Raw genomic sequence first — 115343 nt, forward strand, 5'->3', positions numbered from 1 at the left:
TGTCAGTAGAACTAATTCACCCAATCGCAATGGACCCAGGTCTACGTTTTGCGATCCGTGAAGGTGGTCGTACAGTTGGTGCTGGTGTTGTTGCTAAAGTAACTGCATAAGTATTGATTGTGTGAAAAAAGCGCTCCTTTGGGGCGCTTTTTTTATGCATGATGATTTTTTAGATGGGTTTCTTGCATCCAAATAAAACAGTGCTTTATTCCCTTGCATCGTAAAAAAGATTTCACTCATTATTCTTTTCCCTAGCGTCCAAATAAAGCAGTGCTTTATTTTTCCTCATGTCCTTAACTGATATTTTCCTGACCTTATCTGCACTTATAGCAAGTTTTTAAATACGTAATATAAGAATGAAGAAAAAACAAACATAAGTGAATTAGCAACATTATTTTGCTAGAGAGGAGTAAGAGTCATGAATGCCAAGGTCAATATCACCAATCGTGCCGGTGCAAGCTTTCCTGTTCGCCGAATGAATTTCGATTTTAATAACGTGCCAGAATACTGGATGAATGGTTCAGTGGGATTGACGCATTTTATGACTGCGCTTTCTGCTTTGTTTCCAGCGGGCGAAAAGTTTTTTATTGATAGTGTTCGGGTCGTTCGCAACCATCCAGCGATTAAAGAAAATCAGGAATTACAAAAAGAAATTAGTGCTTTTATTGGGCAAGAAGCCATGCATACTCAGGAGCATGTGGGTTTTAATGCAGCTGCGCAGCGTTATGGTCATGATGTTGATACGTTGGATAAACATACTGACACCGTGATTCAAACTGCACGTAAAGTATTTGCATTAGTCAGTAAACCGTTTGGTATTACCCAGGAAATGGTCGATTTAACCGCAACCACCGCACTTGAGCATTTTACAGCGACCATTGCATCACAATTGCTGACCAATCAGAATATTCAGGAATTGATGCAAGATGAAACCATGAAAACCATGTGGTTATGGCATGCCATTGAAGAAAATGAGCATAAAGCTGTAGCTTATGATGTATTTGAAGGCGTGTTTGGTAAAGGCTTGAAGTCTTATCTGTTACGTACCAGTTCACTTGTGGCTGCTATGATAACGTTGTTCTTTGTGCAAAATTACTTCTTATTGCGTCTATTGCGACAAGATCAACAGTTGAGTTTTGACTCAATCAAAAGCATTTATGAGTATGCCTATAGTCCATCCAAAGGCATTATTACTAGTATGGGTAAGGAAATATTGGCTTATTTTAAACCGGGTTTTCATCCGAATGATTTAGATAGCGGCAGTTTATTGGCGACCTGGAAAGCTAAATTAGGTTTTTAAGGCCTTTTGACTCTTTGGGCAATTGATATTGCCCTTTTTTTTACTCGATTTTTTATGCAAAGTTCCTATAATGCGAAGCTTCTGTTATTTAAAAGATGAACGAAGATGATTCGTTTGATGCAAAAAGCGGATGTAAGCCGCGTCATGCAAATTGAGCAATTAGTACAAACCCATCCATGGACAGCAAAACAGTTTGAGGAATCCATTGATTCTTATCTCAGTACCGTGATTGAGCAGCAAGGACAGGTGGTTGGTTTTTGTATCTTGCAACCGGTGTTAGATGAAGCCAATCTTCTACTGATGGCAATTCATCCAAGCCAACAGGGCAAAGGGTTAGGCTTTCAATTACTTGAAGCTTCAATTGCGCAATTGAAAAATAATCCGCTGCAAATTTTCTTGGAAGTGCGAGAAAGTAATCTAGCTGCAATTGCACTGTATGAAAAAGCCGGTTTTCATCAAATTGATTTACGTAAAAATTATTATCCAAAACCAGACGGCTCTCGCGAGCATGCCATTATTATGGTGAAATCATGCAGTGATGATTTTTCACAGCTTTTTAAATCATAAGTCATGTTATTTGATAATTGGGTTATTCCATCCAGAGGGCAATGTGGTCATCAGGGAGTTTCCCAATTGTTGAATTTCTTCTGGATTGAGCAGGCGATTTAAACGTCGCCATTGCCCATCAATCAATAGCTCTAAAGGCACATATTGAGATTTATAATTCATTTTATTGGAATGTGGCACCCAGTAACCTAAATAGACATAAGGTAAACCTAAAGCTTTAGCATGTTCAATTTGCTTAAGTACCGCAAATACACCGAGTGAGCGTCGATTTTCATCAGGATCAAAAAATGTATAGACCGCAGAAACCCCATCATCTAAAGGATCACAACTCGAAACGCTAATCAGTTTGTCGTCTTTCCAGAATTCTAGAAAAAAACTGTCCGTGCAGCTATGCACTAAAAATTTTTCGAATTGATCTAAGCTGGGTGGGAACATATCACCATCGGCATGACGCTCATTGATATAGCGTTCATATAAGGCATAATGAATTTCGGATGCATCCGCAGAGCGAGTGATTTTAACGGTCAGGTCTTGATTACGTTTCCATGCCTTTTTCTGCGTACTGTTCATGTGAAATTCAGCGACAGGGACACGACTGGATAAGCATTGGCGGCATAAGTGACATTCTGGACGATAGACAAAATCTCCACTGCGACGAAATCCCAAACGAGAAAGTTCAGATAAACTGACCACATCAATTCGATGGGCAGGATCTAAAAAGACCATCCGCGCTGATTTATTTTCCAGGTAACTACAGCTATGCGGTGGCGTAATATAATACTGTAAATCATTCAGTAGGGACTTTGGGTGATACGAATTCATAGCAAGATCCCTCTTTATTGTCATTCAATTAATCGTGCGTGTTGCGCTATTGTTTTACTTGAAAATACACCCTCTTGATATTTTTTCCAATCTATAGATGGCTGTTTAACAACATCTTGTAACGAATTAAGATACGCTTGGCGAGAAATTGTACAGGCACCCAAGCTCAAAAGGTGATCATTGACCAGTTGGCAATCAATCCAAGGTAAATCGTTCTCATGTCCAAGCAGCATTAAAGTATAAAAAGCCATTTTCGAAACATCAGTTTGGGTACTAAACATCGACTCGCCAAAACAGCCATGTCCAATCGTGACGCCATACAAACCACCAACGACTTTGCCTTCATCCCATACCTCAATACTATACCCATAGCCGGCATCAAATAATTGGCAATATCCATCAATAATATCTTCAGATATCCAGGTATCTTCTGCATAACTCCGCGGTAGGGAGCAGGAGCGAATCACTTGTTCAAAAGCATGATTAATCGTGATTTTATAATCAAACTTTTTCATATTGCGCACTAAAGATTTACTCGGGTGGTAATCGTTGGGGCGAATAATACAACGTGGTTCAGGACTCCACCAACAAATCGGTTCACCCTCACTAAACCATGGAAACAAACCATGGGTATAAGCTTCAAAAAGCGTAGAAGGGGAGAGGTCGGCACCAATGCAAATCAGCCCCTGGTCATCGGGATCAGCTTCGATGGGATCGGGGAAAATGAATTCTGAGGGTGCTAATGGATGCATGGGATTCAGCCTGAACGAGAAGAGCAACGTGCGATATGCATTGATGATTTTTATCATACAAAAAAAACCGCCCAAAGAAGGACGGTTTTTTTTGTTTAGTGGAATTAATTTACTTGAATCATTCACCTAAAGCATCAAGATATTTTTCAGCATCAAGTGCAGCCATACAGCCTGAACCTGCTGAAGTAATCGCTTGACGGTAAACACTGTCAGCAATATCACCCGCAGCAAATACACCCGGAACAGAGGCAGCAGTCGCATTACCTGCAGTGCCGCTTTGAACCTGAATATAACCATCACGCAGGTTCAACTGACCTTCAAACATGCCGCTATTCGGTTTATGACCAATGGCAACAAATAAGCCAGTAACTTCTACATCTTGTTTAGAGCCATCTTGGGTAGATTGCAGACGAACTGCAGTTACACCTGACTTGCTGTCACCGAGAACTTCATCCACTTGATGATTCCAGATGATGCTAATTTTACCTTCTTTCTCTTTTTCGAACAGATGATCTTGAAGAATTTTTTCTGAACGTAAAGAGTCACGACGGTGAACTAAAGTCACGTGTGAAGCAATATTCGATAAATAAAGTGCTTCTTCAACCGCAGTATTACCACCACCCACAACCATAACTTTTTGGTTTTTGTAGAAGAAACCATCACAGGTTGCACAGGCACTTACACCTTGACCCATAAATGCAGCTTCAGATTCAAGACCTAAGTACTGAGCCGTTGCACCTGTTGCAATAATCAGGGCATCACAGGTGAACTCTTCCATATCGCCTTTCAGAACGAATGGACGAACGCTTAAATCAACTTCGTTGATATGGTCATAGACAATGTCAGTACCAAAGCGTTCAGCATGCGCTTGCATACGTTCCATGAGTGCAGGACCTGTTAGACCTTCAGGGTCGCCGGGCCAATTGTCGACTTCGGTTGTCGTGGTCAACTGACCACCCAATTGTAAACCGGCAATTAGCGTTGGCTTTAAGTTGGCACGTGCAGCATATACAGCTGCGCTATAACCAGCAGGGCCTGAACCTAGAATAATCAAACGTGAGTGACGAGCGCTCATTCGCGGCATCCTTTTTTTATTTAAAAATTTGTGAAATTATACGTGAAACTCTATAACAGTTGTGTGAGTTCGATGTCGATATTATTGATCATTCAAATCGATTTGAGCTATATACAATAAAGACGCTGTGTTAGATACTCAATTCATAGGATTTGTATCAACAGCCTATACATAATATTGCATCTTTTTTCTTGGAACGGGTGCATAATATCGGGTTTAATTGCGAAACTATTTTGTCTTAGTTTCTTACAAAAACATGAATGAAAAATTGGTTACAGGACAGTATATGACTGCGGTGTCGAGTGCTTATGCACAGCGCTTAATAATGACATTATTTTTAGTCTCTTTTGGAATTTATTTATTCCTTGCAACAGTGACTTATACGCCTTTTGATCCAGGCTGGATGCATATTTCCAGTGATACACAGCAGGTTTCAAATGCCAGCGGTGTTGCAGGCGCGTGGATCGCAGATTTACTGTTCGGTTTTTTAGGCTGGGCAAGTTTACTCATTCCAATCTTTTTATTCGTTGAAGCGATTCAGGTCTGGTGGCCGTATAGCTTTTTGAATAAACCTTTTCGATATTCTGCACAGTTCTTTATTTTACTGGCGACAGCAAGTTTATTGTATTTGTATTGGCAAGTGCCTGCCGACACTTTAGACAATTCATCGGGCGGTATTATTGGGTATGAACTGGGTCAAAGCCTGTCTCAAATTTTAACGATTTATGGCGCAACCCTCTTTCTTGTGGTGTTTTGGGTGGTTTTATTTACCCTGTCATTTGGTGTGAAGTGGAATAAAACCTGGATCACACTGAAAGCCACACCTGCTTATTTACAAGACTTGTTTTATAAAAATGTCCCGGAAACCGAGTCTGCATTTGATCGTACAACCCCTGAAGTCAAAAAGTCAGTTGCAAGTACTAAACAAAAAGCTGTAGTAGAAAGCGTAACACCTGCTCCAGAACATCGTGAAGTTCAAGATGTATCGCCTGTAGTGCGAGATCAGGCTGCAGAGCGCCTGTTCAATGACATGGTGGAAAAAGAACATTATGCACAGCAGCAGATTATTGATGCCGAAGATGAAGCTGAATTTGAACAGGTCTTAGAAAAAGCCCATCGCCTAGAACAAAATACTCGACGTGCAGTAGCGACAGGTGAAGTTTGGCGTGCCTTAAACTCAGATGAAAATCAAAAACATAAACAAGATATTGACGCTTTATTAAAAGCTGCAGAAGAATCTGAACTACATACACCGCATGATCATTTTAAAGCCTTTGTTGATGAGCAACCTGTAGCAACGACTCCCCAGACTGCTAAACAAAATCTGGATTGGGATGATGATGAAATCTTTGATGAATTACTTGCCGCTGTTCCAAATGGAAAAACAGCCACAGATGTACATACACCATTTAATCATGTAGAGACTGAACAAGCGCCATCAATTGTTGAAGAAAAGATTGTGATTGCACCAACTCTAGCAGCTTCACCATTGATGCATACGACACCTAAGAATTCGGCTTTAGATGCCGAATTTGATGGACTCGATGATCTGTTGGTGGATGATTTGTTGATTGATGAAATTGAAGAGCCGGCTCCAGTGCGCACGACTAGCAGTTATGCGCAATCATCCGCATTCGTCAGTAGCGCAATAAAAACCCAGATTCAGCAACCGATCATTTCAGAAGATGAAAAAGCTTTAATTGCATCGAACAAAGATGTGTTTCGTGAAGTTTGGCAGGAAACTGCAGGCAAACCAGTCGAAGTTGATGAACCCATTGAGGATGACTTCGATTTTGATGCGCCATTAACCGATGCATCAGGTCGTCCAATGTCACTTGCGATGCAAGTGGCTGCACGTCGTAAAGATTTGTCACCACTACCGGGACTGGATTTACTGGATAAAGTTGATCCGAATAAAAAAGTCAATTTTACTGCCGAACAGTTAGCCCGTTTATCTGAACTTTTAGAGATTAAACTACAAGAGTTTAACGTCAAAGCCAAAGTTATAGAAGCACAGCCGGGGCCTGTGGTGACGCGTTTTGAGCTAGATTTGGCACCCGGAGTGAAAGCCTCTAAAGTGACCAATATCTCACGTGACTTGGCGCGTTCAATGTCGATGGCATCGGTGCGTGTGGTCGAGGTGATTCCGGGCAAACCGTATATCGGAATTGAAGTTCCGAATAGCACACGTGAAATGGTACGTCTAATCGAGTTGTTGACCATTCCTGCTTTTACCGATCCAAATAGCATTCTTTCGATGGCGATGGGTAAAGATATTTCGGGTAATCCTGTGATTGCTGATTTGGGTAAAGCGCCGCATATGCTGGTCGCAGGTACAACCGGTTCCGGTAAATCGGTGGCAGTGAACTCGATGATTTTATCGATGCTGTTGAAATATACGCCAGATCAATTGCGTTTAATCTTGATTGACCCGAAACAGCTGGAACTAGCCAACTATAATGATATTCCACATTTGCTCACTCCAGTTGTGACGGATATGAAAGATGCAGTGAATGCATTGAACTGGTGTGTCAATGAAATGGAACGTCGCTACAAGCTGATGTCTTATTTGAAAATTCGTAAATTGAGTGACTATAATCGTAAGGTCGAGGAAGCGATTGCCATTGGTGAGGATCTAATTGATCCAACATGGAAAGCCAGTGACTCGGTTGTAGGAGAGCGTGCACCACGCCTAACGCCATTACCATCCATTGTCATTGTTGCCGATGAATTTGCCGACATGATTATGCAGGTGGGTAAAAAAGCAGAAGAAATGATTACCCGTTTGGCACAAAAATCACGTGCCGCAGGAATTCATTTACTGCTTGCGACACAACGTCCATCGGTCGATGTGATTACCGGTTTGATCAAAGCCAATATTCCAACCCGTGTGGCATTACGTGTAAATAGTAAAATTGACTCGCGCACCATTTTGGATGCCGGTGGTGCAGAAGACCTGTTGGGTCATGGTGACATGCTGTTCCTTGGGCCAGGTAAAATTGAACCTGAACGTGTGCATGGTGCTTTTATTTCCGATGATGAAGTTAATAATATTTGTGATGCATGGCGTGAACGTGCTGCTCCGAATTATGTCGATGAAATTCTAACGCCTTATGATGAAGAACCAACTTCGCGTGGTTTTGAAGATGGTGATGGTAGCTCGGACCGTGATGCGTTATATGATCAATGTGTGTCTTTTGTTCTGGAAACACGTAAGGCTTCAACCTCATCGTTACAACGTAAGTTTAGCCTCGGTTATAACCGTGCTGCACGTATCATCGACCAGATGGAAGAAAACGGGATTGTCAGTGGCATGGGTGCCAACGGTAAACGTGACATTTTAGTTTAAATTTTCATACTGAGTTCAAGGCCTGCATAAGCAGGCCTTTTTCTTGGAGTTAAAAAGTTATACTTTTAACGTTACATGAATATTCATTGAAAATGATAAAGATGATTCACGTCATGCAGTGGAAATAAAATTTAGGGATGAAGGGTAGATAATGAATATTGTGATGGCTTTGTTTCCATTAATTATTTTAATTGCCATGGGGTATATCTTTAAACGGACACAGTTTTTATCGGATGAATTTTGGCGTGGCGCTGAAAAACTGAATTATTTGATTTTATTTCCGGTATTACTTTTTAATAATCTTGCTTATATCAAATTGGAACTTGCAACGATTACTCAGGTATTATTGGCCCTGTTTATCATCATCATAATAAGTGCTTTAACGTTGTGGGTAGCGAGGGCATTTTTTCATATCCCGATTGCGCGTTTTGGTGTATATGTGCAAAGTCAAATTCGTTTTAATACCTATATTGGTTTATCCATTATGTCATTGCTGTTTGGCGCTCAGGGCATGCAAATGTTTGCCATGATGATTGCACTGGCGATTCCTTTGGTGAATGTAATTTCAGTACTGGCTTTTTCACAAGGGCAGGGTCTAAAACCTGCGCAGATTCTATTTTCTTTGATGAAAAATCCCTTGATCTTGGGTTGTCTGGTTGGAATCATTTTTAATCTGCTACAACTGTCATTATTTTCTGGCTTGGAACAACTGTTTAAAATTTTAGCCAGTATGAGCCTACCATTGGGATTGATTTGTGTTGGGGCGGCTTTGCAGTTTGCAGAACTGAAACATGATTATTCAAGATTATTGTTGAATACTTTAGGACGTTTAATTGTGATGCCATGTTTAGCTTATTTGATTTGTTATGTGCTGAATTTGAATCAGTTTGAAACGATTGTTTTGGTGGTGTTCTTTGCTTTGCCAACGGCATCGGCATCCTATATTTTAACGCGCTATTTTAATGGCGATAGCCAGTTGATGGCGGGGGTGATTAGTTTGCAAACGCTATGCTTTGCAGTCACGTTTCCTGTGCTAATGATATTACTTTCTTAACATGCCGATATAATTTTGTCATAAAAAAAGCCTGTCTGTTTGAATAAAACGGACAGGCTCTTTTCTATTTTTTTAAATTATGCAAACTTGGCAAGAACTTCTAAAAATCCATCACGTTGGCGAGGGTATTCAGCAATCACATCATGAATACGTTGGCCTTCAGGATTGGTTGCATTGACATCACGACCATCGGCAACAAATTGAGTCAATAAGCGCTCATAGTCATTTGGACGCATATGTTTGAATGCGTGATAAAGCACATGAAAATCGGCATTCACGCCTGCAGGAGGAAGCTGTGTTAAATAGGCAAATACACGCTCGTCTGACCATTCTTCATTGAACGTTGCTGGCTGAGATAATGCCATCGCAAACTCCTTGGTAAACTGAATAAAATAAAAAAGGCAAAATAACTTTTGGCAGGAGAAAGAATACTTTCCTAAACCTGTCTCATATTTTGCCTTGATTCAATATGCTTGACTAATCAGAATTCAGATTATCGTTCTTCAGGCAAATTGATATTCATTTCTAACATTTCGATGTTTGCTTCCGAACGAACCGACATTTGAATATGCTGTTCATCCACACCACGAACATAACGATTGACCACCTGCATGATTTCTTTCTTCATTTGGTCAATTTTGTCTTGGCTTAAGCGTTTACCTAAACCTTGCTCAGAGGCAACAATTACTTTTAAGCGGTCTTTAGCAGTTCGTGCGCTTGAAGGTTTATCATCGTTGCTGAATAATTTACTCCAGAATCCTGCCATTTTTTTACGCTCCAAATAATCGTGCTAACCAACCCTTAGGTTTTACCGAAATATGACGGTAAGGACGCTCTTCACCCAAGAAGCGTGCTACAAGGTCATCATAAGCTTGACCTGCTGATTCTTCAGTAAAGAGAATCACAGGTTTACCTTCGTTTGATGCTTGTAAAACGCTTGGACACTCAGGAATGACACCGAGTGTAGGTACACGTAAAATATCTTTAGAAATATCGTCAATCGTTAACATTTCTTGTTTATCAGCACGTTCTGGATTGAATCGTGTAATACACAAATGTTTACGGATGCGACCTTCGTTTTGTTCTACTTTTTTGGTTTTGCTGTCGAGCATCCCAATAATACGGTCAGAGTCACGTACTGAAGAAATTTCAGGATTGGTCACAATGATCGCTTCATCAGCATGGTACATCGCCATGATTGCACCGCGCTCGATACCCGCAGGTGAGTCACAAATAATGTAATCGAATTCTTGCGAAAGCTCATCCATTACACGTGCCACACCTTCATCGGTCAAGGCATCTTTATCACGAGTTTGTGATGCAGGTAGGATGTATAGGTTTTCAATATCTTTATCGCGAATCAGTGCTTGTTGAAGTCGAGCTTCATTATTTAATACATTCACAAAATCATAAACAACGCGACGTTCACAACCCATAATTAAATCTAGGTTACGTAAACCCACGTCAAAATCGATCACAACAGTTTTGTGACCGCGAAGGGCTAAACCTGTTGCAAAAGATGCACTAGTCGTAGTTTTACCTACACCACCTTTGCCTGATGTTACGACAACAATTTTCGCCACCGAATCCACTCCTGTTATGGTTCAAATCCCCTTTTAGATATGGGACTTATGGTGTTTATTTATACATTAAAATTCGAGAACTTCAAAGACAAGTTCTTGTTGATCATTCAAGTAAATATGTACAGCTTTTTTGAGGACATGCTGTGGGATGTCATCTGCTACACAATATGTACCTGCAATCGATACCAGTTCTGCTTCCAGGGAATGGCAGAAAATACGTGCTGCACTGTTCCCGCCGGCGCCGGCGATGACTCTACCACGGGCGCTACCATAAATATGTATATTTCCTGAAGCAATGACTTCAGAACCACTGTTAATTCCTGCATTGAGAATAATATCGCCATGATTTTGAACAAGGCATTGACCTGTACGCAAAATTTCATCGTGATAAGAGGTCACATGACTCACCACACGGGCAGGTTTTGCCTCTACTTCCTCTGATTTTTCCACTTCATCACTGGTAGTTTCAGGTTCTACTTCAACCACTTGTTCTTTAGTCGGTTTAACACGTTGCAATGGTTTAGTGTCTGAAGGCAGAACAGGGAATTGAATTGCGCGAGCTTGATCAGCGAGCAAACCTTCGGTCACCGCCATAGGCTGTACTTCCAGGCTGATCAATAATTGAATTAAGGCAATAAGTTCTTGTTCAACTGAACTTTCAATCACAACTAATGTACCCGGTGGGAATGCTTTTTGGAGCATTGGCGCGAGTTGCTGGCGGATTGCATCATGATCATTGGTATCTAAGATAATGCGAATCGCATTGACCATTCTGCCTTTTATCCGTATATCAGCCATAATTATTCCTTAATACTTCTGACTCATTCATTTTATGTCGAAGTGATGTTGTAAATAGAGCAAATCCTAGAACAAATTGAATGATTTCTCTAGCGACGTTTTAAATATTTTTATCTGATGATCATTCTTTAACTTGATCATGTTGTTCCAGCATTTGTTGCCATTGTTTTACTTTGACCTGTTGGCGAATCGCCTCTAAGCTTTCAAAAACGGCAGACTCAACCAGTTTTTCAACATGGGTATTATTTTCAAATTGTATTTGACTGATTTTATTTGAAATTTCTAAATAAGCCAGATTTTCTTTATTTTTATTATTTTGAGCGAACGGTTCAATCAGACCTTGAGTAATATTTTCACCCAAACGTTGCCCAATACTTTGGATCTGTTGTTCTATACGTCCACCGACAATCGGAATTAAACGTAATAATTGTGTTAATTCGGGCGTATCTTCAATTGCCTGATTGACAATACTGCCGACATTTTTTGCAATGGTGACTCTTTGTGCCTGTAACTCTTTGCCCAACGATTCTTGCAAAATATCGGCAAGGGCAGTGGCAAACATTTCACGGTGATGTGCAACTAAATCTTCAATCAGTTTTTTATGCGTAGTGCTAGTAGAAAGTTCGTGTTTTATACTGTCTAAAACGGTAATGACAATACGACTGGTCAGTTCTTCGAGCACCAGATGATAATAAAAGTTGGCGCGCTTATACCAACTATTAGGAATCACTTTATAGCCATGTTCATGCAGATTATAGGCGATTGAGCCGGCACGCAATAAACGTAAAAAACGCAGTTGCGGAATAATGGATAAAATTTCGTACCAATGAATAAAAGGAAAGAAAAACCAGCGTTTATGATGCTGCCCAATAATGGCAATTCCCCAACGGATTAGCAGTTCAATCACTAGGAAACTGGTAAACCAACTTTCGGTAATAATTACCCAAGGACGTAATTCTGTCCGATAAAACTGCAATAGTTCAGGAAGATGGATGAAGCTAAATAACCAGCCACCAAAATCACTCATCAGGATGGCATTGGCACTTAAGCAGAGCAAGTTGATGATGATCAGAACCATCATGAAAATGTCATAGCACAGTGCAACTTTCCAGCCCCAAGAGTCTTTTTTCACGAAATGAAAAGTTGGCTTGGCTATTTTGTCATTTTGCTTCATTGTCTTCCTTAAATGCTATTTATGCTTTTGCAGCCAAGTCTTGCTTCATGCGTTCAATCAGTTGATCTTTCTCGGTCCATAATTCATGCACCCATTGCTGAAAGTGTTCACGATATTCAGCATCATCTTCATAATTACCGCCTAACACCCAACTTGGAATATCTATTTTACGCAGATTGACTGCAATACGATTGACATTACCCAACCAAAAATCGCCATAGCCCGGTGCACCATCCGGATAAACAATGGTCATATCCACCAAGGCATCAATTTTGTCACCTAAAATATTTAAGGCCAAAGCTAAACCGCCCGCTTTAGGTTTGAGTAGATTTTTATACGATGATTGCTGTGCTGCATGCTTTTCTGGGGTGAAGCGGGTACCTTCTAAATAGTTTAGCAAGGTAAAAGGTTGACTTAATAATTGTTCACAGGCTTTGCGTGATTCTTCCATATCACGTTTTTTAAGCTCCGGATTTTTAGCAATTTGTTCTTTGCTATGACGTTTCATCATTGGAAAACCTAAAATTTTAAAGGCTTGTCCAACGAAAGGAATAAAGATCAGTTCCCACTTGGTAAAGAAACGGGTCAGGGGCATACGGGTTAAACCAAAATATTGATTCACAGTGGTATCGACCCAACTTTGATGATTGCAGGTCATCAGGTAACGACCCTGCATGCTCAGATCTAAATCGTCATCAATACTGATATCCCATTTTAAATGAGGTAACACGTGATCAATCAGCCAATTATTAACACTGAGCCAACTGTTGGTAATCTGAATATTAGTTTCATCAATTTTACGTGATTTTTTGACTAGTTTAGTCAATCCCAATGCGAGAACGGGAGGACCATGAAAAAAAGTACTTCCGCTCATCACGGATGCTACAGTTAATCCGCGAGATATTTTTTTTAATAGGGATTGTTTCTTGATTTGCGATGACATATAAGAACGGTCCTAAGATGAAGTCGTCTAATGTTTTTTCACCATTTAATATAATTGTAGAATTTGAAATAAAAAAGTCTATTCATGCAACTATGTAGAAATTGTGACTAAGATAGCTTGCTCATCAGCATAAAGTATTACAAAATGTAACTAAAGCTTTTATTATTTACAAAAAATCAATGGTATGCCCATTTTTTTTAATCCATCATTCCACTATACAACAAAACACAAGAAGGAGGCATGCGATGCGTGCACTAGTAATTTCAGCTGTAGTTGGGGCTTTGGCACTTTCGGGTTGTCAAAATATGGAATATGACAAAGCCGCAATTGGTACAGGTTTAGGTGCTTTATTGGGTGCTGGTATTGCATACTCTAACGCTGACAAAGATAAAATGGGTCAAGCTGCTGCCATTGGTGCGGTTGTTGGCGGTGGTGCTGGTTTACTTCTTGATAAGAAAGAAAAACGTCTTCGTCAAGAATTGGCTGGTACTGGCGTAGATGTAGGCCGTAATGCAGATGGTTCGATTAATCTTGTTATGCCAAGCGTAACATTTGCTACGAATTCTTCTACTATTCAATCACAGTTCCAGTCAGCGTTAAATGACGTTGCTAAAGTTCTTCGTGAAGATGGTACTGCAAGCAAATTAGCTTTGGTTATTCATGGTCATACAGACAATACCGGTACTGATGCAATCAATAACCCATTGTCTCAAAGCCGTGCGAACTCTGTGAAAAACTATTTAGCTTCACAAGGTATTTCAAGCTCACGCATGACAGCTAAAGGTTATGGTTCAACTTCTCCAATCGCTGATAACTCAACAGCTGCGGGTCGTGAACAAAACCGTCGTGTAGAAATTTCTGTTTACGAAACTAAATAAGTTTAGTTTTGTAATAAAAAAGCCACCTTCGGGTGGTTTTTTTATGAATGTCAAATCTGTATTTTAGGTTATGCAAGTTTGGTTTAGACGACTATAATCTAGCTCGAATCAAAACGAGGAAATACTATGTCGTCGGCAAGTCAACTCAATGACAAGCAACTTGAAGCCATGAAATACACTCAAGGACCCTTGTTAGTACTTGCAGGGGCAGGTTCAGGTAAAACGTCCGTTATTACGCGAAAAGTCGCACATTTGGTTCAGAACTGCGGTATTCCTGCACATCGCATTACGGCCATGACCTTTACCAATAAAGCTGCACGTGAAATGAAAGAGCGTGTCGGAAAATTATTATCTCGTGAAGAAGCCAAAGGTCTTTCTGTTTCAACCTTCCATACGTTTGGTCTGAATTTACTTCGTTTAGAAATTAAACATACACCCTTAAAAAATAATTTTTCAATTTTAGATGCCGATGATTGCAAGCGCATTCTGATGGACTTGATGCATCGTGATAATTTGTCAGGTGCAGAAAGTAAAGAACTGATTGCCAAAGCAATGAGAATGATTTCGGAGTGGAAAAATGACCTGATTCCACCCGAGCAAGCGCATACCACCTGCGAGACAGCAGAAGACGTGCAATTTGCTCATTTATATCAACTGTATGAGCGCAATTTGCGTGCCTATAATGCAGTGGATTTTGATGACTTGATCGTGATGCCGACCCGTTTATTACAAGAGAATGCCGAAGTCCGGGATAAATGGCAAAACCGTGTTCGTTATCTGTTGGTCGACGAATATCAGGATACCAATACTGCGCAGTATATTTTGGTGAAACTACTGGTTGGGGTGATGGGGCAATTCACCGCTGTAGGTGATGATGACCAGTCGATCTATGCATGGCGTGGTGCAAAGCCTGAAAACATGGCTTTATTGAAAGAAGATTTTCCGAATTTAAAAGTGATTAAACTCGAGCAAAATTATCGTTCGACCAGTCGTATTTTAAAAGCTGCCAATACGGTTATTGGTAACAATCCGCATATTTTTGATAAAAAGCTCTGGTCAGATAAAGGTCATGGTGACGTGATTCGTGTCATTACCTGTCGTAATGATGATGATGAAGCAGAGCGCGTGGTTAAAGACGTTATCACGCATAAATTGATGAATGGTAAAAACTGGAAAGATTATGCGATTTTATATCGCGGTAATTTCCAGGCCCGTGTTTTAGAAACCCAGCTGCGCCAAATGCAAATTCCATACAAGCTGTCCGGTGGTCAGTCGTTCTTTGGTCGTGCTGAAATCAAAGACATTATGAGTTATTTGCGCATCATCATTAATCCAGAAGATGACAGTGCATTCCTACGGATTATTAATACGCCTAAACGTGCGATTGGTCCGGTGACTTTAGAAAAGTTGGGATTATTCGCGCAAGAAAATCATTTGTCGTTATTAACCGCGGCGGGTGATCAGCGCTTGACCATGGTGATGCCGAAAAAGGCCACCACACAACTGGCAGAATTTGCCGATTTTATTGCTAACTTTACCCGCAACTTGCTCGAAGATGACGAGCCTGTGCCGATCATTCGTCAGATGATGCTTGAAGCCGGGTATATCGATTACATCAAAGAGCAGGCGGCAACACCAGCGCAAGAAAAAACCAAGATCGATAACATTGAAATCCTGTACAGCAGTATTCAAAGTTTGATTAATCGGGCTGAAGATGTCGATGAGAAAAACATTGAAAGCGTGATTCGTAAAATGGTGTTGCTGGATATGCTTGAGCAGCAGAAGGAAGAGGAAGATACCGACAAGGTCAATTTACTGACTTTACATGCTTCAAAAGGTCTTGAATTTCCTTATGTGTATCTAATTGGTCTGGAAGAAGAATTATTACCGCATAAAAATTCCATTGCTGCAGAAACCGTTGAGGAAGAACGCCGTTTGATGTACGTGGGAATCACTCGCGCACGCCAAGGCTTAACCATTACACTTGCTGAGCAGCGTAAAAATGGTGGTCAAATGAAGCAAATGACACCAAGTCGTTTCCTCGATGAATTGCCTCAAGATGATTTGGACTGGCTGGGTCGCAAGAAAAAATTGGCAGGTAATATTGATCCAAAATTGCAAGCACAGCATTATCTCGAAAATTTACGTGCGCTGATTAAGCGTTAATACACTATTTAAACCATGCAATTAGGAAAGAACAGATGAAAGTTCAAGTGAAAGTACTCGATACACGTTTAGGCAGCCAATGGCCTATGCCAACCTATGCGACTTCGGGTTCGGCAGGTTTAGACTTACGTGCTTGTGTAGAAGAAGCGACTGTAATTGAACCGGGTCAAACTGTATTGGTTAAAACAGGTTTGGCGATTTATATTGAAGATACAAACTTTGCAGGTTTGATTTTACCGCGTTCAGGTTTAGGTCATAAACACGGAATTGTTCTGGGTAATCTTGTTGGCTTAATCGATTCAGATTACCAAGGTGAGTTGATGGTATCGGTTTGGAATCGTAGCCAAACCGCATTTACTTTAGAGCCGGGTGAGCGTTTGGCTCAATATGTACTTGTTCCTGTAGTTCATGCCGAATTTGAACAAGTGGAAGAGTTTGTTGCTACTGAACGTGGTGCAGGCGGTTTTGGTCATACCGGTAAAGGCTAAACTGTAGATTGAGTTTAAAGAATTTATAACCTGATAAATGAACAGCAATAGTTGTTTTTTATCAGGTTTTATTCTTTATTTTATAGCATGCTTATATTTGAAACTTTAATCATCTTTCTAATAAAAGAATTCATAAATAAAGATTTACAACATTTAAATTAGAAATATTGTTTTTATCTTCAGATAAACTCTTGTTTTATTTTTGTAAATAACTGGTTTTTAAATAAAAAATATTTAAGAATATTTGTTTTAAAATTAAATAAAAGATTTATTTTTCAATTAAATATCCTGTTTTTTGAAAATTATTTGTAAGATTTTTTTACCATTGCTTAAAAATATGAAATGCATTTAAAATGTTAATCTCCTCCTTTAAGATGATGCACTGGTTGTGAATACTGACTTCATTAAGCATTCCATAAGATTTTCACTTTATGGGCTACTGTAAGTAGAAGAAATCATCATGAATTTTAAGAATAAAAAATTTCCGGCACAAATTTTTCGTGCCTATGATATTCGTGGAAAAGTATCACTTTTGACACCTGAAATTGTAAAAGCGATTGCCTATGGATTGGTTGCTCAATATCAAAAGGTCGGACAGACTCGACTTGCCATTGGTTATGATGCGCGTTTAACAAGTCCAGAATATGCAGAAATCATTAGACAAGTATGTGAAAAAAAAGGATTGAATGTGACCATCATCGGTTGTTGTTCAACGCCATTATTATATTTTATTGCCCGTCAATTTGATGGTAACGGGATCATGCTTACGGCAAGTCATAATCCTAAAACAGATAATGGAATTAAGTGGATTATCCAAAATGAGCCACCCTGTCCAGACATGATTCAACAAGTCGGTATAAGTGCAAGTAGCGCTTTTGATCCATCAGAAAAATTAGTGATCAAACCCGTTCAGCATGAAGTTGTTGTTCAATATTGTCTCGAATATCAGCAGGCATTATTACAAGATATCCAGCTAAAGCGTCCTTTTAAAATTGTACTCGATGGTTTAAATGGTTCGGCAGGGCGCTGTGCTGCATTGGTTTTAAAAAAATCAGGTTGCGAGATTATAACCATCCGGTGTGATGCCAATGGTGATTTTCCCGATCATGCACCGGACCCTTCACAAGAAAAACATCTTGTTGAATTACGAAAAACTGTACTTGAACAGCAAGCTGATATGGGTATTGCACTGGATGGTGATGGTGATCGCCTGGTGTTAATTGATGAACATGGTTTGATTATTTCAGCAGATCGATTACTGGCTTTATTTTCAGAGATGTGTTTGAAAATACATCCTGGTCATGAAGTTGTTTACGATGTGAAATGTTCGACCATGGTGAGGAATACAGTTCATCGCTTAGGTGGACAGGCGAAAATGATTCGTACAGGCAGTTCTTTTTTGCGGACATACATGTCGCAATCTAAAGGAAAAGCAGTCTTTGGCGGAGAATATGCAGGTCATTATGTTTTTAATGACGGGCGTGGTTTTGGCTATGATGATGGTTTATATGCAGCCTTGCGTGTGCTCGAGTATTTAAGTCAACAACCGGAGTTAACCCTATCACAAGCATTGAAAGCTTATCCTGAGCGCAGTTGTACTGAAGATCTCTACATTAGTACCCATAGTGAAGAACCTGCAGCGGTATTACATGATGTTGAAGTTAAAAGTCATAATTTGGACGCACAATTAAGTAAAATTGATGGTGTACGACTTGATTTTGAAGATGGATTTGGCATTATTCGAGCATCGAATACAGGTGAATATTTTACAGTACGCTTTGATGCGGACAATCCTGTAAGATTAAACGCGATTCGAAACACATTTGTTTCCATGTTAAGTGACCGATATCCTAAAATCGCACAAGACATTTTAGATGCTCAATAAGGAGAGGCGAATGCCACATCAGCATACTGGCATCGACAAAGCACAAATTTTGACTGAAGCTTTGCCGTACATTCAACGTTTTTCGGGTAAGACGCTAGTAGTGAAATATGGTGGCAACGCAATGACCGATCCAGAGCTGGAAAGCTCGTTCGCACGTGACATTGTATTGTTAAAAACTGTCGGTTTAAATCCCATCGTTGTGCATGGTGGCGGTCCGCAAGTGGACTCATTCTTGAAGCAGCTCGGTCGTGAATCTGACCGTATTGATGGGATGCGTGTGACTGATCCTGCAACCATGGAAGTGGTTGAAATGGTTTTGGGCGGCAGTGTGAACAAATCTATCGTCAACCTGATTAATCAACATGGCGGTCGTGCCATTGGTTTAACCGGTAAAGATGGTAATTTGCTGCGCGCGCAAAAGCTGTTGATGGAAAAAACTGCTGAAGACGGCACAGTAACCCAGATTGATTTAGGTTTAGTGGGGGAAGTGGTTGGTGTAAAGACTGACGTACTTGAAATGTTCACGAACAGCGATTTCATTCCTGTGATTGCACCACTGGGTGTAGATGATGAAGGTAACACTTACAACATCAATGCCGATTTAGTTGCGGGTAAAGTGGCTGAGGCCTTAGGTGCGGAAAAACTTATTCTTCTGACCAACATTACTGGCGTTCTCGACGAAAATAAAAACCTGCTGACAGGTTTAACCACTCAAGAAGTTGATCGTTTGATTGAAACGGGTGTGATTTATGGGGGCATGATTCCTAAAGTCGGTTGTGCGCTAGATGCTGTGAAAGGTGGCGTGGTAAGCGCGCATATTGTGGATGGTCGTGTTCCACATGCAACCTTGTTGGAAATCTTCACAGATCATGGTGTCGGGACTTTAATTACCAACCGCGCCAAACATTAAATCAGTCATTTAAAAAAAGCCTCCTTGTGAGGCTTTTTTTATTGTCTTGTTTAGACTACCTTAATTGAATTTTTAATAAAATTAAGTATTTGAGCATCATTCTTGAGCTAATGCATAAAGTAGTGATGGGTATTTTAAATTGAGATTTGCAACGCTCTGTCCAGTCATGCAAAATAGAAAAATCATGTATTTGCTGTTTGATCAAGACTATGTGCCAGTTGCTCGGAATGAATTGTGCTACACCAACGGATGTGACTTTCTCATTTCGTGGTTTTTCTCAACGTGCGGGCATTACATCCGACCATTGTGATGGTTTTGGTATCGCCTTTTTTGAAGATAAAGCCTGCCGACTTTTTGTCGATAACCAATCTGCAGTTGAATCACCGATTGCTGAACTGGTGCGTAATTATCCCATCAAATCACGCAATGTGATTGCCCATATTCGTAAAGCGACGCAAGGTAAAATTAATTTAGAAAACTCGCATCCATTCAGTCGTGAACTGTGGGGACGTCAGTGGATTTTTGCCCATAATGGCGATTTGCATGGTTTTAATCCCACTTTATCCGGTCGTTTTACTCCTGTAGGAAATACTGACAGTGAGCGGGCTTTTTGTTTTTTACTCGATCAGTTGGTGCTTAAATTTGGTTATCATGAACCGAAGCTGGATCAAATTTTTGATTTATTGGCTGAAGTGTCCCCCAAAATTGCCGAACATGGCACGTTTAATTTTTGCTTGTCGAATGGGCAGGCTTTATTTACATATGCCATCACCAAATTGCATTGGCTGGTACGAGAATACCCATTTAAACCAGCTCAATTGATTGATCTGGATGTCGAAGTTGATTTCAGTCAGGTTACAACACCTGAAGATCGTGTCGCCGTAATTACCACAGAGCCTTTAACGCAGAATGAAGTGTGGACAGCCTTTGAACCAGGAGAAATGATTTTATTTCAGGATGGCCGTCCCATTAGAAAACAACTGACTTATATAGAACGGCTTGAGCGTGAAAGATTAAATCCAGAATTAAAAAGAATCACCAAAGCAGATCAATATTAGTCAATAAAAGCTAAATATGTGTAAATCTATAAAGATTTTCTATTTAATATCTTTATAGATTTTTGCTTTATTTCTGTAATATATTTGAAATATTAATTTCTTTTACTAATATGATAATAAGATTTTTAATTTTTATACTTTAAACTGTATTTTTTATAATACTAAAACTTTAACAAATTTTCTTAATTTTAAAATATGTTTATTCTGCAAATTAAAATTATATCAATCCCTATTATTTTATTTTCACTCATTTTTTACTTAAAAATTTAAATTAAGTATTTTATTTTTTTTAATAATTTAATCGTTATTTAAGTGGTTTTTTGATCATTAATAATTCTGTTAGGAGATTATATTGGTTAAAAAATACTTTATTCTTTTGGTTGGTATTTATACTAAAAAATATTAGATATCATTGGCTTATACTGTTTAATGAGTTTTTATTTTAAAACCAACTGTTTTGGTTGATTTTTATTTGTTAAAAATCAATATATTATCAATTTATGTGGTGAGTCGTATATATTTTATAGGTGGTCGTAATGAAAATGAAATGGGTTCCGGAATATAATACTGGTATCGATGTGATTGACGATCAACACAAACGAATTCTTGATTATATCAATGAAATTGATGATGTTGCAGAACATACGGATCGTGCCCGTATTAAACAAATTCTTGAAAATATTATTGATTATACGCAATCGCATTTTACTTTTGAAGAGTCTTTGCAAGAAGAAGCTGGTTATAAATACCGCGTACCGCATAAACGTGTACATGATTTATTTATTAAAAAAATTGAATCTTACCGTGACCGTTTTGAATTGGGACAAGCCATTGAAGGTGAATTGCATGAAGTGCTTTCAAAATGGCTGATTAACCATATTCAGCACGATGATGCGGATTATGTGGGTGCAGTAAAAGAAAATATGATGGGAATCATTAAAGAAAAAGAAAAGAAAACAGGTAAAAACTGGTTTGCTCGTTTCTTTTCATAAAGAAAAATAAACCAGATAACAACAAATAAAAGTCATAATAATCTTGCGCAGCAAATCATTAGACATGATGGTTTGCTTTTTTCTTTTTGATTTTCCCTCATGACAAAGGCAAAATAGCGAAAGACTTTTTTTAGGAACGCATCATGCAGGACAATGCTATGTCACGATGGCTATCACCGCTGATGGCATTTTGTTTATCTTTTATCATCATTGCCACATTAGCACCGATTGTAGGGATTCAAGTTGATCGTCAACTTGATTTTTGGTTGTTATGGTTAGGTACTATGCTTATTTTGGCATTACCGATCTGTTATTTAGAAATTGCCTTGGCGAAGCGCTCAAAAACCACAGCGTTAAATGCATTGTCTAGCTTAACGCGTGATGCAGATGCATCGCAAAAATGGCGTGTAGTCGGTTGGTTAGCGGTTGTCTTTATTCCTTTCTTGGCAGGCGGCATGCTGTCTAATGCAAGCCAGTTATTGGGTCATTTTGCTTTCAATGGGATTGCGCCTAATCTCTTGTTCGTTGGCTTAGCAGTTGTTGCAATTGCACTTTCATTTGCAGCTCGAAAGATTATTGTTATCTTAAGTGTTATGGGTGTTTTAGCTTCCTTGATTCTGGCAAATGTGATGGGAACGGCTTTGCCTGCCTGGCAAGTGACGCCAGTTGAATTTAGCGAGTGGGGCAGTGCGACCGTATTGGCACTCGTTGCTAGCGGTTTAGGTATGGGTCTGTACTGGCAAAGTAGTTTGCCTACTGTTAATCAACAAGATGTTGCAACCAAAACAGCATTACCGATCTGGATTGCGCAATTATTAGCAGTGGTTGCTTTTGGCTTCTTTGCTGCCAATGCTCAAATTCCAACTTTTGCGTTTGTGGTTGCTGTAGTGAGTGCATCTGCACTTTTACTCAATATGGCACGTGAACAATTACTACAACGTCAACTGAATATCGCGATTCAATGGCTTGTGATCTTGGCTGCTGTATTTGTTTGGGCTATTCCTGCCATGAGTCCAATTTTTAATACGATACTCATGCTTTGGGGCTTGGTGATTTGCTTGATCTATGCCATTTTTGCTGGATGGATCATGAAAATTAGCCATTTACGTAAATCTATGAATTTCAGCAATGAGCTATTTTATAACTTGTGGCGTATTGCAGTGCGTGTGGTACTGCCTGTATCGATCATCTTGGCGATGATTGCGATTATTGGACAATTGGTCTAATGAGTGAGATACAACAGGTTTGGGTGGCGTACGCGGCTCAGGATCAACAGTTTCATCTGGCTGTACCTTTTCAACCCGGCATGACCGCTTTAGACGCGATTGAGCAAAGTGGTATTCGGGCACAGATTGATTTACCCGAACCACTTTCACTGGGGATCTTTGGGGTGCGATTGCAAGATCCGAATCAAATCTTACAAGTCGGTGATCGTGTCGAGATTTATCGCGCATTAACGATCAATCCGAAGGATATTCGCCGAAAACGTGCTGCAGAAAATCCAGTCGGACTTTATTGTCGCGGAAATCGCTTTAAACAATTGAAGTGATAAGAAAAACCCCTCATTGAGGGGTTTATTTTTATTTTAAAGCGGCTATAGTGGGGGCGCATTTAGAATCGCTTCTTTTGATCCTGGTAAGCCGGGTTGAGATTCTGGAATCGTTTCCAAACCTTCAATTTTTATGACAGTGCCTGTTGGATCGAAGTAAATTCTTAAATGTTGACCGTGAGCTGCAGGAATGTTGGCTTTTTTAGCATATGTTCCTGGCGTATAGTTGTAGATGTAGTCCCAACGTAAAGGATTCATTGGATCTGAAACTGTAGGGCTACCGAGCAAGAAGCGAACTTGTTGGTGACTCATACCGACCTGAATTTTTGAAGCTTGTGCTTGAGTTAATGGCGTTCCTTGCGGAATATCAACTTTATACACGCCCAAGGTCGAACAGCCTGCGAGCAGTGAAGTGACGAACAACGTCAACATGATTTTTTGCATTTTGCTACACTATCCCAAATTAATTATGATGCATTTGATCCACGGATAGATCATACTGCATCTAAACTTTGTTGCATATTCCAACTTTAAATTTGTTGAGAGACCTTTTTACATGCCTATTTCAAATCAAGATTTACGCAAAGCTGGACTTAAAGTTACGCTTCCACGAATAAAAATATTGGAATTACTAGAAAATTCAAGACAACACCATTTAAGCGCAGAAGACATTTATAAAACTTTACTTGAACAAGGTGAAGATGTCGGTTTAGCAACTGTGTATCGCGTGTTAACACAGTTTGAGGCTGCAGGCATTATTCAGCGTCATCATTTTGAAAATAATCATTCAGTTTTCGAAATTATGCAAGAAGATCATCATGATCATATTGTTTGCCAGAATTGCAACAAAGTCGTTGAATTCACCAATGACGTGATTGAGACTCAGCAACATGAAGTGGCTGAAAAGTATGGCTTTACTTTGACAGGTCACTCTTTAAATCTTTATGGTTATTGTGATGCACCTGAATGCCAAGATGCATTACGTAAAAAATAACGCTGACTTAGAATCAGTTAAAAAAACAGGCTTCTTTTGAAGCCTGTTTTTTTTTGCTTTTAAGCTTGGCCATCAAAGGTGATATTCGAACTTGCATGCAATAAGCGCTCGGCACCTTCTTCTGACAACTTGATTTGCAAACGAAGATCGTTGGGTGAGTCCGCATGTTTCAAAGCATCTTTATAGGTAATTTTTTTGGCTTTATACAAGTCAAACAAGGCCTGGTCAAAGGTTTGCATCCCGAGCTCACGTGAACGCTTCATCAACTCTTTAATTTCATGTACATCACCTTTACGGATCATATCTGCAATTAAAGGTGAGTTGATCAGGATTTCAATCGCTGCGCGACGAGACTGACCATCAACAGAAGGAATGAGTTGCTGCGCAATCACTGCTTTTAAGTTGAGTGATAAGTCCATAAACAGTTGATTATGACGATCCGCATCAAAGAAGTGGATAATACGGTCGATGGCTTGGTTGGCGTTGTTGGCATGCAGCGTGGCAAATACCAAGTGACCGGTTTCAGCAAAGGCAATCGCATAATCCATGGTTTCGCGCGAACGAATCTCACCAATTAAGATGACATCGGGTGCTTGACGCAGGGTGTTTTTCAAAGCAACTTCAAAAGAGTCGGTATCAATGCCCACTTCACGCTGGGTAATGATACAGCCCGCATGTTCATGGATAAATTCAATCGGGTCCTCAATGGTGATGATATGACCTTTAGAATTCTGGTTGCGATAGCCAATAATAGATGCTAAAGAAGTGGATTTACCTGTACCTGTCGCACCCACGAACAGAATGATACCGCGCTTGGTCATCGCCAATTCTTTTAAAATAGGCGGTAACTTCAGTTCCTCCATGGTCGGAATAACGGTTTCAATACGACGCAATACCATACCGGGTTCATCGCGTTGTTGAAATGCACTGACACGGAAACGGGCAGTTTTGTCGCGGTTGCTGATGGCAAAGTTACATTCGCGCGTTTCAGCAAATTCTTTACGCTGCTTTTCACTCATAATTGAGTTTAAAAGTTGCCCAACAATTTCGCCCGTCAGCTTGGTCTTTGCGATTGGAACAATCTGACCATTAATTTTCATGGACGGTTCAACATCGGCAGTAATAAATAAGTCGGATGCCTGCTGTTGAATCATCAAATTCAGTAAGTCGTTAAAATCCATAATAAGATCCTAAATCCGTTTAAACTTATAAGAATGATTCTGGTTGTTTTGCCATGGTGCGGGCAGTTTGCGGGCTGATAATGCCTTTAGCGACCAGAGTTTTTAGGCTTTGATCTAGCGTAGTCATACCGTAGTTGGCACCGGTTTGAATGGCAGAATACATTTGAGCCACTTTGTTTTCACGGATCAGGTTACGGATGGCAGGAATACCAATCATAATTTCATGCGCTGCGACACGACCGCCACCATTTTTCTTCAATAGGGTTTGAGAAATCACGGCTTGTAATGATTCAGACAACATGGCACGAACCATGTCTTTTTCTTCCGCCGGAAATACGTCAATTACACGGTCAATGGTTTTTGCTGCAGAGGTAGTATGTAGTGTACCGAAGACCAAGTGACCCGTTTCCGCAGCAGTCAATGCCAAACGGATGGTTTCAAGGTCACGCATCTCACCGACTAGAATAATGTCAGGGTCTTCACGTAGTGCCGAACGTAATGCTTCGTTAAAGCCGTGTGTATCACGATGCACTTCACGCTGGTTAATCAAACATTTTTTCGATTCGTGTACAAATTCGATTGGATCTTCGACCGTTAAAATATGGTCATAACGGTTATCGTTAATATAGTCAATCATCGCAGCAAGTGTGGTTGATTTACCCGAACCTGTAGGTCCAGTCACTAACACGATACCGCGTGGGAAATTACAAATATCTTTGAAGATTTGACCCATGCCAAGGTCTTCAATGGTCAGTACTTTTGATGGAATGGTACGGAATACGGCACCTGCACCACGGTTTTGGTTGAATGCGTTGACACGGAAACGAGCCACACCCGGCACTTCAAAAGAAAAGTCGGTCTCTAACTTTTCTTCAAAATCACGACGCTGTTTATCGTTCATGATGTCATACACAAGTTTGTGTACTTCTTTATGTTCTAAAGCGGGTAAGTTGATACGACGAACTTCGCCATCGACACGGATGAGTGGTGGCATACCCGCTGATAAGTGTAAGTCTGACGCCCCATTTTTAGCAGAAAAGGCTAAAAGTTCAGTGATGTCCATAATTTCCCCGAGATCATTTAAATGTTATTTATTTTGTTAGAATAATAAGGCTTTCCCAGAGCTTAACCAACAGTTAGTTTAAAGGGAAAGTAAAAAAAGATGAACGAAAATGAGAACCTCGTCAATGAATAGTCTTCAAGCGTCACGAAATAAAGTTTTACAGCAAATTGAAGATGCCTGTAAACAGGCCCAGCGTGAGCCGAAAACCGTACAGTTACTGGCTGTTTCGAAGACTCATCCAAGTGAGTCGCTACGTGAAATGTACCAAACGGGACAACGTGCATTTGGAGAAAATTATTTACAAGAAGCTCTGGATAAAATTGAAACTTTAAATGATCTGGACATCGAGTGGCATTTCATTGGACATGTTCAGCGCAATAAAACCAAACATTTGGCTTCAAGCTTCGCATGGGTACATGGAGTGGATCGTTTTATTATTGCCGAGCGTTTATCCAATCAGCGTGAAGCCTCTCAAGCACCGCTGAATATTTGTTTACAAGTCAATATTGATGCGCAAGAGACGAAAGACGGATGTCAGCCGAATGAAGTGGCGGAATTAGTTAAAAATATTAGCCAGCTGCCACATTTAAAATTGCGCGGCTTGATGGTGATTCCCGCACCCAACAATATCCAGGCTTTTGCAGATGCAAAACAACTTTTTGACACCGTTAAAAAAGAACATGCACATCCTGAAGACTGGGATACCTTAAGCATGGGGATGTCAGGTGATATGGCTGAGGCGATTGCTGCTGGCTCAACCATGGTTCGAGTTGGAACAGCATTATTTGGTGCGCGGGATTATTCCAAGTAAACAATACTTACATCCATTTTGATCATTTTGAAAACTGAACTTTAGGGTTCAGTTTTTGTTTTTTAAATTGAACTTGCCACTAAAGTTGAGTACAAAAGGAACCGTCTAAGGGAATAATCTGTATAAAAATTATTTATTCGACCAAGAAAATAGGGAAGTTTATGACGGCATATTATCAATTGATCGGGCGAAATACGGATGTGGTCGGAGAAGTAACGGCGCATTACCGCTCAACCATACTGGCTCAAGGGGCATGGAATGAGCATGAGCAGCATATGGCACCCGCGACTGGAATTATCTGTGCGGAATTAGACCAGTTTTCCCCACGAAATGATATGCGTATTGGCCGGATCAGTTTAGATATTTTAGGTCTGATTCCTGCTGGAGAGTTTAGTATCACCACCAAAGTAATTCGCCCGGGCAAGACCATTGAGCTGATTGAGTCAGAAATGAAAGCTCAGGGTAAAAGCTGTATCGTTGCACGTACCTGGCGCATGATGACGCAAAATAGTCAGTTGATAAAAGGTTTGGAAGATGCTCATGGAAATGCGCCTGAAAATGCGCCAGTGTGGGAAGGAATTCGTCAGTGGCCGGGTGGGTATATTCAGTCGATAGAAGCACGAAGTCATCAGCGCCGTGCTGGAAAGGGCGTTGTTTGGTTGCGAACACCACATGACATGGTTGAAGGTGAAACGACCAGTGATTTTGTCCGCTTAATGGGGATGGTCGATACCGCCAATGGTATTGTGCCACGTCAAGAAACACCTTTTAGCTGGGGCTTTCCTAATCTGGATTTACAGATCCATATGCACCGTTTACCGCAAGGTCAGTGGCTGGGTCTGGAAACCATGCAGCAATATGGCGACGATGGTATAGGTCTAACCAGTTCCGTGTTGCATGATCTTTCTGGACCATTCGGGCGCAGTGAACAGATTCTGACTTTACGTCCCATGGCATAGTTTTTTTGCAAATAAAAGCCTAGATCATCTTCTAGGCTTTTATATGATTTTCGGATTTTAAAATTACCCGACCACTTGAATGGTACTTGCACCGGCACCTAATGGTTTCACCTGAATCTGTACCGGAATACGTTCGTGCATTTCTTGAATATGCGAGATCAACACGACTTTACGTCCTTGGCTTTGCAACTGATCCAAGGCATTCATCACCATATACAAAGAAGATGCATCTAAGGTCCCAAAACCTTCATCAATAAACAGCGATTCAATTTTCATCGAGCCAGAGGCCATATTGGCAATCGCCAAAGACAAGGCGAGGGCAGTCAGGAAAGATTCCCCACCCGAGAGTGAAGAGACTGAACGGGTTTCTCCATCCATATCATGATCGACAATAGCGAGGCTCAACGAGTGATCTAAACGCTTGAGGGTATAGCGTTGCGATAACATGGCAAGTTGCTGATTGGCATGCTCCACCAGAATGTCGAGATTATATTGCTGTGCGTAATCACGGAAATCTTTACCTTTCGCATCGCCAATCAAGCCAGAAATTTTGCCCCAACGATGTTCTTGTTGTTGAATGCTTTGAATCTGATCGGCAAATTTTTGCAGTTTCAGCACATTTTGCTGATGAACTTCGAGCTTTAAATTTAACTGGTCATAGGCATCACGTTGGGTTTTTAAAACCGTGAGATGCTGCTCTAATCGCTGTTGTAATACTGTGAAATCGCAGTCTGGCTGTAATTTTAAATGTTCAGCAAGTTGTCCATGCATGGTTTTTAAAGCCGAAGATGCTTCATTTAGCATTCGTTCGGCTTGCTGGATTTGTTGACGAATCTGTTGCTCTTGTGTGTTATCAATCAGCAGTAATTGAGTTAACTGATCCGCTGCAAAATCAGGATGCAGCGTCAACCATTGCTGAATTTCAGTATCCGATTTTTCTTTGGCATCCATATGCTGTTGTTGCTGGACTTTAAGCTGGTTTAACTGATTCTTCTGCGTTTCAAAATTTTGACGTAATTGTTCAAACTGTTGTTTTAATTCAGTATAAGTGGTTTGCTGTTGCTGACGTTTTTGATCATGGGCTTTTAGCCAATCATTCGGCTTATCTTGCTGTGTTCCGGTCATATCAAAAATAAGTGAACAGGCAATTTTACTATTCTGTTGTCCTTTTTCAGAAAATTCATTTACGACTTGTTGAGTCTCCTCAAGCTGCTTCAACAGATAACCAAGATCGGACTGTGCTTTTTGCAGTCCCTGTTGTTGTACGTTTAACTCTGTATTGAGCTGTTGTAGCTGTTGCAGATGTTTAAAGCGCTGCTGCAAATCCTGTTGAATTTGCTGCGCCGTCTGAACGGTATTTTGTTGCCATGCTTGTTGCTGTGCTGGACTTAGGCAAGAGAAAACATCATTCACTTGAGTTTGTAAGGTCTGAGCAGATTCGAGTAAATGATGTTGTTCTTGGATTTGCTTCGAGAGTAACTGCTGATCTTGGGAGGCTTGAATCAAGTTTGCAATCTGTTGTTCAGCCTGCTCTAAACTCAGTTTGAGTTGTGTTTGAGCTGCCGAAAATTCTTCATTCAGACCTTGCTGTGGCTGCTCTAAATTAAGCTGTAATGCAGCAATTTTAAATAGTTGCTCTAATGCATCTTTTGTCGCTTCAAGTTTTGTTGTTAATTGGAGAATCGTCGTTTCAGTCTGAGTATGTTCAGTCTGTAATTGAGTCAAATGGAGTTGCTGATCTTGCCATATTTTAAATGTCGTTTGCTCAAGTTCAATAGCATGTTGTTCTTGTTGCTGCTGGAGATTAAACAGCGTTTTAGAAATAATGCTTTGATCTTCTTTATAAGGATGATGGGTACTGCCACAGACCAGACACGCTTCACCAGATTGCAAGTTATCACGCAGCTGCTCAATACTTTCAGTATGCAACAAGCGCTGTTGTTGTAAAAACTGTTGCAGTTTTTCACGCTCTAATTTTGCAGTTTGATAATCTTGTTCTGTCTGCTGGGTCTGTTTTTGCAGTTGTTGTAAGGTGATGGTTAAAGTGTCTAACTGTGATTGAGCAGTTGTTTTTTCATGATTATCTGAAAACCACTGAGTGAGTCGTTGCTCGATCAAACTGAACTTATTTTGTTGAGCCAGTTTCTGTTCACGTTGCTGGCGGATTGCTGCTAACTGTTGTTCTAATGCTGCAACATTTCCAAACTGTGAAATATGTTGTTCAAGCTGCTGTTGTTGCTGTGCAAAATGTTGTTGAGCAGTTGCAAGATTACCTAAACTATTTTCAATATGTTGATAGTGTTGAATAAAGCGTTGAAGTTGCCCTAGATGGACATCTAAACCGTGGTCTAAAGCTGAAAACTGTTGGCTGTGTTGCAGCTGTTGCGTGATGGTGGCTTGGTTGTGTTCAAGCTGTTGAGCATGTTGCAAGCTTGCATTGAGCTGTTGTTCTAACGGCTGCTTTTGAAGTTTCAGTTCATCCAGTTTGGCATTGGCTTTACGAAATTCTTGCGCAATAAATTCGCGTTCCTGAATACAGTGACGAACCTGCTGTAAGGCGTGGTCATGTTGTTGTTCAAATTCTTGGGTATTTTTGAGGGCAGTTTCAGCCGCTAGATAAATCTTTTTTTCTGCTTCAAATTGGTTTTCCAGCAATAAAAACTGCTGTTCAGACTGTAAGATTTTCGGGGCAAGTTGCTGTTGTGCCTGAATACTATGCTGCTGTTGAAAGACGACAGGACGGATACTGGAAAACACCTCTAAGCGTTGTAACTGCTCGCGTTCTTGTGAAAGCTGCTGATGGCTAAGCTGCTGTGTATCAAAATGCTGTTGTTTAAGGGCAATCTCTTGCTCAAGTTTATGTTTATGTTCAAACCACTGTTGCTGTAATTCAAGTCGGGTTTTTTCTTGTTCTAGTTGAGTGAGCTGTTGTTTTATTTGCAGATGTTGTTGCTGTAAATCAGTGAGATCCTGCTCCGAAATAATCTCAATATGACCTAACATCTCTTCGAGTTTTTTACGCTCTTTTTCAATATCTGCCGTTTTACGAAATGCAATTTCACCAATTTTGGCAAAAATATTGGAGTTGGTTAAATATTCAAGTAACGCACCACGTTCATTGTCACGTGCTTTTAAAAATGCAGTCACTTCAGATTGGGCAAGTAAAACTGCACGGGTAAATTGCTCAAAACTGAGTTGGGTAATTTTATGAATACTGGCATCCACTGCTTTGGCTTTATCCGCAATCACCACACCATCGGTTAAACATTTTAAATGGCGTTGTACACTCTGTAATTTACCTGTGGCACTTTCACGCGCACGTTTAATTTCCCAACGTGCCAGATAATGCTTTTGATCCTGTGCCACAAAGACAAGTTCGGCAAAGCCATGTCCGGTACCACGGCGAAGCACGGTTAAAGGGGAGTTGGTCAGTAATTCAGAACCATCAACATCTACCAATTTACCATCACTGCCTTTAAGACGCGGCACTTGGTTAAACAGTGCCAGACACATGGCATCAAGAATCGTGGATTTACCTGCCCCGGTTTTGCCAATAATGGCAATTAAACCGGCATTGGCCAAAGGCTCACTTTCAAAATCAATAAAATGTTCACCAGCAAGAGATGCCAGATTTTTTATACGTATAGATAAAATTTTCATGGCAAATCCTTAAATCGTGTTGCTATCTTCAAGTGAATGATGGGCTTCTTGAACCAGAGTTTGAAAATCTTTTAACACCGCATCATCCTGTGCATAACCTTTGTTCTGCCAAATTTGTTCAAAGAGTTTTTCTGGTGTGGGCGGTTCAAGCTGAATTTTTGCAGACGAGTTTTGCACTTGATTGTTTTTATATTGTCGTGAAATTTTAACCAGACGATAGCGGTCTTTTGGCAAAGCATCTTCAAACTGTTGTCTTAAATTGGGCAGGGGCGGTGTGTCGGTATGATATTCAATATCGATATATTCACGTTGATCAATATTGGCAATTTCACCACTGGCGAGGGCTTTAAGCTGTGTAAATACCTCATTCAATTCACCACGAATCCGGTGCAATTGAATACTGCGTGGAATAGGCAATGCTTCAAATTGAAAAGCAGTTTCATCAGCTTTGGATGGTTCAATTTTGACTTCAACCACTTGGTGCTTGTAGTTAATTTCACTGAAAGATAAAGGAATCGGTGAGCCGCTATAACGAATATGCGGATGCTGAACTTTTTGTGGTTTATGCAAATGTCCAAGTGCCACGTAATCAATCACATCATCAAATAATGCGGTAGACAGAGCTTCTTCATTGCCAATAATAATCGGGCGTTCAGAGTCAGAAGTTTCGCCGCCTTGCATATGCGCATGCGACATTAAAATCAGCGCCTGATCATCGGTCTTGCGCTTCTTGGCTTCGCTAATCAGTTGTTGATGTAAATAGGCAATCGCATTTTGGCTATTGGTGGTGTGCTCATTAAAACCGGTAATTTCAGCAGCACGTAAAAAAGGCAGGCTTAAGCACCAAGCAACAATATTTTTATCTAAGTCATAAATGGGTTGTAGTAAACGATCGAGATCTAAAGTTTTATCTTCCTTCCAACGTACCACTCCAACCGTTCTGGCATTGTATTTTTCTAGCAAGGGTTCGACTTGTTCAATGCGATAACCTGAATCATGATTACCTGCAATCATGAGCGTTTGCATATGCGGGGCAAGTGCATGGGCATCGGCTAAAAATTGGTAAAGCTGTTTTTGTGCGGCAGATGCAGGATTGATGACATCAAAAATATCGCCTGCAATCAGTAGCGCATTCGGTTGTTTTTGTTTGATTTGTTTAAGTAACCAGGTTAAAAACTGTTCATGTTCATATTGGCGTGAATGGTTGTAAAAAAATTGTCCCAAATGCCAATCTGATGTATGAAAAAAATGAACAGCCATGAATGCCCCAAATCACAAAGTATGATAAGGCTATAAATTACCATAAATTATGCGGGCTACTCTGTAATTCATAGTAGGGGTGATCACTTAAGTCGGGTTAATTTATTCAAATTTCAGGCTTTTTTTATTTTGCATTTTCATCTGCTTCAACAAGTCCAAAGGTGTTTTGATCCAAGTCGAGAAAATATCCCTGCCAGCAACGTCCTGGAATGGCAAATTTAGGCATGGCAATCTGGCCACCCGCGGCAAGAATTTTCTTGGAAGCTGCATCGAAATTTTCGACCAAGACAGAACAGGTAAAAGCATTGGTGCCACAATGTGTCGGTGGTACTTCTGCAGGGCGTTTCAGTAATCCACCAGACATGTTTTCAGTTTCGATCTGGTAATATTCAATAGGCAGACCTTCAACCTTGGTAAATTTCCAGCCAAAAACAGTCTGGTAAAAGTCGATGTCTCTGGGTGGGTTTGAAGACTGGATTTCAAAGTAGACAATGTTATTCATGATTTAGCCCTGATCGTTATTTTAAATATTTTAGAAAAATTGATGCGATGCTTTTGCCGTATGAGTGATTTTTGATTGCTTTTAAAGTAAATCAAATGCTCGGAATGATGTGTTTATTCTTTGGGGTAAATCGTATAATAATTATCCATGTTGAAAGATGGAAATATTCAGTTGCGAAAAGCAATTTATGTTTTGGGGACCTACTTGGAGTAGGTAAATCATAAAAAAAGCAAATAGAAATTCATTCAGGGCACAGGTTTATATGTAATCGAATTTCTTTTGTATCCAGATTAGAGCACAACTATGCCAGATAATCCGTTTGATAATAATCTGCCGAATGACATGTTTTACAAGACATTATTGGAGTCAACCTTAGCCATTCCATGGAGCATTGACTGGGCAACTAAACAGTTTAGTTATATTGGTCCGCAAATTGAAAAGTTACTGGGCTGGAAACAGGATTCCTGGAAGTCGGTGCAGGATTGGGCAGACCGCATGCATCGGGATGATCGTGATCATGTGCTGAATTTTTGCGTATCTCAATCCATTGCAGGCATAGATCATGAAGCGGATTATCGAGCATTGAAGGCCACGGGCGGATATTGCTGGATTCGAGATGTGGTCCATGTAGTGCGCAAGGAAAATGGTGAAGTTGAAAGTTTAGTCGGCTTTATGTTTGATATTTCTGACCGTAAGAAAAAGGAAGAAGAATTAACCGCCTTACATCGCAAGCTGGAAGAGTTTTCCTATAAGGATGGTTTAACCGAAATTGCAAACCGCCGTCTATTTGATGATTTTTATTCGCGTGAATGGTACAACGCGATCCGTGAGCAAAAGCAACTGTCGGTGATTTTGATCGATATCGACTTTTTTAAACAATACAATGACTTTAATGGGCACATTATTGGCGATGCCTGTATTAAGCAGATTGCACAGATGCTGGAAAGCTGCTGTGTCCGTCCGCGTGATTTAGTGGCACGTTATGGCGGAGAAGAATTTGCCATTGTATTGCCAGAAACACATTTAGAGGATGCGATTCAAGTTGCGACAAAGATTCTTCACATGATGGATCAGGCCAATCTTCCACATCGGGCTTCACCTATTTCTGAAAACGTCACTTTAAGTATGGGGGTTAAATGTATTCTGCCTACAAACAAGAATGACAAAATACACTTCTTGAATCTGGTTGATCAAAACTTATTTAAAGCCAAACAGACTGGGCGGAAACGCTTTATTGCTGATGAAATGTCAAATTCTATTTTAAGTTCCGCAGACAATTGAAACGCAGATAAAGTCAAAAATCCCTTCAATTGAAGGGATTTTTTTAATCAATCTTTAAAATGCACCGGTATCCACTGGTAACTCTTGCCATCTTTGGAATAAATATGTCCAATTCCCGGGAAAGGTAAATGTGGCGCAGCTACGGTCTGTCCCTGTTTCGCTAAACGGGCAAACTGGGCTAAACGTGTTTGAACTGCTTTTTTCGGGTCAACATCAAAATCAATCGCTGTTTCGGGTTGATCAAACTGAATGCTATGTGAATGCACAATATCACCGACAAATACGATTTCTTCATTGCCAGACTTGAATGCAAAACTAAAATGTCCCGGTGTATGACCTGCCGTACTGATCACGTCAAAACCTTTGATTTTGTCACCTAATTTAAAGGTCTTAAAGCGTTTCGTGGTTTGATAGGGCTGAACAGCTTGCTGAATTTTCTCAACAGTTTGTTTGAATCTGGCTTGTTTATCTGGTGGTAGCTTTGATACTTGCTTTGAATTTAGCCAATAGTTTGCTTCATTATCGGCAACATAAACTGTGGCATTCGGAAAGCTGGCGACACCTTTAGCACTAATGCCGCAAACATGATCGGGATGTAAATGGGTCAATAAAATGGTATCCACTTGCTCAGTTTTATAGCCCGCAGCATTCAGGTTCTTTACGACTGAACCAAAATTGGGACCGTTACAGCTCGATGAACCGCTATCCACCAAAACCAGCGATGAACCGGTATTGACTAGAAAAGCATTTACTGAGGTTTGAACATCTTTGGCTTGATTGGCATAATATTTTTTTAAGATTTGAGTCACTTCTGCTGCTGAAATACCTTTAAATAAGGCAGGAGAGAGGTAATTAGTTCCATCAAGCAGCGCTGTGATTTGTACATTGCCCAATTGGTGTTGGTAAAAGCCAGCGACCTGTTTTTGTTGAGTGATAGAATTGGCTTCTGCAGCTTGGGTTTGGGGTATTGCTATAAATGAACTGAGTGCCAGTAGCGTTAGTGCAATTGATTTATTCAGTGTTTTCATCGTTATTCTTATCGTTTAAAAGATATGTATTTTTTAGCATGTTTTGGAATATTTTTTATATAAGTCTTATGTTTCTTAAAATTCAAGGGAGAGCTGTTTGCAAATAAACCAACCATGGATCTATTCAAAATAATATTTGATTGAGCTGAAGAGCTGTGATGACAGCGCTTGGGGTAGTTAATTTTTAGGATGAAGTAAGTATAAGTTAATCTAGCTGAAATTGATTTATATGACAGGCGACATGGATGTCGCCGTTAGCTTGTGATACATGGAAGTATCATCAAGCTAACAAAAGATTTTTGTTACTTTTGATCTTTCAAAAGTAAGTTAATGCTTACGTAATGGAAAGAAAATTATAAATAGTAAAGTAAGGCTGTGAATTAGCTAAATCCTCTCCCTAACCCTCTCCTTTAAAAAGGAGAGGGAATATTGCATATTGATTTAAGTCTATAAATTGGTTTAAAAATCAAAAAACTGAAAATAAAAAAAAGCCTCTATCACTAGAGGCTTTTTATCATCTTAAAGATTAAACCTTAAGACACTTTATCACCCGGTTTAGCACCAGATTTAGGTGAAATCACCCAAACACCTTCGCCATTACCCGCAGCTAATACCATACCATTTGAAATACCAAAACGCATTTTACGTGGTGCAAGGTTTGCCACCATTACCACCAATTTGCCTTTAAGGTCTTCAGGTGCATAGAACTCACGAATACCACTGAATACATTACGTGGCTCAGCTTCACCCACATTTAAAGTCAATTGAAGCAATTTATCTGAACCTTCAACGTGCGCAGCTGCTAAAACTTCAGCTACACGAAGATCCACTTTCATAAAGTCTTCGATACCGATAATTTCAGCCTCGCCGACTTTAGGTTCAACTTTCGCAGGGGCAGCTTTTTTCTCTTTTTTCTTCTCAGCTTTTGGTGCTTCAGCAGGGGCAGCTAAAGAATCTTTAGATGCATCCACCATTGCAGCAACAGCTTTCGGGTCAACACGTTGCATAAGCGGTTGGAACAACGCAATTTCGTGCCCAACCAAGATATCTTTACGAGATTCGAAGTTGAAGCTTTCAAGTTGCAAGAAGTCTTGAACTTGTTTTGCCAAAGTCGGCAATACAGGTGCTAAGTAAACTGCCAATTGACGGAACAAGTTAATACCAACAGAACAAACGTCATGAACTTGTTGTTCTTGACCTTCTTGCTTTGCAAGCGCCCAAGGTTTTTTCTCATCGATGTATTGGTTGGCGCGGTCAGCAAGCGCCATGATTTCACGAATCGCAGCAGAGAATTCACGCGCTTCATAGTTTTGTGCAATTGAGCTACCCGCATCAATAAAGCTTTGCACCAGCTCAGGCTCAGCACATTCATTTGATAGTTTATTGTCAAACTTGGTGTTAATAAACTTCGCACAGCGGCTAGCAATGTTGACCACTTTACCAACCAAATCGGAATTCACTTTTTGCACGAAGTCATCAAGGTTCAAGTCAGAATCTTCAACTTTATCCGAAAGTTTAGAGGCGAAGTAATAACGTAAATATTCTGGGTTTAAATTCTCTAAATACGTTTCCGCTTTAATGAAGGTACCGCGAGATTTCGACATCTTCTGACCGTTTACAGTCAAGAAACCATTGACGAATAAGCCAGATGGCGTACGGTAGTTTGCGCCTTCAAGCATTGCAGGCCAGAACAACGCATGGAAGTAAACGATGTCTTTACCAATGAAGTGATACACCTCATTTTCAGAGTCTTTTTTCCAGTAGTCGTCAAAACTGAGTTCAGGACGTTTGCTTTTAATGTAATTTTCAAAACTCGACATATAACCAATTGGCGCATCAACCCAAACGTAGAAATATTTGTTTGGTGCATCTGGAATTTCAAAACCGAAATAAGGCGCATCACGAGAGATATCCCAGTCGTTTAAGCCGGCTTCAAACCATTCATCCAATTTGTTGGCAATAGAAACAGGAAGACGACCTTCGTCACGTGTCCATTTTTGCAGGTATTCAGCAAAATTTGGAAGTTTGAAGAAGTAATGATCTGATGATTTCTCAACAGGCGCGGCACCACTTAAAGTCGATTTTGGATTCAATAATTCTGTTGCATTATAGGTTGCGCCACAGACTTCACATGAGTCACCATATTGATCTTCCGCTTTACATTTCGGGCATGTGCCTTTGATGAAACGGTCAGACAAAAACATGCCTTTTTCAGGATCGAATAACTGTTTTACAGGACGAACTGCGATGTTGCCTGCTTCACGGTTCTTGATGTAAATCTCAGACGAGCGATTTTTGTTTTCTTCGCTGTTGGTCGAATCATAATGGTCAAAATGCACACCGAAACCATCAAAATCACGCATATGTTCTTTTTGCACATTGGCAATTTGCGCTTCCGGTGAAATACCGTTTGCTTCAGCGCGAAGCATGATTGCTGTACCGTGAGCATCATCCGCACAGACATAAGTCACGTCATGACCCATTGCACGCATGGCACGAACCCAAATATCTGCTTGGATATAACCGAGTAAGTGACCCATATGGATTGGACCATTGGCGTATGGAAGGGCGTTAGTGACTAGGATATTACGCACGGATATGACTCTCTCATTCGTATTTTATGCAAGGTGATCGATTTTACCTTAGTTGCATGCCAGATGCACAAGGGATTAGCTGAATTCTTTTCAAAAGTAGATTTTTATATATTCACTGATCAAGAACAGCGATAATACCAAGTTATAGAGATGTGAATGAGTAGCAAACCCATGATTGATGATGATTTTGATTTAGATGATTTCGAACGAGAAGTGACCCGAATTCCACAAAATCAGAATGCTCAAAACAAACTCGGGAAAGGCATTTTGCAAAACGCCGAGCAATATCTTCAGCAAATGTCTGCGGGTGAACATACCCATTTAATTCAAGCATTACGTCAACATGCTCAAGTAGAAGCTTATTTTGATGTACTTGCCGACGATCTTGATCAACCGGTCGATGCAAAATTTGCCAATGATGCATTAAACCTGATTCATATCTGGAGCTTGGCCAATCAACATGAAGATAATGTAGCAAGCTTCGACCTTTTAGATGTGATCAAAGATTATTTCCAGACTGAACTGCTTGAAGCCTTTGATGCTTTAGAGATTGATGCCGAAAATAAAGCACAGCGCCGTTTGGTGATTCAAGAAGCATTTAAACTGTATCAGATGCAGTGTTTTGCAGGCTGTATTCCACTTTTGTATGCACAGTTGGAAGGCTTATTGACCGATGTCCTGATTGAACGTGGTTTCTTGAAACAGAACCAGACCAAATTTGTCGATGTCTACAAAATTGTCCCCGGTTTAAAAGGGCATGAAATTAAGAGCTTGTGGCATAAGACCAAAATTGCCTGTGAAATGAATGTTTATTTTGCAGAATTGGCCGCTTATAAAATGGATAGCAGCTCAACTGTGACCATGACACGCCATAATATTTTGCATGGTACCGATGTCAGTCATTTCAGCAAAGAACGCAGTTTTATCTTGTTTATCTGGCTGTTTTCAGTCGTGAGTTTTATGAGCACGCTTAGAAAGTAATAAAATAAGCATCATTAAATTGAATGCTACTGATTTGAAATTCACTAAAGTGAAGCTCTGAAATGATCCTGGAAAATACGCCATCCAAACACAGGATGGTGTATTTCTCTGGATGAAAATCTTTCCCAAAGGAATGTTTTATTCACTCTATTTGGGTGCATATACGAAATTAAAAGAACAGCAAGTATGAAATGATTCACCTGAAATTTCTAAGTTGATTTATGGATTGGGCAATTCGTGTGTATTGAAGCTTGAAATTAGAGCTTAATGAGTTAAAAACATTGAGTTAAATTGAGGTTGCTCAATCATTTTATAGGTATCAATAACCGAAGATGGTACAAAAATATTCCATATATTAAGTTAATAATGAATTAACTGGGCTTTAATAATTGAGTGGGCATGACCATTTTTATTTATTCAAAGAGTGGCTAAATATAACAGATACGATAAATTCAATTTTCCTTCGAATGAATGAAATATAGAACTCGGTCAGCTTGGCAGTTTTGAAGAATCAGTGGATAGAAACTTAAAAATAAAAGAACTTAACTGAACGGAAGGAGTTATCTGGTGCTGTTGAAAAAACAACACCAAAACATATTGGATTCATTGTAATGCATTGAAAATTGTATGCTCTTAAAATTGAGGTTGGGGGAATTGCACTCAAATTTAGATTATACAGTACAGCCTTTTATACTGGGAAAGGACGGGTTGAATTTTATAGTTCACGCCATACTTTATTTTCATCATTTAAAGAAACGGTGAAATTAAAGTTTGAATCGTCAGATACAAGTAGACCTGTAGGTGTATGCATCACAACTTTTAAAATAGTCCCTTGTTCAAAAACTAAAGGATTGCAATTTTCTTTTTTTAGAATGACTGGTTTTAATAATTCGATGACTAAATTGTCCATTTTCTTTCCCCGAGCGTTTTCACTAACCTAGTGAAATACTAGCATGATTTGATAGATATTTAACCAATTTTATCAGCATTGAGAATTAAATCAAAAAAAATCAGATGGAATTTTTATGTGATATGCGCATTAAATAGAAAATTGCGGATTTGTTGGATTTTATAATTTGATTTTGTAAGTTTTTTATAATTTCCTTTCGTGTCGAAAAAAGCGAAACTCATTAGCTCATTGGATGATTTTTTTAATATTGTTTTAATTTATGAGTACTAGCCTATTTAGTCATAGGATTTATGGTTTCGGTGTGCTCTCATCTGCTTTGGGGGCTCAAAACAGATGAGAGCACATTGCTTAACTTATGGTTCAAGCATACCGGTGGTGCAACATCTGTAAGCCCTTCATCCTGAGAAAATAAAGCTTATCTTCTTTGCGCTTTGTATCTATGATGAGTTGAAATGATGAAAATATCATCATTAGGTTAATTTAAAAGTACAGATTGTTTATTGAAATGTCGGGTTGTTGAACATGATTCACGCGAAAAAACATTTCACAAACAGTGAATAAGTTGTTACAAAGATGAAAATACTAGAATAATGGCGGATCCATCCATGGGGCTAAAAATCGGTTTGGTTTGAGTGGATGGCTTAGGTTGTAAATTAAAAAATAAAGGAATATCCATACGCAATGTTTAAATCTTTTTTTCCGAACCCGAAGTGGTTCTTTTTGTCGTTGGTGCTTTGGTTTTTAATCAATGTTGCTTTGTGGTATTCAGGTGGAAGTAGTTGGGGAACATTTTTAGGCTTTGCACAAGGTTATCATGAGGCTGAATTGCCTATTGGCGTGAGTCGTTTCTGGACACCTTCATTTTTATGGTTTTATCTGTGGTTCCTTGTCTCAACGGTTATTTTTGCCCTGTTCTGGAAATTTAAATCCAGCAATCCGTGGCAAGGATGGTCAGTCTGGGGTTCAGCCTTTATTCTGTTTAATATCTGGTTTTCAGTGCAAGTCAATGTTGTAGTGAATGCCTGGTACAGCCCTTTTTACGACTTGATTCAGAAAATGCTCGGCAGTGGCGGGGGAGATGTCAATTTACTTTACAGTGAAACCATGACCTTCCTGTATGTCGCCATGGTTTATGTCACGATTGCGGTATTTAACCTGTTCTTTGTCAGCCATTATATTTTCCGCTGGCGTACAGCGATGAATTACTATTACACCGCACATTGGGAACAGTTACGTCATATTGAAGGGGCTTCGCAGCGTATTCAAGAAGATACCATGCGTTTTGCCAAAACCACTGAAAGTCTGGGGGTGAGTTTCATTCAAGCCTTGATGACTTTAATGGCGTTTTTACCGGTGTTATTACAATTGTCATCGCATGTGAAACAACTGCCTGTGGTCGGTGAAATTCCGTATGCACTGGTTTGGGCCGCAATTAGTTGGGCAGTTTTAGGTACAGTGGTGTTGATGGTTGTGGGTTATAAATTACCCGGTTTGGAATTTAACAACCAGAGGGTTGAAGCTGCATACCGTAAGGAACTGGTTTATGGTGAAGACTATGCTGATCGTGCCGATCCACTGACATTAAAAGAGTTATTTAGCAAAGTCCGTTTTAACTATTTCCGTTTATATTTCCACTATGCCTATTTCAATATGGTGCGGATCTGGTATATGCAATTGGACAATCTATACGGTTTATTTGTGCTGTTCCCAAGTATCGCTGCAGGTGCAATTACGCTGGGTCTGATGATGCAGATTGCCAATGTGTTTGGTAAGGTGCGTGAGTCATTTCAGTATTTGATTGAGTCATGGCCAACGATTATCGAATTGCTTTCGATTTATAAACGTTTAAGAGCGTTTGAGTCGACTTTGCATAAGTAATTTGTATTGAAATAAAGGCCCGTATCTTGCGTAATGCTGATCAGTTAAGGAGTTTGACCATAAACTCCTTAACTTTTGGGTTATTCACAGCAGAGTCTTATCTTATAAAATCAAATATTTGGAGTTCGTCAGTTCTTTTGTTTAGCCAAAAGAACCAAAAGCATTTGTCATCCGCAAAACTCGTCCACTACCACCGAATAGTAAATCCATCGCAGAAACAGTAACTTCTTAATGTAATCCTGCCTCAAACAGTTGCGAATGACGTATCCGCGTATCAAAAACATGATGAATTCAAAATAGAAAATGCGAGCCAATTTCTTAACTGACTGGCATTACGTATCTTGCGGGCTTTTTTGATTCTAATATTTTTAAATAGACTCAATAGTGCAGGTATGCACTTGAAAGGGGATAAATAACAGCATTTTGAAATGATTCAGCAACACTGGAAATCGTCATTAGGATGTATATTGATAAAAAAGGCTGGGATAAGAAAAAATGAAAGTTTTCTACAGTTTGATGTCTCTCATTTGTTTAACCGCGCTGAGTCCATTCACTGTGGCCCAAGATATTCAAGGCCAGTCTTTTTCTTATCTGGATTGGGAAGTCCATTGTAGTAATACTGGCACGTGTCGGGCAGCAGGTTATCAGCCAGATAGTACTCAGGCGATGCCGGCTTCGATATTGCTAACGCGTCAAGCGGGTGCAAAACAGGCAGTTCAAGGGGAATTTGCCTTATCCAGTGATGGTCAGACTTTAGAGAGCAAAAAACTTAAAAACATTCGACTTTATTTAAATGGCAAAAATTTTGGCGCAGTCAATGTAAAGCCTTCCGCTCAACCTTTAATTGGAACGCTGAATGCCCAGCAAATCAATGGATTATTACAATACACCCAGAAAAACGTAAAAATCATCTTTAAAAATAACCATTACACCTGGCAGGTTTCAGATGCGGGCATGACTGCGACTTTATTGAAAATGGATGATTTCCAGAAGCGTACCGGCACAGTCGGAGCATTGGTAAAAAAAGGATCGGCAAATGAATCAAAAGTTCTAGCTGCACAGCCAAAGCCGATGGTCAAAAAGGTCAACACAGCTACCAAACCTTATTTAACACTACAGCCAAATACTGAACAGTATCAAGCCGTACATACGCTTCTCATGGCTGCCCAACCAGAGCTTCAGGATGCTCATGTATTCTGTGAAGGTATTAATGACGAAACAGTTGCAAAACCCCAAGCCATAGAACTCTATAAACTCACCAATCATAAAGTTCTGGCAACAACGCTATGCTGGCGTGGTGCCTATAATGAAGGCTATGGTGCCTGGGTGCTGGAAGAATCTTTAAAAGGCAAGGCCACCTTTGTGACTGAATTTGCTTCAGAATTTGCAGCAGGTGAAATCAGCAGTGCGCAAAAGGGGCGTGGTCTTGGAGATTGCTGGGCAATGAGCCAATGGATCTGGAACGGTCAGACTTTTGTGAAAACGCTAGATCGCTGGACAGGCATGTGCAAAGGTTTTCCGGGTGGAGTTTGGGATCTGTATCTGATTGAAGCTGTGGTGAGGTGATTCATATGGTAAATAGGAAGGATGAATGATATCGGTTGGAGCATCTGTTGCTCATGAGGCGATTGTTGAAAAGCAATCAGTCAGATATATGTTCAATAAAATAAAAAATCCTTAGATTAAAAAAGATAAAACTTGGTCATTTCATTATTGAAATTGTCGAATGGCTTTAGTGATAAATTTCTTTAAACCACTTATAAAATTTTAAAAATGCGATTTAATTGTTATGCAGTTCAAATTTCAAGCGAAAAACATTTAAAAATTGGCAGTTTTTTGTGGGCTTTAAATGAAAAATTAAAAAATCAATTCAATAAAATCAATAATGAAATCAAAGTTCTGAGTTTGTTATTTTTTGTATTTTCATATACTTTCATCTCATACGGCATAATTGAGAATTGATACGTGAATTTCAGAACAATAATCTTGATTGGTGGAGTGGGCATCGCTTTACATGGCTGTACCAGTATTGACAGTTTTAACTCGGATTCAGTTAAAAATTTTACCTCACCTCAGGAACTCATTGTTCAGAAAAATATTAATGCTGCAAATGGTCGGGCTAAAGAATATGTCTATTCTTGGGGATCAAAGCAAAGCAATAAAGAACCTCAATCTTTATATCCAAGAAAACATTTAAATAGTTATTGTTCTGCCAAGCATGGCAAGTTCTCTGTTTTACATAAAAGCTCAATGAGTTTGGTCAAGAATCAATGGGATAAAAAACTGCTCTCTACCTATAGCAGTGTCAAGCAAGGCATAGGCGCATATAAGTGTGTGCAAAGTGATGGGCAAAGCTGGATTGTATCCATTGAACCTGTTGCTGAACGCAAGTTAGATGATGGTAGCGACGCCCGTATGGTCGCGCTTCAAACTAAAATAATGACGGCTTTAGACGCTCAAAAATTTTATTCCAGTGCCAATTCTTCAAATACTCCTGCTGCAAAAAAAACCACTGTAAATAATCAAACTGCTAAAAATACAACGAGTAAAACGACCACGCCAAAAGAAGTTGAAATTAAAAAAGAGGTTGAAGCTAAAAAAGAAACCAAGCCTATGCCTCCATTGCCCGTAAAACAGGCTGCACAAGTTGTCGAAACACCGCAGCAGCAACAGCTTAAATATTATGTTTCAGCACGTCGTGATTTAAATAAAGGAACCAATCAGGTGGCCGCTTGTAATAATGCGCAACGCGCTTATAACTATGGAAAGTTACATGGTTCAAATGCGGCAAATGTCTATGCGGAATCTGGCGTGCTGGTTGCGCGTTGTTTAACCAGCATACCGAGTTATAGCAGTCGTTTTTCTAATTCGAAAGGACAGGCAGTTAAGATATTGCAGAATTTGGCCAATAATCATAATCATGCTGGGGCGAAGCATATGTTGAATCAGTTGAAGTAGTTTGGCTGCTTTAGACTCTCAGTTTTTAAAAGATACATCCAATCAGCTGGATGATCCCAGTGATTGGATAAGAGGTGATCTCTAAACCATAGCCCAGATAAATTTAATTTTGTTGGATTCGATATTTGACTTGAATAGAAAACATCGTTTTTTTTGTGTTTAATTCAATTTTCAGTGAGTCCAGTTTACAGAGTCATAACAGGTAAAAACCTCAGCGTTATGATACAAAGACAATGATTTTTACTGGAGTTCGCCTTATGTCTCGCAATGTTTTAACCACCGCTCGTCACAGCATTTCACGTATAGGTTTTTCAGCTTTGATGGCGGTTACATTGTTGGGTTCCGCGCAATCGGCGACAGCAGGACCAACGGTCGATCAGCTAAGTGATTGTCTGGTGAAATCGACAACTGAGACGGATAAGAAAACTGTACTGCAATGGACCTTTGTGGCTTTATCGACTCATCCAGATTTAAAAAGTTTTAGTCAGGTGACCGATGTTCAGAAAGAGCAACTGGATAAAAGTCTAGCGACCGTTTTACAGCGCATCTTGGTGGAGCAGTGTTCTGCACAAACCAAAGCCGTGATTCAAGCAGAAGGCTTGCAAGCTGTAGGCGATAGTTTTCAGGAATTAGGTCGTACTACGGGTGAAGCCATTGTGAAAAATCCTGAGGTGAATAAGCAGTTGAAAGGTGTGCTGCGTTATGTCGACCTGAATAAGATGGTGATGACTTTTTTAACGCCGGATGTGTGGAATAAGTTGGGTTCGATTCGTAAGTAACTAGATTGGTTTATTTAAAGATCGAAAAGATGATTTTAAATAGCCAAAACACAGGGTATAAGATGAACTCCATCCCATAGAATAAGCCGTATCCTCTTTGTTTTATTGGGGTATCTTCTTTTGGCTCAGTGATGCGTTTCCGCCATTTAGGATGGATCAGCATCACAATGATGATAATCGTGAATAAGCCGATGGCAGATTGAATGATGGTAAGTAATAGTTCAGGCGTCATTTTTGTTTTTCTTTGGTGTTTATTGAATTTTATAACATAAATACTAATCCTCTCCCTAACCCTCTCCTAAAAGGAGAGGGAATTACCCAAATCAAATAATTTACATGACCCTCCCTCTCCCTTAGGGAGAGGGCTGGGGTGAGGGGATTTGAAAAAGAATTACAATAAATTAGGATAGAACTTCTCAAACTCTTTATTCACCGTTTCACCTCTCAGTAAATATCCTTTGGGTTGAATATAACTATAAATTTCCCGTGCAGGCTGCTCATGCCAACCAATATTAAATGCGCACAGTTTTGGGAAAAAAGTAAGGTGGCTATAATTTAAATTGTTATGAATCCAATAAGCTAGTTGTTGCCAATTATTTTGGTCTTTTTCATACAGTTCTAAAAATGATGGAATGACGATACACGCCATTGCGCCGTAGCCTTTTGCATCGGGGTAGTCCCAAATATGACTGGCAAAGTTTTTCTCATTCGTTGCGCAGTTATGTCCTTTGTCGTTGCCAAGTTGGTTCACGTCTGGCGAGCGATATGCTGAACGAATCGCGATACGTCCAAACTTTTCTTGGAGTGGTTCAAGCAGTTGTTGGCAGAGTTCTGTACCTGTATGAATGGCAATATCAGGATGGTCGGGGAAGTTGGGTACACCGTACCAATTGGCGATTTCGCTATAGAGGAAGTCACGCATAAAGAATGACTTTGATAGTTGGACACGTCCTAAGTCTTCGAGTTTGGCTATAGAGGATACTTTTGGGTTGGATACTGTTTTTTAGTGTCTTATTAGGCGATAATTTTTGTAAATAATTGAGACAAAGTGATTAAATTGGATTCTTTAAAAGGTAAAGGAATAAAGTACATACGTTGGATAGTGATTTTTTTTACTTGCATTATTTCTTGTTTGCTATTTTGGGTATATTTCTCTTTTTATAAGGAGGTGAAGCAAGTAAAAGATTCAGTTCTGCGTCATACTTTTGAGAATGGTCCTTTGAGTCTTCCAATTGCTAATAATGACTATGTTGCGACTTGGGGGGCATTCGGAGATTTTATTGGAGGTACACTAAATCCTTTTTTAACTTTTATTAGTATTTGTTTGATTTTATGGACAATTCGACAGAATAGAAAAATGCTAGATAATTCGTCTAATGCATTGAAAAGCAGTATAGCAATGCAAGATGAAGTTAAAAAAAATGCAATGATACAGATACTTGATAATAGATTATTCTCTACCCTTGATTCTTTGTCTAATCTAGAAAAAGAGATCAAGGAGCATTCAGATTTTAATAATTTTTATAAAAATATAATCGAGAGTAATATAAATTTTAAGGGAAAATACAACCAAATTTATTTCAATAAAAATAAAAATTTAATTTATTTTGTAAAAAAATTGAATTTTTATTTGATATGATTAACAAAGAGATATATTTGGCTTATGAGAAAGATCTTAATGGTCTGAAAGAATATCAAAAGACTATACTGAATAATAAATTAACATCTGATTATATTTCCGATGAATGGTTGAAATCAAAAATTGATATTAATCATTATTATAATATTATTAAATATTTATCAAATAAAGAGTATGAACATAAAATAATGTTTGAAAAAACAGAGGAATTTAATGTTGTCTGCTCAATTAATGATTTGATAAGTAGATATACATTAATTATTAAATCAAGTATTTCGCTAGAAATGCAACAGTTCTTAGTCGTTTATAGTTCTTTTAAGTCAGAATTAAAAAAATATATGATTGCATATGGCTTTTTGGAAGAACTTTTACTTTGTGATGTTTTAGATGGTTTTGAGCAGGAATATAAAGTTTCTAATAATTTATTATGTTCAATTTTAAGACAAAATAATTACGATTCAAAGGGGGAGTTATCTGAGTTTTATTATAAAAGATTCGATTTTAATCTTCATGATGACTTAGAGAAAGTTGGGATTTATAATTTTTTATTTTTTAGGTCTTATATTTCATCTAGCATTATGGATATTTCTGATATCAATAAGAAATTATTTGATGAAATGGAGGAAATTAAAATTAGAGATTACAAAAATAATCTAGAATTCACTATAAGCTTGGATTCTGAAGGATATAATTTTGTTTTTAGATCGGATAATGAAGATTATTATTATCCTATAATCTATACTAATAACGGGATTAGATTTATTTTGTTAAATAATATTTATTATTTGGATTTAGATAAAGATGATAAGCCAGTAGTCCTGGATAGCTCATGTAGAGAAATAATTATTCAAAATATACAACTTAAAAGTAAAAACCCGTCCTGAGACGGGTTTTTACTTAAAGAAAGATCAGATTAACCAATCAATTTCTTCATCAATTCATTCACTTGAGCAGGGTTGGCTTTACCACGTGACGCTTTCATCACTTGACCTACAAGACCGTTAAAGGCTTTCTCTTTACCAGACTTGTATTCTTCAACCATCTTCTCATTTGCAGCAAGAACTTCTTTAATGATCGCTTCAATCGCGCCAGTATCGGTTTCTTGCTTCAAGCCTTTTTCCGCAATAATGGCATCGGCAGATTGACCATTGGATTCCCACATAAAGCCGAAGACTTGTTTCGCAATTTTACCGCTGATTGTATTGTCTACAATACGTGCAATCATGCCGCCAAGCTGTTCAGCAGAAATTGGAGAATCGGTAATTTCCAGGTTCGCTTTGTTTAAAGCAGCAGAGAATTCACCCATCACCCAGTTAGCCGCCAATTTCGCCTGTTTCGCGCCACCTGCAGCAACCACTACAGCTTCGTAGAAATCAGCCAATTCACGTGAACCAGTGAGCACGTGTGCATCGTATTCAGACAATTGATGCTCAGATACAAAACGCTCACGACGTGCTTTCGGTAACTCTGGAAGTTCCGCACGAATCGCTTCAATTTGCTCATCAGAAATAATCACAGGCAACAAGTCTGGATCAGGGAAGTAACGGTAATCGTTGGCTTCTTCTTTAGAACGCATTGAACGCGTTTCCATTTTGTTCGGATCGAACAAACGGGTTTCTTGGATGATTCTGCCGCCACTTTCCAAAATGTCCATTTGACGTTCAATTTCAACATTGATCGCTTTTTCAATGAAACGGAAAGAGTTGATGTTTTTCAATTCACAACGTGTACCGAATTCATTGCCCGGACGACGTAACGAGACGTTACAGTCACAACGGAACGAACCTTCCGCCATGTTACCGTCAGAAATACCTAACCAGCGTACAAGCGTGTGAATGGTTTTTACATAAGCAACCGCTTCTTCAACCGAACGCATATCCGGTTCAGATACAATTTCAAGCAGCGGAGTACCGGCACGGTTCAAATCGATACCAGTCATGCCTGCAAAATCTTCATGCAAGGATTTACCGGCATCTTCTTCCAGATGCGCACGGGTTACGCCAATGCGTTTTACAGTGCCATCTTCAAGCTGAATATCAACATGACCCAAGCCCACAATCGGGTTGTCCATCTGGCTAATTTGGTAGCCTTTTGGAGAGTCAGGGTAGAAGTAGTTTTTACGTGCAAATACAGATGCTTTGTCGATATACGCGTCGATCCCTAAACCGAAACGCACCGCCAAATCGACCACTGCTTTGTTCAGTACTGGCAATACACCCGGCATCGCCAAATCAACCAAGCTGGCTTGGGTATTTGGGTCTTGACCAAAAGTCGTCGAAGAACCAGAGAAAATTTTAGAGTTCGTGTTGAGCTGTGTATGGATTTCTAAACCAATAACAACTTCCCAACCATCAATCAGCTTCGCCATTACACTGTCTCCTCTGCAATTGCCGCACGTTTGGTATGCCAATCGGTTGCTTGTTGATATTGATGTACAACAGACAACAACTGAGATTCTGACCAGTAGTTACCAATCAACTGTAAGCCAACTGGCAATTGATCTTTATCGAAACCAACAGGGGCGTTAATTGCTGGCAAACCTGCCAGGTTCACAGCGATGGTGTAGATGTCGCCCAAATACATTTCAACTGGGTCTAAAGATGCACCAATTTTATAGGCTGTGGTTGGTGCAGAAGGTGCAGCAATCACGTCAACAGATTCAAATGCTTTTAGGAAATCTTGCTGGATTAAACGACGTACTTTTTGTGCTTTTACGTAGTAAGCATCGTAATAACCGGCAGAAAGCGCGTACGTACCAATCAGGATACGACGTTGAACTTCCGGACCAAAACCTTCTGAACGTGAACGTTTGTACAAGTCTGTTAAATCCACCGGGTTTTCACAGCGGTAGCCGTAACGAACACCATCAAAGCGTTGTAAGTTAGATGATGCTTCAGCAGGTGCAATCAGGTAATAGGTTGGAACATAAGCATCAGTCATGTTGAGGTCAATCTCAACCAAAGTCGCGCCCATTTCTTCCAGTTTTTTCAATGATTCTTCAACACGTGCTTTAACGTCAGCATCTAAGCCGGCAACGTTGAAGTACTGTTTCGGAATACCAATGCGTAAACCTTTCACCGAAGTACTGTTCAGGTTAGCCACGTAATCATCAGCAGCAACGTTTACAGAAGTTGAGTCACGGTCATCATGACCTGCCATTACATTCATCAAATAAGCACAGTCTTCAGCCGAACGCGCCATAGGGCCGCCTTGGTCTAAAGATGATGCATAGGCGATCATACCGAAACGAGACACACGACCATACGTCGGTTTAAGTCCTGTAAGACCACAGAAAGACGCAGGTTGGCGAATTGAACCACCTGTGTCAGTACCAGTTGCAAACGGTGCAAGGTCAGCCGCTACAGCCGCAGCAGAGCCACCTGAAGAACCACCCGGAACATGATCCAGTGCCCACGGATTTTTGGTTGCGCCAAAATAAGATGACTCAGAGGTCGAACCCATGGCAAATTCGTCCATGTTTACTTTACCTAAAGTCACCAAACCTGCAACTTTACCTTTCGCTACAACGGTTGCGTCGTAAGGAGAGATAAAGTTATCCAGCATTTTAGAACCGGCAGTGGTTTTAATGCCTTGGGTACAGAAAATATCTTTGTGTGCAACGGGAACACCAGTCAACACATTTGCCATTCCAGATTGGCGCAGGGCATCCGCAGCATCTGCTTGAGCTAAGGCTTGTTCAGGCGTAACCGTGACATAACTTTGTACTTGGGCATCGATTTTTGCAATGCGTTTTAAATAATGTTCGGTGAGTTCACGAGACGAGAATTTAGAGCCAGCTAAACCCTCAGAAAGTTCACGAATCGATAAGCGATGTAAATCTGTCATGAGAAATAATTCTTTACGTTTAATTTAACAAAAATGGTTTGACTGATTGGTATTTATTCAATCACGCGTGGAACAAGGTACAAGCCATCTTGAGTTGCAGGTGCAACAGCTTGATATTCTTCACGATGATTTTCTTCAGAAACCACGTCTTCACGTAAGGGTTGCGGATTGTCAAATGGGCTTTTAAGCGGCTCGACCCCTTCTGTGTCAATGCCTTTTAAGGTTTCCATCATGCCTAAAATTTTATTTAGACTTTGAGCATATTCAGCAGATTGCGTATCATCTAGCGACAATCGTGCAAGATTGGCGATTGCTGAAACTGTTTGTGCATTTAAATCTGCAGAATGCTGTGCATCCGTTGTAGACATAACATCACCTGATCAGTATTAAAAAAATTCAAAATATCGTGCGTTATAATAAGCGATTGACTTGTTCAAATCATCACATTTAGTTAAAGTTGCCACCTTGCGTCCACATAAAGTTTAATCGAGAACGTCTCCGTGATTCTAAAAAGACTAATTGGCTTGTTTTCGCCCGATCTAGCCATTGATTTAGGTACAGCAAATACACTTATTTATGCACCAGGACGAGGCATTATATTAAATGAACCGACGGTTGTGGCAATTCGTCACAGTGGTTCACAAAAAATTGTTGCCGCGGTAGGTCTTGATGCAAAGCAAATGCTTGGTCGTACTCCTGCGAATATTACTGCAATCCGTCCCATGAAAGATGGTGTGATTGCCGATTTTGAAGTGACAGAAACCATGCTGAACCAATTTATCAGCAAAGTGCATGAAAGACGTCTATTTCCACCTGCACCGCGTGTTGTGGTTTGTGTTCCTTGCAAATCAACACTGGTAGAACGCCGTGCCATCCGTGAAGCGGTATTTAATGCTGGTGCGCGTGATGTTCGCTTGATTGAAGAGCCAATGGCTGCTGCAATTGGTGCGGGTATGCCGGTGGAGCAAGCATGTGGTTCAATGGTGGTGGATGTCGGTGGTGGTACCACTGAAATTGCCATTATTTCATTACAAGGCTGTGTTTATGCAGACTCGCTACGTATTGGCGGTGATGTATTTGATGAACAGATCATTAACTATGTACGTAAAGCACATGGTTGCGTGATTGGTGAAACCACGGCTGAAGTGATTAAAAAAGAAGTGGGTATGGCATTGCCGGATGAAGGTGCTAAACCACTCGAAATTGAAGTTCGTGGTCGTAACCTGGCTGAAGGTGTGCCTCGTGCAATTACTGTGACTTCTGATGAAATCATGCAAGCCATTTCTGATCCATTACAAAATATTGTCTCTGCGGTTAAATCTGCACTCGAACAAACACCACCTGAACTGTCGTCTGACATTGCAGAACGTGGCATTGTCTTGACAGGTGGCGGTGCATTATTACGTAACCTCGATAAACTGCTTGCACAAGAAACAGGTTTACCTGTGGTTGTCGCAGAAGATCCTTTAACTTGCGTGACGCGTGGTGGTGGTAAAGTCTTAGAATTCTTTGATAACCCAAATCATGACATGCTATTTGTAGGCTAAGTTAAGGACCAGGCGGGTGCAAACAAATCTGTTTTCTAGACAACCGCCATCTTTTCGCTCATTTATCATTGCGGTCATCACATGCTGGGTCGTGCTATTTTTTAACTGGCGCATGCCGCATGTGATTCAGCCCGCACGTGATGTCTTGTATGCGGCATATAATCCTATTTATGCCTTAGCAAGTTATCCGGTGTTATCGCGAGAATGGCTAAATCAACAAACCAAGTCTGAAGCCCAGTTACGTCGTGAAAATACCGCGATGCACGCCGAGCTTTTACAGGCGCAAGTTCGTCTGCAAAAATTATCTGAACTTTCTGCTGAAAATACCCGTTTAAGAGGTTTACTCGATACCCCACTGATTATTGATGGGCGTATGGAAATTGCAGAGGTGATTGGTACAGATGCAGATCCACTCAGACATATTATTGTGATTAACCGTGGTGCAAGCAGCCAGCTCAAAGTCGGTCAAACGGTTTTGGATGACAAAGGCATTATGGGGCAAATTATCGATGTCTATCCGCATAGTAGCCGGATCATGCTGTTGTCTGATAAAGAGCATTCTCTATCTGTACGTTTAGAACATACCGGAATGCGTGCCATTGTCACGGGTACAGGTGATTTAGGTCATTTGAAAATGGAATATGTTCCAACCAGTGCCAACATCAAAGTCGGTGAAAAAGTGTATAGCTCAGGTTTGGGTGCACATTTCCCTGCGGGTTATCTAGTGGGAACAGTGTCTAAAGTGAATCGACATAATTCGGGTGAATTTGCCAAAATAGAGGTGATTCCAGCAGCGCTGTTGGCAGGTGGACATCATGTGGTCGTGCTTTTTTCTGATTCGTTAGCGATGGAACAACCGTATGCTGCTCGCTAAATTACGTTCTGAAAACAACCGTGATCCTTTAATTGCCATTATTGTTTCAGTCATTATCTGTTCAGTACTGATTGTTTATCCATTGTCCTATGCTATTTCAGGCGCACGTCCATTATTCATGTTGCTGGTGATGCTGTTCTGGATCATGTGCCAGCCGACATGGTGTGGGATCTGGTTTGCCTTTGCGACCGGTATTTTTACCGATCTTCTGGTGGATGCACCCTTGGGAATGAATGCTTTAACCTTTGTGATGATCACTTTTATTGCCAGATTTTTAACCCGGGAACGCCGCATTTTGACCTTTGCTAATCTATGGGTCATTAGTTTCTTGGCCGTGTTGGCGCATTTGTTTATGACCTGGATCGCTCAAATTATGGGTGGTATGCAATTTTCGATTGCAAGACACTGGCAGCCCTTAGTGAGCAGTGTTTTAGTTTTTCCTGTTATTTATTTTATGTTAAGAAAATGGCGCGTTTAATTCTCGCTTCGAGTTCTCCGCGCCGTCGCGAGCTGCTTCAGCAACTCGGACTGGAATTTGAAATTTTTAGTCCCGAGATTGATGAATCGGTTTTAGCAGGCGAGGGCGTTGCAGCTTATGTGGAACGTCTCGCATGCAGCAAAGCTCAAGTGGTCTTGGATCAATTCCCCGATGCCATTGTTATCGCAGCTGACACCAGTTTAGGTGTCGATCATCAAATTTTAGGTAAACCTGAATCTAAACAACATGCTTTTGAAATGTGGCAACGTATTTCAGGTCGTAAACATGATGTATTTTCAGGTGTTTGCGTACGTACAATGACAGAAAAATCAAGTATAGTGGTACGAACGCAGGTTGAGTTTCAACAATTAAGTCTCGATGATATGGAAAGTTATTGGGCGACAGGCGAACCTGTAGGTAAAGCGGGAGCTTATGCCATTCAGGGGATTGCAGCACGTTATATTCCTCGCATAGAAGGAAGTTATAGTAACGTTGTGGGCTTACCTTTATATGAGACAGTACAGTTATTACAGTCGGTTAAGGCACTAAATTAACGGCTGAAAAAAAGAATTTTTATAATGTTTTGAGTCTTATTATGTCTGACGAGTTGTTGATTAACGTCACACCTATGGAATGTCGGGTGGCCTTAATCCAAAATGGTACGGTCAATGAACTATTTGTAGAGCGCACGGTTAAACGTGGTTTAGTTGGAAATATTTACAAAGGCAAAGTTGTTCGCGTTTTGCCGGGTATGCAAGCCGCGTTTGTAGATATTGGTTTATCTCGTACCGCATTTTTGCATATTAACGATATGGTTTGGCCGCGTAATCAACCGACGCCCAATGTTTTTGAGCTGCTACAACCGGGTCAAATCCTCACTGTTCAAGTGATGAAAGACATGCTTGGAACCAAGGGTGCGCGTTTAAGTACCGACCTTTCTATTCCTTCGCGTTATCTCGTCCTTATGCCCTATGGTCATCATACTGGCGTTTCACAACGGATTGAATCTGAACAGGAACGTGATCGCTTACGTTCGATGATTGAAGGCATTCAAACTGAACATAAGCTACCGGGCAGTGTCATTGTACGTACTGCTGCTGAAGGTATTCCAGAATCAGAAATTGCCCAAGATATGGCGTATTTGGCCAAGCTTTGGGAATTTATTCAGCGCAAGCAAACCAGCATTGCTGTACCTTCACTGATTTTTGAAGAGCTTCCGCTTCCGCAACGGGTGATTCGTGATTTAGCCAATGAAGATACCGCTAAGATTTCAGTCGATTCACGTGAAATTCATGCCAAGTTGCTAGAGTTTGTTGAAGAATTTGTACCGAGTATGCAAACGAGACTGGTGCACTACCCAGGTGAACGTCCTATTTTCGACTTGTACAATGTAGAAGAAGATATTCAAAAAGCATTACAAACACGTGTCGCACTTAAGTCTGGCGGATATTTGATGCTAGACCAGACTGAAGCGATGACCACGATTGATGTCAATACCGGTTCATATGTCGGTGGTCGGACACTGGAAGACACGGTGTTCAAAACCAATATGGAAGCGACACAAGTGATCGCACGTCAGCTGCGTTTGCGCAATTTGGGTGGCATTATCATTATTGACTTCATTGATATGCAGGAAGCACAGCATCGTGAAGAAGTGATGAGCCAGTTTGAGCGCATGCTTGAACGTGATCATGCCAAAACTAAAATCACGCAAGTATCAGAGCTTGGCCTGGTCGAAATGACCCGTAAGCGTACCCGTGAATCTTTAGAACACTTGTTATGTGAATCATGTTCGACCTGTCAGGGACGTGGCTATGTGAAAACGGCAGAGACGGTGTGTTATGAAATTTTTCGAGAAATTTTAAGATATGCGCGCGCTTTTGAATCAAAAAGTGAATTTACCGTTGTTGCGCACCCTTTGGTGATTGACCGATTGTTAACAGCCGAAGCACCGGCAGTGGCCGATTTAGAGCACTTTATAGGGCGTATGATCAAGTTTCAGGTGGAAAATCTATATACGCAAGAGCAATACGATATCATTCTGAGCTGAAATTGTAACAGAATATCGTTAAATACTTGTTACATCTGAAATTTTACTTTCTTGATGTAATTTCTAATACTAGTCATACACAGTAGCCAAAGCCAAAATCTCCCTTTTTGGCTTAGCAAAAAAAGAGGTATGACATGAGTATGAGTCAAGTAGTTATTAAAAAAAGTTTGAATGCGTTAGATCATAAACCAACACAGAATGGTTATATCGTCGATGAGCAAGGTAAAGAAGTTCAGATTACTGCTGCCATGATTCGTTCGGTCTGCCATCAATTATTAAATCAATGTCGTGCAATTAAAAATTAAGGGGCTCATCAAAAGCCCCTTAATTTATTCATATTTATTCTTTATCACTTGCGGTTAACTCACCGCCCGTAACTTTGGGGTTTCTTGACCCACGATCTCTTCAAATCGCTGAATTTCATCTTCAAGGTGAGTCAGTAGGTTTTGCATTTTAGGTAATGCATTTCGACAACCTGTTAAACCCACTTCCAATTTATCCAAATAACTGGTCATTGTAATATTGAGGGCCTGCCCATCTAAAACAATAGAAGCCGGGTAGAGTGCATCCAGTTTGGCACCATTCCAATATAATGGTTCACGCGGTCCGGGTACATTAGAAATCACAATATTGAATGCCTGGCGTTTTGGCATCATGCCTGACACAATATTTAAGCCCGCTGCACCGTAAACCAATGCACTATAGTTTAAAATTTGATTTGAGTTCATGCGTTTAAAACGCTGTTTCGCATTTAACACACTACGACGAATAATTTGCAGACGTTCTAACGGTGTTTCTTTATTGGTGCCTAAATTGGCTAGAATCATGGTGATACGGTTAGAGACATCAGAATTATCATCTCGAATTGAAGCAGGTACCATGGCAATGAGAGGCTTTTTCGGCAATGCATGTTGACTGAGTAAATATTCACGCAGTGCACCGGAACAGATCGCTAGTACCACATCATTAATAGTCACACCGAGTGCTTTGGCAATCTTGCTTAAACGACCCAGCTCAAAGGATTGTGCTGCAAAACGACGCGAAGAACTCACGCGTTGATTTAAAATACTGCTTGGCGCCTGAAAACTTGAAACATAGTCAGGATTACGTCCCATATCTTTGCAAATGGTTTGAGATAATTCATACATGACTTTGGGAGTCGCTTCGATTTGCTCTTTTAAAGCACCCATAATTTTTTTTATGCGGCTCTTCTTTTGGGGTTCTTTAAAGCGTTTGGCGCGAGGCCCTTCAACACACCACAGGGGCACAATACTTTTGGCATTAGGATCACGCGACAGTGATTTTTCAACTAAACGCATGCCGGCAATACCATCGACCATCGCATGGTGAATTTTAAAGTACATGGCAAAACGGTTGCCTTCAATGCCTTCAATAATATTACAGGTCCAAAGTGGTTTGGCACGATCAAGCAAAGCGCTATGTTCTTGCGAAATATAAGTCAGTAATTCACGGATTCGACCTGGATGAGGAAGTGCGATGTGACGGAAATGATGGTCTAAGTCAAATTCTTGGTCTTCATCCCAAAATAGGCCATTCAGTTTATTATTAAAAGGTGCAACAGGAAGACACTTGGATTTACGAATATCAGCAACGAGATCTTGAATAAATGTTTCAGGTGCATTGTCAGGAATTTGAAATAAAAAGAGTCCACCGACATGCATCGGTTGCTGACGTTTCTCTAGCGACAGAAAAATAAAATCAATAGGGTGTAATGGACGCATAGCGTGGAATGCCTCACTGCAATTTCATTGGCCGTTCTTATTTGAACAGGCTTGTTAGAATTATAAAAACCGTTTTTTCAGTATATCTTTTTTCAAAAATAAAAGAACCGATTTCTGTGTAAGGAAAAGTGAATAAAAAGCCACTGAAAACAGTGGCTTTTTATTGAAAAATTATTTTTTTAGGTTTCCAGCATGTAATCCACATTCTTTATGGGTGGCTTCTTCCCACCACCAACGACCTTCACGTTCATGTTGGTTCGGGAGGACGGGGCGAGTACAGGGTTCACAGCCAATAGAAATAAAACCACGTTCATGCAACGGATTATAAGGAATCTCCATCATACGAATATAATTCCAGACATCCGCGCTTGACCAGTTGGCTAGCGGATTATACTTAATTAACTGCTTACCTGGACCAGAAAAACCGGCATCGGCCTCAACCACAGGAATTTCATTACGAGTACCCGGACTTTGATCTTTACGCTGACCGGTAATCCAGCCATCTAATGTTGCCAGTTTTTTACGTAAAGGTTGAACTTTACGGATGCCGCAACATTCCTTATGTCCATCTTGATAGAAGCTAAAGAAACCTTTTTCCGTGACCAGTTGTTGCATCGTTTCTGTTTCTGGGAAGCAAATTTCGATATCAATATTGTAATGTTTACGAACTTGGTCGATAAATTGATAAGTTTCTGCGTGTAAACGACCGGTATCTAAACTAAAGACACGAAATGGTTTACCGAGGTGAGAGGCCATATCAATCAAAACCACATCTTCAGCACCTGAAAATGAAATGGCAATTTCACCTTCTTGACTTAAAGCAAGTTCCAGAATCTCGCTGGGAGATTTATCGGCATATTCAGATGCAAGTGCATCGACAAGGTCAATGGTGGGGATCGTAGTCATGACAGTTCCTGGCGTATAGGCTTGGACACTTAAAAACCTATATTAATTTAATTCACAACGATTTTAATAGAATTGAAATAGCCTGCTTATCACTAAAAAATAAATACTTATGAATAAAACAGATTTAAAAAACAGCACATAGACTGTCAATTTTTAAGCTATGATAGCGCAAAATTTTTCACTGACATTGGGAGAACCCATGGAAATCGTATGTCTTGATCTTGAGGGTGTGTTAGTTCCAGAAATTTGGATTAACTTCGCCAAGAAAACTGGAATTAAAGCATTGGAAGCAACTACACGTGATATCCCAGACTACGATGTGTTGATGACGCAGCGCCTGAATATTTTAAAAGAGCACGGCTTAGGCTTAAATGATATTCAGGAAGTGATTGCAGATATGGGACCATTCCCAGGTGCAAAAGAATTTGTGAAATGGGTGAGTACTCATTTTCAACTCATTATTCTTTCAGATACGTTTTATGAATTTGCTCATCCACTCATGAAGCAATTGGATTGGCCGACTATTTTCTGTCATAAGTTGGAAACGGATGAAGCGGGCATGATCTCTGCCTATAAACTTCGCCAGCCCGATCAAAAGCGTCAAGCTGTTAAAGCACTGCACGGTTTGAACTTCCGTGTAATTGCAGCGGGTGACTCGTATAACGATACTACGATGCTAGGTGAAGCTGATCATGGTTTCTTGTTTGATGCGCCTGAAAACGTGATTGCTGAATTCCCGCAATTTCCACCAATTCATGGTTATGAAGCGTTAAAAGAAGCCATTCGTAATGCTTCAGTTCGCGATATTCCAGCTTAATTAGATGTTTTAAGCAAAAGAGAAGGGGCGCTTAGAGCGCCCCTTCTTGTTTAATCCTAATTTTTAACGCAATTAGAAGCGGTAACCGATTTTCATACCGTAGCCAATAGCATGATTATCTTCGAAGCTACCTTTTACTATGCCACCTGTTTGAGCTTGTGCATCACCTAACCAGAAATATTTTACACCAGCTTGAATAAAGTAGTTTTCAGCGGGGCTATATTGACCGCCTAAACCAACACTCCAATAACCTTCAGTAGGGCCTAAAGTTGTTACAGGATTACCTGCGCCAGAATCGTATCCAACCGCTGCTGTACCTGACCATTTATTATTAAATTTATGGCCTAACCCTACAGTTGCTGAATATTGATCATCTGAATAATTGATTAGGTCTTGTCCCATAATTTTTAACAATGCTGGGCTGACTGCAAATTGATCCCAATGTACCCAGCGTAAGTTAGCAAAAGCAAGAGTATTTGCTGCTACACCAGTTTGAAGGTCAACATTAACAGACTGCGGTGTTGTTGCATTTACCGTGCTGTTTACTTCACCTAATTGAGAGAAAACGTATTTTTGCTGAGGTGTCAGAATATTTGCATAATTTGGAGATTGAGCAATCGCAGGCAACATAGATGTTTCATGCGATTTAGCTTCATGTTTAATTTCAGAACGGTAAGTTACAGAAGCTTTTAATGCAATTTCAGGGATTTGATAAGCAAAACCAGCTAACCAACCATACGCTTCTTCTTGATCTACTTTAATGTTGTAGCCACTTAATAATGAGTAAGCTGCCCCACGTAATTTAATGTCAGCTTCAACAGTTTGCCAAACCGGGCCAGCATAGAAATTCCAGTTTTCATTAGGTTGATAACCAATTAAAGCAGTTAGATTGTTGGTTCTTACTTCAACAGAAGTGCCTTCAGAACCATTTGAAAAGCTAGAACCATCTACTTGATAAGTCGCATCTGCACCATAAGGTTGGTCATATAAAAGACCTATGGAAATTTTATCAGTTGCTTGAACTTTAATGGCTGCAGAAGGGAAATAGTAGTCATCTCCCATATCTTCAACTTTATTACCGCTGTTATCTTTACCTTTAACAGTCGGATCAAGAACAGAAATACCAGCTTCAGCATAGTTACCTGATTGTAAAAAAGCTGAAATTGACTGTCCAGAACGGTCTAAGCCAGCAGCAAAAACTGAAGCAGATGGAAGTAAACTGATTAAAATTGCTGAATGAATTACTGTAAGCTTCATAGATTCTTTTCCCTGAGTCGCTTCATCTTTTTAAAAGTTACGGGAAAGTAACATAAATAAAAAAAGAGTAAACGCTGAGAACTGAGTGCAAAATGAACTGACTAATTCAAAAAATAGACTTGAATAGAGTAAAAGTACTAACAATACTTTTGTATATTAATGATTTATAAGTAAAAAAATAGAGTAATAAGCTTAAAAAAATAGGGCAATATAAGTAATTTTTTTTGATCAAATTTAAAACATATAGATTGCGCTATTAAAAAAACAAGTGATGTAATGTAAAAAAGACCATTGTGAACAATGGTCTTTTATTAATTTATCAAATAATTTTAGAAGCGGTAGCCAATTTTTAAGCCGTATCCAAACGCATCATTATCTTCAAAGTCGGCAACATATGAGCTAGAGCCAAAATCAGAAGCTGCTTGAGCTTTTGCATCGCCTAACCAGAAGTATTTAACACCACCAGCAATAAAGTAGTTTGGAGCAGGGCTAAATTGTAAACCTAGACCCACATTCCAATAACCTTCAGTAGGGCCTAAAGTAGAAACTGGGTTACCCGCACCAGAGTCCCAACCTACAGAAACATTACCAGCCCATTGTTCGCTAAGTTTACGACCCACACCTACAGTTGCTGAGATTTGATCATCTGTATAAGAAACGATATCAAAACCATTAGGATTATTAGGAGTTGCACCTACAGCTCCTAATGCTTTTGAAACTTGCTCAAATTTTTCTGGACGAATCGAAAATTCTTTCCAATTTACCCAGCGTAAATTAGCAAAGGCAACTGTATCTGCCATGATGCCTGTTTGAAAATCAAGATTTACAGATTGAGGTGTAGAGATCTTAGTATTTGTATTTACATTATAGATTGCTGCAGCAGGATTCTGTGTAACCAACGCCAAAATATCACTACGGCCGTACTCATTTGTATCTAATTCATGCTCAATTTCAGAGCGATACGTTAGAGATGCTTTTAATGCAATTTCAGGAATTTGATAGGCTAAACCTGCCAACCAACCAACAGCTGAGTCTTCGCTCATATTTGCATTATACTGTCCTAATGCAGTTGTACTACCATAAGCTAGACCACGTAATTGAACATTCCCTTCAACTGTTTGATACACTGGACCAGCATAAATATTGAAGTTTTCAGTTGGTTGATAGCCTAATAAAAGTGAAATATTTTCTGATTTTACTTCAACTTCAGTATTTTCAATACCATTATGGAAAACACCACCGGCTAATGGATTCAAATAAGTATCGGTAGAGTAAGTCGCTTTAGCCCCGAATGGTTGATCGTAGAGTAAACCAAAAGAAAAATTATCAGTAAGTTGAAGTTTTAATGCAGCACTAGGGAAATAGTAATCATCTGCCATTTCTCCAACTGAAGTTCCACGATAAGCAGGAGCTAAGGGTGCAGCTGCACCACCTGGTGTCCAATTATTTTGAACTTTACCAGAAGCACTTGGATCTAAAACAGAAATACCCGCTTCAAAATAGTTACCAGATTGTAGGAATGCTGAAATAGATTGACCTGAACGGTCTAGAGCGGCTGCGAATGCACCTGACATTGGTACTGTTGCAAGAATCATCGCTGTACTAAGTGTTTTTAATTTCATTGTCTGTCTTTCCTTGAGGTACAAATTTTTTTACTGCGGCTTTGTGTTATTTATGCTCAGTATTCATTTTTTGGTAACTTCGGTTTTTTACCGAATATCATTTGTTACTCCATGTCACAAAAATAACACAATAAAAAAAAGAGTAAATGCTCTAGAAAAACAAATAAGTGTATAAATACACTTTATTAGAGCTTTTAATCTAAACAGGGGTGGTGGTGTGTTTGTAATATATTGAAAAATAAAAATAAAAAATGATTAATTGGGATTTGGTTTAGATTTCCATTTGATTAAAAAACAATCATTTAACGTGAAAAGTGTAGTAATAATTTGTTATCTAGATCACACTATTTTTTTCTAGGAATTCTGTGGCTTAGATTAAAGAACTCAATATATTGAAGTCTGGATACTGGGAGCTATTTTTTAGGTTATATCTTTTTATATTTATTCTGAATTTTTAAAAATTCCTGGTCTTATTTATGGGATTAGTAAAGTTTGAGTGGTGAATAAAAAATGTCATTGAAAGTGAATCGATTAAATATTTATTTCATGTGGAAATATGAGTTTCAGAGATTTTGTATATGAAAATTTTGTATTTCTCTAAAACGATTGTGCGCCCTGCGCGAATAGAACTTTTCTCTAAAGGCCTTTTATGTACTGCATTTGGGCTTTCATGTTTTTGATTTATATCCCTATTTGTATCCTTATTTACTTAAGTACCTTATGTTGGTGAAATGCCATTATGGACGTGGATTCGAATCCTAAATAGGGATTCGAACTGGTGGGATCATTATGAATTGATATACGAGGAGAAATAAGATAGATGCTTTTGGCCAATGATGATCTTTTTGAGCTATGGCGTACAGAAATAGGATTAGATCGTTACACACGTGAAGGTGAATGGGCAACCAAGATAGGACAATTGGATATTTTTGATTGGAAAGACTTAGACTGCGTTATTGAGCAGTTGGATGGGGAGATTAAGAAAAGAAGAATGCGGAATTCATATTTTTTTATAAACCTTAGACTATTATGTTTTGCATTACAAAAAATATTAGATCTGGGGGATTTATGCCAACAACTGCGTATTCAAAAACTTTTAATGGAGAATTTCAGGTCGATCAACTTGAAAATTTACACACAAAGTTTAAGGATCATTTAAAACTCGATATGGATTTTAGGGCATTCGTTAAGTCAGATGTGCTATGCCCGTGTTGTAATACATCTAATGCTATTGTTGTGAGTCAAGGATTTTCTAAAGCTTCCAATGAACCTGTGAAACAAGCGCATTTTGCTTTTAAAAATAATGATGGTTTGGATTCTCATCTAAAATTTTGTGATTTTTATTCTGGATTGGATAAGGAAATCTTAACTACTAATGAGTGCATGGTTAGATTGCGAGAATCTAACGATATGTTAACTGAAACAGTCAGAAGATTTATATGTGCTGGAATTGAAAACAATGTCTTTAGCCAAAAAGATATTTTAGCTATGAGGCAGTGGTTTTTTGAACTGAAATCAACTAAATCACTTTTCGTAAAAGAAAGTAAGTTAAAGCTTAAATTATTGCACCAGATGATTATTAACAAGGAGAGAAATAAAAAACAATTTTCTTACAGTAATGATCCAAGAGAATTAATTGATATTGATGCTGAAGCATTAAAATTACTCTCTTTTAGAGCTCCTGTGAGAAGTCTACCGGATCCTAAAAATATTAAAGAGAATTGGATATATTATTCTTTAAGATCCAAAACTGTTATTGAAAAAGCGATTAAAATTTCTATTAAAGATGATCAGACTTATACGTACGATAGAACACTTTTGAAAGAAAACTATAGAAAATCTTGGCATGTAGCATACAAAATAGTTAGCTCTGTTCCTGAATTATTTAAAAAATATGGCCGAAGCACCCATACCAAAGTAAGAAAATTAAATTCGATTATGGCTTATGCTGCTTTGCTTTTATTCATTAATAAATGGGATATTGAGGCTTCTCTTAGCATGCATAATGAAAGAATTGCACCTATTGATAAAATAATAAATATGAATTTAGGAAACGTCATAGGAATAAATCCGTTTATGAATTACGCAGAGTGGGATGTATTAAAATTTGTTGATGTGTGGACTAATCAATCAGAGGGTTTTGACATGACAATTGAATTTAATAAAGCTAAAACTGATGTCTTAGAACATTACGGGAAATAATGCCGTCTCAAAACTAAGTCATACAACACAACAAACCACATTTAACACCAGCCCTATTCACTAACGAATGGGGTTTTGGTTAGAAAGTAGAAGTAGGCTTAATCAGCTAAAGGATAGTCAAAAAGTTTTCCTCTTAAGTTTACTAACAATCTATTCCTTAAAAGTCTCATTTAATGCCTGTTGCACAGCATCTACACGTATTTTACAGTCTTTGTAAGCAGACATAGATTCTTCAACGATTTTCATCAAATTATCAATGTCTGGTTCTTCTCATGACCCTGATGCGGATTGATCTGTTTCCTTTTGGCAGCCAGTGATTGAAATAGCCAGAAGCAGAGTAATAGTTAGTTTTGTTTTCATGGTTTTATCTTGTTGTTATTGGTGGTTGAATTGTAAGGAAAAATAGGAAAAGACAACCTACTAATGATACTTGGCTTACCTAGCACCCATGAGTTTAAAGGCAGGGGTGCTTTTTTGTTGTTTACCAGATAAATATTGTCAAAAAGGTAATGTAATGCAATATTAATTATATTTTTAAGGACTTATCTTCTGCATTGAAAATATCATTATAAATAAAAGGCTTAAGATCTTTATGTAAGTGCTTTATTGAAGTTCCAACAATGATTTGACTGCTATTTTCAAGAGAACTAATAGTTTCTAGGATTAATTCTTGCAAACGAATATTTCTTTCAGGCTCATTTCCACCATCATCTATACCATCAAGTATTACGAAGCGGGGAAAACGCATATGTGGAATTTCGTCAGCAGTTTTTAATAATGCTAAGTGAAATAAATGTCTCAAAACTACCATTGAGCTTTCACTAAATTTACTTTTATTATTTATGGAGATTTGATTGTCTGAAAAGCTAATGTTGACATGTCTTGGATTTTGGAACTCTTTTTCACGTGGTATATCTTTTTTTAATAATTCCATTAGGTTTGAATTTAACTTTAATATCGTATCTTTTTTCTTTTTATAACTTTCTTCCTCAAGAGTGCTAATAGAACCATTAAGTTCATCTATATCTGTGTCCAAAACATCAATTCTTTCATTTAAATCACTTAATTCATCATAAAGAGGTATTAATTTTTCAATCTCTTTAATCTCAGTATCAATTTGACCGATACTGAATGAAATGTTAGAAATATTTATTTTTTCATCGTCAGACCAGTGTTGAGTTAAATCATTCAATTGGGCTGAAATTGAATTTATTTCTAAGTTTGTATGATTAATTTTTATATTTATTTCTTTAACTTTATTGTCTCTAATATCATTTATTTTTTTAGACTCCTCAATTTGAATTAGTAACTCATTTTTCATTCTTAGTAGTGGAGTGATATGGGAATCAGCTTCCACTTTACTTTCACATTTGCATAAATTACATATGTTAGAAGCGGCAGAGGTCAGCCTGGACAAGCAAGCAGGGCAAAATTCGAAATTTATATTTGAAATTGACTGAATATATTCAGATTCATCTAGTCTTTCTAACCTATCTATTAGTTCAGAAATAAAAATCTGAGAATCTAAGCTATTAAGATAAAGTTTGTTTTTTTCATTTTCAAATTTATTTTTTTCCTTGGTTAAGGTGTTGAGAGTTTTATTATAACTTTCAATTTTTTTTAAGTTTTCACTTTCAATTTTTTTTGGGGTTTTTTGCTTGTTATTTAAATCTGTACGTAATTTAAATAGCATATCTGTATTTTTATTTATTCTGGCTTGTGCTGATGCTTTATTTTTAAAAGAAAAAAAAGATTTTTTAAAGATATTTTTCAAAAAACTTAATTCTGCTTTAAGTTTTGTTTTTTCTTTTATTTTAGCTTTTAACTTAACTTGCTTTGTATAAAGTTCATTATTGTAAAAACCTAGTAGATATTCCCCAATTGTTTTGCGAGTTAAAGAATCATCAAATAATGCTGGTATTAAAATAGGATAATGTAAGTAGGGTTGAGCTGCGTAAATGCATCTCATGATCTGATGAACAGTCAAAGTTGAAGACGCTTCTAAGTCAAACTCACTATTGTCCATTAAATTGAATAACATTTGGGAATAACTAATCTTTTCAGATCTATTTATAGAAAAGGTTTGCCAGTCGTAGTCATCTAATTTGTTAATATCAAATTCTTCGTAAGCAATTGAAATAGGTCTTCTTGAAATTTCAGATATCTCTCTTTTTAAAATAAGATTTGAATTATTAATTTTAATAGATAAATAACTTACATCACAACTCAAAGCTTCTGCTTTTAAGGGAATTTCTTCCATACCTAATGTATATGCTATTAAATCAAGAATTGTAGTTTTACCTGAAGAATTATCTCCAGTGATTACATTCAATCCTGTTTTAAATACACCGTTAAAAGCTATTTTTTCATCTTTAATAACTAATAAATTGTTAATTTCTAATGTCGGTTCAATTATGTTCATATCTATATTCCATAAGAGAAGATCTTGCTTTCAAACCATTTTCCCCCTTAAGCTCAATCTGTAATAGTGTAATGACTATTATTAGCGGAAGCTGATGATTGCCATAAAATGAGAAATAAAATAGCTTGTCTTTTATATCTGAAGTGAATTTTTTCTTTGAGCGTTTAACCAAACCTTGCTTGTAGCTTTCCATATCAATATAACCCAGCGATAGTAGGCTAGAAATGGCTTTTTTTTGAAGAATAGATATCCTTTGAAAAGTGATCTTATGGTTTATAGGGTCTCGATATTCTTTACGTAAATCTTTAAAATCTTTTTTGATCTCTTGAATATCTTCTGGAAATTTAAAGTCATTTATACACCCTGGATATGCTAGATAAAAATCAATAATTCTGATTTTATCTATTTCAATGGATGTGTTTTCACTAAAAGTATTTAATATAAAAAAAATTCTAAATATACAATGTGATAGATCAAATGCAGGGCTGTATATTAACATTTAGACTGTCCACTTAATATGGCAATTCCCAGCGAGGAAATACATTAAACCATACATTCTATCACTAGTGATTGATTTCCCAGTACCATCTATTGCATTTAATGTATTGCCTATTACTTTTGTATCTATAATTGCATCAATTACTGATCTTGATTGTCCTTCTGCTATAGCTGGAATTACATAAGCTCTGTGATTGCTTGCTATGGTAGCTAAAATATTAACCAAAATGAATTGCCCAGAGTCAGATGCTTCATATCTAGTTATAAATTTACTTGTGAATTCCTTCAACTCTAAAGCTTCATCTACTAAATCACTTCTAGAAGCTTCTGATAATTTAGTACCTAAATCTTTCATATCTGATTTCGGAGACTTATAGCGGAGAAGGCTTTCTGTAACTTCATGATAAGTATCATCATCTAAAAAGTTATTAGAATTTTCTAAAATTTTTAGATACATATCTACAATGGCCTTAGTTCCATTGTTTTTATTATTATCAAGATAAGTATGATAATTACGACTATTATCGTCTCTACCGACTATTTTATCTGCATTGTTGTCAGATTGATTGACTGGATTGTACATTTCAATTCACGCTATTATCATCACGCCCAACCATTTTCCCATTTACATTATTTCTTTGTTGTACAACTTTGTTAGAGTTGGAATTTTTAGAAATAAATTTTTGACTTACGTAAGTGATTCCTGAACCAGTTAATAAACCTGTTATAAAAGTTAAGATATCGCTTAAAGAAATTGTAAATTCCATAATTAACCCTATTTAAAAATTAGTTTTAAACATCCCGATACAACCCAACAACTTTGCCAACCAACTTACAACCATACTCCAAAACCCATAGTTTTTTCTGGCCAGTCAAGGTTTAAAGGCTGTAAATACATATTTTCATTCATTGTCCAGATCTGCTCTAAAAGACTGCGTTGGGTTCACAGCTTTTCTCGCTTGGTTACTTAAATTTGTACAGGGATAAGTTTTACTTCCCACTGAGATCCAAAACGTTCATTTAAATAGAGCTCAATATTTTCTTTTGCTTTTTCACATTGATCGGCTTTTAGAAGAATGGCGTTGGTTCCAGTGGATAGTCCATAGCGAGTAAAACCATCCATGGCATCGTTAACTGTGGTCTTATTTGTTAAAAAAACCTGAGCTTTATCATTGGTGATGAATTTATTGATGTCTTTTAATTTTGGAGCAATTTCGACAGGAATCGTAATTTGAACTAGATGAAATGGATCAAGAGAAATTGATTCAACTTGGTAGTCCACGCCTCTGGTCATACCACCACTGAAGCTTTGAGCAGTTTCATCAGCAGATTCAAAATCATCAAAGAGGCCTATATCAATCGCTTCTTCACGAGATTCTGTAGTAGTAAGCCAACCGTCACCATCAGGAATGATGTAGCAATTTTCTGAGATCAGTTTAATTATATAAGACATATACCCCCCAGTATTTTCTTTCTTAGCAGTGGTTTATAACGTTTATTGAGGACTTTTCCAACAACTATATTTTGGTAAGTTACATTTTAAGTAATTAATAGAATCAATTTTTCCTAGGTCTTCCTCTTCTGTTTTTCATGTTCATTTTAAGAAAGGGGATTACGATATTTGGATCATAAAGATTCTTCCCAGTACTGCCGATATTAAATAATTCTAATTGCCTAGAAAGGGTATCTCTTGACATCGGAAAGCGTTTAGTAAGCCAGGTTAGATCTACCAGATCAGGATATTGCTCTGTTTCTAAGGCAACTACTGTGGCGCCGTGAATTTTATCTCCCAAACATATTTTAGGAGGGGTGTCGCTTTCTACTGTGATGATGTATTTGTGCTTAAACATAATTGAGGCTACTCAGGTTTATCTTTAAACTTTTCCACTTCTTTTCTTACCACTGACTCATACCAGAAAACATCTTTTTCCGTAATTCTAACCGGTTCAGGAATATGGCCTTGCTTTAGCAGCCTATAAAACTTGGTTCGACCCACAGCAAGAAGGTCCATAAATTCTTTTGCTCGAACTCGTCTATCAATATTCATAGGTATCCGGAAGTTAGTTTTTATTCTAAATAGATTTACCTTTGTAACATGAGAGGAGCAATAAAAATGATCGAGTTAATATTACAAAAATTAAATCTGAAAGCGATTGCAACATATAGGCTTTAATTTTGGTCACTTCTTTTTCATTACCGGTCTGGTCTTTCCATTTGCGTGTACTCAATGAACGCTCAATATAAACCTTTCCACCTTTCTTAAGGTACTTGCTAGCAATCTCGGCTAATTGATTGCTGGTGGTAATTCCATGCAATTCTGCAGTCTGTTTGCCTCGCTTATAGTCTTGTCCTTTCATTGCTAAGTTGATAGGCCAACGGATTTATAATCCGATGTTCATCAATTTTTAGGAACTTACCTACCCAATAGGGAGGCTGAGGTCGAACTTTTTAAAGACGTTTGATCTTTACTTCAAGCATGCACAGGAACTCTTATTTATTGAAAGACCATGCATGGTTAATAAATCATCTTTTTAAAGAAAATAAGAGAAATTGTCATTTTAAAATCAAAGGTAAACTTTTATGCTTTCCGCATAAAAATACATTTTTGATTGGATAATGATCTACTACACCACAACGAAAACAGATTGTCTTTTAAGCCTAATGCAGTGCATTTCTAACGGCAGTGCAAAATTTTGGTTTTCTGATTCTGTGAGTTTTTCAAAATTTCATACTGTTATTCCAAAGTTGATCTTGGAGTATGGCCTCGATCTGGATGAATCTGTACGAAAGAAAAAATCAGACTATGGCGAGCCAGTTTGGAGTTTGGTCATCAATTATGATCCAGCTAAAAATGATGTATTTCAATTTTGGTTATTTACAACAGGGTATAGAGAGGCGCGAAGAAGTAAGCTGACGCTGAAAGAAATACTCGCTAAGAATTCGAGTATGGTACAGAAGCAAAAGCTCAATAGTATTTTGACTGTCAAAAAAGAGAAGCTTCTACGTTATGGAGATTATGTACTGGGACAATATTTAGAGTTCAGTGAACTTAAACCTCAATATTCTAAGATTTATTATCATCCTGAGCAATTTGGAGTAGTATTTAATACTAAGGTGATTCGAACAAAGACAATTGATAGTAATAAGAATTCAAATTACCGAATTTTTAAGCCTTTTGATGATTCTGAGTTGAGGCGTTTTATCAGTATTAATAAAAATTTTGGTTTTGCTTTTCTGGAAAATGAACATACCCGTTGGAATCAGGCCTCTGTGAGCCTATTTTTACGAAATCGATTTGGTATTAAATTTGGTGAGGATGTCAGTTATAACGATCGATTGAAGGAACTTAGCAGGGCATTACGTGGGGTTCGTAAAAAGCATTTGGAGTTTTTCCAGCGTTATTCCCAGAAGAAAATCCGCTTCACCTGGTATCTATCCAAAGATTTTATAGAGTCGGCTGAAAGGGAGTTAAATAAAAAAATTGATTTAATCTCTACTGGTAAAGCAGATCGATTAAAAGAAGCTACATATCGATTAAGTGCACACGGTAATTTTCATGGCACCAGGCATCAAATTGGAAAGTTACAGGCCAAGACCAGATCAAAATTAAATAGTAGAGATCCAAACCATAAGAAACTGAATCAAATGTATTTCCCTCAAAATCTCCACTATGTGCGGTTCACTGCTAAAAAGGCTCAGAATATGAAAGAGTTTGAATTATTGTGTCGAAATGCAGATAAGATTTATTTGAATAAACAGAGTCGATCGAGATCTAAAACCAATTGTTGATCTAGTTCAATCCTCCAATAATCTTTAGAAATTGTAATATACCCAATATTGGTATCATTCCTAAAACGGTAATATTCCCAATTTTGGGATTTTGAATGTACCCGTTTTTGGGATTTTGAACGATCCCGTTTTTGGGATGCAGAACCTATCAATGAATCTACCATTGAATCAATCATCTCTCTTTTAAGAGAGCGCCGTCTTAATTCAAGGTTAAATCTTCTTCCATATTCAAGAATGAACTTTAAAAGCAACTTGATATATGCACCAATTTTGCACTGGCTTGAGCTGTGAACGATTTTAATTAAAAAAATGATAAATGGTACATCAATAATTTTTGTGAGCTTGTAGGGCAAATTAGAGCGTTATATGAGTGTCTATCATTGGCACTATTTAATTAGATCATGTTCGCCGTAGTGATCCAGAATAAGACGATTGTTTGAACACAATATTATGTGGTGGAAATAGCTAGAAATATAGGGTTTTGCTCCCTGCCTCGCGCGCGCGTTTTATTGGAAATATACCCATTTTTTAGGCGCTTAGATTACTCCTTAATAAGTTGAAACTTATGGAGGTAAGAGTATGGGGATTCTTGTTGAGCTTAATAATTTTGATATTTCAGAAAGGCTAATATTCGTTAAAAACACTATCCATTACGGCGCACCAAATTATAAAGAAATGATTGCTGACTTAAAAAATAATCATGAAATGACAGGGGAGAAAATTGCGCATCTATTACCAATTGTCGGGGCTTCTAGTGTGTATGATTGGGCACGTGGCAGTGGTAAGCCAAACTATGCAACTGGTGAGGCATTCATTGAACTATGGAAAGTATTGATGGATAAAGAAGATCAAGATATTCCACGAATTAAGCACTGGAGTGTGTAAACAATGGCAGAGTCAAAGAAACCAGCATATGAGCCTCTAGACTGTGATGATATGGAAAGATCGATCCTGTTGTGTAATGGAGTTGAATACTTGATTGATGAGTTTCAAAGAGAAATCAACTGCAAAGAGCCAAACCAGTTATATAAACGTGAATATCAGTCACAATTGCTAAAAATCGCTGATAACTTAGAAGAGCTACTTCATCGACTTACCTATTTGGCTAACAAGAATAATAAGGAATTTTATTTCAATAATTTATATTCAATTCTTAAGAGCCTGAGTTGTACACCAAACGTATTAATTATTACGGCGTATTATTTGGATCCACAACGAGAGTTCAAGCGTTTCGTCAATCGGAATACATTTGAATTCGAGTTAAATCAGATTGTAAAAAAAATACAGTTTATTAAGTCGGTATTGCAATCGCTTTATAATGGAAAAAAAGCAGGTCTTAAGTTGATAAGTAAATATATATAACCAGTAGCTGTTATTAATAAAAGGAGCTTCAAGGAAGCTCCTTTTTTACATCTAAATACACCCATTTTTCTGTATAAAGGTAGCTATAAACTGTATTTTGATCGATCAAAATATAGAGCTAAATATGAGCGAAATTATATCACCAGAAAATACTGAACTTTTGACTTACATCATGGGTGGAGCACATAACCAATCGTATGTACATTCAGCACTTAATTTACAGACTGAATTAGAACAAAAAATAGAATCTGGAGAAATTGAAAAAGCGGATACCGGATTAGTTAATCATTTTGGCCCTAAGCTTTACCTAAGAGAATTTAGTGCTAAAGCCGGCACTTTAGTTGTAAGTAAAATGCATCGGACAGAACATTTTATTTTGTTTTTAACGGGTAGCTTAAGTGTGTTGACTGAAAATGGTATTGAGCACATTAAAGCTCCATGTATTCAGCGAACAATGCCTGGAACAAAACGAGTAGTTTATTTCCATGAAGACTCTACTTGCATGACGATCCATCCCACTGAAAGTACAGATTTAGAAGAAATTGAAAAAGAAGTAATTGTCCCACCAGGGAAGGAAGAAGAATTCTTAACTTCTATAGGGCGCAATATTCAGGAGATTGAATAATGTCTTGGATGGCAGTAGCAGCAGCGGCAGCAGTAGCAAGTACAGCACTTGCAGGTTATACAAGCTACAACCAAAATAAAGGCATGGAAGAACAAGCGGAAGCTGACGGTAGAGCGCAGTTATCACGTGGTCGTCTTGAAGCTGAACGTATTCGCAAAGAAAAGGAAAAGGCTCAATCAACCGCACGAGCTGCCGCCGCAGGAAATGGGCTTGATGTGCATGAATGCCAATGCATCCAGAGACATGATCAATAGTATTGCAGGAGAAAACGGCGCATATCGTTTATCTGCTTCACTCAATAACCGTGGATTACAAGATATTGCAGGACAAATTGTCACTGGTCAGGATTTGATTGAAAAGGGCTTGGTCAAAGTAGATGAAAATAGTTTAAGAACACATACAGAGAATTATTTGGCTGGCATTACATCACCAGGTAAACCGGACTTTCAAATCTATCTGGACTCAGTCAAGGCTAATTATGCTTATTTGGTTCAGAAGTCCGAAAAGGTTACTGATACCAAGGGTAGCATTCTGAATAAAACAATTGATGAGGACTTATTTAATAAAGCAATCCTTAGCGTCACTGGCGGGAAGTACACATCAGGAGGGTTCTTCGGAAGTAAATCTGTTGTGCTACGACCTCATACGGTAGGTGAAAAATCATTCCGGGAGCAATTGGAGAACTTTAATTCTCGCAATGCCCGTCATTATGGTGGATCTGACAAAGACTTCTTTATTGATCTCCCTTTAGAACAAGATCCTAAAAATCCCTATCGTTATTATTTTAAGAACGGCACCAAATACGTGATGGATAACACGGATAAAAAAAGACAAACACGTTTAACTTTTACGGTTCGATGAGGTAGATATGGATTTTTTAGCAGATGATGAATTAACGTTAAATCAGGATGATCCTCGTTTCAAACCTAAAAGTCAGCGTGGGAACTTTACAGATGGTGCATTAGGTACTGTTTCCGGTATTGCAATGGGTACCATTGAGGCGGCTACTGCACCAGATTCACTAATTAGGGGAGATAAAAAGGCAGCTGCTCTTAGAGCACAAAACCTTGAAATTTTTAAACCTGATGATTTAGGCGGTGTAGGTGAGTTTACCTATGGCCTGACTAAAGATTTTACACGTATTGGTTGGAACGCCGTAACTACACTAGGTACAGGTGGTGTACCCGGTTTAGCTCTAAATTCAGGTTTATTTGGTTATCAGACTTTTGAAGCAGAAAAATCAGATTTACTAAATAAAGGAGCTGATATAAAAACAGCTCGAACTGGGGGAGCCATTAAAGGTGTTACAGATGCTTTGGGATTCGCAATTCCTACTCACGGCGTAAACGAACAATGACAGCCAAGCGTTTAGCCAATACCAAAAATATGGATTACCAAGAATGGCTTGAAGTGCGTAAACAAGGCATTGGCAGTAGTGATGCCGCAACCGCCTGTGGCCTCAATCCCTATATGTCGATGCTGGAACTGTGGATGATTAAAACTGGTCGAACTCAGCAGAACATTGATGATGACAGCTCAGGCGTTGCACCGTTGTATTGGGGTAAACAGTTAGAGCCACTTGTGGCGGAGTATTACAGTCTGCACACCAATAATAAAGTTAGACGAGTCAATGCTGTGCTTCAGCATCCTGATCCAGATAAGTCCTTCATGCTGGCAAACTTGGATTATGCGGTAGTGGGTAGTGATGAAGTGCAGATACTGGAGTGTAAAACTGCTGGGGAATATGGTGCCCGGCTATGGCGAGATGGGGTGCCTTTATACGTGCTTTGTCAGGTGCAACATCAACTTGCAGTGACAGGTAAACAGGCAGCGCATGTTTGTGTGCTCATCTGTGGACATGAAACCAAGATATTCAAAGTGACACGGTCTGAATCGGTGATTGAACACATCGTTAAGGCAGAGCGTTATTTCTGGGAGTGTGTTGAGAACGATACTCCACCATCTGTGGATGCCAGTGAATCCGCAGCTAAAGCCATCCTGCAACTTTATCCAGCGCATATCCCACTGACCCTAGAGGATTTCTCGCAAAATGAAAATGCCAATTTGATGTTCGATCAGCTCATCAAAATGAAGGAAGAGATTCAGCACAAGCAGGAACGCTTTGACCAGCTGAAGCATCACATCCAAATGCTGATGAAAGATGCTGAACGAGCCACCTTTGCCAATGGTTCGGTGGTCTGGAAGAAAGCCAAGGACTCCATCAGCCTAAATACTAAGGCATTACTTCAGCACCAGCCTGAACTCATCGAACTTTATCCACTGGAAAAGCAGGGCAGTCGTCGATTCAACATCTATACCGACTAAGCCTATTTCAGTCCATTCCATCACAGAAGCGCAAAAACCGCTCCCCGCCCTCCATTCGCTAGGAACAGAGGGCAATACGGTCGCGGCTTTTGTAGCTAGCTATATACATATTTATTGAATCAGGTGATCTACATAAAGGTGGATGATCTGTAAAAAAATCAAATTGAGGAAAATAGAATGATTAAAGGTTTAGCGATTACACCACCGGCCCTGGGACGTATCAGTATTGGTCGGATGGTCGAAAAGAATGGCAAGCGTCTACCTGAAAAGGATGATCAGTTCACCATTACTTCCCAGATCCAAAGCAAAGAAGGATGGATAAAACATCCACTCGACGAACAGCTGCGCAGTCAGGCGACTGGACAGAAACTGCGAACTATCCCAGTGCGCCTGATTTTCAATGATCCTGATTTAAATCTACGTGCGGAGTACAGCCTATTTGATCGGCAGACTGGTCGGCCAGTGTGTGTAGGCAATGGTGAAACCTGCCAACGTTTAACCAGTCAAGGGGTCGAGCAACATCCCTGTCCATCCCCAGATTTATGTCCTCTGGCTCAAGGAGGGAACTGCAAGCCCTATGCTCGCTTGCATGTGAATTTGGATGACTCGGATGAGTTTGGAACCTTTATTTTCAGAACCACTGGCTTTAACAGTATTCGGACTTTGGCTGCACGGCTGAGTTATTACCATGCCGCGTCAAATGGTTTGCTGTCTTGCCTACCATTGCAACTTACTTTAAGAGGGAAAAGCACCACACAGAGCTATCGCCAACCTGTGTACTACGTGGATCTGACTTTACGGGAGTGCATTAGCCTGAATGATGCGATTACCCAAGCCAAGCAAATTGATGAACAGAGCAAGCAGGCCGGATTCTATCAAGAGGCTGTAGATCATATAGCAAGACGAGGTTTTGCCAATGCACGGTTTGAGACGGATATAGAGGAAGGGTTAGATGTGCTGGAGGAGTACTATCCGGAACAAGAACAGAACCGGGCGGTGGAGCAACAAGCTTCGCATGAAGGGTTTGTGCAGGATATTCAACAGGGGTTGAAGCAGAGTGTGAGAGCTGTGAATTAGACCGATTTGATCAAGTATCCAAATTAGTTTTTTACAGAAGGTCCTGATTGTTTGAGCAGTAGACAGCTCGCTTAAACAATCTAAGGAGAATCAGTCATGAATATATTTGTTGGTCAAACATTTCAAATGAATCGAATCATTAACTTGAAAGAAGTGATTCAGGTTACAGGCTTAAGCCGTGCAACTATTTATAACATCATGGATGAGCGTCACAAACAATACGACCCGACTTTTCCTAAGCAAGCAAACTTAACTGTTGGTCGTGTAGGATGGTCGGCTTGGGAAATCAATCAATGGATTGAGACTAAGTTCGCTAATCGTTGATATATTGGGAGCTCCGGCTCCCTTATTTTTATTTATTCAGGAATAACAATACATTCTCTAAAAATAGCAATTAGATCATCTAATTGACCAAAATATCCATTTATATTGGCTTGAATCCATCTTTCTTGAGAGTCAATTTGAGACCAATCAACACCATAGCCACAATGTGCTAGAAGATGTTCGAAGAAGATGCGTTGAGTTCTGCCATTACCTTCTCGAAAAGGGTGAATGACATTCAGTTCACAATAAAAATCTGCAATAGTTTGAATGAGAGTATCGAGGGATAAATCTTGAAAATAATTTTTCTGTTGAAGTTGGTTAAAAAGCTTATCAGCTTCTTTCTCAATTCGGCTAAAAGTACAAAATCGTGTATCACCTTTGGCAATATCTACTTGTCTAAGTTCACCTGCCCAATCATACAAGTCTAAGAACAGCTTCGAATGAATTGCTTGAAGATATTTTAGATTGTACGGCGGTTCTTCATACTCGATTAGGGTGCTTGCATGCACAGTCAGTTCTAATTCTGCCTGTTGTAGGATTTTTCCGTCTTGAATATCAAGTTTGTTTTTGAGTATGTTCGAGTTGGGATAGCAGTATAAACTGTCTCCTAGTTCACCATATTTGTCCATAGTGTAAAAATCATGATTCAGTTTATTGAGTTGGCTTTTTATACTTTTGTAAAATTTGACTTTTACTTAAAGTATTTTGAGGTGCAGTACTATTGATGCCTTCAAGCTTTAAACTGGCCTGATAGTTTTTGAAACGTGTTGCTTGAATATATATTTTTTTTTGTTCAAGAGTCTTTAACATACAATAATTCCTACAGTGACAAATAGAATAGGGTTTTGTATATCTGCAAGATAAACAAAAATTATAAGGGTGTTTAGATCATACTCTATTTTATAAAAATACAAAATAATGGGCTGAAAATCACTCAGCTTTGACGTGGCTTACTTAAAGGGTTCAGGTAAGTAGAGTAGGGGAGGACAAATTGATAGAGAAAAGCTTGGTAGGTTGGGCGTGATTAAGTGGAGAGTTTGGCTCATTTAGCATTAAAAATGTCAAATGAGTGGATAGCGTACAATAAGTTAAAATTATGATATTTCAACAGAGTTAGTTTTTATTAGGGCTTCAAATCCTGAGAATATGTCAGTATGGTTTTTGGCAAGATAATTTTTAACATTGGTATTGGCAACTAACTTTGTTAGATACCCAATAGCCAAGACTAAATTTAGAGTATCTTGAGCATAGCTTTGCTCAATCGCTTTATATTGAAGATGAAGGTTTGCACGATCATTTTCAATTTTTTGGATTACTTCCGCAGAGTTTTCTATTTTTTTGGTCTGTTTAGGTAACACTAATAACTGGCTAGGATCAGTAGTCATTAATAATGCTTTTGCGTAAGTAACTGTCAGGTTGTTTAAGGATAGCATGAGTTCTGTACATTCAATTTGCCGTAGAGTTTTCATCTTTTTAAGAATTGAGAAAATGTTTGGTGAAATTTCACGATTTTTTAGTAAATTAATAACTTCCTGACAAATACCATTTAATAAATTAACCTTAGTCCGAATTAGCTTAATGTCAATATTGAGTGCTTTAGCAAGCCTTTCTTCATTTACACCTTGATCAATAGCTCTTCGTATCATGTAGTGTTCTTGAATAGTCGCTAAACGATTGATTTGTTTATTGTAAGTATAGTTTTCATCATCAACTGAAAGGAGGCAAGGGATTTTTGTGTAACCCAATTCTTTTAAAATTTCAAAACGGATGTGTCCATCCAATAAAATATATTGCTTTTTATTATTGGTGGCAGCGACGGATATTGGTTCAATAATACCGATATCACGGACTGATGCTTCAATCTGTCTGTATTTTTTTGTATAAACCGTGCTTTTAAGTATAGCTTTGCTAATCAATAATTGATCAGGAGAGAGGTATAGTGGTTCGAATTGAAAAGCAATATTGACTCGTCCCATTTATTTTATGCTCCTATTTCTTTGGCAGTTGTTCATTTAGGTATTGAGGCAGATTATCTAAAGCTTCAGCTCGAAGTAGCGTAGAAAAATTTTCATCTTTTTTTAATTGAGTCAATGCCCCTAATATGAATGTAAGACGTTGTTGTACCTGTTCTGCTTTTTTCACTACATTTTGTTGCCGTTCGACTTCCTTTTGATATGTTTTTACAATATCACTAGCAGAGACTTTATTTGCTCTTGTATTTTGAGCATAACCTAAGTTCTTTCCTGCTAACTGCCTGCGTTCAATCACTTTTTTTGCTTGAAGAAGTTGTTGTCCTTTTAGCTCACCACTTTCATAAGCATCTTGTAATGCGATTTGCATATCCAGATTGTTATTCGCAGTTTTAGCTATAATTAAGGCGACGCTCAGTGGAATGCGCTTTTGTTCGACTGCATAAAGAAGTCGCTCTTCACCATTTTTTAATAAAGTGATAATCCCTTGGATATATTCTGGAACTAACCCTGTTTTTTTAGAAATTATCTGTTTGTCATAACCTAAGTCTGCTAAGCGTTCAATGCAGCTTAAAAATTCTAAAGCTCGATGCTGGCGTCTTGCGATATTTTCTACAAGACTCATAATCAAAGCTTCCTCTTTATTTACATCGATTAGACGAGCAGGTATTTCAGTCTCACCTAATAACTTGAAAGCTTTAATTCTGCCTTCTCCGCAGATTAATTGATAAGGTAAGCTCCTGTCAGAAATTTTTGTAATTGTGATTGGTTTTTTTAATCCCACAATACGAATACTTTCAATGATTTCTGAAAAAACTTTTTCATTGCGCTCTCTAGGATTTAATATTTCAATTTGATTGATGGGAATTAAAAAAATTGATTCATTAGAATTTTGTTCTACGCTATATTTTTCCATTTGACACGCTCAGCCATTCCAAACAAATAGTTTAAATTTTCAAATCGAAAGCTCTCTAATTCGATAGGATTAAATTCGCCTATACTGATTTTGTTACACATGAAGTCAAGTTTGGGTAAGAGGTAATAGTCTTTAATTTTTGTATTTGAATAATCAAGACGTATAACAACAGTGATATCTGGATTTAGCGTAGTATCAAAACGGACTTTCCAGCGGTAATTCCCACTCGACAATTGATGTGAACGGGTAAGAACTAGAGAAATACTGACTTCATCATTGATAAAAATAAGATCAGTTAATGGGTCTCTATAGATAACCCCATTAAACTTAGTCATTTCATCAATAACTTGTTGAGTGATTTCAGGGTGAAGATTACGTAAAAATTTATTAACTTCAATATATTGATAGTCACGCTCTGGTGTAAAACCAATCAGTTCATAAGCCCTTAATAGACTGCCAAAACGATTAGAGTAAACTGCGGTAGTCGGTGTGTTTTCTGACTCGTTGATAATTAAGCCTGAAAGAAAACCATGCTTTTGGTAGAGTGATTTTAATTGTTCTAGTAGTTCTTCATCACTATATTTACGTGATCGCTCTCGAATGATACCTTGAGCTGTATAGAATATATCTAAAGGAACAATTGCTTCAAATGCTTGATCTTTTCTTATCCATTGTTCTTGTGGATTTGAAACACGGGCCTTTTTTAATTTGAATGATTTTTTATTGAATAAGTTATTTCCAACATATTTTTCATTGGTTAAAATTTCATGAATAGTACCTCGAGTCCAGGAACGATCAAAATCAGTTCTGATGTTTTGTGAATTTAGTTGTTCAGCAATTTGCTTTTCAGACATATTGTGGTGAATAAACCACTCATAAATTTGATGGATAACTTTGATTTCATTCTCAGGACCGGAAACGAGAATGACTCGATCCATTTGAAAACTTTTATGTTCCCCAATTTTTAGCAGAGTTTTAAAATTACCGTATTGGTCTATTAGGGCGCGTCTAAGCCCATAACCAGCAGTACCACCTTGGCGGAATCCTAACTCTATTAAACGACATTGACCGATAAAAACTTTGTTGGATAACTCTCGACTGTATTCACCTGCCATGGTTCTTTTAAAACTTTTTATGACAGTGGCAATAGGGGTTCCGTCATTTGCGAATTGTTCTGCACAGTAAATAATGTTAATACCAGCTCGTTTACAAATGTATTCGTAATAGGCACTTTCATCAGCATCTTGAAAGCGTCCCCAACGGCTAACGTCATAAACAAGAATGATTTTGAAATCTACATGACCATATTGAACATCTTTGATTAATTGTTGTAGACCAGATCGACCGTGTAAATTTAGTCCACTTTTGCCATCGTCTTCATAGGTCTTTATAATTTCAATACTGTGTCTTTCCGCATATTCTTGAATTTTATCGGATTGGTTTAAAGTTGAATATTGTTGGTGATCAGTAGACATACGAACATATTGAGCAGCGAGTACTCGTGGTTCTAAATTAGGATTTTCCTGTTGTAGTATGGTTTCTGAATTCATAACACTGACCTAAATCAAATTGTAAGAATTGATAGGTATTCGATGTGGTTTGACACTTATCAATGTCTTAGAGCAATTTGAATCGTATCAGCGGTTTATAGCGACAACCATAGATTCCTATATTGTCATTTTAAATTAATTTAACTATCTGATATAAAATCTAATTTTACGATTAAAGAATCCATATTTTCATTATATTCTAAAATGGTAATTTTATAATTTGCTGATTTTAAATAATAATTATTAGGTTCTTGTGAATTTAACGAGTCTATATTTTCATTAAATTTGGCTTTGTTTTTTCTATAATTACGCTGGTAATCAGGATGCTGGGCACTCCATTTTTTACTAGCTGAAGCTTGTGCTTCTCTGTAGTCTGGATCTACACGCATTTTATGCTTTGTCCATGAGGCTTTACGTTCTTTTTTACAAAGCACATCAGTACAATATTTCTGGTTAGGGTGTTGAGGTAATGGAATAAAAACTTTATTACATACTTCACAATGTTTCGATGAAATTTTTTTCATAGCAAACTCATCCGTTAAGAGTGGACTTATAATTTTGATTTTTAGTCTTTTTATTTTCTGAGTTATAACAACTAATATTGAATAGAATTACCCCCTATTAAGAGAGGTTTCAGATAGCCGTATAAAAGGTTGAGGCTTAGATTCAACAAGGTTTACAAAACAAATAATTTAATTATCAGTCGATATGCTAACGATTACATAACTCCAGAAAGGCAAGTTTAGAAATTTTAATAATCCAGATGTAAAAGCTTAAGCAGAATTATTATTCCTTTAGCCGTGAATCTTAGATGTCCTGTCGAAAATATTAAGTAACTTATAAATGTAAAAATCATTTGATCTTTGCTCAACCTAAACGACCTTTACAAGTTCGGTTATCGCCACATGCCGTTGAAGTCCTGTTCCCTTATCTATTTCAATAGCTAAAAGGCATAATGAATAAACGATCAATAACGTCAGCACGACATGTATTGACGTTATTTTTTTTATCTCTAGAAAACCCATCCTCATTTCAGGCACAATCAAACTAATCTAAAAATGCTATAGCTTTCACGCTTTGGAAATTGCTGGTATGTCAAACAATAACTTTTCTCAAGTTGCAGCCTTCATTTGGTCGGTTGCAGATTTACTTCGTGGTGACTTTAAACAATCGCAATATGGACGTGTGATTTTACCGTTTACCTTGTTGCGTCGCTTAGAGTGTGTGCTTGCGGAAAGTAAAGCTGCTGTTGTAGCAGAGCATGAAAGAATTCAGCCAGAAAACTATTCTGAAGACACACAAGAAAAGTTCTTGTTACGTGCCACCAATGAATTGGCATTCTTTAATACCTCGCCTATGGATTTAGGCAAGATGGGTCAAACCGATATTAAAGCCAATCTCAAAACCTATGTGCAAAGTTTTTCTAAAGATGCACGTGAGATTTTTGAGCATTTTAAATTCGATGAATTTGTCGGTTTACTCGATGATGCCAACTTACTCTATAAAGTCGTCAAGATGTTCGCCACGACTGATCTCAGTCCTGAAGCTGTTTCTAACCATGAAATGGGTTTAGTGTTTGAGGAACTGATCCGTCGTTTTGCCGAAGGTTCGAACGAAACCGCAGGGGAACACTTTACCCCGCGTGACATTGTTCGCTTAACCACATCACTGGTATTTATGGAAGATGATGAAGCCTTAAGTAAAGAAGGCATCATCCGTACCATATACGATCCAACGGCGGGTACGGGCGGTTTCCTGTCATCAGGGATGGAATATGTATTAGAGCTCAACCCTAAAGCGGTGATGCGGTCTTTTGGTCAGGAGCTAAACCCTGAGTCTTATGCCATCTGTAAAGCAGACATGCTGATTAAAGGTCAGGATGTTAGCCGAATTAAACTCGGCAATACTTTATCCAATGACCAACTCTCACAGGATAAATTTGATTACATGCTTTCCAATCCACCTTTTGGTGTGGACTGGAAAAAGATTGAAGCTGATATCAAAGATGAACATCAAGTCAAAGGCTTTGATGGGCGTTTTGGTGCAGGCTTGCCGCGTGTATCGGACGGTTCCCTGCTGTTCCTGATGCACCTGATCAGCAAGATGCGCAATCGTGACCAGGCCAGTGATCAAGGCAGCCGGATTGGCATTATCCTGAACGGTTCGCCCCTCTTTACCGGTAGTGCCGGCAGCGGTGAAAGTGAAATCCGTCGTTATATTCTAGAAGCTGATTTGCTGGAAGCGATTATCGCTTTACCGAATGACATGTTCTATAACACCGGTATCGCCACCTATATTTGGGTGCTGAGCAATAAAAAAGATGCCGAGCGTAAAGGCAAAGTACAGCTTATTGATGGCAGTCATTTGTACAGCAAGATGCGTAAGTCTCTCGGCTCTAAGCGTAACGAGATGAGCGAAGATGATATCAAGACCATTATCCGCAGCTTTGGTGACTTTGAAGTGATGGACGCACGCACACTGGATAAACCAGCAGAAGTTAAGTCTAATCGTGGTCGCCAGTCTGCTCATCCTAAAAGTGAGCCTGCCAAAACCTTTGCCAGTAAAATTTTTAACAGCTATGAATTCGGTTATCGCCGCGTGACCATTGAACGTCCATTGCGTTTATCGGCACAGATTACGGATGAGGCGATTGCTTTTTTACGTTTTGCACCGAAGCCATTTAATGCGGTGATGCAAAGCATTTATGAGCAGTTTGGTACGACATGGACAGATGCATCCACAGACCAAAGCTATGGTGATTTATCCGAGCTTGCGCTTGAAGTGCGTGCCTTGATTAAAGCCGAATATCCTGAGCTTAAAGAAAAAGACATTAAAGATGTACTGGATAGCAAAATATGGTTATTCCAAAAAGAACTGATGCACAAGGCTCAAGCCTTACAAGACCAGATTGGCACGGCGCAATCTGACGACTTTAACCAGTTTGATGAAAGCTTAAAGCAGGCCTTTAAAGCCACAGACATCAAGCTCGACAGCAAAGAGAAAAAACAATTCCTCGATGCCATTACTTGGAAAAACCCTGAAGCAGAACCTGTTATTAGTAAAGTCGTAAAAGGTGCTGAAAACCCACTCTATGGTCAATTTACTTACAACGGCAAAGTGGTTGAGTTTGTACAGGATGGAGATTTGCGTGATGCGGAAAATATTGCATTGAATCCAAATGTAGACACCACCGATTTAATTGAGACTTACTTTAAACGTGAAGTTCAGCCGCATGTGCCGGATGCATGGATTAATGCCGACAAGCGTGATGATAAAGATGGCGAGATTGGCATAGTGGGTTATGAGATTCCGTTTAACCGTCATTTTTATGTGTATGAACCGCCACGTGACCTGGCCGAGATTGATGCGGATCTGGATGCGGTGAGCCGTGAAATTATGGCACTTCTGCAAGAGGTGCATTCATAATGTCAAAAACAGTGGCGAAGTATCAAAAATATGTGGAATATAAAGATTCAGGTGTTGAGTGGTTGGGGAAAGTTCCTACGCATTGGAATATAAAAAGAATTAAAGAGACCGCTCAAATTATTAATGGCTATCCATTTGACTCTGAAAAATTTGATCCGATTAATGGTACTCCTTTGGTTAGAATTCGAGATATAAATTCTAATGAAACACAAGTATTCTTTAATGGATCTGTGCCCAAAGAAGCTTTAATTTTTAACTCTGATATTTTAATCGGAATGGATGGAGACTTTAATGTATCTCAGTGGAAAGGAGGAGAAGCTGCACTAAATCAACGAGTATGCTGTTTAAGAAGCAATGATACGTTTTTAACAAAATTTTTATCTTATTTACTTCCTACTCGGATGAAAATTATTAATGATTTAACTTACTTCACGACAGTTAAGCATTTATCAAGTACTGATATTTTGAAAACTGTATATGCAATACCTAATAAAATTGAGTATGCAAATATAGCCAATTTCCTCGATCATGAAACCGCAAAAATTGACAGCCTGATTGAAAAGCAACAACAGTTAATTCAGCTTTTAAAAGAAAAACGTCAAGCGGTAATTAGTCATGCTGTGACCAAAGGGCTCAATCCAAATGTACCGATGAAAGACTCGGGTGTGGAATGGTTAGGGCAAGTGCCTGAGCATTGGACGCTTAAAAGCTATCGTCACGCGTCTCGTATCTATCGAGGTAAATTTGGTCATCGTCCTAGAAATGATCCAGCTTTTTATGATGGAGAATACCCATTTATTCAAACAGGAGATGTAGCAAGAGCTGAAAAATTTATTACCACTTATTCTCAGACCTTAAATGAAAAAGGAAAAGAAGTTAGTCAACTTTTTCCCAAAGGTACTCTAATGATGGCTATTGCAGCGAATATTGGTGATTTAGCTATTTTAGGATTCGAAGCTTACGCACCTGATAGCGTTGTTGGATTTAAACCTAATGATGATATAGATTTAGAGTTTCTACGTTATAGTTTTATGGCTGCATTACCTGCTTTAGAACAGACCTCCACACAAAGCACTCAAGCTAATTTAAATATTGAAAGAATTGGTGCAGTACATGGCGTTTTTCCGTCATTTGATGAACAAAAAAAGATTGTTAATCATTTAGATGACTTGCTAGAAAAATACAGAGTCATTCGCATAGAAATGGATAAAGCTATTCAATTATTACAAGAACGCCGCACCGCACTTATTTCCGCAGCCGTCACCGGAAAGATCGACGTCCGCAACTGGCAAAACCCAAATAACAACAATGAAGCTAAAACGGAGTTTAGCGCATGAGTCTAGATGCAACCCGGGAAAATAATTTCCAAAACGACATGATTCAGCACATGCAAGCCAACGGTTGGGTATTGGGTACAGCCAAACACTACGACCGTGAAAATGCACTGTATCGCGCAGACGTTCTAAACTTTGTACAAACGACGCAGCCTGAAGAATGGAACAAGTTTTGCCAAAACTATCCTGTCGATTCAGAACGACATTTTATCGATGCCTTGGTGGTACAACTAAAAAAAGCTGACATCAATGCCACCGATCAAGCTTCACGTAGTTACGGTACATTGGGTGTGTTACGTCATGGACTAAAAATTCGTAATGCCCGTTTTAAACTGTGCCAGTTTAAACCTGAGCATAATCTCAATGCCGATACCTTGGCACGTTATGAGCAGAATATTTGCCGTGTCGTGCCTGAGTTGGTGTATAGCCCATATGCCACTAAAGCAGAATTAGAAAGTACCGGTGTGCAAGCCAAAAAATGGCGCATTGATCTGGTACTGTTTATTAATGGCTTACCAGTCTCTACGCTAGAGCTTAAATCTGAATTTAAGCAAACTGTGCAAAACGCAATTACCCAGTATAAAAAAACGCGCTTGCCGAAAGACCATGATACCAACAAGCCTGAACCCTTACTGACCTTTAAACGTGGTGCATTGGTACATTTTGCCGTGAGTCAGTATGAAGTCTATATGACCACACATCTGGCAGGCGACAGCACCTTTTTCTTACCCTTTAATAAAGGTACGCATGACGGCGGTGCAGGCAATGATGCACCTGAAGACCAAACTCGCTATGCAACCGATTATTTGTGGAATGAAGTTTTAACGCCTGACAATTTGCTGAATATTCTTGGACGTTTTGTTCACTTGAATATTGAAGACAAAGAAGATGCCGAAGGACGTAAATACAAAAAAGAAAGCCTGATCTTTCCACGTTACCATCAGTGGAATGTAGTGACCAAACTGGTTCAAGATGCCAAAGACAATGGCACAGGGCATAAATACCTGATCCAGCACAGTGCCGGTTCAGGTAAATCTAATTCGATTGCGTGGACAGCGCATCAGCTTTCTACCTTGTACGATGAACATGGCAATAAACAGTTTGATTCTGTAATTGTGGTGACGGATCGCACCATCCTAGATGCCCAGCTACAAGATACGATTTATCAGTTTGAACATGCCGATGGCGTGGTAGGACGAATTAACAATAAAGAAGGTGATGGCTCCAAGTCGGAGAAACTGGCAACATCTTTAGAAAAATCTCAACCGATTATTATTGTCACCATTCAGACGTTCCCCTTTGTGCTCAAAGCCATTGAAAACAGCACCGCATTAAAAGAAAGACGTTACGCAGTCATTGCCGATGAAGCACATTCATCACAAAGCGGTTCAACAGCGCGACAACTCAAAGAAGTCTTGATGACTGACAGCAGTGATGAAGATGTCATGCTGTCATCGGAAGATATTTTAGATGCAACCTTGGCAGCGCGTCGTGCCAATCCAAACGTCAGCTATTACGCCTTTACCGCAACACCTAAAGCCAAAACCCTGGAACTGTTTGGACATTGCCCAAATCCCTTATTACCACCGTCAGCAGAGAATAAACCTGAGGCCTATCATATCTATTCCATGCGCCAAGCGATTGAAGAAGGCTTTATTTTAGATGTGCTGAAGAACTACACCAACTATAAAGTGGTATATAAGCTGACGCAAAAACTGGCTGAAAAAGACCATGAGGTGGATACCAAAAAAGCCAAGGTGAAGGTCAATCAATGGGTACGTTTACATGACCACAATATTTCACAAAAAGTAAAAGTGATCATTGAGCATTTTAAAAAGAATGTGATGGGCCTATTGGGCGGTCAAGCCAAAGCTATGGTGGTAACCAGCTCACGTAAAGAAGCCGTGCGCTATAAACTGGCCTTTGATAAATATGTCACCGAACAAGGTTATCAGTCGATTCAAGCGATGGTGGCATTCTCGGGTGAAGTTGAATTTAACGATTCAGATCCGAACAGCAGTGCATTAGTCGGGCAAAAATTTACTGAACACAACATGAACCCGAATTTAAAAGGGCGTGAAATGCGTAAGGCATTTGACAGTGATGACTATCAGGTGATGCTGGTTGCCAATAAGTTTCAGACTGGTTTTGACCAACCAAAACTTTGTGCCATGTACGTGGATAAAAAACTCGGTGGGGTAGAGTGCGTACAAACCTTGTCGCGTTTAAACCGGACGTATCCGGGTAAAGCCGAGTCAGGCACTTTTGTACTGGATTTCTTTAATGAACCCGATGAAATTTTAGAATCCTTCCAGCCCTATTTTCAAACCGCTGAACTGGCTGATGTGACCGATCCAGATAAGGTCTTTGAACTATTTAACAAACTCAAAAGCAATGGCATCTTTTTGTGGTCGGAAGTCGAGCAGTTTGCCACGGCATTCTTTAGCCGTAATAAATCCAACGCTGTATTGGCGAATATTTGTAAGCCAGCCATTGAGCGTTGGCAACAGCGTTATAACACAGCCATTACTGCATATAGTAAAACCAAAAACATGCTGGAACGCTGTAAACAAACGGGTGATGCTGTCTTGATTGGTAATGCGGAAAAAGATTTTGCTGAAGCCAAAAAAGCCAAAGATGAACTGGAAATCTTTAAAAAGGATTTAGGAACGTTTACCCGCTTTTATGAATTCATGTCACAGATCGTGGATTATGACGATAAAGAACTAGAAAAGCTGAGTCTGTTTGCACGTAATCTAAGACCGATGCTACGTGAAAATATCATTTTAGATGACGAAATTGATTTAAGTAATATCGAGATGAGTCACTATCGCTTATCTAAGCTACGTCAGATTGATATTGAGTTACAAACCAATAGTACTAAGCATCAGCTAGAACCAAGTAATGATGTCGGCAGTGCGACTGCTAAAGATAAAAAGGAAGATTTTTTATCCAGTATTATTCATCGTTTAAATGAAGTCTTTGTGACAGATAAGCTGACAGATCAAGACATGATTAATTACGCCAATACCATTGCAGACAAGGTCTATGAGAATAATGGGGTAATGTCGCAAATTGCCAATAACACACGTGAGCAAGCAATGCTGGGTGATTTCCCTCGTGCTATTGATGATGCCATTCTAGGCAGTCATGAAGCGCATAGAGAGCAAATGATGCAATTGCTTTCAGATCCATCTAAGGCCCATATTTTTGGTCATTTGATTTTTGATATGTTGGCGAATCGAGGGCAGATGCCGATGAGGTAGGTTAAACTTAATTGGTTTAGAAATGATCCATTCTTTTGAGTGAATCTAGAAACTTCAGATCTTGTATCACTTTACTTGTACAGGGGTTATTTAATTCGATCCAAATAATGACCATATGTGACCCATTTACACTTTTTGCATTGCCATTCACTACGGGCATTTAGGTGGTTAATTTGATTGCCATGAATAGTTCGAATCAGTTTGTAATCATGCTTGCAAAAAATAGATTTAATGATTTTCTTAATCATACTGCCACCGCTTTTTTAACTGAATGCCCTAAATCTATCCGCATCCTCTGTCTGCATACAGCGCTAGCGCGGAATGGAATTAAAAATCGGAGCATCATTTTCTTTATGAAAAAAGCCCACTCAAGGAAAGATGACGTGGGCTATAAATAATGACCATGGAAAGTCATTCAGAAACTACAGCTAGTTTCTGTTGGTTATTTTGTACACTAATCTAGTAATTTTCAGTGGCGTAACATACCAAAATACAAAATAATGTTAATTGAATCATGTTTTTAGGTAGGCTAAATTAATAATTTAGAAACAATAAAGGCCAAATCAAGTGACGGCATGCAATTTTAAACCATCGTGAATAAAGGAAACTATTATTAAAGCCCTTGTCGCGAGCTACATGCTACTCATTAATTTCACATTCTTAAAGTTAGCTATTGATCTTGATATTTTTAGCTTTCGCTCTCTTTTTATTTAGGGTGTCATGCAAGCTTATGGCTCTATGGTTAACTCAATGACTTGATTAAGTCACATTCAATTCAAATGAATTTATGATTGTCATTTAATGTGAATGATTTTTTATTTAAAAATTAATAACATAGTCAATACTAGAACTGTGATCTTTAGTTAATCCTATTATCAGTTTTTAACCTACAATTTCCCCAAGTTGTAGGTTTTTTTTTGACTACCATTAAGTAATTAAGCAACACGACGTTTAGGTGATGTGTAAAAGTTAAAAAAGAGAAATAATAAGTTTTAAATTAATTAATAAATACGATTAATTACGTCTGATAGATAGTTAAGTACAATTGTATAAAAACTTGATTTATTTCTCATTATTTTTATTTTTGGTATGTTTTGCCAGTGTGTAATAATGGATTTGTATACAAAATAATTAATAGAAACTTGCTGTAGTTTCCTAATCTAAAACTGATGTTTTTAGTTTTCCCCATACCTCACTGTATGGGATTTTTTTGTCATTTTTTTAAAATTTATTTGAGATTAGGTAATGATCTTTAATTTTAAAAAGTTCAATCATTTTCTATCTATCTTATACAAATAAATTTAAGACAAGAAATAACAAATATTAAATAGCTACCAAGACTCTCGACATACTCCACCTTTTTTAGAAAAGGCTCTGCTGTGGCTTTAAAGATTTTACACGATAGGATAGTTTTTAAATTCTCCAAAAAAATCACTAGAAAATGCTTTATTATCTTGGTATTAGATATAAAGAGTATTCACATGAGAAAAGTATTAATTGTTAGTATTTTGGGTCTGAGCTTGGCTATTGTTGGGTGTGGGAAAAATAATAATGCAGTAAATAATATTAGTGAAGAGAATCAAATACCAGTGGATGTGAGTGCGGTTGCTGAGGAGTTAGAGCCATTAAAACCTACAACAAACTGGGTATATAGTGAAAGTACAGATGAGATGCGAGGAATTGATTCGAGATTTGCATCAATTGATTCAGACAATCAGGTGCAATTCGACTTTCCTTATGATGGTGGATCAAACTTAAGAATAACATTGAGAAAAAAGACGGGTGAATCCCCAGAAGTAATGTTTGTTGTGAGTAAAGGACAATATTCATGCGATACAATTTCAGATAATTGCTACGCCTCGATAAAATTTGATAATAAGGCAGTTGAAAATATCGCACTGGCTAGTACTTCTGACTACTCTAGTGACGTTTTATTTATCAAATATGACACTGATATCAATGAGTTTATACGATCTCTTTCGAAAGCAAAAGCCGTAATAATTGAACTTCCATTTTATCAAGAAGGTGCGCAGCAATTTAAATTCTCCCCTTCAGGTTTAAACTGGAATATCCCGAAAATTAAAAAAATAAAGTCAGACTCGATTAGTGTGGCAGCAGAGGCAGCGATTGATGCAGCAGAAGCGGCAGCAGCAGCGGCAGTAATGAATGAACCAGAGGTTACTGAAGTAACTGAAATAGAGGAGCAGTAACATGACCAAGATATCCAAAACAATTATCGGTTTGCTTATTATTGTGCTGAGTATTTTGGCAATTAACTATATTTCCCTTCAAAGACATATGGGGAGTATTTTGGCAGCTGATTCAAGAAATAAAGGCTTAAAGGTTTGGGTTCACTACAAATGGTTTATTAATCCAACTCAATTGGAATATGATTTAAGAAGTATATCTGGTGAAAACAGTACTGCTGACGTAACACGTATAATGTTGCAATTCTCAGAAAAAATAAAAAATAAAAACTTTGACAAGGTGGTTTTAGCCTATAAAGGCAGTGATAAGTTTTATTTTAAAGGTGATTATTTTCAGAAGCTTGGAAATGAATACGAATTTCAAAATCCAATTTATACATTAAGAACAATACCTGAAAATGTATATTCTTTAGGGGGGGGGCGTATGTATGGAGCATGGACGGGGGGATGGCTTGGTGTAATGGGTAAGCAAATGGAAGATCTAAATAACTTTGCCAAAGATTGGTATTTAGATGATGTAATAAAGGAATTAAATTAAACTTTTCTAAGCTATTTTTAATACCCGAAATTCATAGCCCACATCTGGTGGGCTATTTAATATTCCAAAAGCCCGAAGCAAAAAATAGATTAGAGAAAATATGAAATTGGAATGATACTAAATCCCTAAAACAACCTGATAAGGCTTAAACCCTTCCAATACACCATCAGCAACCAATTGATTAAATGCCTCAGTCTTTCCAAAGACCATCCATTGATCCAAAGCTTCATAGTAGGCAAGACGATTCTCAACTGTAATCACACAAGGTGGATAGCCAGCTTTCATTAATTCTAAATTCATGAGTAGGCGAGAGGTGCGGCCATTACCATCAATAAAAGGATGTATGCCTACGAAGTTAGCATGCACTTTTGCTGCTCGTTCAATAGGATGTAATTGGTTAGATTCTAAATTATACCAATCTACGAAGTGAGCCATCTTGTCATTCAGTAAAGTGTAATCGGGCGGTGTGCTAGTAGCACCTGAAATGAGCACATTCTGCTGACGGTATCGACCGGCATTGTCATCATCGATGTTTTTTAAAATCAGTTGATGAATGTTGCGAATTTGCCATTCAGAAAAAGGCTCTTCTTTTTTGATGATATCTTCAACGTAGTAAATCGCATTACGATGATTAATCGCTTCAAAGTGCTCTCGAAGTGCTTTGCCACCTACAGTAATTCCTTCAAGAACAACTTTTGTTTCGAGTAGAGTAAGTGTATTGCCTTCAATCGCATTGGAGTGGTATGTCCAACGCAGAATCAAATCTTCTTGTAAATTTTTAACGACAGAAGGTGATAGAGGGCGTTGAGCATCAAGTTTATTTTTTAATGAATCGATAGTCTCAAACACGATAAATACTCTGAAAGATTATGAGATAAAAAACGATAATAACTGAATCGATGTTCTGAGACTATGTAGATTATAAATTTAGGAAAACAATCAATCATGCACAGTCCTTTTTAATTTGTTCACAGTAATCCGTCCATTTCTGCATCATTATTTTTCTCTTTTCTAAATGCTTAGTTCTGTTATAAGCACGACCATGCATATCCTTTACCTGATGGGCAAGTTGTTGCTCAATCAATTCAATTGGAAAGTCCAAAACCTCTTCTAAAATTGTACGTGCGGATGCTCGGAAACCGTGACCGCACGCTTGTTCACTTGTATAGCCTAAGCGGCGTAAAGCTTGGTTAATAGTGTTTTCAGACATCGGTTTTAAGTTTGATGTGGTTGCCGGAAAAACATATTCACTTTTATATCGCGTAATTTGAGCCAGTTCAGACAATAAATGAATGACTTGAGTCGACAGCGGGACAATATGCTGGACACCTGTTTTAGATTTTGTCTTTGGCGGTGTATAGCTCCATAAACCTTGTTCGAGGTCAATATCCTTCCACTGGGCATGTCTGAGCTCTCCGGGGCGAACAAAAATCAGTGGTGCAATACGCAGGGCATAGCGAGTGATTGCAGAACCTTGATAGTGATCGATATCCTGTAGCAGTTGGGCAAAGTCTTTGGGTTCTACCAAAGCCGCCATATGCGTTACTTTAGGTGTTTTTAAAGCGCCTCTTAAGTCTTGAGTGACATCACGTTCACAGAGTCCAATAGAAACTGCATAACGTAATATCTGACCACATTTAACTTTAACTTTTTTGGCTGTCTCTAGTTTTTCTTCTTTTTCATAAATCTGACAAACTTTAAGGATATCTGTTGGTTTAATTTCATGAACAGGAATTAGACCAATATGTTGATTAATGACTTCTAACAAGCTTTGCTGACCTCTAAGCGTAGATTCTGCAAACTCTTGTTTACTCATCCATTCCTTAGCGAGTTCACTGAAAATATTCTTATTTGCATTAAATATCTCATTCTCAATTCTTTTCTTCTCTATATGTGGGTCGATATTTTGAGCAAGTAGTGTGCGAGCTTCTTCTCGTTTGATTCGTGCTTGAGCTAAGGTCACATTAGGGTAGGAACCAAAGCTTAATGAGTTCCTTTTCTTGGTATAGGGACGTGAGTAATCAAATCTCCAAGTTTTGTCACCTGTTTTAGAAATGGTTAGAAAAAGACCGTTACCATCAGCTAATTTTTGTATTTGATCCGGATTAGCTTTAGTTGTTTTGATCTTTGTATCTGTAAGAGGTATAACGATTTTTGGCATTTTTACGGTAGAGTTTTTTGCGGTAATACATCTTACCGTAAAAATTACCGCAAAAAAATATAGATTCCAAAAGTAATTTTTAGACTGGAATAGACGGTATTTTTATCAAACTAATGATTTTATTGGTTATTTTATACCTGTATGGATTGGGGAGGTTGAAAATAAACCATAACATGGTGCGCCCTGCGGGAGTCGAACCCGCGTCGGTCACTTAGGAGGCAACTGCTCTATCCAGTTAAGCTAAGGGCACAATGCGCAGCTAATTTAGCGCAAATACTGATAAAAAAAAAGTTATTGTCGAAACAATAACTTTTTAAAAGTCAGATCTTTATGGTTTTGGTTAAGATTTACTCATCTTGAGTACTTTAAATAAGCCGAACATCACCACAATCCATATCGGAATCATCAGTACAGATTCTTTAAAACCTTGCGTCCACATAATATAAAGTACGGTCGCAATAAAGATCAGAACGAGATAATTACTGATGGGAGACCAAAGTGCAGGGAATTTGGTCTGGATTGATGCTTGCTTAACGGCTTGTTTAAATTTCAAGTGAGTCAACGTAATCATCGCCCAGTTTAAAACTAATGCACCAACTACCACATACATCAAATGGTTTAAGGCATCTTCTGGAACAAAGTAGTTTAAAAGTACGCAACCAAAAATTAACAGTGCTGAAAATAAAACAGCAGGAATAGGAACACCTTGTTTATTCACATTTTGGAATACCTTGGGTGCATTACCTTGCTGTGCCAAGCCGAAAAGCATACGGCTATTGGCATACATGCCACTGTTATAAACAGACAGCGCAGCGGTTAAAATAATGAAATTTAGTAAATGAGCTGCCCAGCCAATACCGAGTTGACTGAAAATCATCACAAATGGACTTTTATCCAAACCACCTAAATCAAGCTGATTCCATGGCACCAACGATAAAAGAATCGTTAATGAACCGATATAGAACAGCAAAATACGGAAAACGACCTGGTTAATGGCTTTAGGAATGGTTTTCTCAGGATCCTTAGCTTCTGCTGCAGCCATACCAATCAGCTCTATACCCCCGAAGGCGAACATAAGGAAGGCGAGCATATAGAATAAGCCTTCAAAGCCATTCGGGAAGAATCCACCATGAGTCCAAAGATTGCTAAATGAAGAAGTTGAGCCTGCATCGGCGGTCAATAATAAATACAAACCGAACACGATCATGGATACAATCGCAGTGACCTTGATGATGGAAAGCCAGAATTCTGATTCACCATAAAATTTCACATTGCCAAGATTGACTAAAGTAATCACAACGAAAAAGAACAGTACCGATGCCCAGGCAGGAATAAAAGGCCACCAGTAATTAATATATTTGGCGACAGCAGTAAGCTCTGTCATGGCCACCAAAATATATAAAATCCAGTAATTCCAACCTGCTAAAAAGCCGGGAAATTTCCCCCAATATTTAAAGGCAAAATGGCTAAATGATCCTGCTACAGGCTCATGTACAATCATTTCACCCAGTTGACGCATGATTAAAAACGCAATCAAACCACCAATGGCATAACCCAAAATGATGGAAGGACCTGCAGATTGAATCACCTGTGCGGAACCTAAGAATAAGCCTGTACCAATTGCTCCGCCCATGGCGATGAGTTGGATATGACGGTTCTTTAAGCCACGCTGAAGTGTAGAAGACTCGTTGTTCAAAGTACTCAGCCCGACAATGGATAAGTTTGTGATTGTAATGGATTGATTTGTATTAGCCTAGTACAACACTACCATGGTCATTGTTATGTGAATAAGTGAAGAATAAAGTTTGTAGATAATTAATAAATGAATCAATAGATTAATTTTATTAATGCAATAACTTGTAAGTTATAAAGGGTTTTTATCAATGCTATTAAGCGTTTCTTTTTTATACTTAAGTCCTGTAGCGAAGGTTTTTGCTGAAAAAAGCATTATGATAAAAGTGATCAACATTGCCCAGATGTTGTTTAAAACAATGATAAATATCAAGGATCAATGAAATGAGTTTTGCTCCACAAATCAAAATTCCAGCAACTTATATGCGTGGTGGTACAAGTAAAGGTGTGTTCTTTAAACTCGATGACTTACCACAAGCCGCACAGCAGCCTGGAACAATTCGCGATCAATTGTTGTTACGTGTGATTGGCAGTCCGGATCCATACGGCAAGCAAATTGATGGCATGGGTGGAGCAAGTTCAAGTACCAGTAAAACCGTGATCTTGGCCAAAAGTTCACAACCAGATCATGATGTGGATTATTTATTTGGACAGGTTGCGATTGATCAGCCTTTTGTTGACTGGAGTGGTAACTGTGGCAACTTAACGGCTGCCGTAGGTTCATTTGCAATTTCCAATGGCTTGGTCAGTGCAGAGCGGATTCCTGAAAATGGCATGTGTACGGTGCGAATCTGGCAAGTGAATATTCAAAAAACCATTATTGCGCATGTGCCCATCACCCATGGACAAGTGCAGGAAACCGGGGACTTTGAACTGGATGGCGTGACTTTCCCTGCAGCAGAAGTTCAGATTGAATTTCTAGATCCTGCAGATGATGGTGAGGATGGCGGTGCCATGTTCCCGACTGGAAATGTGGTGGATACGTTTGAAGTTCCCAATATTGGTACTTTCCAGGCTACTTTTATTAATGCCGGTATTCCGACCATCTTCTTGAATGCTGAAGACATTGGCTATACAGGAACTGAATTACAAGATGCTATTAATGGCGATGCTAAGGCATTGGCTCGTTTTGAAACCATCCGTGCCTATGGGGCAAAACATATGGGCTTAATCCGGGACATTTCCGAAGCTGAAAAACGTCAACACACGCCTAAAATTGCTTTTGTGTCTAAACCTAAAGCCTATACATCTTCAAGCGGTAAAGACATTCAAATCACTGATGTCGATTTACTGGTTCGTGCCTTGTCGATGGGGAAATTACATCATGCCATGATGGGGACGGCGGCTGTTGCTATTGGCACTGCCGCTGCGATTCCGGGAACATTGGTGAATTTGGCTGCGGGTGGGGGAGCGCGTGAAGCGGTGCGTTTTGGTCATCCTTCAGGGACTTTACGTGTCGGTGCGCAAGCGGTTCAAGAAAATGGACAATGGCATGTGAAAAAGGCGGTGATGAGCCGTAGCGCACGAGTGTTAATGGAAGGCTGGGTTCGAATTCCTGAAGATAGCTTGAAGTAGTAAACAAGATAGAGAATCTTGCGAGAAAGCAGTATCATGAGTCGCAAGTTCTCTGTCGATGATGACAAGAGCGCTGTATATTAGATCAATCATTGATTTCTGATTTTTAGATCTACGAACCAAAGCAAAGTATTCGAGGCGAATGTGTCATCTTTAACTGACGTACATGCAAATGTATTAACCCAAGCACAGCAACGTATTCAACAAGATTTATTGACCACATTAGATGCATTTTCCATTCCAGAACCGCTGAAAGGCGCTGTGCATCATGCGGTGATGCTCGGTGGTAAACGTGTACGTCCAGCGCTTTGTTATGCAACAGCGGCCATCAAGCAGAATGCAAATTTTGCTGCAGTACGCCGTGCGGCAGTGGCCATTGAAATGATTCATTGCTATTCACTGGCACATGATGATTTACCGTGTATGGATAATGATTTGTTGCGTCGTGGTCAGCCGACCTGTCATGTGGCTTTTGGTGAAGATACAGCATTACTTGCCGGTGATATTTTGCAGTCGATGGCCTTTGAAATATTAGGCAGCCGCCTGTTTGATCAAGGTCCTGCGGTTGATCCATCGATTATTTTAAAACAGATGCAGATTTTGGCGACAGCCAGTTCAAAAATGGTTTGTGGTCAGGTGCTGGATTTACAGGCTGAAGGCAAGCATGTTAATCAAGAAGCTTTGGAAAATATTCACCGTAATAAAACCGGTGCTTTAATTTCTGCTGCGGTGATGATGGCTGCGGTATGTGTGTTTGAAGGCACCGATCAAGCGATACCTAAATTACGTGAATATGCGCAAGCGATTGGACTGGCTTTCCAAGTCCAAGATGACATTCTGGATATTATTTCCGATACAGAAGTGTTGGGGAAAACTGCAGGTAAAGACCAGCAAGTGGATAAATCGACTTATCCTGCATTAATGGGCTTAGACAATGCGCAAGCCTATGCCAAAGAATTACATGATCAGGCCTTTAGTGCTTTAGCCATTTTTGGTGACAACGCAGCTGAACTGAATCAGATTTCACAATTTTTATTGTCGCGTAAAAGCTAAATACTGGGCTTTAGAAAGTGTAATTTAGAAAAAATGAATTAAAAAAAGAGGACATGGCGTCCTCTTTTTTATGCACTAAAGATTATTTAGAGTCTTGATATAAACGATCACCTTCATCGAAACGTGTGGTGATTTCTTCGGTGGGTGCTTTACCCATTAAGCTCACTACGATAATGGCAATCAGTGAGCAAATGAAGCCAGGAATAATTTCATACAGTCCGGTAGCACTGAACATATTTTTCCAGAGGATGACCACAACCGCACCGATAAGCATACCGGCAAGTGCGCCATTTAGCGTCATGCGGCGCCAAAACAATGAAAGAATAATCAGTGGACCGAAGGCAGCGCCGAAGCCAGCCCAAGCATAAGCCACTAAGCCGAGGACTTTAGATTCAGGATTTCCTGCCATCCAGATCGCAAGCAGGGCAATCAGTAGCACCATTAAACGACCAATCCAAACCAATTCTGTTTGCGTTGCATTTTTGCGTAAGAATGATTTGTAAAAGTCTTCGGTCAAAGTACTTGAGCAAACCAGTAACTGGCAGCTTAAGGTGCTCATCACTGCGGCTAAAATGGCAGCCAAGACAATCCCTGCAATCCATGGATTAAACAGAATTTTGGTCAGTTCCATAAACACGGTTTCTGGATTGGCGGTCACGGCACCGGCAAGTTCAAGGTGTTGCTGGAAGTAGGCAATACCAAAGAAACCGGCAGCCACTGCTCCGCCTAAGCACAGAATCATCCAGGTCATGCCAATACGACGTGCATTTGGAATGGAGGTGACCGAATCTGCAGCCATAAAACGCACAAGAATATGCGGCTGACCAAAGTAACCCAAGCCCCACGCCAATAATGAAATAATCGCAACAAAGCTTAAATTGCCAATCACGTCAGTTGCCTGTGGGCGAGCAGCTTCAAGTGCCAAAGTCACTTGATTCATGTCAGCAAAGCTTAAGACAGCAACCACAGGAGTCAGCAACAAGGCAAAAATCATCAGGCCGGCTTGAATGGTATCTGTCCAGCTGACCGCCAAGAAGCCACCAATAAACACATAACTGATGGTGGCAATCGCACTGACCCAAAGCGCCGTGCTATAGGACATGTCAAACATGCTTTCAAATAAACGTGCGCCTGCAACCATGCCTGAAGCACAGTAAATGGCAAAGAAAATCAAAATAATGAAAGCAGATGTAATACGCAGAATTTTCTTTTGATCATTAAAACGATTGGAGAAATAGTCTGGCAAGGTCAAGGCATTGTGCTGAACTTCGGTGTGAACACGAAGACGTCCGGCAACTAGTCGCCAGTTCAGCCATGCACCAATAATCAAGCCAATCGCAATCCACATTTCAGATAAACCTGAAAGATAAATTGCGCCAGGAAGTCCCATGAGCAACCAGCCACTCATATCTGAAGCACCCGCAGAGAGCGCTGTTACGAAACTACCTAAACGACGACCCCCTAAAATGTAATCAGAGAAGTTGGCTGTCGCGCGATAAGCCATGAGGCCAATCACAATCATGGCGACAATATAAAAAAGAAAGGTAATTAAGGTCGGATTCAGGGAGCTCATACGGTATCCATTTACAAGGTGGACAGTAGATCGAAACAAAGGCTTATAAAAAGAAGCACAAATAATTTCAAAAAATAACGCGAAATTTAATCATAATTTCACAATGATTGCAGAGTTTTTCGCAACCGAAATAAAAATAGACAGCGAATGCTGTCTATTTTATAGAAAAAATGCAGAGCTTTATGGATTACGACCCATCACGCCACGAATGGTATTCATGATATCTGCAGGCAACACGACAGTTTTGGCATTATTGGATTTCGCCATCTCTTGCATGGCTTTGACATACTGTTCACCCAGCAAGTAAGCAACAGGGACTTCTTTATCACCGACCGCAGAAGTAATCATCTCAATGGCACGTTGTGATGATTCAGCCAAGACCACTTGTGCTTCAGCATCACGACGTGAAGCTTCTAAACGACCATCTGCTTCCAAAATAGCCGCCTGTTTTTCCCCATCTGCTTTGGTCACGGTAGCACGGCGCTGACGTTCAGCTGCTGCTTGCGCTTCCATCGCCGATTGCATGGTGCTTGATGGTTGAATATCTTGAATTTCAACAGTCTTTAGCGTAATACCCCAATCCGAAATATCATCAGAAATGGCCGCTTTAAGTTTTGCCTTAATATGATCACGTGATGACAACGCATCATCCAAATCCATTTCACCGACAATTGAACGAAGTGAAGTCTGTACCAGGTTTTGAATGGCCCAGGTATAGTTTTCAATACCGTAGACCGCTTTTTCTGGTGTAGTGATATTGATATAAGCCATGGCATTCATCAGTAAAACGGCGTTATCTCGGGTAATCACTTCTTGAGATGGGATATCCATCACGATGTCTTTGGTGGTGACTTTATAAGCAACTTCATCTACATAAGGAATCACAAAATTCAGACCCGGTGTCAGGGTGGTATGGTATTTACCCAGACGTTGTACAATCCATTTATACCCTTGAGGAACAATGCGCACACCTTTAAAAATAGTGACACCTGCAAAAACCAAGATGGCTAAAACAATAATAGATCCACCAGACATGTTATTTCCTCGCTTTATGTATTTTCATTATGTGAATGGTGTGGCTTGACCACGAGATCATTGCCTAGAATATCGACCACGCGAACCCGATCGCCCACCTGAACGGGTGTTAAGGTCCGGCAGTTCCATTCATCAGAGCCCAAAACCGGCATGGGGAAACGGACTGTAATCAGATCATGTTCCATATGGGTTTGAATGACCATACCGACCTGACCAATAGTCGCCTCACGAGATAAACCGGCTTTGGTTTTATCGATTGAAAGTGGCTTAATAAATTTAAACCACAGTAAAGTGCACAGTATGGATAAAATAATCCAAGTGACGATTTGAGTGATGAAGCCCATCATCGGGAACATCCAAAGTAAAACACCCACCATGATGGCTGCGAGACCAAACCATAGTGCAGCAAAAGCGGGGATTACCAATTCAGAAAGAATGAGCAAAATACCCAATACAAACCAATGCCAAGGTTCGAAAGCAAATTCCATACATCTACTCGTGTATTGTTAAAATTAATATAGATAACCAAGCGTCTATATCAATTTAGCAGATGAGTAAGTCTTTGAATATTAAAAAAGCATCTTTTTTAAATTTTGGCTTTTGGTACAGCTTTGAACGCGGCTGGGGACTTTTTAAAATCGGTAATGGCTTTTTCAATCGCAATGATTTTCAGTTGGGTGGCTTTTTCACCTTCTAAAATGGATTGATTGCTGGCTTTCAAATCCAATGTGCCCAAGTGTCCCACTTTAGGCTGGATCACCACAGTGGCTTGACTGAGTTCTTCATTAATACTTTGCTGTCCCATAATATTAATGGTTTGATCGAGCAAACCCCACATGTTCAGAGGTTTTCCACCGACTGGACGTGCAGAAATATCCACGGCAATGACAATATCTGCACCCATATCTTTTGCTGTTTTCACTGGAATCGGACTAACTAAACCGCCATCAACATATTGTTTTCCACCAATCGTTGCAGGTACGAATACATTCGGAATGCTGCATGAGGCACGAACTGCCTGACCTGCATTGCCTTTAATAAATTCGGCTTTACGACCCGTGTCCAGGCGTGTCGCCACTGCGGCAAAACGAATCGGAAATTGCTCAATCGGTTTATTGGCAATGTGTTTGTTGACATAGTTTTGCAATTTTTGACCTTGCACAACGCCTTGACTGTTTAAGGTTAAATCACGAATGTCAGATTCTTTTAACGTAAGGGCAATTTGCTGCAGTTGGTAAGGTGTTTTTCCACTGGCATAAATACTGCCAACAAAACTACCGGCACTGGTGCCCGTGACAATTTTCGGTTTAATGCCATGTGATTCTAGAACTTTCAATACCCCAATATGGGCAAAACCTTTGGCTCCGCCACCCCCTAGAGCAATGGCAACTACTGGTTCACGTGCTTTTATGGTTGTTGTTTGTGGTGAGGTTTTAGTGGCTTTATCACAGCCGATCAGGCTAAGCGCAAGGAGACCAATGAAAGAGTATTGCACAAGATTCATAGTTGAGGTTGGACGTTAAATAGACAAAAGTTGCGCACATGAGAGCAGATAATTGTCATTATGACTAGCTATTTTTTATACGATTTTGTAACGGTTTGGCCAACCACTGTGGATTTTTCGGAGAAAATTTCCCCACGTATCGGTTCAATATCTGTTCTAAATCTTGTTCATAATTGCCAGTCGGTTGAAACACGCCCAAGCAGTGGATCGCTTTATGTTCATAATCTAGTGAAAACATCACAATCGGGAGATTTGCACCCACTGCAATACGGTAAAAACCACTTCTAAACGATTCCGCCTGTTTGCGTGTTCCTTCAGGTGCCATACCGACCCAGATCTGATCTTGAGTATCAATGAAGTCGATAATTTGCTGAGTTGTGCCTTGTTGAATACTACGATTGACGGGGATTACGCCAATCCATTTGAGTAAGGGTTTAAGCGGGGTTTTAAATAAAGTGTGTTTGCCAAAAACGGTAATTTTAATGCCCAGTCCAAGCAGCGCGGTAAAACCATGCCACGCATCTATATTCGATGTGTGCGGAGAAATAATTGCCACCGCTTTAGGCAGGTTGGGAAATTCACCTTCAAAACTCCAGCCTTGGGCCAGAAATAATTTTTTGAAAATAGTTCGGCTCAAGCTGCTACCGCGAGCAGGCACTTGATCGGGCAATGTTGGGAAATGTGCTGACATGGTGATTATCCGCCTCCCTGACAAAAGTTTATCGCGTTTTAATTATGTTAAGCTTTTGTTAAATAAGATTCATTGGCAAAATGTAAACTCCAATTCAGCTTGCTTGATAAAAATAATCAATCCGGTTTTGATCATAAGGGCAGACTATGCCGAGTACACGTAACATCTATATCCTGTTGTTCTCTTTATATTGGGCGCAAGGTTTACCTGTTGGTTTTATGACGCATGCTTTACCGGTGATTTTACGTGCCCAAGGGGTGTCACTGGCACAGATTGGTGGCTTTGGATTGTTGATGTTGCCATGGTCGATTAAAATTTTTTGGGCGCCGTGGGTCGATCGTTTTGGATATTCCGCTTTTGGACATTACCGTAGCTGGATTGTTCCGACTCAGTTATTGAGTGTGGTTGTACTCATCGGCTTATCCTTTCTACCGATCCAGGCTTTAAATCAACCTGAGTATTTATTGGCATTTTTTGTGGCTTTACTCAGTATGAATTTAGTCGGTGCCACCCAAGATATTGCAACCGATGGCTTAGCGGTGAATATTCTTAAAAATGAACAGCAGCATTGGGGCAATACTTTTCAGGTGATTGGTTCACGGCTGGGTTTTATTGTCGGTGGTGGCGCGATTTTATGGGCATTGGACTGGCTAGATTGGCAAATCACTTTTTTAGTTTTGGCAGGGCTGGTTCTTTTAAATACACTGCCTGTTTTATACTTTAAAGAACCCACTCGATTCCAGCATATTCAACCAGTGGCTGATAACCAAGAATTTAGCTGGAGCAAAGTAAAAAGTTATCTGGCTTATTTTCATCAAAGTCGTAATTTGGCTTTATGGTTAGGGGTACTGATCACTTTTAAAATTGCCGATGGTTTAGCAGGTCCTTTACTTAAACCTTTAATGGTCGATTTAGGATTAACATTTTCCCAAATTGGCATCTATGTAACCATGCTTGGGGCATTAGCGGCTTTAATTGGAGCAGGATTTGCCGGACTGAGTCTGAAGTATATTTCTCGTGCAAACGCGCTCTTAAGTTTTTCTGTATTAAAAATTTTCAGTTTGGCTGCATACACATGGTTGGCATTTCAATATGAGTCACAACAGCTAGTTAAGCCGTGGATAATTTATTTGATTAATGCTGCTGAAGATATGGTTTCAGCCATGTTATTGGTGGTGATGCTGACTTTGGTAATGCAATACAGTCGCAAACATTTGGCAGGAACAGATTTTACTTTTCAGGTGGCTCTGATGGCGACGGTGAGTGGGGGACTATATAGCCTAAGTGGAATATTGGGTGATCTTTTGAGATATGCAGCGTATTTAGCCTTAATCACTATAGTTACAGTGATCTGCTTATTACCTATTCTTAGATGGAAAAGCACAGCACAATAATCAAATAAAAGCTTTTTAATTCAATTGAATATCTATTTAAAATCTAACAATTAAAAAAGATAACTAAATAAAAATTAAATCATTTTTTAAAATATGTCTAAACAGTAACATCTGTTACAAAATAACTTAGGGGTATTTAAAAATGAAAACCAAAATTGCAGCAGCAATTGCTTTAACTCTATTTGCAGGCTCTACTTTTGCCGCGCCAACTTTCTATGGGGAAGTGGATGCAACTATAGATTACTTGCCAGAAAACAATGCTAATACAGCAGACCGTGATGTGGTTGAACTCAGTTCAAACAACTCGTTTATTGGTTTAAAAGGTGAGGAAAAACTTACAGATCGCTTAAGTGCTTTGTATCAAGCGGAATTTACTTTTTATGTAGATGATGGTGAAAACGGTACAGATGTCTTTGTTCCACGTAACTTATTAGTGGGTCTTAAAGACGAAAAATTAGGGGCTTTAAAAGCCGGTAAAATTGATACGCCAGTGAAACAATTATCTGCAATTGTAGATACCTTTAATAATTACATTGAAAATTCAGCAGATGTACACGGTATCTTAGCCGGTGAAAACCGTATTGATAATGTTCTTGTATATGAGACACCTGCATTCAAAATTGGTACCGGTAAATTAGAAGCAAAAGCGTTATTGGCAACAGGTGAAGGCGATACGATTAAAGCGACTAAAGGTGGTACCAAGGTCGCGGGTCGTGGTTTAGGGGATTCATGGTCTACTTCTGTAACGTATACAGATAATCTTTTTGTCGTCGGTTTAGGTTATGACAAAGCCATCCCGAGTCGTTTCAATGGTAAAGGTTTCTTAAATGCAACCTCTACAGAAAATACTGTAGCTCTAAATCAGACCATTGAAGCTGATACGATCCGTGCAATTGGCCGTTTAAATTTAGACAATGGCTTATCTTTACGTGCACTTTATCAAACTTCAGATGTAGGTCGTCCAAGTGCAAATCCTGCTACAGCAACTTTAGCAAATACGATTGATGATGCTCAAGGGTGGTTGTTGGGTGCTGAATATAATCTTCCAACAGCAAAGGCTTGGACTGTAAAAGCTCAATATAGTCAAAATACCACAGCATTTAAATCGAATGCAGTGGATACCAATGACTTTGAAGCGAAACAAATTCTTGCAGGTCTTGATTATGCATTTAACAAGCAAGTTAAGGCATATGGGTATGCAGGTTATTTAACGCTTGAACAAGGTTCTAAAGAAGATAAACAACCTGTATTAGGTACAGGTCTAGAATACAGATTCTAATTTTTATTTAGATTTAAAAAGGCGATGGAAACATCGCCTTTTTTATTATTTTTTATTAAGTGAGTTTTAAGTTTTGTATTTTAGATTAAGATATCAGTAAAAAGATTAGTCCAATCATGTCAAATATAATCAGTCTAATACGCAATAAGATAAAGCCGATTTCATTAAGCCAGTTTAATTTATTGCTGGCGATTTGGTTGGGTGTGGTTCTGAACTTTGCTTTTTTTCAAAAAATACAAAGCTTGACTCCGTATCAAGGTCCTAAAGTCTACTTGTTTTTAATCGCGACTGTATTGGTGATTGTTGCAGCTTATAACTTCATTTTTCAATTGATCCAATGGAAATGGAATGCAAAAATCTTTGCCTATTTATTAATTTTCATTGGCGGTTTTACTGCATATTTTGTCAATAGTCTGGGCGTGGTGATTTCACCTGAACAAGTTCAGAATATGATGCAAACTGATGCGCGTGAAGTCCGGGGCTTATTGTCTTTACGCTTTGTTTTATGGACATTGGTATTTGTGATCTGCCCACTCATTTTGGTTGCTTTGGTTCGTATCAAGCCTGAAGTTTTCTTACCTAAAGTCACTAAAAAACTCATTAATAGCAGCATTTCATTGTTATTGGTAGGTGGATTGTTATTTCTCTTTTATGTGGATTATGCCGCGATCTTTCGTGAACATCGTGATTTAAAAGGCATGATTTCTCCACAAAACACCATTTCAGCGACACTCTCTTATTATCGTAAATCTAAACCTGTGCAGAATTTGCCTTTAGTCACTTATGGTGAAGATGCCCATTTGCTTCAGCCAGCGGCTAAGCAGAATAAACCAAAATTGATGGTCTTGGTGGTGGGTGAAACTGCACGTGCAGAAAGTTTTTCTTTAAATGGCTATGCCAAAAATACCAACCCTGAACTCTCTAAACTGGATATCATTAATTTTAATCAGGTGAGTTCATGTGGTACGGCAACAGCGGTTTCAGTACCGTGTATGTTCTCTGGAATGCCACGTGCAGATTATGATGAACAGCTTGCCAGTCACCGCGAAGGATTACTCGATATTGCACAGAGAGCGGGCTATAAAGTGACGTGGATGGATAATAATTCAGGCTGTAAAGGTACCTGTAACCGAGTTGAACAGTATCAAATTCCACAACAGTTAAAAGATAAATGGTGTGCGAAAGATGGTGATTGTTACGATGAAATTTTGGTGGATAGTTTAAAAGCCTATCTTGCGGCTATTCCTAAAACTGACAAGACACCGCGTTTAATTGTGATCCATCAAATGGGAAGTCATGGACCGGCTTATTACCAGCGTTCAACAGATAAATTTCAACCTTTTAAACCCAGCTGTGATAGCAATGCGATTCAAGGCTGTAGCAGCACAGAATTATTGAATAGTTATGATAATTCGATTGTGTATACCGACCATGTTTTAAGCTCGCTTATTCAAGTGTTAAAAGGCAATACCACCTATCAAACTGGATTTTGGTATTTATCCGATCATGGTGAATCGACAGGGGAACATGGTTTATATTTACATGGTTCACCGTATGCGATCGCACCAACGCAACAAACCCATATTCCAATGTTGATGTGGTTTTCACCGGAATGGGCTCAACACAATTCTGCACAAATCACTTGCTTAGCTAAGCAAAAAAGCAAAGAATTAAGCCAAGATAACTTGTTCCCAAGTCTGCTAAGTCTGCTAGATGTTAAAACCCAAGTTATTGATGAACAAAATAATATGTTGCAGCAGTGTGAATCAAAAAAGAAAGCGTGAGTTTAAAGCATGACTAAAATATTAATGATTGAAGATGATTTTATGATTGCTGAATCGAGCATGACTTTGTTGAAATATCAGCAATTTGATGTGGAGTGGGTCAACAATGGGATTGATGGTTTAAAAAAACTGACCCAAGAAAAATTTGATATTGTCTTGCTTGACCTTGGTTTACCGATGATGGATGGTATGCAGGTACTGAAACAAATTCGTCAGCAGTGGCCAGCTTTACCTGTTCTGATTATTTCCGCCCGTGATCAATTACAAAACCGTGTGGATGGCTTGAACAATGGGGCCGATGACTATTTGATTAAGCCCTATGAGTTTGATGAATTGTTGGCGCGCATTCATGCCTTATTACGCCGTAGTGGTGCAGAATCAGCATTTCAAGACAGTCCGCAAATCATTCGTTATGGTGATTTGGTTCTGGATGTGGAGCAGCATATTGCCAAGTTTAAGGGGCAATATATCGACCTTTCCAATCGTGAATGGGCGATTTTGATTCCTTTAGTCAGTCATCCGAACAAGATTTTTTCTAAAGCCAATTTAGAAGATAAATTGTATGATCTAGATAGCGAAGTGAGCAGTAATACCATTGAGGTCTATGTGCATCATTTACGCGCCAAACTGGGTAAAGATTTTATTCGCACCATTCGCGGGTTAGGCTATCGACTCGGACAACTATAAGGTCAGCAACTGGTGCAATCACAGTATTCATTAAAAAAACGCCTGATTATTTATATCTCTGTTTTTAGTATTGCCTTGGGATGCCTGCTGATTTTTTCTGCTTATCGGATTGCACTGGAAGAAATTAATGAAGTTTTAGATGCGCAGATGCAAAATTTGGCAGAACGCGTCGCTGCCCATGATCCTGAACCGGTTCAAAGCCAGTTTGATCCATCCAAGCATTATCATGAAGAAGATTTATTTGTTGATGTCTGGGCTTATGCCAATCAAGATCATAAAACGCATGATTTAGATTTGTTGATCCATCCTGTTCATAAAGCAGGATTTTACACCCACAAAACCGCACAAGACATTTGGCATACTTATGTTTTACCTTTAGAGCATTATCAGGTTCAGGTCAGCCAGCAGCAATCGACACGGCAGCGTTTGGCATTAGAGCTTGCTAGCAGTATGTTTATTCCTTATCTGCTGTTTATGCCTTTTGTGATTTGGGGTTTAAGCTGGATTATTAGCCGAAGTTTACAGCCACTCGATGATTTTAAAGCTGAATTGGCACAACGAGATTCAAACGAATTAAGTGCCATCCAACTCAGTGATTATCCTGTGGAAATTGTTCCGACCATCACTGAAATGAATCATTTGTTTGAGCGTATTTCACATTCGCAACAGGAACAGCGACAATTTATTGCCGATGCCGCACATGAATTACGCACGCCCATCACTGCATTAAATTTACAAATGAAAATTCTGTTAAAACAATTTCCAGAAGATCACGATTTACAGAATTTGAGTAAAGGATTAATTCGGATTCAACATCTGGTCAGCCAGTTACTTAATCTGGCTAAACAAGATGCTTCAATTTTGAATATGGAAACTAAACAGCAGTTTTTACTCAATCAGGTGGCAGCTAATTGCGTTGAACAGTTGATTCATTTAGCCATGCAAAAAGAAATTGATTTGGGCATGGAGCGCCAAGAAGATGTGCTGCTGAATAGTCAAGAATCAGCCGTTCATTCCATTATTTTTAATCTGATTGATAACGCGATTAAATACACACCGAATCAAGGCGTGATTAATGTTTCTGTATTTGAACAGGCAGGTTTTGCCATGGTTCAAGTTGAAGATAGTGGGCCGGGGATTGCACCCGAGTTACACGAGCAAATTCTTAAGCGCTTTTATCGTATTCACCATCATTTAGAAATGGGTAGCGGTTTGGGACTTTCTATTGTCGATAAAGCCACGGAACGATTAGGCGGCAGTATATCTTTTTCAAGGAGTGAAAGTCTGGGAGGTTTACAGGTGAATATCCAATTGCCACTGGTCAAGCAGATTTAAAAATCCCTCACTCTTGAGAGGGTGGGGGGATTGTAAAACGCTTATAATTAAATAAATAAAAGACCACATTGACCAGCCAGATAATCCATGCCGTCCACAGGTTATGACTGAGAAAATGCGCTCCGCGCATCATCTGTGCCCAACCCATGGCAAAACCTAAAATACAGCCCGAGACCAGAAAAAAGTAAGCGCGCTTTCTATTGGATTGGCGAAAGACAGCATAGCCTGCCATGAGCGCAAAGCCGGTTGAGGCATGACCACCCGGGAAACAATGTCCTTTGCTGGCTGAAAAATCCCAGAAGAAGCCCTGAGATGTAGGAATTGTGCTATTCCAAGGACAGGCATGGGCAGATTGAGATTTTAACAGCCCAATGATCGAGGTCGAGAGAATCACCATGCAAAAGAAATAACCATAGCTCCAGCGCACGGGTCTTAATTTTTCAACTTTGAACGAAGCCAGCCATATAATAAAAAAACTGGCATACACTAAAATGATCAGATCTTTCACATAGCGGTGATTCAGTTCGGCTAAATACCAGTTATCACGGAGCAAGAATTTCCCCGATTCATTTACCCACGGATGAATCAGTGCAAGATCCAGTGATCCACCGATAGGAAAGAAGACCCAAAGCATGCAAAAACTAATCACCAAGAAGCAGCCTTGATAGAGGATGAAGCGTTGCTTGTCGTGCATAAAAAAGATCGATTGATTTTATTTGCGCTATTACAACAACAAAAACTTAATCTAGACTTAAGTAATCGCTGAATGGGTGTCTAAACCCTTAGAAGATTGTGCGGATATGATTTGTAGATATGCCAATAACTTTGTGCCCAATCCTGATAAGTATATTCAGGAAACAGCATAATCATGAATGTCTTCAGTGCTAGATTAGTCCACAAGATTTGTGAGGTATGAAAATGACGATTCGTGCTGTTTTATTTGACCTGGATAATACCTTAACCCATCGTGATCAAAGTATTTTGGCGTATAGTCAACATCTGGCCAGTACCTATCAGCAGCAATTACAGCATGCTGAAATCTGCCAGATTCAGTCGATTATTCGCCGTATTGATAATGGCGGTTACCCTAAAAAAGAGTTGCTCACCCATCCGAGTATTGCAGCTTCAGTAGCTTGTGCGCTACAGCAAGAACTGAAATGGAACAGTCTTCCGGACTTAGATGAATTATCACAATTCTGGTTTCAGCAATTTGGATTATCTGCGGTTGCCATGTCAGGTGCGAATAGCCTATTAGCAGATTTAAAACAGCAGGGTTATAAACTTGCAGTGGTTTCCAATGGTGGGCATGCCACTCGTTTAACCATTTTGCAAGGCTTGGGTTTTAGTCATTATTTTGATGAAATTGTCAGTTCTGAACTGGCCGGTATCAGCAAACCGAATGCTGAAATTTTTCTACATACCAGCCGTCAATTGGAGGTTGAGCCGCAACATTGTCTTTTTATTGGCGATCATCCAGTGAATGATATACAAGGTGCAACCCAAGCGGGCATGAAAGCTTTATGGCTCAAAGGTTTTCATGCTATTGATGGTCATCATCCAATGAATACGATTCAACATTTAGCTGAAATTAAGCAATATTTATAATGCCTAATGTGGCTTATCTTTTTTTGGAAATAGAAGTGACATTTATATAGATAAAAAAAGCGACTCTTTCGAGTCGCGCTGAAAATCATATTAAGTTTAAGAGCAGGTTTAAAAATCGGGTTTAAGAATCAAGTTTAAAATTTAAGCCTTAAAACATGGTGTCTTCTGAATTGGCTGAAATTTTATGAATAGATAAATCGGCACCACGAAATTCATCTTCTTGCGATAAACGGATGCCCATGGTGATTTTGAGTGCACCGTAAACCAGAAAGCCGCCAGCAAGTGCAATCGAGATTGCGAGGAGTGTACCAATCATTTGAGAAATCATGGAAACATTGCCTAGTCCGCCTAACCATTGTTGTCCGAAAACACCCACCGCCAAGCCACCAAATGTACCGCATACACCGTGCAATGGCCAAACGCCCAAGACGTCATCGACTTTAAGTTTATTTTGGGTATAGGTAAAGAGTTTCACGAAGATCACGCCTGCAACTGCTCCAATAATAAGCGCTCCAACCGGATGTACCACATCAGAACCTGCACAAATTGCCACTAAGCCCGCCAAAGGACCGTTGTGTAAAAAGCCGGGGTCATTTTTACCCATGAAGTTGGCAGCAATGGTTCCCCCGACCATCGCCATGAGTGAGTTAATCGCTACCAGACCGGAAATGGCATCCAGACGTTGCGCGCTCATCACGTTAAAACCAAACCAGCCCACGATTAAGATCCATGAACCCAAAGCCAGAAAAGGAATGGAAGAGGGCGGATGTGCGCTCACTCGGCCATCTTTTTTATAACGGCCATAGCGTGCACCAAGTAAAAGCACCGCGACTAAAGCCATCCATCCGCCCATCGCATGCACCACTACAGAACCGGCAAAGTCATGGAAACTTGCACCAAATGTACTTGCTAACCATTTTTGTAAGCCCAAGTTGCCATTCCAGGCAATGCCTTCAAAGAAAGGATAGATCAAGGCGACCAATAATAAAGTAGCAATCGCTTGAGAACGCATTTTGGCACGTTCAGCAATACCGCCAGAAATAATGGCAGGAATAGCCGCAGCAAAAGTCAGCAGGAAGAAACAGCGCATCAGGTTATAGCCATGATCCGCAGCTAAGGTTGCGCCAATATGGAAAAAATGTTGTCCATAAGCAATGTAATAGCCAACAAAAAAGTAGGCAATGGCTGAAATGGAAAAATCAGTCAGAATTTTACTCAGCGCATTGACCTGGTTTTTATGTCGTACTGTGCCCAGCTCCAAAAATGCAAAACCTGCATGCATGGCTAAAACTAAAACTGCACCAAGAAGGAGAAAGAGTAAATCAATATTTTGCATATTTTAGCCCCATTTTAGTGCTGTTTTTTACAAAAAGAAGATCAGTATATCGAGGCCAAAGATTTGAGGAAGAGCTTTGAAAAAGGGAAATATTGATCATTCATTTAAAAAAACGCTCAAGACTCGATATAAAGCAAAGTATGATTTTTAGATGCATTTCATGCACCAATTTAAGGCGAGAGATTTAAATTAAAGTATATATAAATATATGATTACTAAATTAAATTTAGGACTTGTGGTTTTGTCTATTTTTTCGGCGTTTCCCCCTAGCACTGAATAGTGGCAATGTTATTGATCTAAAATATTAAAAATAATTTAAAGATAAAGTAAGCAATGCATTTTGATGAAGCAGTTTTAGCTGCTTTTATCATCAATTATGGTGCGTTTTGAAAAATTTGTACTCATGCTAAATCTAAACCCAGTGGGATATAGATACTCATACAGTAGGGGAAATTGAATGTTTTAAAACCAGACAAGATGAATAATTAATCAATATGGGATACAAAACCAATAACAAATTGGTAGTTTTAGTTTTGATCTAGCAGTTGCAACCCTAGAAGATAAGTGCTCATTTTATATTGTGTTTTAAGGGTTAAATATGAAACGGAGTATGCTTGCATCATTACTGACGCTGGTCGGTTTTAATACATTTGCAGCGGAAGGGACTCAATTTGACTGGAGTTATGCAGCACAAACTGCACCTGCACAATGGGGCAAAATCAAGCCTGAATATCAAGCCTGCGAAGGTGTCAATCAAGCGCCTATTAATATTGATCAAACCATATCCGCAACACTGCCTGCTTTAAAATTGAATTACAGCTCAAAAGCGGACACCATTATCAATAATAATCGTACCGTGCAAATCAATTTTGCTGAGGGCAGTACCCTAGAATTAGAGCAAAAAGTCTTTTATCTCAAACAATTCCATTTACATAGTCCAAGTGAAAACACCATTAAAGGAAAAAGCTTTGCCATGGAGATGCATTTGGTGCATGCCACTGAACAAGGCGAGTTAGCCGTTGTCGCCGTGATGTTTGAAGAAGGTCAGGAAAATAAAAAGCTGAAAAAACTATGGAAAGAATTACCGAAAAAAGCAGGCAATACCATACAGCTGCAACATCAGGATTTAGCCGCAGCGTTCCTCCCTGAAAATTTAGATTATTATCGCTTTAATGGTTCTTTAACGACGCCGCCGTGTTCAGAAGGCGTACGCTGGATTGTGTTTAAAGATATTCAACAGGCATCAAAACAACAGATTCGGGCATTTTCAAGTCTGATGGAACACCCGAATAACCGTCCTGTGCAACCGACCAATGCACGCTTGGTTCTTGAATAATTGCATCCTAACTAAAAAGCAGATCATTTGATCTGCTTTTTAAAATGCTTAAGATGTTTAGTGCAAAATTTTATTCAGGAATTGCTGAGCGCGTTCACCACGCTGGGTATTAAAGAATTCATCCTTAGTACAGTCTTCAACAATTTTGCCTTGATCCATAAAGATCACACGGTTCGCCACCTGACGCGCAAAGCCCATTTCATGCGTGACACACATCATGGTCATGCCTTCTTTGGCCAGTCCCACCATCACGTCTAATACTTCGGTAATCATTTCAGGATCAAGTGCCGAGGTCGGTTCATCAAACAGCATGGCAATCGGGTCCATGCTTAAGGCACGGGCAATTGCAACACGCTGTTGTTGTCCACCTGACAGTTGTGCAGGGAATTTATCCGCCTGCGCACTGAGTCCAACGCGGTCTAAATATGCCAAACCTTTTTTCTTGGCTTCAGCTTCAGAACGCCCCAAAACTTTAATCTGGGCAATGGTTAAATTTTCAGTAATGGTCAAATGCGGGAACAATTCAAAATGCTGAAATACCATACCGACGCGACTGCGCAATAGGTTTAAAT

General features: G+C 39.1%; 105 protein-coding genes, 1 tRNA gene and 5 pseudogenes (1 of these 111 running past the window's edge). 57 read left to right on the forward strand and 54 right to left on the reverse strand.

Annotated elements, in window-relative coordinates; genetic code table 11:
• From HLH14_RS12080 to rimI, 3 genes are all read left to right on the forward strand, one after another.
• Window positions 1-110 (forward strand): EF-Tu C-terminal domain-related protein (locus tag HLH14_RS12080; RefSeq protein WP_079275949.1); only part of this gene is annotated, 110 nt, incomplete at its 5' end.
• Between the two features lie 308 nt (window positions 111-418).
• Window positions 419-1300 carry a metal-dependent hydrolase gene (locus HLH14_RS12085; RefSeq protein ID WP_067723884.1) on the forward strand — a complete coding sequence of 294 codons (882 nt, stop codon included), beginning with the start codon at window positions 419-421 and terminating at the stop codon, window positions 1298-1300.
• Between the two features lie 105 nt (window positions 1301-1405).
• Window positions 1406-1867 carry a ribosomal protein S18-alanine N-acetyltransferase gene (gene rimI, locus HLH14_RS12090; protein ID WP_067723885.1) on the forward strand — a complete coding sequence of 154 codons (462 nt, stop codon included), beginning with the start codon at window positions 1406-1408 and terminating at the stop codon, window positions 1865-1867.
• Window positions 1868-1873: 6 nt separating this feature from the next.
• Here the strand turns inward: rimI and HLH14_RS12095 are convergent, their stop codons facing one another.
• The 3 genes from HLH14_RS12095 to trxB all read right to left on the reverse strand — a co-directional run bounded on the left by HLH14_RS12095 (window position 1874) and on the right by trxB (window position 4516).
• Window positions 1874-2689: an arginyltransferase gene (locus HLH14_RS12095; RefSeq protein WP_067723886.1), complete on the reverse strand. Its 816-nt coding sequence runs from the start codon at window positions 2687-2689 to the stop codon at window positions 1874-1876.
• 20 nt (window positions 2690-2709) lie between these two features.
• Window positions 2710-3441 carry a leucyl/phenylalanyl-tRNA--protein transferase gene (aat, locus tag HLH14_RS12100; protein ID WP_067723887.1) on the reverse strand — a complete coding sequence of 244 codons (732 nt, stop codon included), beginning with the start codon at window positions 3439-3441 and terminating at the stop codon, window positions 2710-2712.
• 118 nt (window positions 3442-3559) lie between these two features.
• Window positions 3560-4516, reverse strand: a complete 957-nt coding sequence (gene trxB / locus HLH14_RS12105; protein WP_067723888.1) for a thioredoxin-disulfide reductase — start codon at window positions 4514-4516, stop codon at window positions 3560-3562.
• A 286-nt stretch (window positions 4517-4802) separates the two neighbouring features.
• On the opposite strand from trxB, the gene HLH14_RS12110 reads away from it, so the two are divergent.
• Both HLH14_RS12110 and HLH14_RS12115 read left to right on the forward strand, forming a co-directional pair.
• A complete protein-coding gene (locus tag HLH14_RS12110) occupies window positions 4803-7865 on the forward strand; it encodes a DNA translocase FtsK (protein ID WP_067724195.1) in 3063 nt (1020 codons plus the stop codon).
• A gap of 148 nt (window positions 7866-8013) precedes the next feature.
• The gene (locus HLH14_RS12115) at window positions 8014-8919 is read left to right on the forward strand and encodes an AEC family transporter (RefSeq protein ID WP_212815876.1); all 906 of its coding nucleotides are present in this window, start codon (window positions 8014-8016) and stop codon (window positions 8917-8919) included.
• Between the two features lie 77 nt (window positions 8920-8996).
• Here HLH14_RS12115 and HLH14_RS12120 read toward each other — a convergent pair whose 3' ends face one another.
• The 6 genes from HLH14_RS12120 to HLH14_RS12145 form a co-directional block, all read right to left on the reverse strand.
• Window positions 8997-9284, reverse strand: coding sequence for a PA4642 family protein (locus HLH14_RS12120; protein WP_067723890.1), 288 nt, complete (start codon window positions 9282-9284; stop codon window positions 8997-8999).
• 128 nt (window positions 9285-9412) lie between these two features.
• Window positions 9413-9685, reverse strand: coding sequence for a cell division topological specificity factor MinE (gene minE / locus HLH14_RS12125; RefSeq protein WP_067723891.1), 273 nt, complete (start codon window positions 9683-9685; stop codon window positions 9413-9415).
• Window positions 9686-9689: 4 nt separating this feature from the next.
• Complete coding sequence (gene minD, locus HLH14_RS12130) at window positions 9690-10502, reverse strand: septum site-determining protein MinD (protein ID WP_067723892.1); 813 nt, start codon at window positions 10500-10502, stop codon at window positions 9690-9692.
• 66 nt (window positions 10503-10568) lie between these two features.
• The gene (minC, locus tag HLH14_RS12135; protein ID WP_067723893.1) at window positions 10569-11300 is read right to left on the reverse strand and encodes a septum site-determining protein MinC; all 732 of its coding nucleotides are present in this window, start codon (window positions 11298-11300) and stop codon (window positions 10569-10571) included.
• 121 nt (window positions 11301-11421) lie between these two features.
• Window positions 11422-12474 (reverse strand): hypothetical protein, encoded by a 1053-nt coding sequence (locus tag HLH14_RS12140; protein WP_067723894.1) that lies wholly within the window; start codon window positions 12472-12474, stop codon window positions 11422-11424.
• A gap of 19 nt (window positions 12475-12493) precedes the next feature.
• The gene (locus HLH14_RS12145; protein WP_067723895.1) at window positions 12494-13417 is read right to left on the reverse strand and encodes an acyltransferase; all 924 of its coding nucleotides are present in this window, start codon (window positions 13415-13417) and stop codon (window positions 12494-12496) included.
• Between the two features lie 245 nt (window positions 13418-13662).
• Here HLH14_RS12145 and HLH14_RS12150 point away from each other — a divergent pair, with 245 nt between their 5' ends.
• From HLH14_RS12150 to HLH14_RS12190, 9 genes are all read left to right on the forward strand, one after another.
• Window positions 13663-14295 (forward strand): OmpA family protein, encoded by a 633-nt coding sequence (locus HLH14_RS12150; protein WP_086194590.1) that lies wholly within the window; start codon window positions 13663-13665, stop codon window positions 14293-14295.
• Between the two features lie 126 nt (window positions 14296-14421).
• Window positions 14422-16461, forward strand: a complete 2040-nt coding sequence (gene rep / locus HLH14_RS12155) for a DNA helicase Rep (protein ID WP_067723897.1) — start codon at window positions 14422-14424, stop codon at window positions 16459-16461.
• 35 nt (window positions 16462-16496) lie between these two features.
• Window positions 16497-16949, forward strand: a complete 453-nt coding sequence (gene dut / locus HLH14_RS12160; protein WP_067723898.1) for a dUTP diphosphatase — start codon at window positions 16497-16499, stop codon at window positions 16947-16949.
• Window positions 16950-17409: 460 nt separating this feature from the next.
• Window positions 17410-18834 carry a phosphomannomutase/phosphoglucomutase gene (locus HLH14_RS12165; protein ID WP_171533152.1) on the forward strand — a complete coding sequence of 475 codons (1425 nt, stop codon included), beginning with the start codon at window positions 17410-17412 and terminating at the stop codon, window positions 18832-18834.
• Window positions 18835-18844: 10 nt separating this feature from the next.
• A complete protein-coding gene (gene argB, locus HLH14_RS12170; protein WP_067723900.1) occupies window positions 18845-19744 on the forward strand; it encodes an acetylglutamate kinase in 900 nt (299 codons plus the stop codon).
• A 209-nt stretch (window positions 19745-19953) separates the two neighbouring features.
• On the forward strand, window positions 19954-20802 hold the full coding sequence (locus HLH14_RS12175; RefSeq protein ID WP_067723901.1) for a class II glutamine amidotransferase: 849 nt from the start codon (window positions 19954-19956) through the stop codon (window positions 20800-20802).
• A gap of 536 nt (window positions 20803-21338) precedes the next feature.
• Entirely contained in the window at window positions 21339-21794 is a 456-nt protein-coding gene (locus tag HLH14_RS12180) for a bacteriohemerythrin (protein ID WP_067723902.1), read from the forward strand.
• Window positions 21795-21937: 143 nt separating this feature from the next.
• A complete protein-coding gene (locus HLH14_RS12185; protein WP_067723903.1) occupies window positions 21938-23020 on the forward strand; it encodes an SLC5/6 family protein in 1083 nt (360 codons plus the stop codon).
• The gene (locus HLH14_RS12190) at window positions 23020-23343 is read left to right on the forward strand and encodes an RnfH family protein (protein ID WP_131270871.1); all 324 of its coding nucleotides are present in this window, start codon (window positions 23020-23022) and stop codon (window positions 23341-23343) included. Before HLH14_RS12185 ends, HLH14_RS12190 begins: the two co-directional genes overlap by 1 nt.
• Window positions 23344-23388: 45 nt before the next feature.
• On the opposite strand, the gene HLH14_RS12195 is transcribed toward HLH14_RS12190, so the two are convergent.
• Entirely contained in the window at window positions 23389-23787 is a 399-nt protein-coding gene (locus tag HLH14_RS12195; protein ID WP_067723905.1) for an outer membrane protein assembly factor BamE, read from the reverse strand.
• 112 nt (window positions 23788-23899) lie between these two features.
• On the opposite strand from HLH14_RS12195, the gene fur reads away from it, so the two are divergent.
• On the forward strand, window positions 23900-24337 hold the full coding sequence (gene fur, locus HLH14_RS12200; protein ID WP_067723906.1) for a ferric iron uptake transcriptional regulator: 438 nt from the start codon (window positions 23900-23902) through the stop codon (window positions 24335-24337).
• Between the two features lie 59 nt (window positions 24338-24396).
• Here fur and HLH14_RS12205 read toward each other — a convergent pair whose 3' ends face one another.
• Window positions 24397-25518 carry a PilT/PilU family type 4a pilus ATPase gene (locus HLH14_RS12205; protein ID WP_067723907.1) on the reverse strand — a complete coding sequence of 374 codons (1122 nt, stop codon included), beginning with the start codon at window positions 25516-25518 and terminating at the stop codon, window positions 24397-24399.
• 25 nt (window positions 25519-25543) lie between these two features.
• Window positions 25544-26581 (reverse strand): type IV pilus twitching motility protein PilT, encoded by a 1038-nt coding sequence (locus HLH14_RS12210; RefSeq protein WP_067723908.1) that lies wholly within the window; start codon window positions 26579-26581, stop codon window positions 25544-25546.
• A 124-nt stretch (window positions 26582-26705) separates the two neighbouring features.
• Here HLH14_RS12210 and HLH14_RS12215 point away from each other — a divergent pair, with 124 nt between their 5' ends.
• Entirely contained in the window at window positions 26706-27392 is a 687-nt protein-coding gene (locus tag HLH14_RS12215) for a YggS family pyridoxal phosphate-dependent enzyme (RefSeq protein WP_067723909.1), read from the forward strand.
• Between the two features lie 161 nt (window positions 27393-27553).
• A complete protein-coding gene (locus HLH14_RS12220; RefSeq protein ID WP_067723910.1) occupies window positions 27554-28351 on the forward strand; it encodes a thioesterase family protein in 798 nt (265 codons plus the stop codon).
• A gap of 63 nt (window positions 28352-28414) precedes the next feature.
• On the opposite strand, the gene HLH14_RS12225 is transcribed toward HLH14_RS12220, so the two are convergent.
• From HLH14_RS12225 to HLH14_RS12235, 3 genes are all read right to left on the reverse strand, one after another.
• A complete protein-coding gene (locus HLH14_RS12225; RefSeq protein WP_067723911.1) occupies window positions 28415-32011 on the reverse strand; it encodes an AAA family ATPase in 3597 nt (1198 codons plus the stop codon).
• A 9-nt stretch (window positions 32012-32020) separates the two neighbouring features.
• Window positions 32021-33271 carry an exonuclease SbcCD subunit D C-terminal domain-containing protein gene (locus HLH14_RS12230; RefSeq protein WP_067723912.1) on the reverse strand — a complete coding sequence of 417 codons (1251 nt, stop codon included), beginning with the start codon at window positions 33269-33271 and terminating at the stop codon, window positions 32021-32023.
• 124 nt (window positions 33272-33395) lie between these two features.
• Window positions 33396-33773, reverse strand: a complete 378-nt coding sequence (locus HLH14_RS12235; RefSeq protein WP_067723913.1) for a VOC family protein — start codon at window positions 33771-33773, stop codon at window positions 33396-33398.
• 303 nt (window positions 33774-34076) lie between these two features.
• Here HLH14_RS12235 and HLH14_RS12240 point away from each other — a divergent pair, with 303 nt between their 5' ends.
• Window positions 34077-35054, forward strand: a complete 978-nt coding sequence (locus tag HLH14_RS12240; RefSeq protein ID WP_067723914.1) for a diguanylate cyclase — start codon at window positions 34077-34079, stop codon at window positions 35052-35054.
• A gap of 47 nt (window positions 35055-35101) precedes the next feature.
• Here HLH14_RS12240 and HLH14_RS12245 read toward each other — a convergent pair whose 3' ends face one another.
• On the reverse strand, window positions 35102-36082 hold the full coding sequence (locus HLH14_RS12245; protein WP_067723915.1) for an MBL fold metallo-hydrolase: 981 nt from the start codon (window positions 36080-36082) through the stop codon (window positions 35102-35104).
• A 533-nt stretch (window positions 36083-36615) separates the two neighbouring features.
• Window positions 36616-38676 carry a methionine--tRNA ligase gene (gene metG / locus HLH14_RS12250; protein ID WP_171533153.1) on the reverse strand — a complete coding sequence of 687 codons (2061 nt, stop codon included), beginning with the start codon at window positions 38674-38676 and terminating at the stop codon, window positions 36616-36618.
• Between the two features lie 171 nt (window positions 38677-38847).
• On the opposite strand from metG, the gene HLH14_RS12255 reads away from it, so the two are divergent.
• Window positions 38848-39657, forward strand: a complete 810-nt coding sequence (locus HLH14_RS12255) for a hypothetical protein (protein WP_067724196.1) — start codon at window positions 38848-38850, stop codon at window positions 39655-39657.
• Window positions 39658-40372: 715 nt separating this feature from the next.
• On the opposite strand, the gene HLH14_RS12260 is transcribed toward HLH14_RS12255, so the two are convergent.
• Entirely contained in the window at window positions 40373-40567 is a 195-nt protein-coding gene (locus HLH14_RS12260; RefSeq protein ID WP_067723917.1) for a hypothetical protein, read from the reverse strand.
• Window positions 40568-41248: 681 nt separating this feature from the next.
• Between HLH14_RS12260 and sbmA the strand changes: the two genes are divergently transcribed.
• The 4 genes from sbmA to HLH14_RS12280 all read left to right on the forward strand — a co-directional run bounded on the left by sbmA (window position 41249) and on the right by HLH14_RS12280 (window position 46182).
• Entirely contained in the window at window positions 41249-42445 is a 1197-nt protein-coding gene (gene sbmA, locus HLH14_RS12265) for a peptide antibiotic transporter SbmA (RefSeq protein WP_067723918.1), read from the forward strand.
• 495 nt (window positions 42446-42940) lie between these two features.
• Window positions 42941-44011: a DUF1176 domain-containing protein gene (locus HLH14_RS12270; protein WP_067723919.1), complete on the forward strand. Its 1071-nt coding sequence runs from the start codon at window positions 42941-42943 to the stop codon at window positions 44009-44011.
• Between the two features lie 399 nt (window positions 44012-44410).
• Window positions 44411-45403 carry a hypothetical protein gene (locus HLH14_RS12275; protein ID WP_067723921.1) on the forward strand — a complete coding sequence of 331 codons (993 nt, stop codon included), beginning with the start codon at window positions 44411-44413 and terminating at the stop codon, window positions 45401-45403.
• A 257-nt stretch (window positions 45404-45660) separates the two neighbouring features.
• On the forward strand, window positions 45661-46182 hold the full coding sequence (locus tag HLH14_RS12280) for a hypothetical protein (protein ID WP_067723922.1): 522 nt from the start codon (window positions 45661-45663) through the stop codon (window positions 46180-46182).
• A 10-nt stretch (window positions 46183-46192) separates the two neighbouring features.
• Here the strand turns inward: HLH14_RS12280 and HLH14_RS12285 are convergent, their stop codons facing one another.
• Window positions 46193-46414: a hypothetical protein gene (locus HLH14_RS12285; protein WP_067723923.1), complete on the reverse strand. Its 222-nt coding sequence runs from the start codon at window positions 46412-46414 to the stop codon at window positions 46193-46195.
• Between the two features lie 159 nt (window positions 46415-46573).
• Entirely contained in the window at window positions 46574-47104 is a 531-nt protein-coding gene (locus HLH14_RS12290; RefSeq protein ID WP_228139724.1) for a hypothetical protein, read from the reverse strand.
• A 135-nt stretch (window positions 47105-47239) separates the two neighbouring features.
• Here HLH14_RS12290 and HLH14_RS12295 point away from each other — a divergent pair, with 135 nt between their 5' ends.
• Both HLH14_RS12295 and HLH14_RS12300 read left to right on the forward strand, forming a co-directional pair.
• Window positions 47240-47821 carry a hypothetical protein gene (locus tag HLH14_RS12295; protein ID WP_155859805.1) on the forward strand — a complete coding sequence of 194 codons (582 nt, stop codon included), beginning with the start codon at window positions 47240-47242 and terminating at the stop codon, window positions 47819-47821.
• A gap of 17 nt (window positions 47822-47838) precedes the next feature.
• Window positions 47839-48705, forward strand: a complete 867-nt coding sequence (locus HLH14_RS12300) for a hypothetical protein (protein WP_155859806.1) — start codon at window positions 47839-47841, stop codon at window positions 48703-48705.
• A gap of 29 nt (window positions 48706-48734) precedes the next feature.
• Here the strand turns inward: HLH14_RS12300 and gatB are convergent, their stop codons facing one another.
• Genes gatB through gatC form a run of 3 tightly spaced genes read right to left on the reverse strand, consistent with a single transcriptional unit; the run spans window position 48735 to window position 52035 of the window.
• Window positions 48735-50189: an Asp-tRNA(Asn)/Glu-tRNA(Gln) amidotransferase subunit GatB gene (gene gatB, locus HLH14_RS12305; protein ID WP_067723927.1), complete on the reverse strand. Its 1455-nt coding sequence runs from the start codon at window positions 50187-50189 to the stop codon at window positions 48735-48737.
• Entirely contained in the window at window positions 50189-51667 is a 1479-nt protein-coding gene (gene gatA / locus HLH14_RS12310; RefSeq protein ID WP_067723928.1) for an Asp-tRNA(Asn)/Glu-tRNA(Gln) amidotransferase subunit GatA, read from the reverse strand. Before gatA ends, gatB begins: the two co-directional genes overlap by 1 nt.
• A gap of 53 nt (window positions 51668-51720) precedes the next feature.
• Entirely contained in the window at window positions 51721-52035 is a 315-nt protein-coding gene (gene gatC / locus HLH14_RS12315; RefSeq protein ID WP_067723929.1) for an Asp-tRNA(Asn)/Glu-tRNA(Gln) amidotransferase subunit GatC, read from the reverse strand.
• Window positions 52036-52167: 132 nt separating this feature from the next.
• On the opposite strand from gatC, the gene HLH14_RS12320 reads away from it, so the two are divergent.
• From HLH14_RS12320 to HLH14_RS12345, 6 genes are all read left to right on the forward strand, one after another.
• Window positions 52168-53214, forward strand: a complete 1047-nt coding sequence (locus HLH14_RS12320; protein WP_067723930.1) for a rod shape-determining protein — start codon at window positions 52168-52170, stop codon at window positions 53212-53214.
• Between the two features lie 16 nt (window positions 53215-53230).
• Entirely contained in the window at window positions 53231-54088 is an 858-nt protein-coding gene (gene mreC / locus HLH14_RS12325) for a rod shape-determining protein MreC (protein WP_067723931.1), read from the forward strand.
• Window positions 54075-54566 carry a rod shape-determining protein MreD gene (gene mreD / locus HLH14_RS12330; protein WP_067723932.1) on the forward strand — a complete coding sequence of 164 codons (492 nt, stop codon included), beginning with the start codon at window positions 54075-54077 and terminating at the stop codon, window positions 54564-54566. The genes mreC and mreD overlap by 14 nt, the downstream gene beginning before the upstream one ends.
• Complete coding sequence (locus HLH14_RS12335) at window positions 54554-55120, forward strand: Maf-like protein (protein WP_067723933.1); 567 nt, start codon at window positions 54554-54556, stop codon at window positions 55118-55120. The genes mreD and HLH14_RS12335 overlap by 13 nt, the downstream gene beginning before the upstream one ends.
• A gap of 41 nt (window positions 55121-55161) precedes the next feature.
• Entirely contained in the window at window positions 55162-56616 is a 1455-nt protein-coding gene (rng, locus tag HLH14_RS12340) for a ribonuclease G (protein ID WP_067723934.1), read from the forward strand.
• A 134-nt stretch (window positions 56617-56750) separates the two neighbouring features.
• Entirely contained in the window at window positions 56751-56921 is a 171-nt protein-coding gene (locus HLH14_RS12345; RefSeq protein ID WP_171255168.1) for a PA1571 family protein, read from the forward strand.
• Window positions 56922-56975: 54 nt separating this feature from the next.
• Here HLH14_RS12345 and HLH14_RS12350 read toward each other — a convergent pair whose 3' ends face one another.
• A complete protein-coding gene (locus tag HLH14_RS12350) occupies window positions 56976-58358 on the reverse strand; it encodes a WS/DGAT/MGAT family O-acyltransferase (protein WP_067723935.1) in 1383 nt (460 codons plus the stop codon).
• A 171-nt stretch (window positions 58359-58529) separates the two neighbouring features.
• Window positions 58530-59264, reverse strand: a complete 735-nt coding sequence (locus HLH14_RS12355) for a phosphoadenylyl-sulfate reductase (protein WP_067723936.1) — start codon at window positions 59262-59264, stop codon at window positions 58530-58532.
• A gap of 199 nt (window positions 59265-59463) precedes the next feature.
• On the opposite strand from HLH14_RS12355, the gene thrH reads away from it, so the two are divergent.
• A complete protein-coding gene (gene thrH / locus HLH14_RS12360) occupies window positions 59464-60081 on the forward strand; it encodes a bifunctional phosphoserine phosphatase/homoserine phosphotransferase ThrH (RefSeq protein WP_067723937.1) in 618 nt (205 codons plus the stop codon).
• A 72-nt stretch (window positions 60082-60153) separates the two neighbouring features.
• Here thrH and HLH14_RS12365 read toward each other — a convergent pair whose 3' ends face one another.
• Both HLH14_RS12365 and HLH14_RS12370 read right to left on the reverse strand, forming a co-directional pair.
• A complete protein-coding gene (locus tag HLH14_RS12365) occupies window positions 60154-61338 on the reverse strand; it encodes an OmpP1/FadL family transporter (protein ID WP_067723938.1) in 1185 nt (394 codons plus the stop codon).
• A 329-nt stretch (window positions 61339-61667) separates the two neighbouring features.
• The gene (locus HLH14_RS12370; protein WP_067723939.1) at window positions 61668-62960 is read right to left on the reverse strand and encodes an OmpP1/FadL family transporter; all 1293 of its coding nucleotides are present in this window, start codon (window positions 62958-62960) and stop codon (window positions 61668-61670) included.
• 1068 nt (window positions 62961-64028) lie between these two features.
• On the opposite strand from HLH14_RS12370, the gene HLH14_RS12375 reads away from it, so the two are divergent.
• A complete protein-coding gene (locus HLH14_RS12375) occupies window positions 64029-65162 on the forward strand; it encodes a hypothetical protein (RefSeq protein WP_171533154.1) in 1134 nt (377 codons plus the stop codon).
• Window positions 65163-65312: 150 nt separating this feature from the next.
• On the opposite strand, the pseudogene xseB reads toward HLH14_RS12375, so the two are convergent.
• The 9 genes and pseudogenes from xseB to ssb form a co-directional block, all read right to left on the reverse strand.
• A pseudogene (xseB, locus tag HLH14_RS12380) lies at window positions 65313-65432 on the reverse strand (exodeoxyribonuclease VII small subunit); the annotation flags it as partial.
• A gap of 256 nt (window positions 65433-65688) precedes the next feature.
• The gene (locus HLH14_RS12385) at window positions 65689-67584 is read right to left on the reverse strand and encodes an AAA family ATPase (protein WP_171533155.1); all 1896 of its coding nucleotides are present in this window, start codon (window positions 67582-67584) and stop codon (window positions 65689-65691) included.
• Entirely contained in the window at window positions 67571-68083 is a 513-nt protein-coding gene (locus HLH14_RS12390; RefSeq protein WP_171533156.1) for an ABC-three component system middle component 5, read from the reverse strand. The genes HLH14_RS12385 and HLH14_RS12390 overlap by 14 nt, the downstream gene beginning before the upstream one ends.
• Window positions 68084-68665 carry an ABC-three component system protein gene (locus HLH14_RS12395; protein ID WP_171533157.1) on the reverse strand — a complete coding sequence of 194 codons (582 nt, stop codon included), beginning with the start codon at window positions 68663-68665 and terminating at the stop codon, window positions 68084-68086.
• A 1-nt stretch (window position 68666) separates the two neighbouring features.
• Complete coding sequence (locus HLH14_RS12400) at window positions 68667-68849, reverse strand: hypothetical protein (protein WP_171533158.1); 183 nt, start codon at window positions 68847-68849, stop codon at window positions 68667-68669.
• Window positions 68850-68874: 25 nt separating this feature from the next.
• A pseudogene (locus tag HLH14_RS16010) lies at window positions 68875-68986 on the reverse strand (LexA family protein); the annotation flags it as partial.
• A 63-nt stretch (window positions 68987-69049) separates the two neighbouring features.
• The gene (locus HLH14_RS12405; protein WP_171533159.1) at window positions 69050-69535 is read right to left on the reverse strand and encodes a hypothetical protein; all 486 of its coding nucleotides are present in this window, start codon (window positions 69533-69535) and stop codon (window positions 69050-69052) included.
• Window positions 69536-69940: 405 nt separating this feature from the next.
• Window positions 69941-70129 carry a helix-turn-helix transcriptional regulator gene (locus HLH14_RS12410; protein ID WP_171533160.1) on the reverse strand — a complete coding sequence of 63 codons (189 nt, stop codon included), beginning with the start codon at window positions 70127-70129 and terminating at the stop codon, window positions 69941-69943.
• A gap of 25 nt (window positions 70130-70154) precedes the next feature.
• On the reverse strand, window positions 70155-70439 hold the full coding sequence (gene ssb / locus HLH14_RS12415) for a single-stranded DNA-binding protein (protein ID WP_171533161.1): 285 nt from the start codon (window positions 70437-70439) through the stop codon (window positions 70155-70157).
• Window positions 70440-70743: 304 nt separating this feature from the next.
• Between ssb and HLH14_RS12420 the strand changes: the two genes are divergently transcribed.
• From HLH14_RS12420 to HLH14_RS12465, 10 genes and pseudogenes are all read left to right on the forward strand, one after another.
• Window positions 70744-71871, forward strand: coding sequence for a hypothetical protein (locus tag HLH14_RS12420; protein WP_171533180.1), 1128 nt, complete (start codon window positions 70744-70746; stop codon window positions 71869-71871).
• A gap of 579 nt (window positions 71872-72450) precedes the next feature.
• Window positions 72451-72756, forward strand: coding sequence for a hypothetical protein (locus HLH14_RS12425; RefSeq protein WP_171533162.1), 306 nt, complete (start codon window positions 72451-72453; stop codon window positions 72754-72756).
• Window positions 72757-72759: 3 nt separating this feature from the next.
• Window positions 72760-73233, forward strand: coding sequence for a hypothetical protein (locus HLH14_RS12430; protein ID WP_171533163.1), 474 nt, complete (start codon window positions 72760-72762; stop codon window positions 73231-73233).
• 124 nt (window positions 73234-73357) lie between these two features.
• Window positions 73358-73858, forward strand: coding sequence for a hypothetical protein (locus HLH14_RS12435; protein ID WP_171533164.1), 501 nt, complete (start codon window positions 73358-73360; stop codon window positions 73856-73858).
• A pseudogene (locus HLH14_RS12440) lies at window positions 73858-74109 on the forward strand (hypothetical protein); the annotation flags it as partial. The gene HLH14_RS12435 and the pseudogene HLH14_RS12440, both read left to right, overlap by 1 nt.
• A pseudogene (locus tag HLH14_RS12445) lies at window positions 74081-74719 on the forward strand (hypothetical protein); the annotation flags it as partial. The pseudogenes HLH14_RS12440 and HLH14_RS12445, both read left to right, overlap by 29 nt.
• Window positions 74720-74726: 7 nt before the next feature.
• Window positions 74727-75203 (forward strand): annotated as a pseudogene (locus HLH14_RS12450) (hypothetical protein); the annotation flags it as partial.
• Complete coding sequence (locus HLH14_RS12455; protein ID WP_171533181.1) at window positions 75179-76183, forward strand: YqaJ viral recombinase family nuclease; 1005 nt, start codon at window positions 75179-75181, stop codon at window positions 76181-76183. The pseudogene HLH14_RS12450 and the gene HLH14_RS12455, both read left to right, overlap by 25 nt.
• Window positions 76184-76360: 177 nt before the next feature.
• Window positions 76361-77260, forward strand: coding sequence for a recombination directionality factor (locus tag HLH14_RS12460; RefSeq protein WP_171533165.1), 900 nt, complete (start codon window positions 76361-76363; stop codon window positions 77258-77260).
• 96 nt (window positions 77261-77356) lie between these two features.
• Window positions 77357-77584, forward strand: coding sequence for an AlpA family phage regulatory protein (locus tag HLH14_RS12465; protein ID WP_171533166.1), 228 nt, complete (start codon window positions 77357-77359; stop codon window positions 77582-77584).
• 32 nt (window positions 77585-77616) lie between these two features.
• Here HLH14_RS12465 and HLH14_RS12470 read toward each other — a convergent pair whose 3' ends face one another.
• The 6 genes from HLH14_RS12470 to HLH14_RS12495 all read right to left on the reverse strand — a co-directional run bounded on the left by HLH14_RS12470 (window position 77617) and on the right by HLH14_RS12495 (window position 82544).
• Entirely contained in the window at window positions 77617-78213 is a 597-nt protein-coding gene (locus HLH14_RS12470) for a putative adenosine monophosphate-protein transferase Fic (RefSeq protein ID WP_171533167.1), read from the reverse strand.
• Window positions 78214-78235: 22 nt separating this feature from the next.
• The gene (locus tag HLH14_RS12475; RefSeq protein ID WP_171533168.1) at window positions 78236-78394 is read right to left on the reverse strand and encodes a YhfG family protein; all 159 of its coding nucleotides are present in this window, start codon (window positions 78392-78394) and stop codon (window positions 78236-78238) included.
• A gap of 284 nt (window positions 78395-78678) precedes the next feature.
• A complete protein-coding gene (locus HLH14_RS12480; protein ID WP_171533169.1) occupies window positions 78679-79560 on the reverse strand; it encodes a plasmid partitioning protein RepB C-terminal domain-containing protein in 882 nt (293 codons plus the stop codon).
• A gap of 13 nt (window positions 79561-79573) precedes the next feature.
• On the reverse strand, window positions 79574-80470 hold the full coding sequence (locus tag HLH14_RS12485) for a ParB/RepB/Spo0J family partition protein (RefSeq protein WP_171533170.1): 897 nt from the start codon (window positions 80468-80470) through the stop codon (window positions 79574-79576).
• Window positions 80452-82020 (reverse strand): recombinase family protein, encoded by a 1569-nt coding sequence (locus tag HLH14_RS12490; protein WP_235940507.1) that lies wholly within the window; start codon window positions 82018-82020, stop codon window positions 80452-80454. The genes HLH14_RS12485 and HLH14_RS12490 overlap by 19 nt, the downstream gene beginning before the upstream one ends.
• Before the next feature lie 140 nt (window positions 82021-82160).
• The gene (locus HLH14_RS12495) at window positions 82161-82544 is read right to left on the reverse strand and encodes a hypothetical protein (protein WP_171533171.1); all 384 of its coding nucleotides are present in this window, start codon (window positions 82542-82544) and stop codon (window positions 82161-82163) included.
• 568 nt (window positions 82545-83112) lie between these two features.
• On the opposite strand from HLH14_RS12495, the gene HLH14_RS12500 reads away from it, so the two are divergent.
• The 5 genes from HLH14_RS12500 to HLH14_RS12520 all read left to right on the forward strand — a co-directional run bounded on the left by HLH14_RS12500 (window position 83113) and on the right by HLH14_RS12520 (window position 92791).
• Window positions 83113-85446 carry a type I restriction-modification system subunit M gene (locus HLH14_RS12500; protein WP_171533172.1) on the forward strand — a complete coding sequence of 778 codons (2334 nt, stop codon included), beginning with the start codon at window positions 83113-83115 and terminating at the stop codon, window positions 85444-85446.
• Window positions 85446-86783, forward strand: a complete 1338-nt coding sequence (locus tag HLH14_RS12505; protein WP_171533173.1) for a restriction endonuclease subunit S — start codon at window positions 85446-85448, stop codon at window positions 86781-86783. The genes HLH14_RS12500 and HLH14_RS12505 overlap by 1 nt, the downstream gene beginning before the upstream one ends.
• Window positions 86780-90046, forward strand: a complete 3267-nt coding sequence (locus HLH14_RS12510; protein ID WP_171533174.1) for a type I restriction endonuclease subunit R — start codon at window positions 86780-86782, stop codon at window positions 90044-90046. Before HLH14_RS12505 ends, HLH14_RS12510 begins: the two co-directional genes overlap by 4 nt.
• A 1481-nt stretch (window positions 90047-91527) precedes the next feature.
• Window positions 91528-92256, forward strand: a complete 729-nt coding sequence (locus HLH14_RS12515; protein WP_171533175.1) for a hypothetical protein — start codon at window positions 91528-91530, stop codon at window positions 92254-92256.
• A gap of 1 nt (window position 92257) precedes the next feature.
• On the forward strand, window positions 92258-92791 hold the full coding sequence (locus HLH14_RS12520; protein WP_171533176.1) for a hypothetical protein: 534 nt from the start codon (window positions 92258-92260) through the stop codon (window positions 92789-92791).
• A 117-nt stretch (window positions 92792-92908) separates the two neighbouring features.
• Here the strand turns inward: HLH14_RS12520 and HLH14_RS12525 are convergent, their stop codons facing one another.
• The 4 genes from HLH14_RS12525 to HLH14_RS12540 form a co-directional block, all read right to left on the reverse strand.
• A complete protein-coding gene (locus HLH14_RS12525; RefSeq protein ID WP_171533177.1) occupies window positions 92909-93640 on the reverse strand; it encodes a Fic family protein in 732 nt (243 codons plus the stop codon).
• A gap of 94 nt (window positions 93641-93734) precedes the next feature.
• On the reverse strand, window positions 93735-94952 hold the full coding sequence (locus HLH14_RS12530; RefSeq protein ID WP_171533178.1) for a tyrosine-type recombinase/integrase: 1218 nt from the start codon (window positions 94950-94952) through the stop codon (window positions 93735-93737).
• Window positions 94953-95126: 174 nt separating this feature from the next.
• Window positions 95127-95202 (reverse strand) — tRNA-Arg (locus tag HLH14_RS12535).
• Between the two features lie 90 nt (window positions 95203-95292).
• Entirely contained in the window at window positions 95293-96648 is a 1356-nt protein-coding gene (locus HLH14_RS12540; RefSeq protein ID WP_067723940.1) for an amino acid permease, read from the reverse strand.
• A gap of 320 nt (window positions 96649-96968) precedes the next feature.
• Here HLH14_RS12540 and prpF point away from each other — a divergent pair, with 320 nt between their 5' ends.
• Together prpF and HLH14_RS12550 are read left to right on the forward strand one after the other, a co-directional pair.
• Window positions 96969-98159, forward strand: a complete 1191-nt coding sequence (gene prpF / locus HLH14_RS12545; protein WP_067723941.1) for a 2-methylaconitate cis-trans isomerase PrpF — start codon at window positions 96969-96971, stop codon at window positions 98157-98159.
• 144 nt (window positions 98160-98303) lie between these two features.
• Window positions 98304-99212 carry a polyprenyl synthetase family protein gene (locus HLH14_RS12550; protein ID WP_067723942.1) on the forward strand — a complete coding sequence of 303 codons (909 nt, stop codon included), beginning with the start codon at window positions 98304-98306 and terminating at the stop codon, window positions 99210-99212.
• Between the two features lie 82 nt (window positions 99213-99294).
• Here HLH14_RS12550 and putP read toward each other — a convergent pair whose 3' ends face one another.
• The 5 genes from putP to HLH14_RS12575 all read right to left on the reverse strand — a co-directional run bounded on the left by putP (window position 99295) and on the right by HLH14_RS12575 (window position 104015).
• Entirely contained in the window at window positions 99295-100785 is a 1491-nt protein-coding gene (gene putP / locus HLH14_RS12555) for a sodium/proline symporter PutP (protein WP_067723943.1), read from the reverse strand.
• A 180-nt stretch (window positions 100786-100965) separates the two neighbouring features.
• Window positions 100966-101820 carry an SPFH domain-containing protein gene (locus tag HLH14_RS12560; protein ID WP_067723944.1) on the reverse strand — a complete coding sequence of 285 codons (855 nt, stop codon included), beginning with the start codon at window positions 101818-101820 and terminating at the stop codon, window positions 100966-100968.
• 14 nt (window positions 101821-101834) lie between these two features.
• Window positions 101835-102308, reverse strand: a complete 474-nt coding sequence (locus HLH14_RS12565; protein WP_067723945.1) for an NfeD family protein — start codon at window positions 102306-102308, stop codon at window positions 101835-101837.
• 98 nt (window positions 102309-102406) lie between these two features.
• A complete protein-coding gene (locus HLH14_RS12570; protein ID WP_067723946.1) occupies window positions 102407-103324 on the reverse strand; it encodes a patatin-like phospholipase family protein in 918 nt (305 codons plus the stop codon).
• 64 nt (window positions 103325-103388) lie between these two features.
• A complete protein-coding gene (locus tag HLH14_RS12575) occupies window positions 103389-104015 on the reverse strand; it encodes a lysophospholipid acyltransferase family protein (RefSeq protein ID WP_067723947.1) in 627 nt (208 codons plus the stop codon).
• Window positions 104016-104161: 146 nt separating this feature from the next.
• Between HLH14_RS12575 and HLH14_RS12580 the strand changes: the two genes are divergently transcribed.
• The 5 genes from HLH14_RS12580 (at window position 104162) to HLH14_RS12600 (ending at window position 110494) form a co-directional block, all read left to right on the forward strand.
• Window positions 104162-105409, forward strand: a complete 1248-nt coding sequence (locus HLH14_RS12580) for an MFS transporter (protein WP_067723948.1) — start codon at window positions 104162-104164, stop codon at window positions 105407-105409.
• Window positions 105410-105551: 142 nt separating this feature from the next.
• The gene (locus HLH14_RS12585) at window positions 105552-106688 is read left to right on the forward strand and encodes a porin (RefSeq protein WP_067723949.1); all 1137 of its coding nucleotides are present in this window, start codon (window positions 105552-105554) and stop codon (window positions 106686-106688) included.
• A gap of 116 nt (window positions 106689-106804) precedes the next feature.
• Window positions 106805-108472 carry a phosphoethanolamine transferase gene (locus tag HLH14_RS12590; protein WP_067723950.1) on the forward strand — a complete coding sequence of 556 codons (1668 nt, stop codon included), beginning with the start codon at window positions 106805-106807 and terminating at the stop codon, window positions 108470-108472.
• Window positions 108473-108481: 9 nt separating this feature from the next.
• Entirely contained in the window at window positions 108482-109159 is a 678-nt protein-coding gene (locus HLH14_RS12595; RefSeq protein ID WP_067723951.1) for a response regulator transcription factor, read from the forward strand.
• Between the two features lie 12 nt (window positions 109160-109171).
• Window positions 109172-110494, forward strand: a complete 1323-nt coding sequence (locus HLH14_RS12600; protein ID WP_067723952.1) for an ATP-binding protein — start codon at window positions 109172-109174, stop codon at window positions 110492-110494.
• A gap of 7 nt (window positions 110495-110501) precedes the next feature.
• Here the strand turns inward: HLH14_RS12600 and HLH14_RS12605 are convergent, their stop codons facing one another.
• Window positions 110502-111188 (reverse strand): phosphatase PAP2 family protein, encoded by a 687-nt coding sequence (locus HLH14_RS12605; protein ID WP_067723953.1) that lies wholly within the window; start codon window positions 111186-111188, stop codon window positions 110502-110504.
• 224 nt (window positions 111189-111412) lie between these two features.
• Here HLH14_RS12605 and HLH14_RS12610 point away from each other — a divergent pair, with 224 nt between their 5' ends.
• Window positions 111413-112099 carry an HAD family hydrolase gene (locus tag HLH14_RS12610; protein ID WP_067724197.1) on the forward strand — a complete coding sequence of 229 codons (687 nt, stop codon included), beginning with the start codon at window positions 111413-111415 and terminating at the stop codon, window positions 112097-112099.
• A 148-nt stretch (window positions 112100-112247) separates the two neighbouring features.
• Here HLH14_RS12610 and HLH14_RS12615 read toward each other — a convergent pair whose 3' ends face one another.
• The gene (locus HLH14_RS12615) at window positions 112248-113435 is read right to left on the reverse strand and encodes an ammonium transporter (RefSeq protein ID WP_067723954.1); all 1188 of its coding nucleotides are present in this window, start codon (window positions 113433-113435) and stop codon (window positions 112248-112250) included.
• A 598-nt stretch (window positions 113436-114033) separates the two neighbouring features.
• On the opposite strand from HLH14_RS12615, the gene HLH14_RS12620 reads away from it, so the two are divergent.
• Window positions 114034-114771 carry a carbonic anhydrase gene (locus HLH14_RS12620; protein WP_067723955.1) on the forward strand — a complete coding sequence of 246 codons (738 nt, stop codon included), beginning with the start codon at window positions 114034-114036 and terminating at the stop codon, window positions 114769-114771.
• 57 nt (window positions 114772-114828) lie between these two features.
• Here HLH14_RS12620 and HLH14_RS12625 read toward each other — a convergent pair whose 3' ends face one another.
• A protein-coding gene (locus HLH14_RS12625) for an amino acid ABC transporter ATP-binding protein (RefSeq protein WP_171255174.1) crosses the window boundary here: on the reverse strand, window positions 114829-115343 show its 3' portion. Its footprint extends 211 nt past the window's final position; 515 of the gene's 726 nt are visible here — the last part of the coding sequence; its start codon lies off the right edge, out of view — the gene reads right to left on this strand; the stop codon is at window positions 114829-114831.

This window comes from Acinetobacter terrae, assembly GCF_013004375.1.
Lineage (GTDB): Bacteria > Pseudomonadota > Gammaproteobacteria > Pseudomonadales > Moraxellaceae > Acinetobacter > Acinetobacter terrae.

What these genes read in the sequence shown, in the direction of transcription:
- HLH14_RS12085 (WP_067723884.1), top strand. Translation starts at nt 419, where the DNA reads ATGAATGCCAAGGTCAATATCACCAATCGTGCCGGTGCAAGCTTTCCT.
- rimI (WP_067723885.1), top strand. Translation starts at nt 1,406, where the DNA reads ATGATTCGTTTGATGCAAAAAGCGGATGTAAGCCGCGTCATGCAAATT.
- HLH14_RS12095 (WP_067723886.1), bottom strand. Translation starts at nt 2,689, where the DNA reads ATGAATTCGTATCACCCAAAGTCCCTACTGAATGATTTACAGTATTAT.
- aat (WP_067723887.1), bottom strand. Translation starts at nt 3,441, where the DNA reads ATGCATCCATTAGCACCCTCAGAATTCATTTTCCCCGATCCCATCGAA.
- trxB (WP_067723888.1), bottom strand. Translation starts at nt 4,516, where the DNA reads ATGAGCGCTCGTCACTCACGTTTGATTATTCTAGGTTCAGGCCCTGCT.
- HLH14_RS12110 (WP_067724195.1), top strand. Translation starts at nt 4,803, where the DNA reads ATGACTGCGGTGTCGAGTGCTTATGCACAGCGCTTAATAATGACATTA.
- HLH14_RS12120 (WP_067723890.1), bottom strand. Translation starts at nt 9,284, where the DNA reads ATGGCATTATCTCAGCCAGCAACGTTCAATGAAGAATGGTCAGACGAG.
- minE (WP_067723891.1), bottom strand. Translation starts at nt 9,685, where the DNA reads ATGGCAGGATTCTGGAGTAAATTATTCAGCAACGATGATAAACCTTCA.
- minC (WP_067723893.1), bottom strand. Translation starts at nt 11,300, where the DNA reads ATGGCTGATATACGGATAAAAGGCAGAATGGTCAATGCGATTCGCATT.
- HLH14_RS12140 (WP_067723894.1), bottom strand. Translation starts at nt 12,474, where the DNA reads ATGAAGCAAAATGACAAAATAGCCAAGCCAACTTTTCATTTCGTGAAA.
- HLH14_RS12145 (WP_067723895.1), bottom strand. Translation starts at nt 13,417, where the DNA reads ATGTCATCGCAAATCAAGAAACAATCCCTATTAAAAAAAATATCTCGC.
- HLH14_RS12150 (WP_086194590.1), top strand. Translation starts at nt 13,663, where the DNA reads ATGCGTGCACTAGTAATTTCAGCTGTAGTTGGGGCTTTGGCACTTTCG.
- rep (WP_067723897.1), top strand. Translation starts at nt 14,422, where the DNA reads ATGTCGTCGGCAAGTCAACTCAATGACAAGCAACTTGAAGCCATGAAA.
- dut (WP_067723898.1), top strand. Translation starts at nt 16,497, where the DNA reads ATGAAAGTTCAAGTGAAAGTACTCGATACACGTTTAGGCAGCCAATGG.
- HLH14_RS12165 (WP_171533152.1), top strand. Translation starts at nt 17,410, where the DNA reads ATGAATTTTAAGAATAAAAAATTTCCGGCACAAATTTTTCGTGCCTAT.
- argB (WP_067723900.1), top strand. Translation starts at nt 18,845, where the DNA reads ATGCCACATCAGCATACTGGCATCGACAAAGCACAAATTTTGACTGAA.
- HLH14_RS12175 (WP_067723901.1), top strand. Translation starts at nt 19,954, where the DNA reads ATGTGCCAGTTGCTCGGAATGAATTGTGCTACACCAACGGATGTGACT.
- HLH14_RS12180 (WP_067723902.1), top strand. Translation starts at nt 21,339, where the DNA reads ATGAAAATGAAATGGGTTCCGGAATATAATACTGGTATCGATGTGATT.
- HLH14_RS12185 (WP_067723903.1), top strand. Translation starts at nt 21,938, where the DNA reads ATGCAGGACAATGCTATGTCACGATGGCTATCACCGCTGATGGCATTT.
- HLH14_RS12190 (WP_131270871.1), top strand. Translation starts at nt 23,020, where the DNA reads ATGAGTGAGATACAACAGGTTTGGGTGGCGTACGCGGCTCAGGATCAA.
- HLH14_RS12195 (WP_067723905.1), bottom strand. Translation starts at nt 23,787, where the DNA reads ATGCAAAAAATCATGTTGACGTTGTTCGTCACTTCACTGCTCGCAGGC.
- fur (WP_067723906.1), top strand. Translation starts at nt 23,900, where the DNA reads ATGCCTATTTCAAATCAAGATTTACGCAAAGCTGGACTTAAAGTTACG.
- HLH14_RS12205 (WP_067723907.1), bottom strand. Translation starts at nt 25,518, where the DNA reads ATGGATTTTAACGACTTACTGAATTTGATGATTCAACAGCAGGCATCC.
- HLH14_RS12210 (WP_067723908.1), bottom strand. Translation starts at nt 26,581, where the DNA reads ATGGACATCACTGAACTTTTAGCCTTTTCTGCTAAAAATGGGGCGTCA.
- HLH14_RS12215 (WP_067723909.1), top strand. Translation starts at nt 26,706, where the DNA reads ATGAATAGTCTTCAAGCGTCACGAAATAAAGTTTTACAGCAAATTGAA.
- HLH14_RS12220 (WP_067723910.1), top strand. Translation starts at nt 27,554, where the DNA reads ATGACGGCATATTATCAATTGATCGGGCGAAATACGGATGTGGTCGGA.
- HLH14_RS12225 (WP_067723911.1), bottom strand. Translation starts at nt 32,011, where the DNA reads ATGAAAATTTTATCTATACGTATAAAAAATCTGGCATCTCTTGCTGGT.
- HLH14_RS12230 (WP_067723912.1), bottom strand. Translation starts at nt 33,271, where the DNA reads ATGGCTGTTCATTTTTTTCATACATCAGATTGGCATTTGGGACAATTT.
- HLH14_RS12235 (WP_067723913.1), bottom strand. Translation starts at nt 33,773, where the DNA reads ATGAATAACATTGTCTACTTTGAAATCCAGTCTTCAAACCCACCCAGA.
- HLH14_RS12240 (WP_067723914.1), top strand. Translation starts at nt 34,077, where the DNA reads ATGCCAGATAATCCGTTTGATAATAATCTGCCGAATGACATGTTTTAC.
- HLH14_RS12245 (WP_067723915.1), bottom strand. Translation starts at nt 36,082, where the DNA reads ATGAAAACACTGAATAAATCAATTGCACTAACGCTACTGGCACTCAGT.
- HLH14_RS12255 (WP_067724196.1), top strand. Translation starts at nt 38,848, where the DNA reads ATGATTGATGATGATTTTGATTTAGATGATTTCGAACGAGAAGTGACC.
- HLH14_RS12260 (WP_067723917.1), bottom strand. Translation starts at nt 40,567, where the DNA reads ATGGACAATTTAGTCATCGAATTATTAAAACCAGTCATTCTAAAAAAA.
- sbmA (WP_067723918.1), top strand. Translation starts at nt 41,249, where the DNA reads ATGTTTAAATCTTTTTTTCCGAACCCGAAGTGGTTCTTTTTGTCGTTG.
- HLH14_RS12270 (WP_067723919.1), top strand. Translation starts at nt 42,941, where the DNA reads ATGAAAGTTTTCTACAGTTTGATGTCTCTCATTTGTTTAACCGCGCTG.
- HLH14_RS12280 (WP_067723922.1), top strand. Translation starts at nt 45,661, where the DNA reads ATGTCTCGCAATGTTTTAACCACCGCTCGTCACAGCATTTCACGTATA.
- HLH14_RS12285 (WP_067723923.1), bottom strand. Translation starts at nt 46,414, where the DNA reads ATGACGCCTGAACTATTACTTACCATCATTCAATCTGCCATCGGCTTA.
- HLH14_RS12290 (WP_228139724.1), bottom strand. Translation starts at nt 47,104, where the DNA reads ATGCGTGACTTCCTCTATAGCGAAATCGCCAATTGGTACGGTGTACCC.
- gatB (WP_067723927.1), bottom strand. Translation starts at nt 50,189, where the DNA reads ATGGCGAAGCTGATTGATGGTTGGGAAGTTGTTATTGGTTTAGAAATC.
- gatA (WP_067723928.1), bottom strand. Translation starts at nt 51,667, where the DNA reads ATGACAGATTTACATCGCTTATCGATTCGTGAACTTTCTGAGGGTTTA.
- gatC (WP_067723929.1), bottom strand. Translation starts at nt 52,035, where the DNA reads ATGTCTACAACGGATGCACAGCATTCTGCAGATTTAAATGCACAAACA.
- mreD (WP_067723932.1), top strand. Translation starts at nt 54,075, where the DNA reads ATGCTGCTCGCTAAATTACGTTCTGAAAACAACCGTGATCCTTTAATT.
- HLH14_RS12335 (WP_067723933.1), top strand. Translation starts at nt 54,554, where the DNA reads ATGGCGCGTTTAATTCTCGCTTCGAGTTCTCCGCGCCGTCGCGAGCTG.
- rng (WP_067723934.1), top strand. Translation starts at nt 55,162, where the DNA reads ATGTCTGACGAGTTGTTGATTAACGTCACACCTATGGAATGTCGGGTG.
- HLH14_RS12345 (WP_171255168.1), top strand. Translation starts at nt 56,751, where the DNA reads ATGAGTATGAGTCAAGTAGTTATTAAAAAAAGTTTGAATGCGTTAGAT.
- HLH14_RS12350 (WP_067723935.1), bottom strand. Translation starts at nt 58,358, where the DNA reads ATGCGTCCATTACACCCTATTGATTTTATTTTTCTGTCGCTAGAGAAA.
- HLH14_RS12355 (WP_067723936.1), bottom strand. Translation starts at nt 59,264, where the DNA reads ATGACTACGATCCCCACCATTGACCTTGTCGATGCACTTGCATCTGAA.
- thrH (WP_067723937.1), top strand. Translation starts at nt 59,464, where the DNA reads ATGGAAATCGTATGTCTTGATCTTGAGGGTGTGTTAGTTCCAGAAATT.
- HLH14_RS12365 (WP_067723938.1), bottom strand. Translation starts at nt 61,338, where the DNA reads ATGAAGCTTACAGTAATTCATTCAGCAATTTTAATCAGTTTACTTCCA.
- HLH14_RS12370 (WP_067723939.1), bottom strand. Translation starts at nt 62,960, where the DNA reads ATGAAATTAAAAACACTTAGTACAGCGATGATTCTTGCAACAGTACCA.
- HLH14_RS12375 (WP_171533154.1), top strand. Translation starts at nt 64,029, where the DNA reads ATGCCAACAACTGCGTATTCAAAAACTTTTAATGGAGAATTTCAGGTC.
- HLH14_RS12385 (WP_171533155.1), bottom strand. Translation starts at nt 67,584, where the DNA reads ATGAACATAATTGAACCGACATTAGAAATTAACAATTTATTAGTTATT.
- HLH14_RS12390 (WP_171533156.1), bottom strand. Translation starts at nt 68,083, where the DNA reads ATGTTAATATACAGCCCTGCATTTGATCTATCACATTGTATATTTAGA.
- HLH14_RS12395 (WP_171533157.1), bottom strand. Translation starts at nt 68,665, where the DNA reads ATGTACAATCCAGTCAATCAATCTGACAACAATGCAGATAAAATAGTC.
- HLH14_RS12400 (WP_171533158.1), bottom strand. Translation starts at nt 68,849, where the DNA reads ATGGAATTTACAATTTCTTTAAGCGATATCTTAACTTTTATAACAGGT.
- HLH14_RS12405 (WP_171533159.1), bottom strand. Translation starts at nt 69,535, where the DNA reads ATGTCTTATATAATTAAACTGATCTCAGAAAATTGCTACATCATTCCT.
- HLH14_RS12410 (WP_171533160.1), bottom strand. Translation starts at nt 70,129, where the DNA reads ATGAATATTGATAGACGAGTTCGAGCAAAAGAATTTATGGACCTTCTT.
- ssb (WP_171533161.1), bottom strand. Translation starts at nt 70,439, where the DNA reads ATGAAAGGACAAGACTATAAGCGAGGCAAACAGACTGCAGAATTGCAT.
- HLH14_RS12420 (WP_171533180.1), top strand. Translation starts at nt 70,744, where the DNA reads ATGCAGTGCATTTCTAACGGCAGTGCAAAATTTTGGTTTTCTGATTCT.
- HLH14_RS12425 (WP_171533162.1), top strand. Translation starts at nt 72,451, where the DNA reads ATGGGGATTCTTGTTGAGCTTAATAATTTTGATATTTCAGAAAGGCTA.
- HLH14_RS12430 (WP_171533163.1), top strand. Translation starts at nt 72,760, where the DNA reads ATGGCAGAGTCAAAGAAACCAGCATATGAGCCTCTAGACTGTGATGAT.
- HLH14_RS12435 (WP_171533164.1), top strand. Translation starts at nt 73,358, where the DNA reads ATGAGCGAAATTATATCACCAGAAAATACTGAACTTTTGACTTACATC.
- HLH14_RS12460 (WP_171533165.1), top strand. Translation starts at nt 76,361, where the DNA reads ATGATTAAAGGTTTAGCGATTACACCACCGGCCCTGGGACGTATCAGT.
- HLH14_RS12465 (WP_171533166.1), top strand. Translation starts at nt 77,357, where the DNA reads ATGAATATATTTGTTGGTCAAACATTTCAAATGAATCGAATCATTAAC.
- HLH14_RS12470 (WP_171533167.1), bottom strand. Translation starts at nt 78,213, where the DNA reads ATGGACAAATATGGTGAACTAGGAGACAGTTTATACTGCTATCCCAAC.
- HLH14_RS12475 (WP_171533168.1), bottom strand. Translation starts at nt 78,394, where the DNA reads ATGTTAAAGACTCTTGAACAAAAAAAAATATATATTCAAGCAACACGT.
- HLH14_RS12480 (WP_171533169.1), bottom strand. Translation starts at nt 79,560, where the DNA reads ATGGGACGAGTCAATATTGCTTTTCAATTCGAACCACTATACCTCTCT.
- HLH14_RS12485 (WP_171533170.1), bottom strand. Translation starts at nt 80,470, where the DNA reads ATGGAAAAATATAGCGTAGAACAAAATTCTAATGAATCAATTTTTTTA.
- HLH14_RS12490 (WP_235940507.1), bottom strand. Translation starts at nt 82,020, where the DNA reads ATGAATTCAGAAACCATACTACAACAGGAAAATCCTAATTTAGAACCA.
- HLH14_RS12495 (WP_171533171.1), bottom strand. Translation starts at nt 82,544, where the DNA reads ATGAAAAAAATTTCATCGAAACATTGTGAAGTATGTAATAAAGTTTTT.
- HLH14_RS12500 (WP_171533172.1), top strand. Translation starts at nt 83,113, where the DNA reads ATGTCAAACAATAACTTTTCTCAAGTTGCAGCCTTCATTTGGTCGGTT.
- HLH14_RS12505 (WP_171533173.1), top strand. Translation starts at nt 85,446, where the DNA reads ATGTCAAAAACAGTGGCGAAGTATCAAAAATATGTGGAATATAAAGAT.
- HLH14_RS12510 (WP_171533174.1), top strand. Translation starts at nt 86,780, where the DNA reads ATGAGTCTAGATGCAACCCGGGAAAATAATTTCCAAAACGACATGATT.
- HLH14_RS12515 (WP_171533175.1), top strand. Translation starts at nt 91,528, where the DNA reads ATGAGAAAAGTATTAATTGTTAGTATTTTGGGTCTGAGCTTGGCTATT.
- HLH14_RS12520 (WP_171533176.1), top strand. Translation starts at nt 92,258, where the DNA reads ATGACCAAGATATCCAAAACAATTATCGGTTTGCTTATTATTGTGCTG.
- HLH14_RS12530 (WP_171533178.1), bottom strand. Translation starts at nt 94,952, where the DNA reads ATGCCAAAAATCGTTATACCTCTTACAGATACAAAGATCAAAACAACT.
- prpF (WP_067723941.1), top strand. Translation starts at nt 96,969, where the DNA reads ATGAGTTTTGCTCCACAAATCAAAATTCCAGCAACTTATATGCGTGGT.
- putP (WP_067723943.1), bottom strand. Translation starts at nt 100,785, where the DNA reads ATGAGCTCCCTGAATCCGACCTTAATTACCTTTCTTTTTTATATTGTC.
- HLH14_RS12560 (WP_067723944.1), bottom strand. Translation starts at nt 101,820, where the DNA reads ATGTCTGGTGGATCTATTATTGTTTTAGCCATCTTGGTTTTTGCAGGT.
- HLH14_RS12565 (WP_067723945.1), bottom strand. Translation starts at nt 102,308, where the DNA reads ATGGAATTTGCTTTCGAACCTTGGCATTGGTTTGTATTGGGTATTTTG.
- HLH14_RS12570 (WP_067723946.1), bottom strand. Translation starts at nt 103,324, where the DNA reads ATGAATCTTGTGCAATACTCTTTCATTGGTCTCCTTGCGCTTAGCCTG.
- HLH14_RS12575 (WP_067723947.1), bottom strand. Translation starts at nt 104,015, where the DNA reads ATGTCAGCACATTTCCCAACATTGCCCGATCAAGTGCCTGCTCGCGGT.
- HLH14_RS12580 (WP_067723948.1), top strand. Translation starts at nt 104,162, where the DNA reads ATGCCGAGTACACGTAACATCTATATCCTGTTGTTCTCTTTATATTGG.
- HLH14_RS12585 (WP_067723949.1), top strand. Translation starts at nt 105,552, where the DNA reads ATGAAAACCAAAATTGCAGCAGCAATTGCTTTAACTCTATTTGCAGGC.
- HLH14_RS12590 (WP_067723950.1), top strand. Translation starts at nt 106,805, where the DNA reads ATGTCAAATATAATCAGTCTAATACGCAATAAGATAAAGCCGATTTCA.
- HLH14_RS12595 (WP_067723951.1), top strand. Translation starts at nt 108,482, where the DNA reads ATGACTAAAATATTAATGATTGAAGATGATTTTATGATTGCTGAATCG.
- HLH14_RS12605 (WP_067723953.1), bottom strand. Translation starts at nt 111,188, where the DNA reads ATGCACGACAAGCAACGCTTCATCCTCTATCAAGGCTGCTTCTTGGTG.
- HLH14_RS12610 (WP_067724197.1), top strand. Translation starts at nt 111,413, where the DNA reads ATGACGATTCGTGCTGTTTTATTTGACCTGGATAATACCTTAACCCAT.
- HLH14_RS12615 (WP_067723954.1), bottom strand. Translation starts at nt 113,435, where the DNA reads ATGCAAAATATTGATTTACTCTTTCTCCTTCTTGGTGCAGTTTTAGTT.
- HLH14_RS12620 (WP_067723955.1), top strand. Translation starts at nt 114,034, where the DNA reads ATGAAACGGAGTATGCTTGCATCATTACTGACGCTGGTCGGTTTTAAT.